The organism is Staphylococcus sp. HMSC06C11, assembly GCF_001808345.1.
Classification (GTDB): domain Bacteria; phylum Bacillota; class Bacilli; order Staphylococcales; family Staphylococcaceae; genus Staphylococcus; species Staphylococcus capitis.
This window is the reverse complement of the sequence record NZ_KV793045.1, coordinates 57,672-165,243: the sequence shown is the minus strand read 5'-3', so window position 1 is coordinate 165,243 and position 107,572 is coordinate 57,672. Positions and strand designations below refer to the sequence as shown.

The window sequence follows — 107,572 nt, the reverse complement described above, 5'->3', positions numbered from 1 at the left end:
AAGAACTACTAACCTTCACTTTGTGAAGGAAGTAGTTCTATGTAATATCTAACATGGCGTTTGAGGGGATGGTATTTGCTTAGGTTTGGAAATTCGAAGTTATCTAAGAAGGTCATTCCTATTTTCTCCATTACCTTTCTTGAAGGTAGATTTGTTTCAGATGTAAAACTATATAATTCAGTAATGCCTTTTTCTTTTGCGTATGACAATACAGCCTGTGCACCTTCAGTAGCTAATCCGTTACCCCAAACTTCAGGAATTAATCGCCAACCAATTTCATAAAAAGGTAGTTCTTTAAAAGGATATTTGCTGTCTTCGGGGATGTAGTTTACTCCTATAAACCCTAACCATTCACCTGTTTCCTTTAATTCAACCGCAAAAAGGCCGATTCCATTATCTTTGATAATTTCATCCATTTTTTTCATATCAAGTTCTGAACGACGGTAACTTAATAAACTTGGAAAATACCTACGGACTTGCTGATTTGCATTCATTTTCTGAAATGGTAATAAATCCTTTTCTTCCCAATCACGCAACTTCAAACGTTCAGTTTCAATGTAAGTTCCCATGTTAAACACTCCATTTTACCCATAAAGCTTAATTCAATATTATTCTAATACAAAATTAACGCGTTATGAAGTTGTCCCCACATTCATATCGCGCTAATCATTTCTGTCATTATGTTTAATTTTTATGCTTTAGAAATATAACTAATTAATTTTACGTGAACAGGAATTTCTTTTAAACGATCACGTTGTTCTTTAGGTGCAGTAAATGTTGCATCAATAAAATCATTTTGATGGTTTAAACGATATGTTGCAACGAATGTGTCTGTATCAGATTCAAAGTTTGGTAAATGTGCAATCACACGTTTAATTTCACTAGTTGAATCAATAATAGTACGTCCAGTAATATTTTCTAATTCTCTGCCCAATTCAGGTAACGTAATATTTTGTTCTTCTAAAATATTAAAATCTTGTTCGTGCATCGTTAATCTCTCCTCTTATAGATGTGTAGTATCAATCATCTTTCATAAATTTAATTCAAAATAGTATTAAATACTCACTTTGTAAATTGATTTTGTGTAATTTATCAATTATATTACCCTATTCAAAACTGCATCAAACATTTATTGATCTGAGTTTTGTGTATTGGAAGTAGTTTTAGAATCGTTATTCTTACTTGTAGAGTCACTTTTTTGTGTCTCTTTGTTAGGCGTTTGTCCTTGGTTAGATTGCTTCGATTTTGTAGAATTTGTTGATTGTTCTGAATTAGTCGTTGAAGAATCTTCTGAATTTTTATCTTCACTTGAATTAGATGAATCTTTTTCAGATGAGTTACTAGACGAATCTTCAGCCGGCAATTCGTTGATATCTTTTTGAAGATTATCTTGCTGATCTTTAAGTTTGTTTTTTTGGTTTTCTAAATCTTTTTTCTGTTTCTTTAAATCTTTATTTTCTTTCTCTAATTGGTCAATGCTTTTTTCTAAAGAAGCTTTCTCGTTACTTTTACCACATGCTGTTAACATTAAAGTTGATGCTAAGAGTAAAGTGAACCATTTTTTCATGATAGACTCCTTTGTTTAAACTTATAAATACAATTTATTTTAACATGCTTTTTTAATTTATTCATTTTTTCCCTTTAATTTTTTAGACATTTTTAGATGCGACGTTTGATAGCCTAAATTTTCATTTAATTTTACCATGTCGTTGTTTTCTTTATTAACTGTACTTTCAATACTTATAGCATCCATTGAATTCGCCCACTGCTCAATATCTCGTTTTAACTTTGAAGCAATTCCTTGTCTTCTAAAGTCTGGTTTTACATATAGTACTTCAATTTGTACTATTTTGAGCTGCGGTTCATAATGCGCCCAAATAAATCCTTTAAGACTACCCGCATGTTCATTTATTAAAATAATATCATTCGCATATTTTAGTCTTGAAATAATCATTTCATATCTTAATGCCATTGATGTTGAAGTCACTTGATAATTAAATTCATTTTCTGAGATTAAATGTTCATGTATTCTAGCTATTTCGTTAATCCAACTCTCATCTTCCAATGTCATTTTCTTCATATAAAGAACTCCTCAATTGTTAATGATATTAATAACACTTATATGATATTATTAGTCATAATAACACGTCATATATTTTATTTATAAATAAGAATTGTCTATGAGGTTTTACTTTTAGAAAATGAAGGAGCACTTAAATTATCATGAAATCTACAGCACAATTAACTAAGGAGAATAATGTTAAATCTTTACGACTTAACAACACCGATCGTGAAATATTTGAGAATTACATGACGTATATTCGCGCTGACTTAAGCGTGAATCCTCATGATTCAGAACTTATGTTAAATCGCATTTTGAAACATTTGATTCGTGCTGAAGATAAAGGCATGCTAGCGATGGAGTTCTTTGATCATGATCCTAAAGCACATGCTAAAAAAGAAATTAAAGCGCTACCCAATGAAACCATTAAGAACATTTTTAAGTATATATATCATAATTTTATATTTTTAATAGGCATGTTTTGCTTCTTAAAGGGATTTATTGGCTTTTTTATTGGAGGAGATAGTAACTACTTGTATCTATATACTTTCCCAATAACTGTAATCGTAGGTCTCTTTATAATATTCTTATTTATATGGATGAGTTTTAGGACAATTCAATTACAATGCTTTAATAATTCACATTGGGTTTGGTGGTTAACATATGGCGTTATAGCTTTGCTATTAATTACCCTGTTTTATGTATTTTTTATTCCTCAGTCATTTTTAGCATTTGGGCCTTATATTAATGTAAGTAATTGGACGTTTATTATTATTGCAATTTTAATTACGCCTATTGCGTTTTATGTTGACCATCATTTTTATAATAGAGACGCTAACACACGCATGTAAAAAGACTTAGTTTCAGTCTTCCCACGGGAGAATTTTACTGAAAGTAAGTCTTTTATTTTCAACAAAGCATTAATTAATTAAGAACACATCTACAAAGAACCAGATTACCATAATGACCATAATGATTGCTTGAGCTACTGTACTAGCTAGAAAAGCTACAACAGAGCCTAAACTCACCTTTAAAGCTTTCTTAAAATCAAAACCATTTAATAATTCCACAACAAATACTGCAATTAACGGAACTAATATTATGCCAAATGGTGGAAATACGAAACACCCAACGATAACACCTACAAGCGCAGTATACTCGCCCACTTTACTTCCACCAAATCGATTAACAAAGTATTTATTCATCATGAAATCAGCCACGAGAATAAATAAAGTAAATAAAATCATAGCTACGTAAAATATCCATGATAAACGGCCATCGTTAAAACCTATTTGATAAATTAAAAAACCTATCCACATGACTAGCATTGATGGAATAATCGGCTTAATTAAGCCTACAAATGCTAAGACAAACATGAGGATAATAATTATCCATAAAACTGCTGTCATCTAAATCTACTCCATATCTTCTTCAGTTATTTTTTGATCTTTTGTAAAGAAAATAAGTATCATACCAATTAGAATTGACGTCGCTGATACAAAAAAGACATTTTCCAAACCAACCCAATGGCTCATAACGCCACCTAATAAATTTCCACATAATTGACCTATAACCATTGCATTCGCAAATAACGTAGAGGCATAACCCGGGAAATCAGGTAAAATATCTTGAAAGTAACTAATTCCTAATCCTAATAGTATAGCTAAGAAAATTGCTAAGAAAACTTGACCAGCTAACATCATGTAAAAGTTTTTAAATACACCAATGCTAAAATAAAATGCGCCACCAAAGAGCGAACCAAAAAGTAGTAAAGTTCGTGTTGGAAATTTGGCTGATATAATACCTAATATAACCATGAAAGGCACTTCAAGACCAGCACATAAACTCGCTAAATATCCTACATAACTATCACGTTCTCTTAGATAATTTGTGACGAATAATGGCATATTCATCGTGTACATCCATTGTCCAATATGTAAAAGAATAAACGCGATAAACGGAATAAATAATGCTTTATCTTTAAACATATTTGGAGCGGATTTCTCAACATGATGTTGCGATGAGACTTGGTATTCAACTGGTAAATTCTGATAGAAAAAGACTTGTAGAATTAAGGTGAACAATAGAATAGCTACCGTTCCACCAAATAACCCAGAATATCCATTTAATTCGATTAATTGTGACCCTATAAAAGGACCAAATAAAAATCCTAATGAAAACATGGAACGTAACACGGTATTTGCAAACTTCGCACGATCTCGCGAACTTGAGATATTAATTGACTCTCTTGCAGAAGCATATAATTGCGGCATTGCTGGAGCAAATAAACCTTGGAAAATTGCATATAGAACTATAAATAACCAGATTTGATGAACATAAAAATAAATAGAAAAGCTTACGGCACCCATGAATAGTGCACTAATAATAAGGACTTTCCTATTAACATTATGTGTATCAGAAAACCTAGCAATAATTGAATTCACTACGAATTGACTAACTGCAGCTAATGCTAATAATAAACCATATTGAGTTGTTGTCATTCCTAAATCTTTTGTAGCGAATAAGACGAGGTATGGTACAGTCACTGCTATACCCATGCCGAGTAGCATCATATTCACAACAAACAGTTTATAGTTTTTAATATGAAACAGTGCTGTAAACAATTTTCAAACCTCTATTCTTTTATTAAATTGTACTTTTTTTAAAATAGACTAAATGGCAATACCTTTTAAAAATTTATCGAATAAAATTCAACATTAGATTTACAAATGAATCTACTTGAGGCAGTTGCAACATACTTCCATCATAACTCATATAAGTTGAGCGTATGAGAGGTTCTTCATCAATACTAACCTTCTCAAATTCAAACATATTTTTATCGATATGCTTCATCATAATTTCAGGTAAAATCGTTACCCCCACACCACTTAAAAGCATTTCCTTACAAGTTGCAACTTGGTCCACCGTTATCGTTGCATGATAATCTTGACCTAAATTATCATTGTACCATTGCTTAATTTGATTAATATAAATAGGATCTGCTTGAAATTCAATAAATGGTAACTTTGTAACATTCTCACGTCGATCTTTGGGATAAATAAAGTAGTGGTCATCATTAAATAGGTGTGTATTAGATAGATTCATGACTTTATTCCCTCTGGTAATCATGACGTGATAATCTCGATGATTTGCTTTAATCTGTTCAGTAGATCCTACTTGAACTTGGATTTCTACGTTAGGAAACTGTGTATTGTATAAACTCAATACTTCGGGTAATAACGTTTGGCCGATTAAAGACGAACATCCTATTGAAATCGTACCATTCACCTCTCCGATATGTGCCTGCATTTTATCGAAGAATAAACGTTCACGTTTCAACATATCACGCGCATGGTCAATAATCATAGCGCCTTCAGTTGTAGTGATCAATTGTTTTTTTGTACGAATAAATATTTCTACTCCAAACGAACCCTCAATCGCTTTTAAACGTTGAGTTACAGCTGGTTGTGAAATATATAATATCTCTGCCGCTTTACGTAACGTTTTTGTTTCATCTAGAGTGATGAGTAAACGATAATCATCAATTTTCATAGCGTCCCCCTAAATATTTCTATCCTTAAATCTTTGCTATGATGATTTAGCTTTAGTTGATTAACCTTCAACCACATATCCTTTTAATGTCATTACTTTGCTTTACGTCGGTGATGTTTATGCTTATTTTTGGGTTTAAAAGGACGTTTATGCTTATTTCTTAGAGATTTATGATAAATTTTATTGTAACAATGCATGACCTTGTCTTGAACCTCTGAAAAGTTCTCTTCTATTTCAATCATTAATTGATGAGCAATAATATAAGCCTCATGATATTGTTTCTTAGAAATTTGCTTATTTTGCAAGGCATACATCAAATCATCTTCGTCTACAAGTTCATATTCCCCAGTAGGTAACACCAGCACATCTAAACATAAATCTAACGTACGTGCATTTCCCTTTTGAGTGATATTTTTAATATTAATATCAAAATAATATTCTAGCGGATTACCTTTATCATCAAACATGACTGTAATACTATATCGCTTTTTTTCTGGTAGTATTTGCAACCATCTATAATTGTCATCTGCAACTATTATGTTTTGTCCAACTACCGTCACCTCTAAAGGCTCACGAACCTTTTTCATCGTGACCAAGCCGATAATACCTTTAAATCTATTATTATTAACTTTAACCTCTGTATACTCTCTCTCTACCAGGCGACGCCAGTGACGTTTGTCTATATATTTTACTTTCACAGTCACCAACTCCTTATTTTTATTATATAAAACTGGTTAGTTAATGTCATCTTAATGTTTTTAGATTAATGACTTTTACACTGTTATTTTCAAAATTATATTAAAACTATTTTACTATAAATTGATGTAATTTACTTAAAATTGATAATGTTACTATGTTTTAATATTAACTCTAGATATTTCCAGAATTTTCTAATTAATGAGTGGTAAGTCTTAAATGTTATTTTGCCTCAACAAAAGAAAGAAATAAATTAATTGAAGAAAAGTAATGAAAGAACTTGAATATATTGTAGATGTTGCGAAAAAACTCTTTGACTCAGCCAATTAACAAACTTATTTTGACACTAAAAGTTTAATTTATATTAAAAAAACCTTTAAACGGACTAAGTTTAAATCCATTTAAAGGCTTCATTTATTACAATACAGCGTATTTTCTTATAATATTTTCTAAGTCGGGATAATGCTTTAACAATTGGTCTTGTTTCAACAATTCGAAATGTTCAAATTCGAAGGCAGGTTGACACATGCATCCGACAAGGCTATAACCCTCATTATCATCTATAGAAGATGCAAATATTGTACCTTTAGGAACACAATATTGTAATACATCTCCAGCGGATATATTTTGACCTAATTTCACACTACGATACTTACCTTGTGGTGTAATCATGTGAATAGTTAATGTTTCTCCGGCATGATGATACCATACTTCATCTGCGTCAATTCGGTGAAAATGAGAAATATTGTCATGTGTTAAGAGGAAATATATACTACTATAAGGTGCTCTATTAAGCGTATCTTCACGTAGTGTTTCTCTATAATAACCGCCTTCAGGATGAGCTATTAATTTAAGTTCTTGAATCCACTCTTTTGAAGTTTTCATTATTTTAAATCTACATTGTGGAATACGTTTTGAACATCTTCTAAATCTTCAAGTGCGTCCACTAACTTCTCAAATGTGGCTTGATCTTCTTCAGATAACTCAATATCTGTTTGAGGCAACATTTCAAATTCTGCTACTTTAAAATCCTCAACCCCAGATTCACGTAAAGCATCTTGAACTTGAGCAAATTGATCAGGTTCTGCATAAACAATTGTTAATCCATCTTCATCAATGACATCTCTCACATCAACATCTTGTTCCATTAATGTTTCTAAGATTTCATCTGCAGATTTACCTTCTACACCGAAAGTCGCTGTATGATCAAACATGTAAGCTACTGAACCAGAAACACCCATATTTCCGCCATTTTTACCGAAGGCTGCACGCACATCTGAAGCTGTACGATTCACATTATTTGTTAAGGCATCAACAATTAACATTGAACCACTTGGTCCAAAGCCTTCATATCTTAAATGATCGTAATTTTCCTCACCAGCACCTTTAGCTTTATCAATAGCTCTATCAATAATGTGATTAGGTACTGAATATGTTTTAGCACGTTCCAATACTAATCTTAGTGCTTGGTTAGATTCTGGATTAGGTTCTCCAGATTTTGCTGCTACATATATTTCTTTGCCGAATTTGGCATAAATTCTACTCGTATTTTTATCTTTTTGGGCCTTTTTCTCTTTAATGTTGTTCCATTTACGTCCCATAATGTCATCTCACTTTCGTACTCTATGTTCTTCATTATATATTTAGCAGTAATTTTTGTAAAATCTCTTAAACAGATGTAAACTACTGCTATATCAATATTTTTAAAGTGATATTTAACTGAATTTATTCTGTTTTCTACAATTATTATTAAAAAACAAAGATGCTTTTTTAGTTCCTCTCATCTTTGTGCTAAAAATTTTGTGATTTATATCAGTCTCTATCTAGCATAATACTTATGTATGTATACATGGAATAAACATAAAAAGTGTCGATTTATAATATTTATAAATCGACACCCTCAATTAGATATTTAAAAAGTTTTCAACGTCATCAAATAAAGCATTAAATATTTCCAAGTTTTCTTCACTCATATATAGAAAAATTTTTCTTTCATCTCTAGTTGATCTTACTTTGCTTAATTTCTCTTTATCTATTAATCTTCGAATTGATACTAGTAACTTTGTTCTACTTAATTCTAATTCACTTATAGCTATTTTTAAAAATGATTGCATAAGTATTTGTTCATCCGAACAATACTTTCTAGCTAAGTCTAGTACAGCAAGATCATTTAATGTCAACTTATATTCTTTATCTATATATTCAGATAATGCTTTATATTGTTTGTAAAATCCTAGTAGTTTTTCTAGCTTCTGTTCATTCAAGACGCGCACCTCCAAATATATCTAGACAATGTATAGTAACATTATCCTAAATATCTGGATAATTGTCTTTGGCATTTGTTTTTAATCATATGTCAAAATTACCAATAAATTTAAATTGAATTGTGTTACGCCTTTTTTATTTTGTTATTTTTTTTATAGATTTTTACAAGATAAGCCGAATTGTACTTCAAGCTTAGCTTTAATGACGATTCTGTAAAATCATGCTCAAAAATTTCAATATTAGGTCTAAAATTATCTTCTACTTTGATTAAAAATTTAGTAGACCATTGATATTTATTCCGTAAATTAGGTGGAATAATATGATTAATGTTCCCACTCTCATTATCAACTTTTACAATCATACATATATATTCATCTTTAAGTTCTTCTTCACAAAAATTAATGTAAATATCAATATTATTAAAGTTGTCTATGCTTGATTCGCTTTCAACTACTCGCCAATCATATAAATAAAGGAGATATCTATCGCTACTATCAATAATGTTATAGAACCCATTTTTAACTTTGTTTTGATTAATCATCCAACTTAAATCATTAAATATTAACCCATATGTTGTTTTAAAACCATTTTCATCAAATAAATGAACAGAATTAAATAAATCTGGATGAGAAAATAAATTTAAGCCGTACCCTGAAAAATGCTCTTTTAATTTAATAACAGACAGATATAAGAGTGGTGCACTATGACTTAAATCAATCTCTTCATTATTTAACAGTTGGTGATTAACTAAGTTTAAAAAGATGAGGTTTTCTTTACTAAAATCAAATTGATTTAAATTTACACTTAAGTGTTTCAACTGTAGAACATTTTTCAATAGAAGACCTTCATTGCTATCCATTAAATAAGGAGATGTCAATTGTGCATTGTCTATATAGAGATAATCAAATTTTAGTCTTTTAATTTGCGCTTCTAAAGATTTAAATTGAGCTGGATCGTCGACCATACAACTAATATCTAAACCGATAGTATAATTTATGTGTGTATTCTGCATTTTTAAAATATCTCTATATACACTACGTATATCTTTATCATTTAAATTGAAAATAAATTGAATCTCATAATTAGAATTGTGATTTTTCTTGTCCAATTGCTTAAGACTTGTTTTAAAACTCTCTATTAAGTCATTTATATGTTCAATTTCATTAACATTGAAAGCTATATGTAAATCATTTTCAATAATAGTTTGGCTAATATAATTTTTTTCATTTTGTGTTAATAATTTGCCATACTCATATAAATAAGGCATAAAGTAGAAGATAATATTAGACCCTTCATAACCCATTTTCTGATAAAGTCCTTCTAAAAATAGCAACTTCATTTCTTCAATAGTATGAATTTGGATGACTGAATAAAAAGGAGAAGCATTTACAATTTGTGAATTATCAATTCTAATTTCATCATATATATCTGAAACATCGTTAGGTATAACTGAACGGATGAGTTTTTTTAATGGCCTTTTTTGTTTTCTGGCACCGTTTCATCTGTACAACCATTATATTTATCATATTTTTTCATAGTCCGATATTCATTAGGTGTCACACTTAGATAATTCTTGAATAATTTAGAATAAGTCGAGGCGTTACTAAATCCTAGTGCATCACTAATTTGACTAATCGTTTTATTCGTGGTTAATAACATTTCTATAGATTTACTAATTTTCAATGTATCAACGTATTTTTTAAACCCCATTCCCATTAGAGTGTGAAATTGAGAAGACAGATTAGATTTTGATATGTAGAGTTGGTTCGAGATATCTCTTAAAGTTAACCTTTCACTCATATGATTGTATATGTAATCTAATTCATCTTTTAAGTCACCATAAAAGGCATAAATGTATTGATCTTCGGCTATTTTTTTATCTATACTCGCTTCCTGAGCAAGCATTTCAACAATTTTATTAATAAGTTCATATTCTTTTTCAGTGTTCCCATCAATATAATTTAATGCAAGTTGAGCCATCAAATATTTAATTTCATTTGTAGATTTAATCAACTCAGCAGTGTAGTGGTAATCAAAAAATGCATATCCTAATTCTGCAAACCAATCACTAGAAATGTACATTTCTAATGTAGTTCCATTGTCATTGATTCCAAAAACATCCATATTATTAACAATATATAATTCATTATTAATCGTTCTTTGCTTTCTGAATTGTTGAAGATGCATACTTCCCTCAATTGGCCAAAATAAGAGTATCCCATCTTGGCATCTTGTTGTTGAATACTCGTTCTTAGAAAGTATATGCAAACAGGAATGTGACATTACTTTACCTCTTTTCCTATTTTAAATAGCCTACTATAAATAATACTTAACCATTGTTCACATTCGATAAACGCCAATTTAACACAATATGAAAATTATATCAAAAGCGAAATTATATATATAATCAATTATTTTTTATGTATCTGTTCTATCTAATTATACATTAAAAAAAGATGTGGCGTTAAAATTCCATAACTCAAACAATTATCAAGCCATTTAATAACTCAAATGCTCTCATTAGGAAGAAATACGCCCACATCTTGAATATTAAACATTATAGATTTAATTTTTGAAACGATTAGCTAATCTTAGTATATCTTCTATTATATTTAATAAATTGATAAATAGGTTAAAGCCCATTTCTCGTGGTGAAAACTGACCTCTTTTCATCCTATTGAAATCATAAAGTGTATATAATAGGAACAATAACAAGCTAATAACTGTGATTACAGTATGGAATATAGGGTTATGAATAAATAATCCTATTAAACTAGCAATAATTAATGCTATTAAAGTAACAAATAAATATTTTCCCATACTTGATGCGTCATTAATTAAGAAATACCCTACAATACCAAACGCTATAAATGCACCTATTGCAAGTAAAATATTTTTATAAAATACTTCTGCACCTAAATTTTGTAGATATGCAGTAAACATCGCATATGAAAGTAGTCCGACAATAATAGCGTATATATGCGAGATGATGAGACCATATTTACGCGCCCGTTTTATAAATAATGTAGCCAGTAAAATAACAAATAACGCTATAGATAGAGGTTTTCTCCAAGACATAGGTAAGTATTGACCGAAGTAACAACCTATTCCAAAAATAATCCAATAGTACATAAAGAACAGCCATACCTTACCGTAAGCATGGGATTGGTGCTTATCTTTAGAGTGATTTTGTGATTTGTTTGCACTTTGAGTCGATTGGGACATTTTTTAATCTCCTTTTATACTAAAAAATTCTCAATTACTAAAAGTTTACAATAACCAATAAAAATTCTAAAGTGTTTAACTTAGTATTATCTAAATATAAAGAAGTTTCCGAAAACTTATCTATAATTAATATTACTTTATTACAATTTATAAAACTTTCATGAATTAATTTTAATCAAAAAAGTCTATAAATCCTTTAAAATCAACTAATACAGGTTATATGTACTTTTCGTAAAAATTGTTAACAATATTACAAGGTAATAACAAAGCCCACAGAGGCTATTATTTTTGTTAGTATTGGGTACGTAATAAGAAAGTATAGTCAAAAGTAATTAAAGAGTTAGGTTCATGTTTTAAGACTTGTGGGGACAAATGTCTACATAATAAACACAATCAATTTAATTTAATTACATTTAAGGAGGAGTCACTTTGAAAAAGTTAGCCTTTGCAGTAACAGCCGCTTCAGGTGCAGCCGCAGTACTTTCACATCATGATGCTGAAGCTTCAACCCAGCATAAAGTTAAATCAGGAGAATCTTTATGGAGTATTGCTCAAAAATATAATACTTCAGTAGAAAACATTAAACAAAATAATAATTTAAATAATAACATGGTGTTCCCTGGACAAGTTATTAATGTAGGTGGAAGTGCTTCACAAAGCTCTAATTCAAACGCTTCTTCTAACACAAGTTCAGCTTCTACACACACTGTAAAAGCTGGAGAATCATTAAACATTATCGCCAATAAATATGGTGTTTCAGTTAACGCTTTAATGAAAGCAAACAATTTAAATGGTTATTTAATTACACCTGGCCAAACATTAAAAGTACCTAATGGTGGATCAGGCGCTGGTGCAGCTGGTACAGCTACTCCATCTACAGGAAATGATTACAACTCACCTTCATTTAACCACCAAAACTTATATACTGAAGGTCAATGTACTTGGTACGTGTTCGATAAACGTGCACAAGCTGGTAAACCAATTAGCACATATTGGTCAGATGCTAAATATTGGGCAGCAAACGCAGCAAATGATGGTTATCAAGTAGATAATAACCCAACTGTAGGTGCTATTATGCAAAGCACTCCAGGACCATACGGTCATGTTGCTTATGTTGAACGAGTTAATGGAGACGGAAGTATTCTAATCTCAGAAATGAACTATACTAATGGACCATACAACTCTGATTATCGTACAATTCCAGCTTCAGAAGTATCACTTTACGCTTATATTCATTAATTCAATAGATTTATTGATTACCACTTAAGGCATCTACCCGTCTTAAGTGGTTTTTTTATGCCAAATTCTCTTCTATTATATATGTCGTAGTTATTTATACTCCGCCATTACTAATAATAATGAAAAATTTAACCATTCAGTTAAATATTTCCTGGGTATAAACATTAATCCCCCTCACAAATTTATTATTCAAAACACAAAAATACCAACAAAACCTTTGATTTTGTTGGTATTTTGCTACTTATAAGCTTATTAAAGTTACAAGTCTTTATATCTAATATTGCTATGTTATATCTTATTTTAAAAATAGATGCATGATAAAGTACACAATGCCAGCCAATAATGCTGAAATTGGTAACGTAATTACCCAAGTAATAACCATTCGTTGAGCTGTACTCCATTTTACACCTTTAGCGCGGTTAGAAGCGCCTACACCAAGGATTGATGAAGAGACAACGTGAGTTGTTGATAACGGGAAGTGTAGTGATGACGCTACGAAAATTGTTAATGCAGAAGAAAGATCTGCTGCTGCTCCGTTAGCCGGACGAATTTTCATAATGTTACCACCAACAGTTTTGATGATTTTCCAACCACCTACTGCTGTACCCAGACCCATTGCAGTGGCACAAGCAATTTTAACCCATAACTGAGGTTCTACACTTGAACCAGTCTGAAGATTCGCAACGATTAATGCTAAAGTGATAATCCCCATTGATTTCTGAGCATCGTTCGTACCATGTGAGAATGATTGTAATGCTGCAGTAAAGATTTGGAAAAATCTAAAGTTACGATTTGCACGTGTTAAATTTGCGTTTTTAAATACGACTTTCACGATAGAATACATAATAAAACCAACACAAAATGCAATGATTGGTGAAATAATTAATACAATAATTATCTTCGTGAATCCTTGATAATGTAGTACTGCAAATGAACCTTGAGAAGCTATAGCCGCACCAGCAATTGACCCAATTAATGCATGTGATGAAGAACTTGGAATACCATATAACCAAGTTACTAAGTTCCAAATAATTGCTGCAATAATTGCTGCTAAAACAACAACTAGACCATGTTGTAATTTAAATGGATCAACAATATCCTTTGTAATTGTTCCGGCTACCCCAGTAAATGTTAAGGCACCAATAAAGTTCATTACTGCTGCTAATAAAATAGCAGATCTAGGAGTTAAAGCTCTTGTAGAAACAGCAGTTGCTACAGCGTTGGCAGTATCATGGAAACCATTGATAAAGTCAAATACTAATGAAAATATAACTATAGCTATCGTGACGATTAAAATATATGACATAAATGAGGACTCCCTTAGCTATTTTTCATAATTATAGTTTCAAAGTTATTAGCAACTGTTTGGCATTTATCAGCAATTTCTTCCATACTTTGATAAATATCTTTTATTTTAATTAATGTGATTGGATCTGTTTCACTGTTAAAGATGTGTTTCATTGACTGTCTTAAGATTCCGTCACAATTTGTTTCAAATTCTTTAATATTAATAGAATGAATACGCATGTGAGATAATTTTTTGTCTACTAATAATCCTACTGCTAACTTCATTTCAGCAACTGCTTTTTGAATATTTTCAACAAATTCAGCCATGTATTCATCTGTATATTCAATTGAATACATTTCAAACATAGCAGATGTCTCTTCCATCGCATCTAAAACATCGTCGATTGCATTACATAAAGATAGGATATCTTCACGTTCGATTGGTGTAATAAACGTTTGATTCAAGTCAGTAATAACTTGGTGCATCAACTCGTCACCATGTGACTCATACGTTTTAATATTATCAGAATAAGCTTTCAAATCTAAATGTGTGTTGAAATCCATTTTTCCGAATTCAATTGCTGCACGATCTAGGTTGAATACCATTTCTTCTAATTGAACCATGAACTTATCCTTTTTCTTACTAAACATTCAAAATCCTCCATTTTGAGCGATTGTCACCAATCACATTCATAAATTTTTAATCCGTAAGACAAGTGGTTTAGGAACATATTTACAATTTTCAGAAAAAAGTAGTAAGCAATACTCTTATTGTAAAAAATATGTAAATTAATTATAAAGTTAAAACAAGCTGATGTTCTTAAATATCCCGTTTTGTCCCTACTTGAAAATAGCACAAAATTTACATAACTACAATTCTATTTACAAATTCTTAACAAATAAGAAACTTAAACTTTACATATTTTCCTGAATAAGATGTTCATAGTCCTATTTTTAAATTAGTGATCAAATTCTAAAACGAAATTCTAATTTTAGAAATCAATCAAAAAATTAATTAGAGCGCTTAAATTCTACTCCATTACAAAGTTAACGATTTCTCTCTTAAAATTCAAATATTTATAAAATGATGCTAAACAATATTGATATGTAACTAAACATGCACTTCCAAATGCATTTATTTAAGCTATGTGATTTAAAAAATAACCATTATCCATAAATTAAGGCTCAGCATCAAATTGTCTTGTGATGCTAAGCCTCATAAATCATAATATTCTATTCTATAATAGGTGAATTAAATTGAATGTCTAATTGTTCGCTTAGAATGATTATAGCCTATAATCGCGAACACTGCGTAAATACCTGTATATAAAGCCATAACAATAAATATAGGTAATTGATTAGTTACACCCATTAAATGCATGTAGGCAATCGACGCAAAATAACCATGTAATAACGCAATAATCAAAGGTAAACCGAAATTAAAAATGACTTTTAACTTCAACCCTTTTGCCATATCTTGATGCGTAAAACCAAGTTTTCTCAATATAGAATAGTTTTCTAACTCATCTTCAGTTTCATCAATTTGTTTAATATATATAATACAGCCAGCAGCAATTAAAAACGTTATTCCTAGGAATGATGTTACAAATAATAGTACGCCAGTTAAACTCGATATTTCACTTGCAGCTTCACTACGTGTTTCAATATCTTTACTAATACTTTGGACGATTTTCTCCAATTCAGGTAAGTCCTTTTTGTGTTTTATATCAAACCCATATTGAGATACAATATGTTTTCCTTTAGCGTGTTCTCTCAATCTCTGATAATCCTCATCATTTAACACGAGTGTTGCTCCACCTAAATCTACACTAGACATAAAGTAAACTTTATTAATTGCTTTTCTGAGTTTTACTTTAACATAATTATTTTTTGTACCTATAAGAGTTGAACCTTTACGATCAACTTTAACTACATCTTTAATTGAACCTCTAGGGACTATGATATCTGTTTGACCACTACCAATATTAACATTAGGGATGTATTTATCACTTGTTACAGCAATCACACTTGGCCTTGAAATACCTTCTGTAAACATATGATCTTTATACAAATGAGCATAGACAACTTCTTTATAATTATAGTAATGTTCAACGTTACGATTGTTTAATTCATATGCTAACTGATTTGCCTGCTTTTGACTTTTCAAAGTGACGTCATGAGGTGAACTTAGTAAGACTTCATTCGTTAAAGTACTTCTACTTAAAGCCGCAAAACATAGCACAGAAACTGTAATCGCCGACACAACTGCCATCACCGTTAATGAAAAAGCATTTTTTCTGATACGGTAAATGATAGATGATGTAAACATGACATCTGTCACACTGACATTGCCATTTCTAAAGTATTGTATAGTTTTTAAAATTAAAGATACAGTACTTCTAAAGAAAAAGTATGATCCTAAAACAGTTAAAAATAGAATAACGAAAGGTTGTAAAATTGAATCAACATTTTCAACTAATTTAGTTGATAAAAAGTATCCAACACAAATCATAATAATCCCAAGTAAACCTAAGATAACTTCACTCAATGTAATTTTAGTATCATTTACTTCTTTTTTAGTAAAATCATGTGCAAGCTCATGAATCGAACGTTTACGTATAAAAATGTAACTTTGAATAATAATAAGTATATACGCTACCAAAATGAGTAAAAGAGTCTCTAACACTGCATGAAAATTAAAAATAATAGACACACTAATATTTATGCCCAGTAATCGAAGCACAATCATTAAAAGTATTTTCGAACCAAAAATACCTACAGCAATACCAATAATTACTGTTATTACAAATGTCATTAATTGCTCAAGCATAATCATTCTCATTATGTTTGATCGCGTTAGTCCTATAATTTGTAAAAGTGAAAGCTCACGCCCTCGTCTTTTCATAAATAAAAAATTTGCATAAAGTAGAAATACAATAATAATTATAAAAAGAAAATAACTACCAACTTGAGAACCTTCTTTAATAATCGGGTAGGATTGATTTCCATGAAGATGGTGAGCATATTTTAATGTAACAAAACTAAAATATAATACCACGCTTATAATTAGTGATAATAGATAAATGGCATAACGCGCAATATTTTGCTTAAAGTTTTTAAAGATAATCTGATTAAAACTCATAATTTACTCCACCAAGTACACTTTGTGTTCTGATAATTTCTTTATAAAAAGTTTGTTTATCATCATCACCTTGATATATTTCAGTAAAAATTTGTCCATCTTTTAGCATAACGACTCTATTTGAGAAACTTGCTGCAACTGGATCATGCGTAACCATAATAATCGTTGTTTGAAATCTTTCATTCATATAGGTCAATCTTTTGAGTAGGTCTTGAGTACTTTTAGAATCCAAAGCTCCTGTTGGTTCATCAGCAAATATAATTGAAGGTAAATTAATGAATGCTCTTGCTGCAGAAGTACGTTGACGTTGGCCGCCAGATAACTCGGATGGATATTTATCACTAATATCACTAATATTTAACGCTTCAACAATTCGATTATAACGTCTAGCCATTTCTTCTTTTCCAACTTTTTGAACAGATAAAGGTAGCATAATATTCTCTTTTACCGTTAAAGTATGTAGGATATTATAATCTTGGAAGATAAAACCAATATCTTTTTTTCTTATTTCAGAAAGTTGCTTATTAGATAATCTTTCTAATTGTTTACCATTCAATGTAATTGAACCTTTTGTCATATAATCAATTGAGCTTAGGACATTTAACAATGTTGTCTTCCCTGAACCAGATGGCCCCATAATTGAGATGAATTCGCCTTCATCTACACTCAAATTAATATCTTTTAATACTTCTTGAGCTACATTTTTACTTCCATATATTTTTGACAATTGTTTAACTTCTAATATAGTCAAATCATCACTCCTGACTTACTTTAAACATTTATGCTCTCTAATTCAGCCAAAGCTAAACAAGTTCAAATTATCATCACTTTATACACTTATATTATAACGACTAAAAATTACAATTGTGATAATTGTAAGTAACAAAACGCATGTTTAAAATGACAATCTTGTCACTTTAGACATGCGCTCTACAATTTCATTTTGTTGAGGGAAAATTAAATAAAATGTAGTGCCTTCGCCTACTACAGACTTAACCTTCACGCCAATGCTCAATTGATCTTTAACATTATTCACTAAATATAACCCCATCCCCGAAGAAGCTGTTTCATTTCGATTAAGAGTAGATGTGAATCCTCTATCGAATATACGAGGTAAGTCTTTCTTACTTATTCCTCTTCCATGGTCTTTAATTTTTAGAACAACGTGACCATTTTTCATATAACTTGATAATTCAATTGTAGTATTATCACTATATTTCAATGAATTAGATAAAATTTGTCTAATCATCATTCTGCACCATTTCACATCTGTAAACACTTTATCGACATCTTCAAAGTCTAGATCGAATCCTATCCCTTTCGCTTGACTGATATGACGTGTTAATTGTATTTCATCAATCACCATACGTTTTAACTCCACATGATCGAAGTACATATCACGATTCTTTGATTCTAAACGCGTTAAATATAATTGCTTATCTAACATCTCATTAATTCTCGACCACTCAAATAATAACGCTTTTTTACGTTGTTCATCGGTTTCTTGATCGATTAATAATTTCATTGCTGTCACAGGTGTTTTAATATCATGTACAAACTCTGTGATTGTTTGTTCATGGTTATTAATTTGTAATTGTTGCTCAACGACCTGATCTTTTTGTGCTGTGATATGACGATATAAGTAATCAATTGTTAGTTGTTGAAATGGCGTTTCCGCTAAATCTTTATGTTTGATTTCCTCTATTTCTTTGTTTTTATAAAAGTGCTTTGACAAGCGGACTTCCTTTACGAAAGTAAATATTAAGAAAAGGACACTTAATCCTAGATTGAGCACAACAATATAGCCTACACTCTCAACTGAAATATCATAATCAATGTAGGCGATACCCAACATAATTACATTTAAAAATATAATCCATAGTATCCAATTACTCCGAGACCTAACAAATAACCAAAACCATTTAAAGTTATTCATGAGCCATATATCCTTTACCGACTTTCGTCTCTATCGCATCATCCATACCAATTTCTGCCAATTTTTTTCTAAGGCGATTCACGTTAACGGTAAGTGTATTATCACTCACAAACGCTTCATCATCCCATAGTGCTGTAATCAACGTATCTCGTGTCACAATTTGATTCTTTTTATTAATAAGCATCTCTAAAATAATCATCTCTGTCTTAGATAAGAAGATTGTTTTGTCGGCTTTTTGAATGCTATCTTTTGATAAATCCACTACAGTATCTTGCCAATTTAAAGTGCGTTTCTCTTCGACGCCAAATTCATAGACACGTCTATAAATAGCTTGTAACTTCGCAATAAGTACATTAGTATAGAAAGGTTTTTGCATGTAATCATCTGCACCGAGTTCCATACTCATAACTTGATCCATTGGATTATCTCTTGATGAGAGGAATAAGATAGGAACATTTGATTCTTGTCTCATTTTTCTACACCAATAAAACCCGTCATATTTAGGGAGTTGAACGTCTAGAATAACGATTTCTGGATTAAATCTCTCAAAAGTGTCCATTACATTACCAAAATCTTCCACACCTACTACGTTGAAATCCCATTGCTCTAATTCTTTTTTTAATTCTTGAAATAGCGTATTGTCATCTTCGACCAATAGTATTTGCATAACAAATCACCTGAAATTATTTAGTATATTTAAATTTCTCACCTGATTGAACACGTCCTTGAAAATGCTTAATCCTGCAATCAATCTCAAACCCTCGCATAAGTAAACCTTGAATAGGTGCTTGAATAAAGTAATAAATCGGCCAGAATAATTTAGGTATATAATCATATAAGTGAACCATCACTAAAGACGTTCCTTTAAGAAGTCTAAATTCTAACTTACCTTGCTTTTTAAGATTGGGTTTGGCTAACTTACCACCAACAAGATGTAACGTAATGATATCTTCGGCAGTCTGTTTTTTCTTAAAAATTGCTAAAGGTTTTCTACTATTTTTACGATAAATAATATAATCTTCATCTTCTTTTTTGGTATGTACAAACGTACCTTTAGTTTCATCTAACCATTGACTATAGTAGTCTACAAGTTGATTCAAAGTCCACTTTTTCGGCAGGACCATTTTCATCGCTGTACGAACATCATCATATTTGGAAGTTTGTAATTCAACATTAATATGCGGACGTTTCACTTCTACATTTGTACGTTCTACAGGAGCACCATAAGCGCCTAATCTTTCCATCGTTTCATTGTCGTGACGACTTCCAGGTATATAAATTAATTTTTTAATTTGATTTATTGCTGCTGCTCTACCAAAGTTATCTGCAGCTATTAAATTTAAATCACGAGCGGTTGCTTGAGTTAGTTTTGCAGAGTTTTTAGTTGGATCTAAATAAAACACAGCTACATCCATGCCTGCCATAGATTGAACTACATTTTCATAATTAAAAATATCACTCTTCAACCATGTAATCTCTTCTGTAGATCCTTTATCAGGTTTAGGATATTTAGATAATGCGTAAAGCTCAGCATCTTTTTCTATTACTCTACTCAAATATTTACCGATATAGCCGGTTCCACCTGCAAGCAAAACTTTAGGCTTCATGGTTATCGACTCCTTAACTTTTTCTAATAATTAATAAAATATCACTGATTCAAGCATAAAACTTTAAACTATACTATAATGAAGGAAACTATTTACTTAATTGAAAAATGGAGTGTTTTCATGGCCCACGTAATTCGTGAGATTAGTATAAAAGACGTTGAAAACTTTATAGATTTGTTAAGCAAAATTTATGATGAATCAGATTTTACGTTTTATAACCCTGGTGAGTATTCACCAAGCATTGCTTCTGTTAGTCAAAGTTTAGAAAGTTACATCACAACACCTTCAAAAGCAATTTTTGTAGCAGAAAGTGACGAACAACTCGTTGGTTACGCATTTGTGAATACAGAGACTTTCGAACGTACACAACATGAGGCTGTAGTCTATCTTGGTGTAAAAAAGTATTATCAAAAACATGGTGTTGGTCAAGCGCTCATCAATTCAATCGAAGCTTGGTCACTTAATCATAATATTAGACGCATAGAAGCTACAGTTGTCACTGAAAATTCACGAGCTATTGAACTTTTTAAAGGTACAGGTTTCACTATCGAAGGTGAACTTAAAGATAAACTTTTTATAAATGGTCGTTATTTCAATGAGTACGTAATGGCTAAAATATTAAATTAATTTTTAGTCTTATTTTAAATTTTACCACATATTACAAGTTTTAAATAATAACTATAAGTTGTGAATTTGACTCTTTTACTTGAGTTTTATTCTAATCCAAAATTTCTTAGTGAGTATTTAAAAACTATATGCATTCATACCTTATTTAATTGATAAAATAAAGGCAAATCGTTAGGCTTTAAACTAACCTTAACGATTTGCCTTCTTTATATTATTCAAATGGATATAGCGATACACTATTATTTGTTTGATTACCGGATTTCACATCTGTTGATTCTCCACTTTCAACGCCGGAAGATGAAGTATTTCTACTTAAAAATAACAATACTTTTTTAATATTCTCTTTTGATTCTGGTTTATCTAAATGAAACTGATATTGATGATGTAAATGATGTGTTCCATCATAAAATAGCGTATCTACAGGTACATTTTCTGATTTAAGTGCTTTATAGAATTCTTCATTTTGACTATAAAATGGATCAGCATCTCCAACTGATAAGTAAGTTGGTGGATATTGTTTAGTGACTTGATTTATCGTCGACATTTGAGATAAATTCTTAAAATTAGTTTCCCAGTTATTCATACCTGTATAGCTTTTCATAAATAATTGAATTCTTGGAAATTCTGTTGCCTTCACTGTTTTCATATCATAGAAACCACCAAAGAATATAGCTGCTTTGATTTGTGATGGCTTGAATTGTTGTTTGAAATTCATTTCTTTGCGTAAACTTTTATTAGTTTGCATTGCAACGTACTGACTCGTTAATTGAGCTCCTGCTGAATCACCACCAATAACAACTTGGTTGAAATCAATGGGTAGTTCGTGTTTATTCTGCTTTATAAATTTAACTGCCTCATTCATTTGCTCTAGCGGTGTTGGATACTTATATTGTGGAGCTAACGCATAATTCACATTTACTACAATATATCCTTGTTCAGCTATTTTAGACAGAAGTGGATTTTTATATTGCTTATCACCTGCTATAAAACCACCACCATGCATCCAAAAAATTACTGGCAATTTGGTATCTTTACTCATATCAGAAGGCGTAATAATATCTAATTTACTATTAGGTAGTCCTTCGCCATAAGAAATATTTTGAAATAATTTCACGCTCTTATTATTAATTTGAACATGCTCTCTACCTTGTTGTTTTTCCTGTCCTTTATCATAGTGATTTTTCAAAAGAAAACCCAAGACGATTGCAATGATTATGACGATGAATAACGTTATCAACAACCATTTATATTTTTCTTTCATTATTGGTAATCCTCTCAAATCATGACTTCTTTCAATAATTTATATCTTAGATGACTTAGGTCATTAACTTTTTCTGAAAAATAAAGAAAAAGCAATTCACCTTTTAATTGAAAGATGAATTGCTTTTAAGATTAAATCAATCATTTTAAATTGTAAAGTGTATACGAAATAACAACTTATGCAATGTGTTTCTTGTCATCATTTTTACGTTTGAAGTACTTGATTAGTACTGCTACAACGATAAACATACCAACAACGCCCATAAATTTATATAACACGTTAATTAAATCTGCGAATCCTACGAAACTTAAAACATAAGCTGCAATCATCATAATAATGATAAAGATATGATATTTCTTGCTATATGGTTCAGTAAAACGTGCCGCGAATGAATAACAAAGTCCTAAAATAGTGTTATACATTACAGCTAACATAATAACAGTTAATACTAAACCAATCCATGGATTGATTGAGTTGGCTAAGTCTAATGTAGGAATATCTGCGTTTTTAATTTTTGGATATTCTGTTTGTAGTGAAAAGTTAATTAGTGCAAGTAAGATGGTATAAATAACGCCACCGAACATCGCACCAGCACCTGAAACTCTACGCTTAGACGCATCGCCACCAATAGCAACGACTGTACTAAAGCCAACTGCAAAAGCAAGACCTCCGTATACAAGTCCCCAGAATATACCTTTCCATGCACTTGTTTCTGGTACTGTATTATTTACTTGGGCAATTGAGATATCACCAGTAAATAAATAATAAACTGCAATAAGGATAACCATTATAATTAGAAATGGTGTAACAATCCCTAAAGCTCTAACAATCTTATTAAAATCAAGTAATAATGTTAAATAAATTACAATTGTCATGATCAAGGCGCCTAGCCAAGTAGGTATATGAAAGCTTTGGTTAAACGTTGATCCTGAACCGGCAATCATTGTTACAGCGATACCAAACAAGAAGAAGACTAGAATATAGTCAAATACTTTACTAAATTTCTCACCAAATACATATTGTAAAGTAGATTCATGATTGGTAGCTTCGAAGGCTGTACCAATTTTAGCTACTTGTCTACCGATAAATCCTAGAATGAAACCTGAGATTAAAACACCGATATAAGACCATAAACCAAAAGGTGTAAAGAATTGCATAACTTCTTGACCAGTTGAGAATCCTGCCCCTACAACGATGCCGACATAAGCAAATCCTATTTTTATTGCTTCTTTATTCAGCCCCATTTAAAAAATTACCTCCTTAGATTTTCACAGTGAGAATTATAACGTACTGTTTTTTATTTTCAACCCCACCTATTAGACTTATACATTAATGCATAAAAGTAGGGAAATTTGTATAAAAATAGCCATTAAAGTGTGGTAACTCTAATGGCATTATAAAGAGATAAATACGTTTAACTAACGTGCATCTTTATGTTTGTTTAATTCATTAATATCGACAACAATGTTGTCCATACGTTTTGCAGTGTCTTTAAGCACATTACGTGCTACATTATTATTAGGATCAAGTTTAAGAATACGTTTAGCTACATCAAATGCTTTCTTATCAGAAATAACAGGCTCTGGAATTGCGTGAAGCAATAGCATTTGTAGTAAACTTTTAACTTCATTTCCGTTAGTGAGTTTTATGGAAGACTCAGCATGATAGTATGCAGAATCTAAAGCACCTTCGTATTCACTCATCGGATAAACAAGTAGTAAGAATGCTAAATCATGCAATTCAGATGTTTCTTCATTTCTAATTAAATCTAAAATGCATGTATAAAACATCATACTCTCTACTTCATGAGCGCTAGAAATATATGCCTCTTCAAATTCCATAAAATCTGTTTCGGACATTAATTGTCGTATCTGCTCGAATTCGCCATTCAATACATGTCTCTTTATAAGGTGTTGCATGGCTATGTCCTCCTATTATCCAGATTTTATTTAACAATTATAACTATAATATCATAATTTTAGTTAATTTTCACTTGAAAAAGACGTACGATAAACTTCTTCAATTGCTTCTTCAACACTACCACCAGTAGACAGCTTAACAGACGCAGTAAAACTACCTTCAACGAGTGGCGCATTAACTTTTAAAACTTGATGGTCGCCTTCATACATTTCTATTGCCATGTCTAAATTCATCACAGCAGATCCTAAATCAAAAAAGCATAACGCATCGTCTTCTAAATGATTGATTGCATCTTGGATGCTATTAAAAGAAGTACCTATACCACCATCATCTGTGCCACCACATGCTAAGACGTCAACGTCACTCACCATTTGTTCAAGCAATTGTTTCGTCCCGTTTGCGATATCAACACTATGACTTACTAACACTATTGTAGGCATATTTACTCATCTCCTATTAAAGCATTAAGTATATAAACCATACTTTGTGCACCCGGATCAATGTAACCTTTAGAATCCTCTTTAAAATAAGCAGCTCTACCCTTCGTCGCTGTCATATCTTTAGTATCGTCAGCATAACCTTGTAATTTATCTAAGGTCACTTTTTCATCATGTTGTAGCGCTTCGCTTGCCCTTTCGACAACATCATACATAGTCTTTTCATTTAATTCAACTTTACCTCTTTGAGCTATTGCATCTGCAAATGTTTTTAATAATACTTTTAGGTTATCCTTATCGATTTCATCCTTAACAACACTAGACATTTTGACAAAACTAAAGCCATATAATGGTCCGGATGCTCCGCCAATGTTAGACATCAATGTCATTCCAGTTGATTTAAACAATGAAGCCATATCTTTATCATCGATATTATCTTTCAAATGAGAGAAACCTCTTTCCATGTTTACGCCATGGTCACCGTCACCTATCGATCTATCTAAATCGGTCAATTCTGATTCTTTATCTTTAAAAGTATCCGCTAAACTTAATAATTGAGTTTTCATTTTTTCTACATTCATAGCTAACACCTCTATATTGTATATTTATTCACAATTATTTTTTATGAGTTAAAATAACGACTTGTTGTAGGTGCTAAAAATGCTGTTAACCACTCTTCATTAGCAGGAACTAATGTGATAGAAAAGCCTTGCATATCAAGTGATGTCATAAAATCACCTACATACCAATGTTTTACCCCATAATGCTTCTTATCAAATAAATCTTTGAGATATTTAGTTACAATATTGAGTTCAGATAGTGGTGTGCCACCCATACCATTAACCATTACTATAAATTCTTCTCCTGATATTTCTTTATCTAATTCTTCTACTAATGTTGAAACAATTTGATCTACTGGTTGTATAGCTTCACGATGCAAACCTTTTTCACCATGGATGCCGATACCAATCTCCATTTCATTGTCATCAATATCAAACCCATATTGACCTGTGGTTGGAACCATAGGAGGTGTTAAAGCCATACCAATTGTTTTTATTTCAGACATCATTAACTCTACTTTTTCTTTTATTTCAGTTAATGGTACTCCTTTTTCAGATAAAAAGCCTGCATACTTATGAATTAAAACTGTACCAGCTACACCTCTTCTTTGTTCTGGCGTACTAATCGCAATATCATCTCTAACTATTACTGTTTCAACTTGAATATCTTCCATTTCAGCCATTTCTTGGGCCATTTCAAAGTTCATCACATCACCAGCATAGTTTTTAACAATGAGTAAAACACCATCACCAGTGTGAACGGCCCTAATAGCTTCTAAAATTTTGTCTGGAGTTGGAGAAGTAAAAACTTCACCACAAACTGCAGCATCAAGCATACCTTGCGCGACATAACCAGCATGTGCAGGTTCATGACCGCTTCCACCTCCTGATACAAGTGCTACACCATTTTGTTTTTTATCTTTTCGTACTACAACTGTATCTTCAATTACATCTAATTCAGGATTTGCTACTTTTAAGCCATCTAACATATCACTTAAAAACTGTTGTCTATCTTTTATTAATTTCTTCATAAAAAATCCCTCCTTATCAATTTATCATCAGTATAAAACAGCTTTATAGACAATCGCTAATATTAAGTGTGTCTTCAATAAAATGTTCACAAATCATGTTTACTAATTAATAAGAGGGTTCATACTTATATATTAAAAAAAGCCTATAAATGAATGTTCACTCTAAAATCCATCCATTTAAAAGCTTTATATTATGCATTATTTTAAGAAATATAAATACGCTCGATATTCAAATTTAATATTTTACCTATCACTTAACTAATCTATACACTTTTTGTTCTATACATTAGGTATAAGAAGTAGGGTGCCCCTATAATAGCAACTACTATACCTGCAGGAACGCCAGACGGTTGGAGAATAACCTTTCCTAAAGTATCGGAAAAAACAAGTAAAAATGCACCAACTAATATGGCAATTGGTAAAAAAAGTTGATGTCTAGGACCCACTATACGTTTGGCTATATGTGGCCCCATCAAACCAATAAATGAAATTGCACCAGCAACCGCAACAGCGACTGAAGATAAAATAACTGCTACAAAAAATAACACTATTCTCTCACGTTCAACTTTAACGCCTAAACCCTTAGCAACATGTTCATGTGTATTAATAATATTTAATTCATTTGATTTAAATAACAGATATGGCACGATAACCATGATCCAAGGAATAAATGCAAGAACAAATGTCCAATCATCTCCCCAAATATTACCAGCAAACCAAGTTGCCATGAATTCTGATTGATCTTCATCAAACTTTGACATCAGGGTAATAGAGCCTCCATATAATGCCGTTTGCATACCTACACCTATTAATACCATGCTGGCAGGGGTTAACCCACTATATTTATTTACACTAAAAATAAATATAACTAATGCTGTAGCGACACCACCAACTAAACTAATTATAGGTAAAACATAAACGAAATTATCTGGTTTAACTTGTCCAATTGTTACAAATAATGCTATCGCAAAGCCCCCGCCTGCATTAATTCCTAAAATACCAGGTTCTGCTATAGGATTTTTAGTAACACTTTGAACAACGGCACCACTCATACTTAGCGCTGCACCTGCTAAAATTGTAATCAACATGCGAGGAAGTCGGAAATCTATTAAAATAAGCGAGTCCGTATCATCACCCTGACCAATTAGAGTTTTAAAGAAATTTGGCACAGGTATTTTATATTCCCCTGAAGCAATACTCCAAGTACATGCTGCAAATAGTAATATGGCAAATACGATAAAAGTAATGATTTGTTTACGTCTTAAATTCGGATCAATCATATTGAACGTCCTCCTTTTTTAACAAGGTATAAAAAGTAAGGTACGCCAATAAACGAAATAATTGCTCCTACCGGGGCTTCGCCTAGTAGTCTTGCAATCATGTCAGCAACTAATACTAATACACCACCAAATATTGCAGTCAGTGGGAGCACTTTTGAATAATCTGTACCTATAATAAAGCGAACAATGTGAGGTACCATTAAGCCTACAAAAGCAATTTGTCCAACCATTGCCACAGCAACGCCAGCGAGTATCATTGATAAAACTAAGCTTAGTCCGCGAATCATAGAGACATTTTGGCCTAATCCCTTAGCAAGTGATTCACCTAAATTCAAAATAGTAAGTTGCTTGCTAATAACTAAAATAATAATTAGCGTAACGATAATTATTGGGCCACTCCATATAAGTTGTCCCCATGTTGTACCTGATATTCCCCCAGCACTCCAAAAAGTTAGAGATTGATTTAACCTAAATATAAGAGCGACACCTTGACTTAGTGCAGTTAATAACGCACTTATAGCTGCACCAGCTAAGATAATACGCATAGGATTAAATCCATCACGCCTAGACCGCCCAATCATTAACACGATGAAGCCACCTAAAAGTGCACCTAAAAATCCAGATATCATTAATAATAAAAATGGTGCCTCAGGATAAAAAGCATAGGTCATTGCCAAACCAAACGTTGCACCTGAGTTTAGTCCAATTAAACTTGGATCAGCAAGCCCATTCTTAGTTACACCTTGAATAACAGCACCAGCTACAGCTAAAGCCATCCCTACAAGAATTGCACCTAAATCTCTAGGTATTCTAATTTCACTTATGATATTATGATTTTGATTTTTAGGATTATAATTGAAAATTGCATCAAATATGGTAGGAATATCAACATGTGCTTTCCCAAATAAAATAGAAAGAAATAGTGCTAGTATTAGCACTATTACTCCACCTATTAAAAGCGATATAAACTTAAAGTTTTCATTTTTCTTTTTTTCTAACATTGTATTTTTAATCCTTTGTCTTCTCTTTTACGAGTAAGTCTTACTAAACAAATCATAAGTAACAAGTAGAGGTTTACCAGTACGAGGATCTTCATCTAATACCACATCGATATTGAATACTTTTTCTAAATTATCTTTAGTAAGTACTTCTTGAGTTGTACCATTTGCTACAATATTGCCATCTTTCATAGCAATTAAATGATCCGAGAAGCGAATAGCTTGGTTAATATCATGCAATACCATTACAATCGTACAACCTTGTTCTTTATTTAATTTCTGTACAAGTTCTAGTATTTCTAATTGATGACAAATATCTAAATAAGTTGTAGGTTCATCTAAGAATATAATATCCGTACGTTGTGCTAATGCCATTGCAATCCAAACACGCTGTCTTTGTCCACCACTTAAATCATTGATTGAACGATGACGGAATTCACTAGTACCAGTAACTGATAATGCCCAATCAATTTCTTTTTTATCTTCTGCTGTTAAACGGCCAAAGCCCTTCTGATGCGGAAAACGTCCATATGATACGAGTTCACCTACCGTTAAACCGTCAGCAACTTCAGGTGATTGAGGAAGTATCGCAATCTTCTTAGCAATTTCTTTAGTTGATTGAGCATGGATACTTTTACCATCTAAATGAATTGCACCTTCTTTAATAGACAACAAGCGTGATAATGCTTTAAGCAATGTAGATTTGCCACAACCATTAGGTCCAATTATAGAAGTCACTTTACCATCTGGGACCTCTACGTCTAAATTATTAATAATCGTAGTATCACCGTAACCAATTTTAACTTGTTCACCGTTTAAACGACTCATAATTCCCCTACTTTCATCTAAATAATACATTTTATATCGTAAAAACATTGAATTTATTTTTTCGTGTTTATTATTTCATTATTAATCGTAATTGATAATCATTATCATAGATATTATTATAACATCTATAGCTTTTAATGACTAACAGATATTTTTATTAATCGGTTAAATCATTTAATTTGAAAAGTAACGACGAAAAGCGGGACAGAAAATCTTTCTGTCCCGCTTTTTCACTAAATAATTTAATATTATTCATCTAGTAAGAAACCATTACCATACACATCTCTTACATCATGAATAACTAAAAATGCTTTTTCATCAATATTTCTAATAATACGTTTAGCACGTGAGACCTGAGTTTTAGAGATAACTACATATAACACGTCTTTTTCTTCACGTGTATAATACCCATGACCATTGAGTATTGTTAAACCTCTACCAACTTGTTCATCAATGGCTTTAGCTACCTCATCGGGCGTACTCGAAATAATAGTCATTGCTTTCTTTGTATTTAAACCCTCGATCACATATTCCATGACTTTAGTACCTATATATAAAGAAATAATAGTTACTAAAGCCTTATCTAATGAAATTTGAGTTAAAGAAATTAATACCACAAGTAAATCGAAGAAAAGCAAAGCATATGGAGTACTGATATCTAAATATTTATTTACGATTCTAGCTAATATGACAGTACCAGCAGTTGTACCTCCAGCTAATACTATGACTCCGATACCCACACCGACACACGTACCACCAAAAACTGCGTTAACAATCACATTACCTGTATGCACGTGCCATGACTCAGTTAGATCTAAAAAGATAGACATTAAAATAGTTGCTACAACTGTTAAATACATACTACGTTTACTTAAAAACTTATAGCCAATGATGATTAATACAGCATTAACCACAAAGTTTGTAATTGCAGGTGATAAATGAAATGCGTAATATAATACAATTGCTATACCGGTAACTCCTCCCTCACCTAAGTTACCAGAAATAATAAAAGCATTAACTCCTGCTGAGAAAATGAATGAACCAGCAATAACTAATAATATATCTCTGATTGTTCTTTTCATTCAACCACCCCTTTATTTTCTCTTAATATAAAAATGGTAGCACAAGCGTGTAATATTCTACAACACTACTTCAACAAAATCTTTTATATTTAACAAAGTCATTGATTAAATAATGTAAAAAATTATATTTTTACTGTTATTTCTTTCTCAACTAGCATTTGCTTATTCATAAAACACCAATCGACGAACAAATTAAAATATTCTGAATTTTTAATTTACTTATGACATAAGTTCTGCTATAATTATTTTAACTTCTTGAAAGAGAAGTTATCTCCTTTGTGTTGTTTATAGTAACAAAACAAATTTTGCTCGAAGTACTGTGACAGTACCTAGTCCTTACCGTTACAAGTACATTAATATTCATTTCCCATAAAAGCCAAGTATAAGAAGTGTCTCCTCACTTTCTATACTTGGTTTTTATCATTTCAAAGAGCTTTTCAGCCTCCTATTAAATAATAAAAAGGATTGTTCCAACAATTTCTCTAACATGTTGCGAAATATTTTTTAGGGAGATAAGAACTGAAGTTTTTATTAATCGTGTAAATTGAGTCTTATTATAGTTTTTTATTCATAAGGCATCTCGGTAATTCAGTTTAGTGAAGTTTATTCAATGATAGGAAAGTGCCTTATATTTTAAAGTATATCGATGTGAAATTACATGGTAATATGTAGTATCTTTGACGAGATTCCTGAAGGAGCAGTCCCAGTCCTAAACCTAGATTGAGACGGACACACTGCGACACGAAACCATACTATACGAAGTAATGAATATAAAAGTAGCAGTAAAATGATTTTAATTAGAAATCATTTTACTGCTACTCTTTTAGGGAATCATGTCCCAGACGCTTAGAATAATTAAATTCTTAAATTTAATTACCATGCAAATAATCCAACAAATGCTGCAGTTAGTAATGATACTAAAATACCTGCCAATAACATCATTGGTACGTATTTGGATACAAAATCTGATGTTTTCTTATCAACAATTCCTTTTAATGTACCTACAATCATACCTATAGTTGAGAAGTTAGCAAATGATACTAAGAATGTTGAAATCACTGCTCTATGGTGTGGTGAAAGTGAATTGACTTGCTTAGAAACTTCACCCATTACTACAAATTCGTTAGTAACAATTTTTTTAGCCATTTGTTGAGCAACTTCCCACGCTTCATTCCAAGGCAATCCAAGTAATAAAGCGAATGGATACATAAATACACCTAAAATTTGATTTAATCCAAAGCTACCTTTCCAACCAAAACCATGGGCAATTAACCCAGTGATTAGATGAATAAAGCGATCAATTAAATCAGCTAACGCTACGAAACTAATCACAAATGCGATGATAATAAGCACTAGCTTACCAGCTGCTAAAACTGAATCTCCTAAGAAAGAGAAGAATGGTTGGCGCTCTTCTTGATGATCTTTAATGCTATAAATAACGTCTTCTTTTTCCTCAACAGATACTGGATTCAGTATAGATGACACGATAATCGCGTTAATTATGTTTAGAGGAATAGCTGTCAAAACGAGCTCGCCAGGTATCATTTGAACATAAGCACCAACAATAGCCCCTGAAACGGAACTCATCGACATCATAGCCAAAGTTAATACACGCATTTCATTCATACGTTTCAGTTGTTCATTGGAAACAGCTAAGGCTTCAGTATTTCCTAAGAACATCATTTCCACACCAAAGAATGATTCAAATTTTGGTTGACGAGTAATCTTAGCAAGTAACCATCCAATACTTCCAATAATTTTTGGAAGTATATTAAAGTACATCAAAATATCAAATAACGGTACAACTAATAAGATAGGAAATAACGCGCTAATAGCCATATCCATCTGCTTTCCAGTAGTGAAACTAGCAAACGCGAATCCAGTTCCTTTGTGCGCAGATTCTATCACCCATGCTATCCCATTTGCCGCACCTTTGACTCCATTTCTTCCCCATGGAAAATAAATAAAGAACCATGCTAAAAACAAATTCAAGATGACTAAAATCAGTATCGATTTCCATTGAATATTTTTACGATTCCTTGAAAATATAACCGCTATACCCAAAAATACGATTAACCCAATGATATTAATTAGTAAAAACATTTGGCACCTACCTATTCATGTATTTTCATAAAAAATAATTAAACATCCAATATAAATAGTAGTAAGACTACAAAACTCTACAAGAAGGGCTTCTAGATTTGAACTTTATATCATTTAAATCATTTAAATCCGGTCATAACCCGTACTTTATAACATTATGTATATCTAACGTTCCACTTCTTACAAGAGACATTATACCACTTGTAAATTTAGGTTAAAATAATGGTTTTACGAATATCTCACAATATTTAGGAGGAGATAAAAAAACACGCCCCACATTATAGTGGAACGTGCTATAACTTAGTCTGATAATTTTTGAGATGTGACAAAGTTTTTATATTTTTCATGAGATGCCATTAATTCACCATGAGTACCTTTACCAGTGACTTGACCTTTATCAATAAAGATAATTTGTCCTGCTTTCTTAATAGTGGAAAGTCGATGAGCGATGACTACTGTTGTTCTACCTTCCATTAATGTCTCAAGCGCTTCTTGAATTTTAACTTCACTTTCACTATCTAAATTGGCAGTAGCCTCATCTAATAGTAAAATATCTGGGTTCTTAACAAAGCTTCTCGCAATATCAATACGTTGACGTTGACCACCAGATAATTTAAGGCCTCTTTCACCAACCATAGTGTCATAGCCTTCATCAAATTGCATGATGAATTCATGACAATTCGCAAGTTTAGCATATTCAATTAATTCATCATCTGTTACTTTCCTATTGATACCATATAATATGTTATCTCGAATTGAACCACTCATCATTGAGTTAGATTGCATAACGTAACCAATCTTATTACGCCATTTAGACAATGGGATATCATATATACTGCGATGATTATATTTAATGTCTCCATTTTCAATATCATACATACGTTCAATTAAATTGAAAATTGTACTTTTACCTGAACCTGAAGGTCCCACAAAGGCACTTACTTTGCCTTGAGGTATATTAAACGTAACATCGTTCAAGATTTTCTTAACATCATATTTAAAATCCACATTTTCAAAGCTTAGCTCTCCATCTTCAACGATTTCATCTTTAGATTCAGATAAAGCTTCAGTTGGTTCAATTGGTTCTTGCATAATTTCATGTATACGCTGACTTGCACCGACAGCTCTTTTATAATCAGTAACCAACGTAGATAAATTAATTAAAGGCATTGAAAGTTGAATAACATAGAAAATCATAGCGATTAATGTACCTGGCGTAATAGCACCTGTACCAATTTCTAGGGCACCGAAGCCTAAAATAATCGCAATTGTAAGTAACATAACTACACCTGAAATTGGTTGCACAATGGCTGAAATTTTAGCCTGCTTTAAGCCAAGATTGTAAATCTTTTTCAAATTAACATGTGCATTGTCTAGCTCTAATCTTTCAGTATTAGAAACCTTAACCAATCTCATTTCCGTAAGCACACGACCGAGTAAACCACTAAAATTAGCGATTTCAGATTGCGTATTTGTAGAAATCTTTTGCATTACTCGACCTAGTGGAATCATGATAAAAACAAATATAGGTATCGTAATAAATGTAAGTAATGTTAATTTCCAATCCATTATAAATAACATTATTAAAGAACCTATTAAAGTTAATACTGATGGTAATAAATTAGGCAATTTTTGAGATATAAATTCATTAATAACCTTTGTGTCATCAGTAAGACGACTCATTAACTGACCACTTTCGTTTTTATCAAAGAACGGCATTTTTAATTGGATGATATGTTCCCATAATATAGAACGAATGGCATAAATAATTTTCTCACCAATTTTACTAAGTAAATAAAGTCCTACACCACTTAGTAACGCGTTAACTAAGAAAATTGCGCCAAAAATTCCTATCATGCCCCAATTAATACTACTTACAGAGAATTTATCTACAATTCGTCCTGTAAATAATGGCACTAATAGCCCACTCAAACTTCCTAACGAAGTAATAATAACCGCTGCAATGATTAACCCATATGGCCATGAAAGCCTCTTAAATAAGAAAAATAAAGGGTTTTGTTGTTTCATAATTTTACCTCGTCTTAAATTGTCATATTTTCATTTTGCTCAATCATACTATAAATCCATTTCTACCCCAAATAATAATACACTTTACAATCTTTTAAATTACAAAAATGATTTTACATTATTAAATATAATAAATAAAAAAGATTAACAAGTCCTGTAAAATAATTCTTAAAAATTCCCTTTATCTTAAGCTATTTACGTTCATTATAACTTTGTACTTCGCATTAAGTATTATAACACCTTTTAGTTCAACTGACGAAGGTCCACGCCTATAATTTTACGCAATAATCATTTAATTCTTATACAAAAAATATGCGTGCTACTCTTAGTAACACGCATGTAAATAGTTTTAAAGTTATTTAGCATCTTTTCCATATAATTCTTGTTTAATCTTAGTTGTTGAGATACCTTCTGTACGATTTAGATAAATCACTTCGCATTTATCTTTCAAGAAATCAAATTCGCCTTCCCAATCGTGACCCATAACAAAGACATCAACTTCAAAACGATCAACATCTTTTTCTTTTTGGCCCCATCCTTCTTCAGGGATTACTAAATCTACATAACGAATAGACTCTAACATCATTTTACGTTGCTCATAATCATAGTACGACTTTTTATTTTTTATTTGGTTGAATTCATCTGTAGAGAGCGCCACGATAAGATAATCGCCCATTTCACGTGCTCTTCTCAGTAATTCGATATGACCATAATGTAGTAAATCATATGTACCATAAGTAATTACTCGTTTCATGATACGTATTCTCCTTAACTTAAAATTTAATAAAAATTTACAATCTTAATGTAGCATAAATATTTCACCCTTACCATTAATTCAATATAAGATAAGGATAATTTTATACAAATTTTCTTATTGCATTATTTCTTATTTAACATGCGTTTTAATGATTGCTTCCCTGAAAATGATGCACGTCTAGGAAGTACTGAAACTTTAAAACGTAAATAACCAGGTCGACCTATACCAACACCTTGTAATGTCTTTCTCCATTGTTGATAAAACGTTTTCGTCCAATTTGTTGCACTTTGCTCAACAGCTCTTACAATTCTAAACATTGCATTCCCTGAGTAATGGGTATGTTGCATAGCTTTCATATAAGTTGTAACACTATCCATGAACGATTGAGTCATTTGACTATTCTTCATTAAATGCGCTTGTATTAAATAACTTACGATAAGATTATCCATCCGATAACTGTAATATGTCTTTTCCTCAATGAGTAACAATAACTCCATGACACGTCGACGCACTTTTAAAGCGTCCTTCATATAAGGGAGAAATGTATCAGCACGTTGAGCTGTAACTGACCCTTCTCTTTCATTATATACATAAACAATATTTGGTATAAGTTGAATATCTCTTGCTTTAGAAAATGCTCTCACAATAAACGTGTGTTCTTCACAGAATACGACATCCTCATCAAAACGTAATCCTGCATATTTGGCACTAAATAATTTAGCGCCAGGACCTATCGACTGTAAAATTTCAGGCTTGCGATCAAGCGTGACTAACTCATCCAATACAATATCATCATGTGTCGGAATCACTTTCCAATCACCATTGATACCTCTGCCCATTTGTCCTATAACTACATCAGTTTCTTCATTTTTTTGAAATGCTTCAACCATTAAATCAATTCTACTAGGTAAGAACTCGTCATCAGCATCTAAAAATAGAAATCCTTCAACGTCATCTGACATTGCCTCTAATCCAACGTTTCTACTACGTGCTGCACCTTGATTATCTTGATTAATCACTTTAATATTTTTATGCTCTTTCTGAAGTTCTGTAAGCACGCGTTTTGTATTATCGGTCGAACCATCATTTACGCAGATAATTTCATAATCTGACTTACTATCCACAGAAAGGATTGCTCGTTTGATAGTATCTTCAGCATTATATACTGGAATAATTATTGCTAATTTCATAATTTCACCAACTTATTTATAAAATTGACTAACTCGTTTAAACTTTCTTTCGTATTATATCGATGCCAAGTATTAAATAATGATTGTAGTGGTACATCATTCTCTTTAAGTGCTTGAATTAAACTATTTTCATCAGTAAATTTATAGTCATTTGGAATCTCATAATAAAATGAATTCAATCCTCTAACATTTTCATATTCTTTCTCATCATAGTTATAGAATAAGGTAGGTTTATTGAGCAAACTTGCTTCAATTGGTAGCGAACTATAATCACTAATAATGACGTCTGCCATAATCATTAAAGAAGATATATCGATATCTTGTGATGATTGTCGATCTCTAATCGAAGGGTGCAAATGGCTTAATAACGTATAATTAGGTAGGTTTTGTTCAAACTTCTCTTTATTTATAGTCCTATTTGCAATTTTAGATTCCCTATACGTAGGCACATATACCGCTAATTTATCTTTAATATGATACTTCGCTTTCAAACTACGTTGTGCTTCTTCTATATCAATATTTAAATATTTTACTAATCTAGGAAGTCCAAACTTTAACATTTGATCAGGACGTGCTTCAAATGATTCCTTAAAGCACTGAGCCATCTCTTCTCCACCTATTAAATAATAGTCTGTTGCATCGTAAACACGCTTATATTGTTTAACCATTGTTTGATTATTCACGTCCACCTGATGGTCGGTCAAACCGAAATCTTTGAGCGCTCCCGCTGCATGCCAAGTTTGAATGACAGCTTGTCCTTTCTTTTTATGATATCCGCCCATCATAAGATAATACGTGTCAATAATAATGACTTTAGCTGAGCTTAATGCCTTAATATGGCTAATCACATTTTTATTTCCTGCAGGTATGAATGTTATATTTTTCAAGTTTTTTAAATGCGCTTGATCCTTCATTTTTCCAATAACTGTAATATCGTACTTCTGTTGACTTAATGCTTCAATTATTGGAAACACATCTTGTTTAAAGGTCATCATAACTACTATATGATTTCGGTTTATTTTCTTAGTTTTAAATAGATAATTTAACACCTTAATTATAAACATATATATTTTTTTTATTAGAATTCTCATGTTTTCACCGTCTTTATTTACTCAATCGTATTATTAAATTATAAACGATTCTTTCTTCCTTAGAAAATGATAATAGTATCTTTAATGCTCATTAAAAAGTTGTAGTGTGTGATTTTATTTTTCAAAAATAAAACCTTGATCCAGAGTGGACCAAGGCAATGTATAAATCTTTATAAGAAATCTGCAAAATGATCTCTATAACGTTTATGAAGAATAGAGCCAATAACAAAGAACAAAATAATAATACAAATGTTATATAACATCAATTTCCAATGATCGATAAAGTACCATTGATGGAATAAAATTGCCGCACGATATGATTCGGCAATAAAATAAACTGGGTTGAACATCATAATTTGATGTATAACACCACTCACACCATGATTTTTAGGTACCCATAAAATTGGAGACATATAGAATAATATTCTCATGAGCGCTTGCATTATCATTTGTGTATCCCTTACAAGTATTCCTAGCGTTGACGTTAACAAGGCTACGGATGAAGTTAATAAAAATGCAAAAGGTACATAAATTAATAATTGAACAATATGAATACTCGGTATAATTCCTTTAAACATACATGCGATGATAATAATTGCTAACAATCCTAAATGACCGTAAAATCTGCTAGTTACAATGTACGTGGGAATAATAGATAATGGAAAATTCATTTTAGCAACTTGATTAAATTTTTGTGAAATTGATTTGGTACCTTCAAGAACACCTTGGTTAATGAAAAACCACATACTAATTCCCACTAGCAACCAAAATACAAATGGGATACCATGTATTGGTGCATTACTTCTAATTCCTAAACCAAAAACTAGCCAGTAAACCATAATTTGTAGCGCTGGGTTTAAAATTTCCCATGCCATTCCTAAATAGTTACTGTGATTTGAGATTTTAATTTGAAATTGTGCCAGTCTTTGAATTAAATAGAAGTTTTTGAGGTGTTCCTTTAAAACAGTTCCAACTGCTGACATTAAACCCAACCACGCTTTCTCATGCAATAGAAATCTATCTATTGTAAAACTTTATTAAATAGTCTTTTAAACTTATATTTTGTAATCACTTTATTCTGAATAATAGCTTATTGTTTATTACAAGCATATTATATTATACAATCATTATCGTTAAAAACAGTAATGATAATATTTAACTTTTATGTGAAGTATGACAAAGATAGTATTTTCACATTTAATAATTTTAACAAAATCTTCTATTCACTTTACACTAGGTTAATAAATTTAACAACTGATGTGTTGTATATTATAATCTATATAAATGTATATAAGGAAGGTACTAAAATGAGCGTTTCGGTAAATATTGAAAATGTAACTAAAGAATACCGTATATATAGAAATAATAAAGATCGAATTAAAGATGCTTTAATCCCTAAAAATAAAAATAAAACATTTTTCGCTTTAGATGGTGTTTCACTTACAGCACATGAAGGCGACGTCATAGGTCTAGTAGGAATTAACGGTTCCGGAAAGTCTACCTTAAGTAACATGATAGGCGGCTCACTTTCCCCTTCCTCTGGAGAAATTGAACGACATGGTGATGTCAGTGTAATTGCAATTAATGCAGGTTTAAACGGTCAACTAACAGGAGTAGAAAACATTGAATTTAAAATGTTGTGTATGGGGTTTAAACGTAAAGAAATCAAAGAGTTAATGCCTAAAATCATTGATTTTAGTGAATTAGGTGAATTCATCTATCAACCAGTGAAAAAATATTCCAGTGGTATGCGTGCTAAATTAGGATTTTCAATTAATGTAACTGTTAATCCAGATATTTTGGTTATTGACGAAGCGCTTTCTGTAGGAGATCAAACATTTACTCAAAAATGTTTAGATAAAATTTATGAATTTAAAGAAGCGAAAAAAACTATTTTCTTTGTTAGCCATAATCTCCGCCAAGTCAGAGAATTCTGTACAAAAATTGCTTGGATTGAAGGTGGCAAATTAAAAGAATTTGGTGAACTTGATGATGTATTACCAAAATACGAAGAATTCTTAAAGGACTTCAAGAAGAAATCTAAAGCACAACAAAAAGCCTTTAGAAGCGAATTAGATGAATCACGTTTTGTTATTAAATAAGCAAATATCATACTAAACTGTCACAATAAACGTTGTTGACAGTTTTTATGTGCTTTTAAATTAAAGATTTAAAACATTGCAACTCTCATATGATAATTATTTTCAATTAATTTGAGCTTAACCCTTTTCAAAAAGTAGAAGTAGTATTATGATGGAATTAAGAGATACACAAAGTTGTCACAACTGAAACGTAAATTAAAGAGGGTGAAAGAGATAGTAGCTAATAAGAAAACCCAACAATTTGCGAATTTAGTACGTTCTTACCGTAAATCATATATTGGTAAAGGCCCCGAACAAGTTAAAGTCTTTTTTAAAGATAACTGGGCAATTTGTCATATGACAGGTAGTTTAAGTAAAGTTGAAAACTTTTATTTGAGAAATAAAGATTTTCAGAGTATGCTTAAATATGGACGTACTGAAGAAATTAAAGAATTATATAAACAAAAACCTCCAGTTGAAATGGAGGAACTTGTTGGAGCAAATTTCGTAAAACTTTTTACAGATGTTAATTTAGAAGACGACGAAGTTGTTTCAATCTTCGTTTTTGATAAATCAATTGAATAACAAATAATATAGTAATAATACTATGGGATTGGTGTAAGGTACTCAGTGCTGTTTGCTAACCCACTTACATTTTAAATGCTTATGAGAATTCATACATTTAAGGAGGTGGTTTAGACAAATAGGCTGAGTATTTTTTTATAAACGTTATAAGTGCTCTCATCATAGAATAGCTAGAACTTTTACTAGATAAAATTCTAAATTTAGGAGTGTATAGAGTATGAAAATTGTAGCATTATTCCCAGAAACTGAAGAAGGTTTAGACAATCAATTATTAAATACAGATAAAGCCATCGGTCTTAGAGATTTCTTAAAAGATTCAGACCATGAATTAGTTATCTTGAAAAATGGTGAAGAAGACTTAGATAAACACTTAAGCGATATGGATATTGTGATTAGTGCACCATTCTATCCTGCTTATATGACTAAAGAAAGAATCGAGAAAGCACCAAACTTAAAATTAGCAATCACTGCAGGTGTTGGTTCTGATCATGTTGATTTAGATGCAGCAAGTAAAAATGATGTCGGTGTAGTAGAAGTAACAGGTAGTAATACTGTAAGTGTAGCTGAACATGCCGTAATGGACTTACTTATTGTATTACGTAACTTTATGGAAGGACACCGTCAATCAGTCGAAGGAGAATGGGACTTATCTAAAGTCGGTAACCAAGCTCGCGAACTTCAAAACAAAACAATCGGTATCTTTGGTTTCGGTCGTATTGGTCAATTAGTTGCTGAACGCTTAAAACCATTTAACGTAACTATCCAACACTATGATCCAATCAATCAAAAAGATAACGAAAACTCAAGATTCGTTGAATTCGAAGAACTTGTGAAAACAAGTGATGCAATTACGATTCATGCACCATTAACACCTTCTACTGATAATTTATTTAATGAAGATGTATTAAATAAAATGAAAAAAGGTAGTTATTTAGTTAATACAGCTCGTGGTAAAATCGTCAACACTCAAGCATTAGTCAACGCTGTTAATAGTGGTCAAATTCAAGGTTATGCCGGCGACGTATGGTACCCACAACCAGCACCAGCTGACCATCCTTGGAGAACAATGCCTAGAAATGGTATGACTATTCATTATTCAGGTATGACTTTAGAATCTCAAAAACGTATTGAAGATGGTGTCAAAGATATTCTAAATCGTTTCTTTAATAATGAACCTTTCCAAGATAAAGATGTTATCGTTTCAAGCGGAAAAATTTCAAGCTCAAGCTATACTGCTAAATAATAGCACTTTAATACGTTTAATTAGATTTTAAAAAAAACTTTATTCAAATCACTCAACTATTTAAATCATGACAACCCTAAGTATAGTTTAATGAACGATGATATAACTTAAAGAGACTTCGCTATGAAAAGCGCCATTCTCGACTTAATAGCGTACATGTACTCTTTGATAGCTTCAGTAGATGTCTTATGGCGAGTTAATCAACGTTATACCTTTCCCAAAATCAAAAATGTTATCAGCCATGTAAGATCCCTGTTCGCTTACAAAAGACATTGAAAGAGCTTTTTCTTACCCTTGATATTACAGAATTAAATTAAATAATCTCAATTATTTTCTACCCCTTCCCCTGAGAAATAATTGAGTTGTTAAATCCCTAAAATTATTGTTATCCCTGTTCAAATAGAAAGCGAGAGGTGGCCTCCCTGAACCATCTCTCGCTTTATCTTATTTATCAGTTTTGTTTTTTCTTTTTTGCTTAGATACTTTTATCATAAATTTTGGTATACTCATCATTCTGCCTATACGCTTCCAATCTATAAGCAAACGATATACCCATTCAATATTCAGCTTTTGAAACAATTTTGGGGCACGCTTTTTCGCCCCACTTAAAACTTCAAATGAGCCACCTACGCCCATCATAACAGTTTGATTAAATTTGGAATTATGTTTATGAATCCATTCCTCTTGTTTCGGGAATCCCATTCCAACAAAAATGTAGTCAGGATTAAAACTAGTTATTCTTTTGACCACCGTTTCATCCTCTAGATTAATATATCCATGATGGTAAGCGAACGTCACATTAGAATATTTTAAGTGTAATTTACGTTCAGCCGCTTCGATAATTTCATTTTTTGAACCAAGTAAATACACACGCTGATGATTTGCATGAGCTATTTTCAAACATTCTTCAAGCAACTCAATCCCTGGCACTCGACGTCTCAGAGGTTGATTTAATCGCTTTGATGCTTTAACCACTCCAGTTCCATCAGCTACAACATAATCCGAACTATTAATTAAATCCATATACGAAGGATGTTCAGTTGCATAAACAACAATTTCAGGATTAGCCGTTACTATAAATAAATTACTTTCAGTTTTATTTTCGAAAAATGATTTGATATTCTCAATCATTTCCAACATCGTAGTATTATTGAATTTTACGCCCAGCACGTTGACTTTACTGTTATTAAATTGCTCGTTATTCATCAAATTTGCCCCACTTCACTTCGTGTAGTCATTTATTAATTAAAATTAAATATAGAAGTATTAATAGTACTATGCTTAAAAATGTACCGTCTATTTTACCACATCCAAAATTAAACAAGAAATCTTTAATCCTTAAATTACATCTAAAGTCTAAAGGCTAATTCCTGCTTTGTCATTTATAATATTAAATAAATGAACATATTTAAATTTATTTATTCGAGGTTAATCATGTCCTATCTAGAGAACTTTTTCACAACAGTTATTCATTTAAATATTTATCTCATCATTGCCATTGGAATAATATATATCTTTATTCATCAAAACAGACATAACGGTATCATTCGATTTCTAGATGTCTATTTGAACTATATACCAGTTTTAACTCATGAGTTTGGTCATGTATTATTTAATCGTCTTGCAGGTGGACGAGCTAAAGATCTAGTTATCGTTACAAGTCCCACTGAAAGACAAACAACATTACAACAAGGCTATGCTATCACTCAATCTAAAGGTTATTTGGGTCAATTCATAACCACAATTGGGGGTTACTTAATGCCACCCATCATGTTTTTAATTGGATTAGTGGCTGCGCATTTTGAACATCCAAGTATTTTTCTAGTCACATATCTCTTGATTTTTATTTATTTTTTAATATTAACCTCTCGAAAACTATCACCTATTTTTGTCATTCTGTTAATCAGTATACTCTTATACTTTTTAGTCCAGCATAACCATACAATGATGGTGTATGACATCGTCTCGTTAAGTTATCATCTTATTTTAGGCGTTTTACTAGGTGAAATTATTCAATCTTCATGGACAATATTTAATCTTACCTTCCAACGACCTAAGCCAAGTTGGGACGGCAGTGCTTTAACTGATATCACTAAAGTACCTACAATCATTTATAGTACGATATGGATTGCCTTCAACCTCTATACGATCTATTTACTCATTAAATACACGATTTTATAAAAAAGCTTAAGCTCTTAATGATTCAAAGAACGCTCATTAAGAACTTAAGCTTTTATTGTTTTTCGGCAAAAATATTCATTGCATTTTCATAACTTAAAATAGTTACATTTTCATTTCGTTTAATAATAATTACTTTATTAGTATCATCTTTCGAAACGATTTCTACCGTATTGCCTATATAGATATCTTTACTTGAAAGGTATACAAGTAAGTCTGTCTTATCGCGCACTCTTCTGACTATAACATTGTCACCAGGTTCGAATTCTAAGATAGACGTTGTATAGAGTTCTTTATAATGATGGTCACGTGGAATCACGCCACCATGAGGACATGTTTTAGGAAAATTTAACGTTTTATCTAAGCGTTCCACAAACAAATCAGAAATTCGGTGTTCAAGAATTTCTGCCTCTTGATGCACCTCTTCCCAATTGTATTGCAATATTTCTATTAAAAATAATTCTAGTAAACGATGACGTTTAATAATATCAAGTGTTCGGTCTAAACCTTCTTTAGTTAAACGTGCACCTTTATAATGTTTAGTTTCTACATAACCTTCCTTTTCCAAGCGTCCTATCATTTCACTGACAGATGGGGGTTTAATATTTAGAAATTGAGATAGTTGTTTATTAGATACAAAGGATACATCGCCGTCATTCGTTAAAATTGCTTTTAAGTAATCCTCTTTTTCTTCAGTTAACATCATTTCACCTCACACGCATTCACCTTATTGTATCACGAATTCACTTGACATGTTAAAACTTCAACGTTTATTATAAAATAAATTAGGTTAGCCTAAACTTTTTATTAGGAGGTTATAATTTTGCTAAAAATTGATCAATTAAATTTATTTTTAGGGAAAAAGCATGTCCTTAAAGACGTGTCATTCTCATTACCTATATGTGGTGAAATCGTCGGCATCGTAGGTCCCAATGGAGCAGGTAAATCATCAATGCTCAAAGCTTTTATCGGGGAATTTAAAGCGACGGGAACTAGATTGTTATACGATCGCCCTATACATACTCAACTCAGATATATTACTTACATTCCTCAAAAAGCTCAATTAGATTTAGACTTCCCTATCAAAGTAGAACAAGTGGTGCTTTCAGGATGTTATCAAGACATTGGGTGGTTTAAACGTCCAGAAATTACTGAGCGAGCGAAACTCAACCAATTACTTAAAGATTTAGAATTAGATGATTTGCGTCATAGACAAATTTCAGAATTAAGTGGTGGTCAATTACAACGTGTACTTGTTGCGAGAGCATTAATGAGCGAGAGTGATATCTATTGTTTTGACGAGCCTTTTGTAGGTATTGATATCTACAGCGAAGAATTAATAATGAAAAAAATTAAGCATCTTAGACATTTAGGTAAGTTGATATTAATTGTACATCACGATTTATCAAAAGCTGAGGAGTACTTTGACCGTATTTTATTACTCAATCAATCCTTAAGATATATAGGACCACCAAAAGAAGCTTTAACTTCTGAACGATTGAATGCAACTTTCATGAATTTTGATAATGATTTATCACCACTTCAATCGTCACAGTTACAAGGGAGTGCGTGTTAAATGTTAGACTTCTTTAATCATTTACTCAGTTATCAATTTTTAAATCGTGCATTAATCACTTCTATATTAGTAGGGATTGTGTGCGGTACTGTAGGAAGTATTATCGTACTTAGAGGCCTGTCTCTAATGGGAGATGCAATGAGCCATGCGGTGTTACCAGGCGTTGCGCTATCTTTCCTATTCAATATTCCAATGTTCATCGGTGCATTAGTAACAGGTATGATTGCCAGTCTTTTTATTGGTTTTATTACTTCTAAAAGCAAGACAAAACCAGATGCAGCGATAGGTATTAGTTTTACTGCATTTCTAGCAACAGGAGTCATTATTATAAGTTTAATCAATAGTACGACAGATTTATACCATATTTTATTTGGTAATTTACTGGCTATAACCAATCAATCATTTTGGACAACTATCATTATCGGAATGAGTGTGCTAACACTTATAGTTGTATTTTATCGACCTTTAATGATATCTACTTTTGACGCAACATTTAGCCGTATGAGCGGTTTAAACACAACACTCATCCATTATTTCGTCATGCTTTTACTAGCACTTGTCACAGTTGCAAGTATTCAAACGGTCGGAATCATACTTGTAGTGGCTTTACTTATCACTCCTGCATCAACTGCATTTTTGATTAGTAAACAATTGTACAGCATGATGATTATTGCCAGTCTTATTAGTATTATCAGTTCAATTACCGGACTATATTTTAGTTATATATATAACGTCCCAAGTGGTGCTACAATCGTGATTTGTACATTTACTATTTACGTTATAACGTTAGCAATTACGAGAATGAATAACAGACAGAAAAGAGGCGCTTTAACATGAAGAAGATTTTTGCTTTAGCATTAATATTTATCATGATTCTTGCCGCGTGTGGGAATCAACATAACAAGGATCATAGCTCTACCGAAGGTAAGTTAAAAGTTGTAACAACCAACTCAATTTTATATGACATGGTCAAACATGTCGGCGGTGATAAGGTCGAAGTCCATAGTATTGTACCAGTCGGTCAAGACCCTCATGAATACGAAGTAAAACCCAAAGACATTAAAGCTTTAACTGACGCAGATGTTATTTTCTATAATGGGTTAAATCTTGAAACAGGAAATGGTTGGTTTGAAAAAGCGCTCAAACAAGCAGGCAAATCTACTAAAGACAAGAGCGTTGTTGCTACATCTAAAGATGTTACACCTATTTACTTAAACGGTGAAAATGGTAACAAGAACAAACAAGATCCACATGCTTGGTTAAGTTTAGATAACGGTATTAAATACGTTAAAACAATTCAACAAACGCTAATTCAACATGATAAACAAAATCAATCTACGTATAAAAACCACGGAAAAACTTACTTAGCTAAACTCAAAAAGTTAAATAAAGAGAGTAAAAACAAATTCAATGATATTCCTAAAGTGCATCGAGCTATGATGACTAGTGAAGGTGCATTTAAATACTTTGCTAAACAATTTAAAGTGAAGCCAGGCTATATTTGGGAAATCAATACTGAAAAGCAAGGTACACCAGGACAAATGAAACAAGCTATTCGTTTCGTTAAAGACAACCATCTCAAACATCTATTAGTTGAAACAAGTGTGGATAAAAAAGCCATGCAAAGTTTATCAGAAGAGACAAATAAGGATATCTATGGAGAAGTATTTACAGATTCTATAGGTAAAGAAGGCACTAAAGGTGATTCATACTACAAAATGATGAAATCCAACATCGAGACAATTCATGGCAGTATGAAATAACTAGAAATACACGGATGAACACGTAAGAAAGTGTAGAAGATTAATCATAAGTCATGTTCATCCGTGATAATTCTAGAACTTTTATATATTATTTTTATTTTGTAACTAGCAGTCCCATATCGTGTGTTTTTTCATTTATATTACCCTCCTATAATATAAACTACATCTTTTTTACACACGATATGGTGGTGTTAGTTAAGGGGATATTTCGCAAACTTATTTGAGCCCCACTCTCTCACGAATTACAGAGTAAATATTTTAGCGGAAATCACTCATTCTTTTTGTTGTTTTCGAGCGATAAACAATGGAAGGAAACTAACAATGTGCTACTAATCTTAACATCTCAATCAATCCTCGAGTAGTACATAACAGTTCTATTCAACTCTGAGTAGTTACTGAAGCCACAAATAATCACTTGATGTGATAGCTTCATCTATCACTAAGCTACCTCCATGGATATTCAATCCTCCCCCATGGAGACATTAGTTGCACTAATTATGTTGAGATTAGTGCAACTTTTTTTATGATGATATATGTAAAAGAGCCCTCACCACTTTATGAGTGAGGGCTCTTTTTTAGAAAGTTTATAAACAAACGTATATTTTTTATCATGTCATACTATCAACGATAACCATTTCATCATAGTTAATAGATTCTCTAAGCTTCAATGCTGTACCTTCTGTAATTTCTTCATCTTCTATTAATTCACGAAGAATTCGACGTTGTTCTCTTAAAGCATTCAACTTAATTCTAGTAATCGTATCTTCACTTTGAGAATTGAAGAAATTATTCGGAGTTAAGTTATCTATACGCATAAGATAACCATCGCATATCATACCAATCTCTAGTTTGTTATCTGTTGTTGCCTCTTTAGACAATCTACTTACTACATTGTAATGAACTAATTTATTTATTTTACCTAATTCAAGTAAGTTATCTGTAACACTTAAAGAAGATGCAGAATTTATTTTAGTTTTAACACGGCGTTTCAATAACATTCCTCTTAAAACAACTGTAATCCTTCTAAATAGTGACGCTTGTTTGTAGACTTGTGTACGTTCAGCATAGCGCATATAGTTTTCAAGTACACTATCTGTAATCTCACCATCATCAACAAGTTGTTCTAATGTTTTTGTTTCTACATTAAACGCAATTTTTTGAAGACGTTCTAACTCTTTAGAGTTTTCATCTTCCTTTTCAACTGTTTTAAGGAAAGTGAGTTTATCATGATATTCTTTAATCACATTTCCATAACGATAACTTGTTTCAAATGTAGATTTCTGATTTAAATAATCAATCACATGTTCCAAAATATATACTCTTGCTTCTTTGAATGTCATATTACCTAATTTCACTTTTGGTTTATTAGGCGTAACTAAAGGAAGTAATACTTGAGCAATGACCAAGCTAATGATGACCATTCCTGACGCAATAAATAATAAATCATTTCTATAATGGAATGAATGATGATTTGCCAAGTAATAAGGTAATGTTAATGCGATTGCTAGTGAAATTGTCCCGTGTACACCGCAAAGCGTCATAATAAGTGCATATAAGCTTCTCTTAGGTTTTTTCTCTGGGGCTTTATCGTCATCGTCTTTTGATATCATTTTCTGGAAAGGACTGACTGATAAATAGAAATAAGGATAAAGCACATATACCCATACAAATCTGAAGAGGTATACCGCTAAAGCGACTAGTACAGTGATAACTACTAAGAATAGTAAATTATGTGGTTCTGTCTTAATAATCTTCACAATAACCTCAGGTACTAAGAAACCTAATATTGAAAAGACAAAACCATTTAAAACATAACCTAGAATATTCCATGTGTGGTTATAACTCATTTGTAATTGTGTACGTGTTTGAGCGATACGATCTCGTTCAAATCCATGGACGAGTCCGGCTACTACAGCTGCGATAATACCTGACGCATGAAACAGTTCTGCAATGAGATATGTCACAAATGGCGTTAATAACTGTATAAATGTGAACATATTAATATTCTCAATGCCTCGTCTCATTAGAGTTAAACGAAAACGAACAAGTGCCATACCTATAAGTAAACCTACAATTGCCCCACCTATAGATGCAATTAAAAATTGTTGTACCGCATCGAAAAGTGAAAACGTACCTGTGACTAATACGCCTACAGCAATTTTAAATGAAATGATACCGGCTGCATCATTAAGTAATGATTCACCTTCAAGAATCGTCATCGCACCTTTAGGCAACACCTTACCGTTAGTGATTGCTTGAACTGCTACAGCATCTGTAGGACAGAGAATTGCTGCAATTGCAAAGGCTGCACCAATCGGTAGTTCGGGCCAAATCCAATGTACGAACAATCCTACACCAATCACTGTTGTAATAACGAGACCTAAAGCCATCATCATTACAGGTTTAATATACTTTCTTAAATGTACTCTTGAAACGTTAACCCCTTCTACAAATAATAATGGGGCAATTAATGTGACCATAAATAGTTCTGAGTCAAAGTTAAATTCAACTGGAATTGGAGTGAGGTATAAAATCATTCCAAGAACGATTTGAATAAACGCAAGAGGTACCTTTGGTATGAAAGTATGGACAAAGGAGCTTACGATAACTACTGTAGTAAAAATAAGTAAAGTTTCAAATATCTCCAAACTTTCACCTCTTTATTATTTTTTAATTGAAAATTAAGTAACCAATAGCACATATATGCCTATTTACACATTGCATATAAGAGAGATGCATCATTTGAATGATCTACATTAGAGGAAGATAACAAGAAGAAAAAAAGAGATTGCTTATTCTTATTGCTTAAATATATTAAGTATAAATTGATTATTTAGAATATTTTATCTATTTCAATGATGCATATTCCAGTTATCAGTGAAATCAAACATGAACATTTTCATTAAAGATAATCACAAATTCGTTTCATCAAACGAGAAAATGTTTATGTGTAATCTCATTGAACCAACATTTTACTACTTAATTTTACAATTATTCTTATTTATAATTTTATCATTAATTGTATCAATGCTTAAATAAATAGCTCTCTTCTCTTCCATATTCATACTTCAGTCTTATATAAAAAAAGAAAACCGTTAACATATATAGATTAACTCTTATACGTTAACGGTTATGATTAATTCTCATTGTCAAATTTTCTCTCTTTTTCACGTTCTTTATAATAAAGTTTTTCCCTACGTTGTTCTCTTAGTTTCGCACGAGATTTTAATTCTTCAGGTGAATTAAACTCATTTTGACTTAACAATATTGAAGATTGCCTAGGGACGTCATCTTTTCGGTACATATACGCACCGTTACGATAGGCAGCACGCGCTACCAAATGCATTCCAACAGGAGAAGTAAGGTTGATGAAAACCAATGATAAAAGTAAACGAACGCTAAAGAATCCTTGATTGACCGTAAAATATATTAAGACACCAATAATAGTTAATAATACTGATAAAGTTGAACTCTTTGTAGAGGCGTGACTACGTAAAAAAACGTCTTGGAACTTTACAATACCAATCGCACTAATCAATGCAATGATACTTCCTAAAAATATAAATATCGCTGAGATGAGACTAACGATTTCTTTTGTTATTTCCATTAAAGACTCGACCTCCTCCGATAAATCTAGAAATAGATACCGAACTAACAAATGAAATAATGGCAATGAGCATAATTGAGTCTAGGAACGAAACCGAATTATATACGACACTCAACACACCAACTATAGACATTACAACTGCACTTGTCGCATCAAATGAGACCACTCTATCAGCTGTTGTTGGTCCTTTAATTAATCTGAAAAGGCACACGAGTAAAGCAACACCAAATATAATTAATGCACTTATAATTAAACATTGTGTGATTAACGTTATCATCGTGTCACCTCCAAAATTAAATCTTCATACTGTTTAATACTTCTTAAAAGATTTTGCTTGTCTTTTTCAGAAACATCAATACTATGGATAAAGAACTTATTCGTATCTTTAGAAATGCGAATCACTGTTGAACCCGGAGTGATAATGATTAAAATAGTTAAAAATGTAATTGCCCAATCATTCTTTAGAGAAGTCTCATAAGAAAGTAAACCAGGATTCATTTCTTTAGTTTTAAACAGAATATAATTAATCGTACTAATACTTGATGTTAATAGTTGATAGAGATATATTGCTAAAAATTTAATCGCTACCCATATCTTTTTGAGATAAAATTCTTCACCAAAGAACCTATGAAGGATATAGATGACAATTAAACCAATTAAAAATCCTGAGAAGAAGGTTGTAAATTTAAATTCATCCTCGTCTTGGAATAAAACCCAAAGGAACGCGATGACAATATTAAGTACGACTTGTTTCATCTATTTTTCAACCTCCTTCAAATGCGAATTAACATTCTCTTGGAAAACATGTTCTTTCATATTGAGGTTTGTAGCATTATCAGTCACTTTTAAGACAACTGGTGCAGCAATACCCATAGCAAGTACAACGGCAACTAGAATACCAAGAATACCTTTACGATGAGGAGGAATCTCTTTGAATTTGACCTCTTCACCATCAGTATCGCCAAAGTACATTACAAACATGACTCTAAACAGACTATACATCGCTAGAAGACTAGTCAGAATCATTAAAGCAAGACCAATATAATTACCGTTTTGAATCGCACCTTGGAATATAAGCACCTTACCTGGGAAACCACTAAACGGAGGTACACCACCTATTGCAAATACCATCACAATAAATGCAACACCAAAGAAGGGTTCCCTTTTGGCTAAACCACTTAAATACTGATAATTTCTAAAGCCAGAAATATAAACAAGACTACCTATAATAAAGAAAAGTAACGTTTTAACGATAATATCATTTGATAAATAGAAAATTGCACCATTCACTCCAGCATGTGTATGAGATCCTAATCCTAGGATAATAAAACCAATCGATAATATAACTTGATAAGCAGCAATTTTCTTAATATCTTTATAAGCGATTACACCAAATGCACCGATTAGCATCGTAATACATGACATAAAAACGAGTAATGGATGTGTGATACCAGGATGATGATCAAATAATAAGGTGAAGAAGCGGATTAACGCGTATGCGCCGACCTTTGTCATCAACGCTGCAAATAAAGCTGCAAGTTCTGTATTGAGCACAGCATAAGCTTTAGGCAACCACATAAATATCACTAAAGCAGCTTTAGAACTAAAAGCGACTAAAAAGACGAGTGAGATAATCGTGATAGTTTGATTACTTTCCATATGGTTCAAGCGTGATGCAATATGAGAGAAATTTAAGGTACCAACAGTCTTATATAACATACCGATACCTAATAAAAACAACCATGAGCCAATAATGTTAAGTACTACATAAATAATGGCAGCACGTAACTGTTCAACTGATTGGCCTAATGTTACAAGCACAAATGACGCGAGTAACATAATCTCAAACATAACGTATAAGTTAAATAAATCTGAGGTTAAAAATGAACCTATTACACCAACAGTAAGTAATAAGATAAAAGTTGGTAAATGGAAAAGATTTACACGCTTTTCACCTCGACCAAATCCATAAGCCATAATTAGCGTCACAACAAATGACGATACTGTAACCATGAGTAAGCTTAGTGAATCGCCAAGGAATTGAATACCAAATGGTGCTTTCCAACCACCAAAATCTAATGTGATTGGCTTATGGTTCACAACATAGATAAGCAATGCTAAAGAAATTAAAGTCGAAACAATCATAGTCGTAATTGAGAGTATTTTCGATGTTTGATTTTTATTTTTTATAAAAACTAGAATCAAAGCACATAAAAAAGGAAGAAGCATTGGCATAATCAATAAGTTACTCATCATCTTCTTCACCCCTCAATGCACTAATTTCATACTCTTTCGTCACGCGATATGTTCGGTAAATTAATACGAGTAAGAATGCAGTCATACCAAATCCAATTACAATCGCAGTAAGTACAATGGCTTGTAATAATGGATCTACAAAATTCGAATGATTATTTTGAATTAATGGTTCAGACATATGTGGACCATATTTGCCCATACTCATAATAATTAAATTACCTGCATGAGTATAAATAGAAATACCAATAACAATACGTATTAAATTAATGGATAGAATCATGTACGTTCCTATAAATACTAAAAATCCTATCACTAGTAAAAGTATCAAGTTCATGACTTACCACCACTTATTGACAACATAACTGTCACAATAACACCTACCACTGTAAGTAATACGCCTAATTCAAATAACGTTACAGTCGTAACGTGCACATGTCCTAATAATGGAAAGGCCACATTAGCTTCAGTTTGGTATAAGATTGGTTTACCAAAGAACATAGGAACTACTGCCGTACACACAGATACTAATGATCCAATAATCATTAATTTCTTAAAATCTATAGGTAAACTAATCAATACTTCTTTAACATCAAAGGCAAGGAACATAAGGATAAAAGCTGAACTAAAGATAAGGCCGCCAATAAATCCACCACCTGGATTATTATGTCCTGCAAAGAAAACATAAAATCCAAATGTTAATAGAATGAAAACAACAATCTTAGTGACCGTTTTTAATACCACATCATTCTCTTTCATCTTGTCCCCTCCTATCTTTGTAATTAAGTAGTGTGTAGATACCTAAACCTGCAATGATTAATACTAATCCTTCAAATAAAGTATCTAACGCTCTGAAATCACCTAATATAGCATTAACAATATTTTTGCCACCTGTTAATTTATAGGCATCTTCATAGAATTTTGAAATCGATGGCATACCATCCGCTTGCTGAGCGATAAAAATTAGAGAAACAACAGAAACAGCCATTATAAGTGAAACTACAATTTTAAGCGTCTCCTTCTTCAAGTTTGCTTTTGCTCTTGGAATATTTGGTAATCTTGAAAAGCTCACGATAAACAATATCGTCGTAATGGTTTCAACCACTAATTGTGTGAGAGCTAAATCAGGTGCCTTCATTGCAATGAAGTAAAGCGTCACTGCAAACCCGATAATACCGTTTAAAATAACCATCGTTAAGCGTTGACGTATAAATATAAGAGAAATACCGATGATTACTGTAACGATTGATAAGATAATCTCGAGCGGTCCAAAAGATGAAACATGTAAATCATGAACTTTAGGGAAACCAACCGAAAGATAGCCATATGCAATAATTGCTACAAATATGAGTAACGTAATCATAATATAATAATTGAGTTTAGCACTCATTAAGCTTCTTATTCCATAACCTGAATAAGATTCAAACTCTCTATAAACACGTCGATAAGTATCTGTGATTGAAGCTTGTTTAATCATTCGATGTGTCAATGATTTCCAATTTATAGCAAGTGCTAAAATAATTCCTGACACAATAACGATGACACTTAATATTAATGGAAGGTTGATACCGTGCCATTGTGAAATGTGAGGTGCTACGCTGTCTACTTGAGTTCCAACACCAGATACCGATCTTAATGCAGGTATAAGTATATTATGTCCGAAAACGTTAGGTATAAAGAATACAATTGGTATAAGTACCATAAGAATCATAGCAGGTAAACTAAACAACCATGGTTCGTGAATACTTTTCTTAGTAAACTTTTCAGTATTAAATTGTCCCCAAAATGTTTCTTTAACCATGTAAAGTGCATAAGTAAAAGTAAAAATACTTGCTATCACACCTAATGCAACAACTATGATAGTAAGGCTAATTCCAAACTGATCTAGTTCAATAGCTTTTACAAGTGAATCAAAGAACATTTCTTTACTAAGGAAACCATTTAAAAATGGGACCCCTGCCATAGAAAGAGCAGCTAGCAACATAACAATGTGCATCTTAGGAAAGACATGACGCATCCCATTGAGTGAACGAATGTCTCTCGTACCTGACTCGTGGTCAATAATACCAACACCCATGAACAATGCACATTTAAAAACAGCATGGTTCATCAAATGAAATAAGCCAGCAAAAAGGACTAATGCGTAAAACTCTGACAAATGATCTGAGGTATGTTGTGCATAGCCCCCACCTATACCTACCATAGACATAATCATACCGAGTTGACTGATAGTAGAATAAGCTAAAATGCCTTTAATATCATATTGTCGTAATGCGGTAAGCGAACCAAAAAGCATGGTTATAAGTCCTACAAACGTAACAATATATACATATATATCACTTAGTCCTAATAATGGCGTAAACCTAAACAGTAAGAATATACCAGCTTTAACCATAGTCGCTGAATGAAGATATGCACTCACTGGCGTAGGTGCAGCCATCGCTTTCGGTAACCATATATGAAATGGAAATTGAGCTGATTTTGTAAATGCTCCCAATAATAGCATGAGCATCATTGGGATATACAATGGATGCTTCTCAATCGCATGACGTTGAGCTAGTATTTCTGAGATATTATTTGTACCGGTAATGATGTATAACATAATAAAACCAGTTAATAACGCTAATCCACCAAATACGGTAATCATAAATGATTGAATAGCCCCGAGTTGACTATTACCATTGTTATACCAATAAGAGATAAGCAAGAAAGAAGACACACTCGTTAATTCCCAGAAAACATACATTAATATGGTGTTATTCGCAATAACGATGCCAATCATACTAAACATAAATAATAATAAATAGACAAAAAATCTAGGCAGATTATCAGTTTGAGGTGATAAGTATTGTGTAGCATAGAAAAATACACCTACACCTATAAGAGAGATAATCAAACCAAACATTAAACTTAATCCATCTAATTTCATATCTAAATTGATATCTATTGAAGACATCCATGGAATATGAATAGAAGTGAAATGATGGTGATAGACATTTGGTATTTGTGTAATGAAATAAAAAGATGAAATGATGGGCGCTAGTAACGACAAGTAACCAGCATATTTTTTAAGTATTTGATGACTCAAAGTGAGTAAAACTAGAATCATCACAACTATTAGCACGCCCAAAAGGTACATCAGACTCATTTAAAGCCTCCTTTAAATATATTTTTTTATAAGTTGAGTGCAATCACAGTTTGATGAATCGATTTATCTTGAATCCCAATAAATTTTATAGTTTCTTGAGTTGTTTGATGTCCCAAATATTTCTGAATAATTGAGATTGAAATGCCTGCTTGATAGGCATGATAGGCAAACGTCTTTCTTAATGTAGTCAGTCCAATATGTTTCATACCTAATTGTTCAGCAGCACGATTTATTATTCTATAAGCTTGTTGTCTTGAAAGACATTGATGCGTCCTCGTAGATTGAAAAATAAGTTCTTCATCTTCCAATTTACAATCCTCTATGTAAAGTTTTAATTCGTTTCGCAATTCAGATGGCAACTTAATTTTAATAGTTGGCTCATCATCTATTATCCAAGATGTTTTTATATTCCCTATTTCAGAAGTTTTAAGGTACTTTACTTTCATATTTAACAAATCTGTCAGTTTAATTCCTGTATGAATTGCGAACTTAAAAAACAAATAATCCCTCTGTGACCGTGCTTGTAATACTTGATACATTTGATGAATCTCTTCTTTATATTTAATTGGGTCTACTTGATTCATACGTCCTCCTTATTAAGGTTTCTCATTTAATGATATATGATATTTAAGTTACATCAAAAATTTCTGCCTGAAATTTAGAAATAAAGTGACCTTTTTTTCATTTTCAAACGATATATAAAGTGAAAGGAGGTGCTAAAGATGAATGAAATTAATCAAGTGACTGCACTCTTTACACAAGTTAAACATGACTCTGAAGGGAAAGTAGTCGAACATAAACGTCGTTTCTCTAACTTAAATCCATCTACGTCTAATGATCAAATAAGAACTTTCAGTAACATTATTGAGCGTTTAACTGGAGAAAAGTACGACAAAGTTGAAGTCACAAAGACAGAAGCATTAATCTAAGGAGGAGTAGGAATATGTCAAAAACGTTAGAACTCATCTTTAAAACGAGTTTAGACAAGCCAGTAAAATTACAGTTAACAAAATTTGACGCTGTTTTGACAGAACAATTAGTTAAAGAAAGTATGAATCAAATTTTAGAATTAGGCATTTTAAAATCAAATGTAGGTAAACCTGTCAAAGCTTATTCAGCTCAAATCATTGATAAGAATACGACTATCCTTTTCGAAGATAAAAAATAAAAAGTCATAGGGAGAATTGTTTCTTACTAACAAGTACATCATTAATGAGAGAAAAAAAGAATCATTAGTGATGTTTTTTATTACTATTATATGCATTATACATATATATTCTTAAACTAGAAAATTAAAATGTACCATAATACATAATCAAACATTCTATTTAGATTCAAGTATATGAGTGGTATCATATTATTATTAATTCGAGAAAGTGGGTATCACAAATGATATTCTTATACCTCTTAGGTATATTTGTGGGAATGTTGCTTCCTATTCAAACCTCAGTTAACTCAAGGTTAAGTCAATTTACACGTTCATCATTTTACGCCTCAACCATCTCTTTTGCGGTAGGAACGTTATGTTTATTAATCCTTAACCTTATTATTAATCCACATGTATTTACAACCTCATTCTTCTCAGGACAGACATTTAACTATACATGGTTTGTTGGAGGATTACTGGGCGTTATATTTTTAACAGGAAACCTATTATTATTACCTAGATTAGGTGCTGCGCTTACAGTAGTCATCACTGTAACAGGACAAATACTTATGGGTGTAGTCATAGATACATTTGGATTATTTGGTGCTTCACAACAACAATTTACATTTTTTAAAGCAATTGGGATTATTTTTTTAATCTTCGGTATTCTTTTAATGAATTACGTCCCGAATCGTAAAATCCATCATAAAACCAATTCAAACTTCATCTTATGGTTAGCGATTGGACTCGTATTTGGCTCGGCACCACCGATCCAAACTACAATTAATAGCGCACTTGCTCAACAGACACATTCTTCAATCTTTGCGTCTTTAGTATCATTTACGATAGGTACGACAGCTTTATTCATTTTAACTTTACTTTTTAATCGCACTTTAAAAATTAGAATTACACATGATGTGCTTGGACGCATTAAGCCTGTCTACTTTATCGGTGGTATGTTAGGCATGGCTTTTGTTACTGCTAATATTATCCTTATGCCTTTTTTAGGTGCTGCGCTCACAACGATTGTCGCAATGCTAGGCCAAATGATTATGGGAATTATAATAGACCATTTTGGTTTAATGGGCTCTCCTAAAAATAAAATTACAGCACGTAAAGTGTGTGGGTTAATATGTATTGCAATCGGAATTATTCTATTACGTTTATTTTAAAGTCTACCTTATATCATTCTTTTAAATTAATCTTTATCTTATTAAAATTCTAAGCTCTACAGGTAGAGCTTAGAATTTCTTTATTTTTGAAGTGAATAAATAACCTTTTTTCAATTATTGTAAAAATTAGAAAGAATGAAAGAGTTATCTTTTGATTATAGGTAAAAAACTATTTAGAAATAAATTAATATTGTATAATATTTTTATCATAACATCATGAGGTGAACATCTATGAATAATAAGCGCATTATTCTTATACTATTAATTCTAGTTTTAGTTCTTACAAGTTTAGGTTTTGGTTATCATACTTATTCGAAAATACGATCAGATGATAATAATTTAAAGTCTACTCAAATCATTAAAGCTCAGCCTAAACGGTTACTTACCGCGGATGGCATTCAAACTCCTTTCCAAAGCTACTCTATCTACTTCAATCCTTCACAAGGACAAATCAGCCGCTTCTTAGTTAAACATCAAGATAAAATATCCGCCAAAAGACCGATTTTTGAATATTATAATTACGAAAAGGACCAAGAATTTAAAACACTTAAAGGTGTTCTTAATCAAATTCAACTCCCCAATCATATACCTTCATATTTAAAAAACAATCCTTTCTTAACCTCACCGTTACTGTATTCTCAGCTTCTTCAAACTCAAAATTATATTCATACAACCCACTTCTCTCCTATTAATGGAAGGGTCTCTATCACCAATCGTTACCCTTCAAAAGCAACTGATAAGATAATGCAAATTGATAGCGAGGAAAAGGTTATTCATGCTAATATATCAGAATCTGATATAAATTTATTAAAAATAAATCAAAATATTTCTGTAACTACTCGTGATAAAATTCAATTCATTAGTAAAGTGAAAGAAATTGCAACAGTACCAACTAAGGTGAAAAATAATACTTCTTATTACCAAGTAGTATTAACTACCAAAGCTAAGTATCCTATCGGCACACATTTTAAAGTAACTTTAATGTCTAATGATATCGAGCTACCACAAAAAAGTATTATAGATAACAAATTTATTTTAGTAATGAATAATAAAAAAATTGTAAAAAGAGAAATAAAATATAAAAAATCTTCTAAAAGTGGGTATATCACTATAACAAGTGGTTTAGCTCTTAATGAGAATGTAATTAAGCATCCTACTAATAAAATGGTAAGCGCTTTTAGTCATTAAAAGTTGAAAATAACATTTCAAAATGTTTACTTTTCAGCATTATTTTTATTAAATTTAGAAAAATTATAAATATTTGTAATATTTTTGAATAAGGCAAATGCTATTTTACTAATTCAATCATAATGTACAAACAATAATTAGTTTTATAAACACTTATTTGTTTACTTCTTATTTTTATTTAGTTATAATTAACTAAATAATATAGCATTAAATATATTTCTTAAAATTTTATTTAATACTAAATTATGGCAGACACTTCGTATTTTTTCAAAAAAATAGATACAAATTAATAAATTCGGGTAGAGTATTCATATAGATCTTAATTTAATAACATACAAAACTTGCTGAGTCATGTTATATGGGTCTTTAATGTTTACGCTATAAATAGGGAGGTTTCAATAATGGCTATTTCAAAAATTAATGACTGCTTTGAATTATTAGCTATGGTCACTTATGCTGACAGATTAAAAAGTATTATTAAGAAAGAATTCTCAATCAGTTTTGAAGAATTCGCTGTTTTAACTTATATTAGTCAAAATAAAGAGGAAGAATATTATCTTAAAGATATTATTAACCACTTAAATTATAAACAGCCTCAAGTGGTAAAAGCTGTTAAAAACTTATCTCAAGAGGATTACTTCAATAAAAAACGTAACGAACACGATGAAAGAACAGTTTTAATCTTAGTTAACTCTAAACAACGTAAAAAAATTGACGAGCTATTAAAACGAGTTAACAAACGAATCACTGAAGCGAACGACGATAACGAAGTTTAATATGAAATTTGACGAGAGTAAGATAGAAATCTGATTCTTAGGGTTTCATAATCTTACTCTCTTTTTGTGGGGATATATATTTGAAAATACAATGTGTCTGACACAAATAATAAAAGGCGACCAAATATAATTTTGATCGCCTTTTTTGATATATATTTATGAAATGTAATACTAAATACTTATTTTAAATAATTTTAAATATAGTGAAAGTTATGCATTTTCCTCTAACTTAATAAAATCTAAGTAAATATCTAAAAACTTATCTGGTTCTTCTATATGTGGTGCATGTCCTGATTCATCAAAGATGTACTTTTTAATATTTTCAAAGTAACTATCAATACGAAAATGTGTTTTATCCATGATTAATGGATCATGTTTACCATTAACTAAAAGTGTTGGCACAGTTACTTTATGATGAACGTCCTTAATCATATCAACATGATTTAATAATGCCCTAACAGCAATTGCACTATCTTCAGGTGTCGGTCTACTATATAACTTCTGACGTTGATACCACTTCATAGTATTGTCTTGTTGTTTAAATAATTTAGGAAATAAAATAATCATTGCCTCTGCTTTATTAAAACCAGCAATTTCTTCTTGATTATCAACCATGAGTTTTGTGAATCCGTGAGTGATATCTTCCCTCTTAGCAGAGATTATTGTTAGTGAAATTGTTCTGTACTGATATGTTTCAGTGAACTCTCTTCCAATTATGCCCCCCATGTCATGTCCTAGAATATGTGCTGAACTCACATTTAATGCATCCATTAAATGACTTAAGTCCTCAACATGATCTTTTAAATCATAAGATTCTGATCGTGAGGATTTACCATGTCCTCTCACATCATAAGTTATCACTCTATGTGTTTGCTTGAGTTCATTTTTCAAATCCTGAAAGCCTGCTGAGTTACCGTCTAATCCATGAATTAAAATAATGGGGATGCCTTCTCCTTCATCACTATAAGCAAGTTCAATTTGATTGCAAGTTTGAATTTTATTCATACTGGCACCTCCCTTTAATAATTGTTATACCCAATTCGAATCATCGTTACGCCTTTAATTCAATGAACGAAGAATTAAATTATGATTCAATTAAATTAATTATTTAAAACAGAATCACTCTTATTCTTCAGTTTTTTAACGTGCATTCAACTTATTCTGACGAATTTTAAAACATAAAAAAAGCCTTACATATAGTTAACTTAAACAACTATATATAAGACTTCATCGAATTTAAGATTAAGGAAAATCTACGATCTCGTTCTCGCTGATAGTTTAATTGTATAAAAAATAATGAGTACCACTAATAATATCCAAATTGCTAACGAGAAAAATTGTGCAATTTCAGGATTTGTAATCATAGCATCTATCGTCTTCTGACAAAATAATAAACCAATTCCTGAAAATTCTAAGCGCTTAAAGAATATACCAATTAGACCCAAAATGATTCCAACAAAGAATACAAATTGATGTCCATAAATATTGATTGGTATAATCGCCCAATTAAAATGAAAACCTTGCATAATGACAAGAATTAAAGCGATGATAGCAATCACAATGCCTACCCACATCTCATATTTATTACTATATAGATAATTTTTCCTAGCTATCCTAGTATAGAGAATAATCGTGATAGGGAAAATCACAATACAATAAAATAAACTTATTCCAGTAATCGCTTGGAACTGTACATACTGTTTATCATATAAATAAGAAATAAGTATAAAATTAATGATAAAAAAGATGACGGGATTGAGTTGTAAAGCAAATAGATTACGTTGAATCGTTAATATAATTTGTGCTGGGGATTTACCTCTATATTCAATATAATCTTGATCTTTTTCTTCTGATTTTTTGATATCTGATCTGAATTTTTCTTTAATATCATCTATTAGATTTGGTGACATGCCTTTATGGCTAAAATAATCATTAATGTTTTCAAGCAATACTTTATCATTAGTACGCATGCATGATTAACTCCTTCTACATACAATCTTGATGCTAATACGAATTAAGCAATAAATTAAACTATTAATTTTCAGTTTAAAATTTTACCATACTCTACGCAATATTTCTCAAACCCCATATTAAACTTTAACTATCTTTAAATCAATGGACATAGTAAAAGGAGCAAAAGTGAAACGTCAATTTTAAAAATTTCATTTCATCTTTTTGCTCCCTATTCATATCTAATATAAAGTTATTCATACTTTAGAAATTAATTTCAAAAATTTTATATCGCCATTATTCTCTTATTTAGATAAATCAATGCGATAAAGTTTTACATTTTTATCTTTAGGTGAATTTGAACTAAATTGATAACTAGCTTTACCATTTTGGATGTAACCAAAGTTACCAGTTACTCTATTATAATGTACGCGACTTACCGCTTTGTTACCAAATTCATTTTTTACAGATTTATAAGATGGACCGTTAGCTTGATTGTAAGTCATAGACACACGAGTTACATGACCTCTATCTTTTTTACCATCTGCAGTTACAAGTAAGACACCTTTATGTGTTCTAAACTCATAATAATGTTCTGTTCCTTGTTGATTATATGAATAAATTGGATGACTATATTTATTTAATACGCTTTTAATTGAATCGCCGATTTTAACATTTTCTAATGATTGATCACCTTGAGTAATTTGTTGAACTGTTTGCATTGAGTTTCCAGATGCTGCTTCAGCGTGATGACCAGCGCTTACTCCTGTTAAAACTAATCCAGAAACAAGTAATGATGTCATTAGCTTTTTCATAAGCACTCTCTCCTTTATTTCAATATCTCTATTTTGTGCTTAACTTGATTATACTACATATATTACTAAAATAACAATAATATTACAAAAACATTACAAATAAATATTTTTACGCTTACTTTATTTCTATAAAATGAAAAAATTGAACTAATGTTAGTTATATTTACCAACTTTTAGTTCAATTTAATCGTCTTTATGTGATTTTTATTCTTTTTTATGGGAAAAATGATCTTTAATAAATGGAGTAATTTCAGTGATGAATTGTTCTTGTTCTTCAACAAATGGATATAAACTTGATTGAGCGTACACATTGAACTGACTGTGTTCAATTAAGTCAGCGACTTCTTTCGCTTCTAAAGTTGTTGTTCTTTCGCCATATTCTCCTGCAATAATTAACGTAGGAGCATGGACTTGTTTAAATACCTCTGAGATTTCTACAGTTTTAAATACATCTTCAACAGCTTGCGTTTCTTCTTTCGTAGATACTGAATTAGTATCTTCAACATGCTTTAAGAATTTATTCATTTTACGCGGTTTATAATATTTACGTTTATTTAAAAACTTGTCTTGCTTTTCATCATCCCAGTTTCTAATCGTGTGTGCATACTTTCTGAATAATCGTTCTTCGGGTAGCTCTCCTTCAATAGATGTCGGATTAACTAATATTATTGAAGATACATAGTCTTCATATCTTACAGAGATATCTGAAGCTACTATTGCTCCCATTTCGTGACCAACAAACGCTGCATGATCAATATAAATATAATCTAAGAGTGCTATCACATCATCAGCAAATTCATGAAACTCAATATTTCTTGGCTTATCAGAATAACCATGACCTCTTAAATCAATAAGCACAACTTGAAAAGATTTCGCTAACGCCTTAGCCACATCATTAAATACTGAATAATTATCATAAGCTGTATGAATCAGTACAACAGGAAAGCCTTCACCCATTGTATTATAATGAATTGTCGTTCCATCTTTACTAGTAAATAAATCCATTGCCATTGCGTTCTTCTCCTTCTGGTTCAAAATTTTCAGGTAGAATAGTTAACAATTCTTCTATCGTAGTAATTGTAAAATCTACTTCTTCTTCAAGTGGTTCTAATTCCGCATCCTCTTGTTTATACCATACACTTACCATACCCATTGCTCGAGCGGGCGCAACATCGTTAAGTGCGTCGTCTCCAACATACATAATTTCACTGGGTTCTACATCGAGTTGTTCTATCATATCCTCAAATATTTTTGGATGAGGTTTGCGATATCCAACAGTTTCTGAGGTCGTTAGGTAATTAATAACATGCATAATACCTAGAGAATGTAATCTAAATTGCTTAATTTTGGATTTCCCGTTAGCGATAACGCCAATCTTATAATCATGGCTCGATAACTTTTCCAAGGTATATAACGTATCATAATAAGGAAAGACATAACGGTAAAAATGCATCTCAAAGTCATGAAACAAATCTTTCCAAGTTAATCGATCAATATGAAATTGTTTAATAATTTGTTTATACAATTCAGGTTTATCATTATCTTCATCATCATCAAGCTCGATAAATTTATTCTTAAAATCGGCTAATTGAACATGAACGAAATAATCATGAAAACGTTCAAATTGCTCTTCAATAAATTTCTCACGTGATTTAACTCTATCTAACAAAGTTCCTTCTAAATCAAAGACTATTGCTTTAATATGACTCAAATCCATTTTAAGTTACCTCTTAACTTTTTAATAGTTTCTATTTTAGCAAATGAATTCACTTATCGTAATACCTTAGTTTGTGTAAAAAGAATATAAAATAAAACTGGAACGCCTAATAATGCCATAATAATACTTGCAGGTATTTGAACTGGTTGTATCATCGTTCCGCCTATAAAATCTGCCACGACCATCACTGTGCTACCGACAATAAGATTAAGTACCATCTGCGTTCCTAGCTCATATTGCCAATAAAAACGTCTTAGTAATTGAGGTACGATCATACCTATAAAGCCTATAATCCCTACATATGCAACTACTACTGCAGTTATCATAGATGACACTGCCAACACAATGAACATAACATTTTGAACATTAAGACCTAAAGATTGGCTTTTTAACTCACCGACTTGCAGTAGTTTAATGCCATTTTTCATTGAAAATAAAATGACCATAGCAACTATCATTGTTAAAGCAATGATAATGACATCGTGGTACTCTGCCGAAGCAAAACCACCGAACAAGTAATTAGCTATTGAATTCATTTTCCGTGGATTAATTAAAACTAACATATACAGAAGTGCATTGAATAAGGCACCAATCATTAAACCTAATATGATGAGCACACGTATAGGATAACCACGTGACAATATCACTGTTAGGCCAAGTACGAGTACAAGTGTAATCAAACTGAATGCTATAGAGAAAAAAGGCACCCATAGAAAACTTAACCCGAGAAATAGTGCCAGTCCGGAGCCTAAAGAAGTACCACTTGCTAAGCCTAGTGTAAAACTATCAGCTAATGGATTATTCAAAATGGTTTGAAACATATGCCCAGCTATAGTGAGTGTCGCACCAGTAAGCATAGCTTCAAGAACTCTAGGAAGTCTTACCTTTAATAAAATAGTTTGATTAAATGCATCATTAAGGCTTCCTAAGTCCCACCATAAACTGACTAAAACACTAATTAATAGAATGATTAACCATATGACTATACTTCGAATTCTTTTCATCATAATCTCTTTTCTCATTTTTCTTTATACATATAGTAACAAAATCATATTAAAAAAGTCAGTGTCTGAAAGACCACTGACTTTTTGAGCTATTATTTTTTATAAATGACATCCCTTAATTCTTTTAGGCCTTCATCAATTCGAGGACCTGGTCGAGAAATCTCGTCTCCATTAACTGATTCAATTCGTGTATTTTTAACAGCATTAATCTTATCGAAGCCACCACGTTTTTTAATCATTTTAATATAATCAGATTTTGATTTACCTTCAGTAGAAATTAATATATCTGGATTATGCTTAATGATGCTCTCTTTACTGACTGATTTCCAACCATTTATATCTGAGAAGCTATTCTTCGCGTCTAGTTGATTTAACATATCATCGAAGAATGTGCCTTTACCTGCTGTATAAATATCTGGTTTAGATGAAACTTCCATAAATATACTTTGCTTTTTATGATGTTTAGGAACAGAATTAACTACTTTATCAACGTTCTTTTTCGTTTCATCTACTAAATCTTGAGCTTGATGCTCACGTCCTGTAATTTTACCGATAGTTTTAAAGGTGTCATATGTTTCATTAATTGATTGGGCGTCTTTAACATAAACAACTTTAACCCCATCTTTTTTAAGTGAGTTTAATACTTTTCCTGAAGAACTTTTTTGGGACTCATGTGCTAAAATCAGATCTGGTTTAGCTTTGAGTAATTTTTCTTTATTCAAATTCATCGCATCAAATTGTTTTTTACCTTTTTTAACATCTTTAGGGTAATCATCAACCGTTGATACACCAACAATGTTATTCCCTAAACCAAGTCGATATAAGATTTCAGTATTACTTGGCATTAGAGAAACAATTCTATGGTATTTTACTTTATTATTCCCTTTTTTCGATGTTGAATTGCTATCTGATGATTGATTTGAGCCTTGACTACATGCTGCTAATGATAAAGCAAGCACGAGAATAACCATCCATAGTTTATTTCTCATTTATTGAGCATTCCCTTCTTATTCAGTAATATACATTCTTCGCTTCGTTATAATCATATCAAAATCGACAAAAATTTCATTAGAATTTTGAAATTTTAAATGATTATTTTTATTTGAATAATGTTTTAATTAAACATTTTCAAAAAAATAGTATCTTCGCCTTTTTAACGAAGATACTCAATTTCATATTATTCATAAATAGGTTTAGGATTCGGTCCATATTTATTGGAACCATCTTCACTATCAGCTACACAATATGCTAAAGCTACAAGTGCAGCGATGATGGAGATGATATAGTAAGTGATGAATAAACCACTTAAAATCATCACAAATACGTGATTATGATCTAGATGTGTATGGTTTATAACAGGTTCTATCACATTTTTTAAATAAGGTAGTAAGGTCAAAATTAAATAAAACACTGGGAATTTCTTAGTCATTCCGATATCATGAAATCTTCTTACAGATAATGAAAATGTTCCAATACATAGAATGAGTGAAATGACTTGATAAATAATTGATGAAATAATATGACCGTGAACCATAGAATTTTCTAAAAATTTTGTGCCATTTAAGACTATAACTTCAATAATAGCATTGATGAAAAAGGGCCACCAAAAATCACGTCTTCGAGAGCGACCTTCTAGTTTAAAATAATTTTGCCAAAATAGCTTATACGCTTTAATCATAATTAACCTCCATTAATTAAGACTTTTAACTAATTATTGTTCTTTTGGATTCGGGCCGTATTTGTTTGTACCTTTTTGGCTATCTTTGACGCAATACACCAGGCTCATAATACTAATTACTATTACTAATAAAGTAAACAGTATCGCGATAATACCTAATATAATATTTAAAACTTGATTATGTATTTCAAAAGATGAGTTTGCAGTACCATTGTCATACATTAACTCAACATAGTATCCATATAAACTAATAACAAAGAAAACACATGGTATGATCATTGTTTTACCTATGTCATGGAAGCGTCTAATTGAAACTGTGAACGTACCAATAAGGATAACTACATTGATGATAGTTGCGACTATATTATAAACAACATCACTATATGGAATTATGCGTGTAACCCCAAAAATCATAAGGCCTAGAATACTCGAAAGTATTATGTTAATTAACATCGGCCAGCAAAAATCGCGTCTTCTACTGCGACCTTTTAGTTTAAAGAAATTCAGCCAGAATAACTTATAGGCCTCGATCATCGTATCACCTCTAAAATATTTATAACTTTAGTTACTACAAAAATCATTATATAATTAATTAATCAAAATTAAAAATCAATATAAATTATAATATCTCCTATTCTATAGTTTTTAACTATAAAAAACGCCCTACTTTCTAAGTGGGCGTTAATCGTTACTCAGTAATAATAAAGATTAATATTTTTGAAAGAAACAATTAGTACGTTATATATTCATTTATGGCATTTGCAATATATCGATTTAGTCCTTTATAACGGTTTTTATTAATATTTTTAGCAAATCGTTCATCATCAACATATGTTGTTGCAATATAGGACATAAATTGTTTATCGCAGTTAGGAACTTGTAGCTTCAATATGTCTTCTAGTTTTTTTATTCTAGTGCTTGCCTCCTTAATCGAGACATCTTTAGAAAATAAATCACTCATCTCATCGAAAAATGTATTTAATTCAACATTAATCTTTTTATAGTTCTCTTTTTTCTCAGAATCATTCATATCTTGTTGTTGTTCCTCATAAGATTGATAGTACTTAGTATCACCATACTTCAAAACCGCTTCATTTTCATATTGTTGATATAAATCAAATTCTTTCATATTCGTCACCTCAATTTCTTCATTGCTCTCTTGTTTAAAATGGTAGTCAAGATGTTCAATGATTACATTCAACTTATCTCTTTTCTTAATTACATCATCGTAATTCTTACGCAACACTTCGTTTTTAGTATTTATATCACTTTTAAAATAATCATTAATTTCTTTTAATGTTAAATCAAGCTCCCTTAAAAATAAGATATATTGCAGTTTAGAAATATCTTCTACACTATAAAGACGATAACCATTGTCTTCAATATGATGAGGGATTAATAATTCTATATCGTGATAATAATGAAGTGTACGTAAACTCACTCCTGTAATGTCACAAAGATCTTTAGGACTAAAATACGCTTTCATATCTTCACCTCCTAAGCTGAAGTATGAGGTATGACGTTACGTAAAGGTCAATGTTTAATTTTCAAAAAATGAATCTAAAAATGTATAACGATGTTCTCCTTTACCGTTAAAATAATTTTTACCAAAATTATCGAGCAAAGCATGGAATTCATTCGCATCTTGGTTAGTGAAATTAGAAGGTAATTGAATGGTCTTCTTAAACTTATCGTAGGTTTCAGTCTGAGTATAGCCTAACTTAGCATATATACGGCGAGTATAACTGTCTGGAATAAATTCTATCCCTTTAAAAATATATACAATTAAAACATCTGCCGTTTCACTTCCAATACCACGAATATTTAATAATTCCTTTCTTAAATTATCACCATAGTATTGTGCGATATCTTTGTAATTAAAGTCATGTTGATTTAACCAATTCATTAAAGCGTGAATCGCTTTACCTTTATTTTTATAGAAACCGCTCGAACGAATCGTTTGTTGCAAATCTTCGAGTGACATATTTAATATCTTTTTACCATTGAATTGCGTCTCTTCTTTGAGACGTGTTAATGCCATATCTGCATTTTTCCAATTAGTATTTTGAACAAGTATAGCCCCTAGCATCATCTCAATAGGACTTTGAGCTGGCCACCAATGTTGTGCACCCATATTTTTATATAGAATTCGATACAGTTCCATTGTAGATAGCATGTTTACACTCCAATTCTTTATAAAATTAATACCCTCACAAATATAGATTTATGAGGGCATAAGACTGTTTATTTAATTAAATATGTTTTGAATTACATAGACTCAGGTGCTGTAACGCCAACAAGTGTTAAAGCATTGTGTAATGTAATTCTTACTGCTTCAATCATAGCTACTAATGCTTTAGTCTTTTCAATATCATCAGTTAAAACTTTCTCGGCGTTATAGAATTTATGGAAAGCTGCAGCTAAATCTTGAATATAATTTGTTAAACGATGAGGCGCACGATGTTCTGCTGCGCTCTCAATTGTTGTTTCGAATTCAGCAACTTTCTTTAATAAGTCTATTGCTTTTTCATTAGTAATTGTATCGAAATTAGCATTTGTTGTGATATCAACACCTTGCTCTTTCGCTTGTCTTAGTATTGAACAAATACGTGCATGAGCATACTGAGCATAATAAATTGGGTTATCTTGTGATTGCTCCTTGGCAAGTTCAAGATCAAAATCAAAATGAGAGTCAGGACTACGCATTGTTAAGAAGTAACGCGCTGCATCAATGCCTACTTCATCCATAATTTCACGTAAAGTAATCGCATTGCCTGTACGTTTACTCATTTTCACTTCTTCACCATTTTGCATTAAACGCACCATTTGCATAATTTGAATTTCAAGACGATCACTATCTACACCAAATGTTTCAAGACTTGCTTTAAGACGATTTATATAACCGTGATGGTCAGCACCCATTAAATCAATTAAGATATCATTTCCACGAGTAATTTTGTTGTAATGGTATGCTGTATCAGGTGTAAAGTAAGTGTAGTTACCATCCTTTTTAATTAATACACGGTCTTTATCATCTTTAAAATCACTTGTACGTAACCATGTTGCACCATCAGCTTCATATGTGTAACCTAATTCTTTCATTTTAGCTAATGTGTTATCGATTGCACCATTTTCATATAAAGACGTTTCACTGAACCAGTTATCAAAATGTACATTAAAATCAGCTAAGTCTCTCTTTAACTTATCCATTTCATAATCTACACCTAATTGTCTAAATGTTTTTAGGCGTTCTTCATCTGAATAATCCTTGATTTCTGGATGCTTATTAGCCAAATCTTTACCAATTTCAATAATGTCTTTACCATTATATCCATCTTCTGGCATTTCATGGCTTGTATCACCTAGAGCTTCAAAATAACGTGTCTCTATTGAACGAGCTAAATTAGTAATTTGATTCCCTGCATCGTTAATATAGTATTCACGAGTGACATTGTACCCTGCGGCGATTAGAATATTGGCTAATGAATCACCTACAGCAGCATTTCTAGCATGACCAATGTGTAAATCACCAGTTGGATTTGCAGACACATATTCTAATAAAATGTTTGTATTTTTAGATTGATCTGCATAGCCAAATTGATCGCCTTTATTAATCGCTTCTGGAATAATTTGAGTAAGATATTGATTATCTAAATAAAAGTTAATAAAACCTGGGCCTGCAATATCAATTTCTTTAACGTGTGCTTTACTTGTATCAAGATTATCTACAATCGCTTGTGCTATTTCACGTGGATTACGTTTAGCAATTTTAGTTAATACCATCGCAATATTAGATGAGTAATCACCATTTTTAGTATCTTTAGGTATTTCAATTTTTATTTCGGGAATATCTTCAGCTAATCCCGCTTTTTTGATACTAGCTTCAATTTCTTCAATTAATGTCTGTTTCACTTGATCGATAATATTCATTCGCTTATCTCCTTATAATTTAGTTCGTATTGATAAGAACCCATCTTTTCTTCATTTTGATATAGTTCATAGTGAATTTTCAATTTCCCACCATTTGGCGTTACAAAGTGTAAAATACTCAGTGTTTTCACTGTTAAAGGTATCCGTCCTGCGGGTATATCATATAAAGTTGTCGTTTCTTCCCCTTCAACGAAATGTAGATTCATATTGATATCGCCTTTACGAATCAACTTAACTCCGCTATCTTCAATTTTTATTGTAACATTGACTTTTGCTTCTTCAATTTCTTCTGTATACCGGATAAATTCTGCTCGTCGTTTCTGCCAAGCACCTTTTGTAGTAAACTCAAATTTTTGTTTTTCATCATTCTGTTTCAAAACCTGTTTAGTTTGAATATTTATGTTTTTATCCAATTTACTACTCACCTTAATCTTTACAATAATACATGTAATTATAGCATAAAAACACTATCGCTTGCAGTACGCTCCTACTTTCTACGTATCGACTTATTTTGTCTAAAAATTAAAAAATCGTCTCCATATCTTATCGATATGAACACGATTTTACATAGGTTATCATTAGAATTACTTGTTGAATTCAACATCAACGATATCCATGATATATTTATCTCGAATAGAACAATACTTTTTGAAATATACGATGCCGAATACAATTGTTGCAATGATGAATACATATTTTTTCATCTAACTACCTCATATTTCATAATTTTTGATGTACATCATCCTTTATTATATCATCTTCTTTTAAAATTGGTCACAACTATTGAATAAATATATAGTTTCTCATATTTTACTCACCAGGAATAAATACATTTGCTTCACTATCATTTGGATAATAATAACCATTCGGAATGGATTGTAACTCAATTAAAGCGTTAAACGGTGCCTTAACATAAACACTCTTACTTCCTTCAGAATCCTCGTAAGTTGAATTACCATGTGTTTCAGATAATGGTTCTGCACCAGCACGTTTAACATTTTCTAATACGTCCTCAATATGATCGACCATTAATGAAATATGATTAAAGCCTAAATCTTCTAGTTTGAGTGGTTCTTTTTGATTATTACTTTCTATTTCAAACATTTCTATATTAGCTCCCTCACCAATCACTATCATTCTTTGACGAACGATTTTTGCTCCTTTTGAAAGACCTAACATGCGTTCAACTTCTTCTCCTTCACGAGGTTGGTCATTATATGAAAGAGCATCATACGCTATTTTAGCGTCAAACGCCTCTTTTAAGAACGTTGTTGCCTCCTCAATATCTAATACTGTTAAACCAATATGATTAATTCCCTTAATATGATTCATTGAACATCTCCCTTTCATTATTTTAAAGATGTTTACCCTAAATTTTAGATTTAAATATTTCACATCACTAATTTTGAATAAAGCTATTTATTTTCATAAATTAAAATATTCTAAAAATTGTGCTACAATTTACATATAATAATTGCATTGCAACACTTTATTAAGAGTTTACATTTAATAGTAATTTATAATATTTAAATAAACGGAGGGAATGTTAGTGAAGACAGATGTGCTCTACGGCAAGTCTGAAATTAGTGTCAATGTACCTGATGATAGCACTATTATAGAACCTCAAAATATTGACGCTATTGAAGATTATAAAACAGCCATTAAAGACGTTTTAAGACATCCAACCAACTCAAAACCTCTTAAAGAAATGGTTAAAAGTGATGACATCGTATCTATAGTAATTAGTGATATCACTCGCCCGACACCAAACCATATTCTTGTACCTTTACTAATTGAGGAATTGAACCATGTGCCACTTGAAAATTTCGTAATTATTAATGGTACAGGAACACATCGTGACCAAACGCGCGATGAGCTTATTCAAATGTTAGGTGAAGATATTGTGGATACAGTTAAAATTGTCCATAACCACTGTACTGAAGCAGATAGTCTTATCAAAGTTGGGGAGAGTAAATATGGTTGTGATGCATATCTCAATAAAGACTATGTTGAGTCAGATTTCAAAATCGTCACTGGTTTCATTGAACCTCATTTCTTTGCAGGATTTTCAGGCGGTCCAAAAGGTATTATGCCAGGTATCGCTGGATTAGAAACTATTCAAACTTTCCATAATGCAAAGATGATTGGCGACCCTCGTTCTACATGGGGAAATTTAGAAGATAACCCTGTTCAGGATATGGCTAGAGAAGTGAACCGTATGTGTAAGCCAGACTTCATGTTAAATGTGGCTTTAAACAAAAGTAAGGAAATTACGGCTGCATTCGCTGGAGAAGTTTTTGAAGCACATAAAGAAGGATGTGCTTATGTTAAAGAACACGCGATGTTTAAATGCCATCAACGTTTTGATGTCGTCATCGCTTCTAATTCAGGTTATCCTTTAGATCAAAACTTGTATCAGACTGTTAAAGGTATGAGTGCTGCTAGTAAAATCGTCAAAGAAGACGGAAATATTATTATGGTCTCCGAATGTGCAGATGGCTTTCCAGATCATGGTAAATTTGCTGAAATCTTTAAAATGGCTGACACCCCTCAGGGAATTCTAGAGCTTATCCATGATCCTAATTTTAAAGAGATGGATCAATGGCAAGTTCAAAAACAAGCGAGCATTCAGACCTTTGCCAATGTTTATGTCTACTCAGAATTAACAGATCAACAATTGAAAGATTCAATGTTGAATCCAACTTCAAATATTGAACAAACGCTTCATGAGTTAGAAGAACAATATGGACGTAAATTATCAATTGGTGTCATGCCACAAGGACCACTAACCATTCCATATGTTGAAAATGAAGAATAATTTGGGAGGATGATGAGAATGACTGAATTATTAAATAAAGAAATGAAATTAAATCACTTACTTAAAGAAATGCAAAGTGTTGTCATTGCATATTCAGGTGGTGTAGATAGCAGTTTAGTACTTAAAAAAGCGATTGATGTTTTAGGTGTTAAAAATGTTAAACCTGTGGTTGTAAAATCAGAACTTTTCAGAAACGAAGAATTTAACCAAGCGATTGAATTAGGTCGAAGCCTAGGTGTAGAAGTATTAGAGACTGAAATGGCTGAACTTGAGGACGATAATATCGTTAAGAATACACCCGAAAGCTGGTATTTCAGTAAACGACTTCTTTATGGAAAACTTAATGAAATCAAAGAGGAATTCAACTTTAATTATATCTTAGATGGCATGATTATGGACGATCTCAAGGATTTCCGTCCAGGCTTAAAAGCTAGAGATGAATTTGGAGTACGTAGTGTACTTCAAGAAGCACATCTCTATAAATCAGAAATTAGAGAATTAAGTAAACAACATGATTTACCTGTATGGAATAAACCGGCTCTATGTAGTTTAGCTTCACGAATCCCTTATGGTGAAACGTTAAGCTTTGCTAAAGTAAACAAAGTCAACGAAGCAGAGAAATACATTCTACAATTAGGAATCAATCATGTCCGTGTACGCTACCACCATAATATCGCTCGTATCGAAGTGGTTGAAGATGATTTAGCTACTGTAATAAAAAATAGAGACAATATCACTTTACGCTTAAAAGAACTTGGTTTCGACTATGTCACTGTAGATTTAGAAGGATACAGAACAGGCAGTATGAACGAAGTCATTGATACAAAAGCAACTAATTTAGTACAAGGAAGTTAACACATGAGTAAAGATCCAAACTTTATAGTTGACTTACTTGAAGGTGTAAAATCAAATCAAATTTCTATAGATGAAGCTAAAGCCCAACTCAGTCACTATGACGAATTGGGCTTTGCTAAAATTGATTTACATCGAGCAAAGCGACAAGGCTTTCCCGAAGTCATCTTCGGTGAAGGTAAAACTAAAGAACAAATTAATCAAATTATTGAAAGCCTTACTCATCACGACAATGTGATTTTAGTGACGCGTATTGATGAAACAAAGGCAAAGTTTGTACTCGAACATCACCCCTATCTTCAATATCACTCAGTAGCTAATATTGTGAGTACTCCGATAGAAGAAATTAAAAAATCACAAAATTATATTTCTATCCTTTGTGCTGGAACCTCGGACTTAGCAGTAGCCGAAGAAGCTGCTTTAACTGCGGAAGTAATGGGAATTCAAGTTAAACGCTTCTATGACGTTGGTGTGTCTGGCATTCATCGACTATTTAATCACATCCATGTGATACGCCAAGGTAAGGTATCCGTGGTCATTGCTGGAATGGAAGGAGCCTTGGCAAGTGTTGTAGGAGGACTTGTCGATCATCCCATCTATGCCGTCCCTACCAGCGTTGGCTATGGTGCAAATTTAGACGGCGTCACTACACTACTTTCCATGATTAACGCATGTGCACCTGGTACCAGTGTACTCAATATTGATAATGGCTTTGGTGGAGGATATAACGCTGGAATGATAGTGAAGATGATAGAAAATAACTAGAATGGAGCATCAATATGGCAAATGCAATTTACTTAGATTGTCATGCAGGCATAGCCGGTGACATGCTATTGTCAGCTTTAGTCGATTTAGGGGCTGACCCACATAAAATTGAAAGCGAACTTAAAACGTTACCATTAGATAATTTTGAACTTCATTTTCAGAAGAAGGTAAAACAAGGCATACATGCAATGACCTTAAACATTGATTTCGATGAACCACACCATCACCGTCACGCGTCAGATATCTTTAAAATGATTGATGACAGCGCACTTTCACCACGTGTTAAAGCTCGAAGTAAAAGTATATTTGAAGTGATTGGTCACGCAGAAGCTAAAATTCATGGTATGTCATTTAAAAACGTCCACTTTCATGAAGTGGGGGCAATGGACTCTATTATCGATATTATTGGTGGATGTATTGCTTTAGAATTATTAAATATTGACGAATTATATTGCTCGCCTATTCCTACAGGTAATGGCAAAATCAATATCGCCCATGGTATCTACCCCGTACCAGCACCTGCCACTGCTGAGATACTTAAAGACGTTCCATTAGCTAAATTTGATGTTCAAAGTGAGTTAACGACGCCAACTGGTGCGGCCTTTGCGAAAAGTTTAGTATCATCATTTGGCCCATTCCCATCTGCTACGATGAAAGAAATTGGGTATGGCGCAGGGAGTAAAGACTTTGACTTCCCTAATGTGTTAAGAGTTATTCAATTTGAAACTCAATCAAAAAAGCAAGATGACGTCCAAGTTATCGAATGCCAAATTGATGATATGTCACCTGAATCATTAGGACACTTCATGGATATAGCACTCGAACATGGTGCACTAGATATTTACTACACTCCAATATTTATGAAAAAAGGACGTCCAAGTACGCAATTAACCTTAATCTGTAAAACTGAGAACGCAGCTAAATTTGAAACTTTAATCTTACAAGAAACATCTTCTCTCGGAGTTCGTAGTTACGCAGTTCGTAGAAATATACTAGATCGAGAATTTAGAGACATTGATACCGACTACGGGAATATTTCTGTGAAATTCGCTTTGCAAGAGGGTGAAATTTTAAAAATGAAACCCGAATATGAAGATGTAAAACAAGTTGCTAAAAGATTTGAAAGACCATTTCATGTCATTCATAATGAAATTATAGAAGCTTTGTATCACACATATCAAATTGGTGAAGAATTAAAATAATTACTTTATAGAGGAGATAAGTGATGAATAGAGATGATTTAAAATCTACAATAGAAAAGCTTTATACTGATATTTTAATCAATCTTGATGTTAATAAAATTGATACGTACTTTGCCCCTTCTTATGTTCAAACCACAGATCATCAAACGTCTGATATTAATGAGTTCACAGATCATCTTAAGAAACTGAAAGAAGTTGTGGCTCGTCTTTCTATTGAAGAATTTAAAACCATGCTCATAGATGAGTCTCAAAACACGATTTTTTTACGCTATGATGTTCATGTAGAAAAGAAAAATGGAGATAAAGGTAAAGTAGAAGTTTATGCAGAATTTGTCTTTAATGAAGATGGTAAAGTCATCACATGCAAAGAATTAACATTGCCTTATAATGAAGAACTTAACGGAATTGGCAGTGTGAAATAATACTATAAGAGCCTTTAAATGAATTTAGCAAACATTCATTTAAAGGCTTAGATTTTATTCGGATATATTTATTACAAAATGAATATATTTTTAATAGTTATTCAAATGCTTGATATAATTCGTCGCTAGAATTATTCCACATGTCTTCGTTATGATCTTTTAAGAATTTTTTTAAGATTTTCTTATTTTCATCACCAATTTGATCGATAATAAATTGATGTTTCATAGATTTATCCATCATATTTACATGTTCAGGCATACTCTTATAGCCACGACGGATACTTCTATTCACTAATAAGTAACAAGCTGTGACACCTGCATAGTACGGTCCTTGTTCACTACGTTCTGTAGTCACCCAACACAACCAATATTCTTTAGCTTCGTCGCCTTCAACTTGCTCTTTATCATTAATCCATTTAACACCTTTTTCAACTTTTGCACGTGCATGCATCCCGCCAATATCAATAAAAGCTTCTTTATTTTCAACATCTATAAAAACAGGTGCAATATTATCTAAACTAATTGACCCGATATTCGTTCCTTTATGTCCATCTAGTGGGTCATTTTTTATAATATTAAAATTAAAACCTTTTTTCTCAGCCAAGTTAGATACCTCCCATTCTGAAAATCATTGATTCAATGATGATATTTTCAATCTTATCTAATAGGTACAATGAGTGTAAAGCTCTAATTAAGTTCATTCAATAAATTAATAATAGCACCTTTAATTTCAAGATTATCTATATTTAGAATCAGTTCCTTAGGATAATATAATTTATGGTCTTCACGATTAATACCAGTAATACTATTAATTACCATAGATTGATGACTTATTTCTGTAATAGAACCATTACTTCTTAATAAATGGATCGGTTTACGATTAGATCCAGGGCGATCGTAATCATAAGGTAAATCTGAGAAAGCTTCACTTACAAAGTAATAGTCAGGGTTGATACCACCTGCTTCAAATAATTCTTGTAATTCTGAAATAGTAATTATTGAACCATCAAACGGGATATATTTGAATAAATCTCTATTTATAAAACGACGTGACAAGTCACTGAGTATAGGATCATCTTCATTAATCCATTTTTTCAAGTAATATAGTACAACCGCTTCATCTAACTCAACATACTGTTCAATTGTCATTGTCCCTTCGAAGAATGGTACAAAGTCATGGGGATACATTCTAAATTCATAGCCTTCACTATAAAGTTGCTTCGCGCGTTGTAAACAATTATTTAGTAAAACTTCTCCCCCACGACTTACAGGGTGAAAATAGATTTGCCAATACATTTGGTAACGACTCATAATAAAATTCTCAACCGCGTGCATACCACTCTCTTTAATCAATACTTCATCTTTTGAAGGACGCATTAATCTTAAAATACGTTCCATATCAAACGAACCATAAGTCACACCTGTGAAATACGCATCACGTTGTAAGTAGTCCATACGATCAGCATCAATTTGAGAAGATATCATTGATATAATTAGTTTATTATCATGTGTTTTATTAATAACATCTGCAACTTCTTGTGGGAATGTTTCAGAAACGCGACTAAGCACTTCATTGACTTCCGTGTCTTCAGTGATTATAGCTTGAGTAAATGCTTCATGATCAGTATTAAATATCTTTTCAAAACTATGAGAGAAAGGGCCATGGCCTAAATCATGTAGCAACGCTGCGCACAGTGCAAGTGGACGGTCTGTATTATCCCAGGCCTCTCTACCTATAAAAGACTCGTCAATCATTCGACGAACGATTTCATATACACCTAATGAATGCCCAAAGCGACTATGTTCTGCAGTATGAAACGATAAATATAAGGTACCAAGTTGTTTGATACGTCTTAAACGTTGAAATTCTTTAGTTTTAATTAAATCCCAAATCAACTGATCTTTAACATGTATGTATCGATGAATAGGATCTTTAAATACCTTTTCTTCAGTTAGTTTACTTGTTGCATATGATGATAGTGCCATACTTCCCCTCCTTAGGAACACTAGAATGACGTTCATAGTGCTTTTTTGTTTGAGTATTACCCCGGAAATAATTTAACTCCATTAATAAACTAGTTTTGATGCATATCGTTTATGATATTAAAAGGTCTTTTTCATTAGAGCTAAGTCCATCGTCTCTCCATACATTTCAGGTTGATAAGAACGAACGATTTCAAAGCCATTTTCCTTATAATAATCAATACCATGGTTATTCTTATTATCTACTTCTAAATAAACGGTATCATATCTATCTTTAAATTGATTTAAACCTTCTTTAAGTAAACTTGTACCATAACCTTTATGTTGAGATTGTGGTCTCACATAATGTGCAGCGAGATATAATTCCTCGCCATAAATGAAATTTGCAAAACCTATAATCTCATCATCTTCTTCCGCCACTAAAAAGAGTTGTTCTTTTAATCTCTTCTTCAAATGAGTTTCATTATATGAAGCAGCCAACAATTCATTGACTGTAGAAGCTGCATAAATATTTAAATATGTATTATACCAAGCTTTAGTAGCAACATCTCTAATAGCTACTACATCATTCTCAGTTGCTTGTCTCACTCTATACATGTTACTTTCTCCCCTAACTATTACAAGCTATTAATAAAGGCATTATATCACATTTATGTTAACTTAATTCAATTTAAACATTTAAAAACCCTATATAAAAATTATTTTGAAACTATTAAAATCCAAACTGGAAAATTAATAAAATTTCGATAAATAGAATTAAACGAAACTACTAACTCACAAAAAATAAAAAACAACGAAAGATAACATTAAAATTTAAAATGTTTCTTCCGTTGAATTGTCATAATCTTATTTACCTAGTTCTTCATTCCATTCTCGTGCACGATCTAAAGCATATATATCTTTTTTAATATCTCCAGGCTTTTCAGCAGTTCCAATAATATAACCTTTCAACTCTCCGCCCAAAAACTCTACACTATATTTCATCTGAGTAATACATGGTTTAGCTTTGACTTTAGGACAATCGCCACCTACTAAAATTAATCGAAAATCCTTTATAGCCATCTTAGATTTGAAATCATGATAATCTTTGTCTTCCATAGTCTCAGACCAATGATCTATAAATGCCTTCAAAGAAGCCGAAATACTATACCAATATACTGGCGACGCAAATATCACTGTATCACTCTCTAATACTAAATCAATAAGTTGTTTATAATCGTCTTCATACGATTCAATATAGTAATCTTCATGTCTCACATCACGAACAGGATTAAATTGATATTGAGTGACATCCACCCAAGTGTAATCTAAACCATCTAAAGTATATCGGGTTAATTCTGCCGTATTCCCTTCAGGACGGCTCCCACCAAACAACACCGTAATCATTATTCATTTCCTCCAACTTTATACTGTGCATTTTTATGTATAGATATTATTTAACATACCCAAAATTTCTCAAATTATTTTGTCTAAACTTTAAAATTTATAATTACATTAAAAAAGCGATACTCAACGTCATATGTTGGTATCGCTCTTAAACTTCCCAATTATTAATTTTCAATCGGGAATAATTGATCAATTTTATTAATTTCATCTTGAGTTAATTCAATATTTGCAGCATCAATATTTTCTACAACTTGTTCAGCGCGTTTAGCACCTGGAATTACAACGTCTAATGATGGACGTGTTAAGTAGAATGCTAGTACGACATTAGCAATTGATGTGTTGTGCGCTTCCGCTATATCCGTTAATTCCTTAACACGGCGTACATTATCATTGAACACTTCAGGTTGGAAATCACGACGTGTTGCACGATGATCGTCAAATGTTTGGTCTTCATCATATTTACCTGCTAAAATTCCAGAAGCTAATGGGAAGTATGGTACAAATGTAATATTATTTTCCGCTGCATATGCCATTACTTCTTCATTTTCACGATGTAATAAATTATATTCTAATTGTACGACATCGACATATCCATCTTTATTTGCTTCTTTCAATTGTTCTAATGAGAAGTTAGACACACCTATTGCTTTTATTTTACCTTCATCTTTTAATTCTTTTAACGCTGCAACAGCTTTATCTTTTGGCGTCTCTTCATCAGGAAAATGAATATAATATAAATCAATATAATCTACTTGGAGACGTTTTAAACTATTCTCAACTTGTTGCTTTAGATATTCTGGGTCATTATTTTGTACCACTTCATCATTATCTTTAATAACATGTGACCCTTTAGTTGCGATTTGTACTTGTTCACGTGGATATTCTTGTACAACTTGTCCAACGAGTTCTTCAGAACGTTCAGGTCCATAAATATAAGCTGTATCTAATAAAGTGATACCATTATCAATTGCTTTACGTACAACGTCTTTACCTTGTTCTTCATCTAAATTCGGATATAAATTATGTCCACCTACTGCATTAGTTCCAAGTGCAATTGGGAAGACTTTAACATCTGATTTACCTAATTGTACTTTATTAGCCATTGAAGTCATCTCCTTCATTACTATTACTGTTTTTTTATTTCATTTTCAAAAAATGAACTTACAAATTACATTTACCCTTCTTATAGTATATAAAATCACGAAAAATTTTTGACGAAGTCATAAAGATTGACTATTGATACTTATTGCAGTTAAATGTAACTAAAGAAGTTACATTTAAGGTGGGTAGATATGAATTTAGAATTCAACATTGCGGTACATGTGTTAAGCTTTCTTACTAAGCACAAAAACGAAAAATTTAATAGTAAGGAATTGGCGGAATTAACTTGTCTTAATCCCGTTCAGTTAAGACGTGTCGTGGCTAACTTAAGCGACCAGCAACTTATCACTACAGTACGTGGTAAAGATGGCGGATACAAAGCTAATCAATATACCTCTACAGTGAATTTAGCTGAGTTATATCAACAATTCGTTCTCACTAAAGATAATAATCAACGCGTTTACACTGGAGACCGCAACAGTCACTGTGACATTTCTAAACATATTGCACAGATAATGGCTCGATATCGTGATGAAGAAATTCAACTCATTTTAAATTTCTATCGTAACAAAACAATTCAAGATGTCTTAAACGACATTTTGCAGGAGGTAAACCAAATATGACATCTTATGACCTTATCATCATTGGATTTGGTAAAGCAGGTAAAACTTTAGCATCTTTCGCAGCCGGACAAGGACAGCACGTCGCACTTATAGAACAATCATCTAAAATGTATGGCGGTACATGTATAAATATTGGATGTATTCCTTCTAAAACATTAGTGCATGACGGTATCGAAGGAGCATCTTTCGATGAAGCATTTTCAAGAAAAAATGAAGTAGTGAATGCATTAAATAAAAAGAATTATAACAATTTAGCATCAAAAGACAATATAGATATATTAGATTATAAAGCGTCTTTTGTTTCTAATAATGAAATTGCGTTATTGGATCATGCAGGTAATGTAAAAGATAAAATCACAGGGAACAAAATCGTCATTAATACTGGAGCTCAAGCAAATATACCAAAAATTGAGGGTATAAAAACTACTAAAAATATATATGATTCAACTGGATTATTAAATATTAATTTCCAACCTAAAGACTTAGTCATTGTGGGTGGTGGATATATTGCACTCGAATTTGCTTCAATGTTTAGTAATTTAGGAACACATGTGACCATATTAGAACATGGTGATGTGATAATGCCTCGTGAGGACCGAGAGGTGGCTGACCTAGCACTTCAAGATTTGCAAGACAAAGGGATTTCAGTTCATACAAACGTTGAAACAACTGCATTTTCTAATGAAGGCGACTCAACAATCGTTCATACCAATCATGGTAAATTCAAAGCTGATGCAGTGTTACTAGCAACTGGACGTAAACCTAACATCGATGGACTAGGTCTAGAGAATACTGACGTAAAAATCGGTCAACGTGGTGAAATACAGGTGAATTCCCAACTTCAAACTTCAGTTAAACATATCTATGCAGCTGGGGATGTTAAAGGTGGCTTACAATTCACTTACATTTCTCTTGATGACTTTAGAATTCTTCGTTCCCAACTCTTTGGAGATGGATCGCGAACAACTGAGAATAGAGGCAACATTCCTTATACAGTATTTATCGATCCACCTCTATCAAGAGTTGGTCTCACTGCTGCTGAAGCAGAAGCACAAGGTTTTAATTTCCTGGAAAATAAAATCTACGTAAATACAATACCTCGACATAAAATTAATAACGATTCAAGAGGTATTTTCAAAGTTGTACTAAATAAAGATAATGGCGAAATATTAGGTGCAAGTTTATATGGAAAAGAATCAGAAGAATTGATTAATCTCATCAAATTAGCGATAGATCAGCACATCCCATACACAGTACTAAGTGAAAATATCTATACACACCCAACTATGGCCGAATCATTCAACGATTTGTTTTTAGAACCACTTTGATTTTTAATCATTAGTGGTTCTTATACAGTAGATCCCTATCTACTGTGTTCCTATTAACACTTTGATTTTTAATCATTAGTGGTTCTTATGCAGTAGATCCCTATCTACTGTATTAAAACTCTCACTTTGGATTTTATCAAAAAAAGGAACTGCGCTACGTCAGTTCCTTTTTTTAGTATTTATCTATTTAGCCGCTTTACGTTTTTCTAGTTTCTCTTTAAGTTTGCGGTCTTGCTCTTCTTTACGGCGTTTGCGTTCTTCATTACGTTTTCTTAAACGCTCTTCTTCCTCAGGATCACGTGGTTTCTTCAATTGTTTAATGACCTTCTCCATTAACTCTTCTTCAGTTAAAGCAGCAAGTGGGCGATTATTAACGAATGCAAAGGTCTTACGTCTTCCCGGACCACAGTATGACTGACAGCCAATCTCAATTTCCGCTTCAGGATCTAATTTTTCTAATTTCTTTTTCAACGTTTTAATATTAACTGCCTGACATTCATCGCAAATCAGAAATTTATTCTGCATCTTGCTACCCACCTTTCTATTATTAAATCAGCTCATATCAAAATCATTTCTCTATATAACTCTAATTATTTTACTCTTTTTGCTATAAATTTCAAGTTGATTTAATCGATAATATACACCATATAAAAAAACAACCTTTAATAAAGGCTGTTTTTATTACTGTCCATGATAAATCCTAAATTTTAATGGTTTAATCCCTTGCGCTATCCATTCATCATAAATTAACTGTTTATCAATAATAGTGTTAATAATTGTTATACCACAATCACCGCCACCAGCGCCAGATGTTTTAGATGCGCCACCGTGTTTCTCACCAATGTCACATAATTTCTTAAGTTTATCTGTTTCTATATCAACTGTTGCTTCAACATCCATTGATTGAATAACACGACGATTTTGTCGTATCATCTTTTGAACGCCTTTAATATTATTAGTCTTAAACGCTTGAATTAAACTTTCTACACAATCATGTGATCGATCTAAAAATTCACCGTAGAAACTTGGGTCAGATTTTAGACGTTTTACTTCACTAACCAAATGTGGTGATGATGCAGGAGAACCTGTCCATCCAATTAAAACTTCCATATTTTCTGGTGCCTGTAATGGTTCAATATGAAGTCCTGGCCAGTTTTTTTCTAATACGTCATTTACAGATGTTTCTTCCATCTGTTGCTTAACCCAATCATGATCGAATGTACTATAAGCAAGCCAACCGCTGTATACACTCACTGCTATATCTCCACAAGAACTCAAACTTTGTAATTTCATATTAGCTATAACTGCTAATTTATAGATATACAAATTCGAAAGTTGCATGTCATAAAACTCATTCAATACTTTAACAACTGAAACTAAAACAGCAGCACTTGATCCTAAGCCATACTTCTGGCCAGAATCATCAGCTAAATTACTATCAATCGTTAAGTGGAAATGTTTAAGTTTGATATTGCAACTGCGTGCATATTGTTCAAATACCTCGATAGCAGTAACTACATACTTCAATTGCTTAGCAGCTTGCACATCAGATATTTCAATTTTATCTTCATTACGATCAAATTTTACAGGTTCGTAATGTAATGTTTTGGAATGAATACTTCCCTCAACTTCATTAGAGGCTTCTATTGTTGCTGTAACAAATCTGTCTACTGCAATAAGGACAGATTTATAGCCTGGTTCTGTTACAGCATATTCACCTGCGACATAAAGTTTTCCGGGTGCTTTGACCTGTATCATTCTATCTCTTCCTTACTTAATAATTTCAACGCCAGTACTAATAATATCACTTACAATAATTTGCGATTCATCAAATTCTTTTAAAAATTGTTCAACGACAGCTTGTTTATTTTTCTTTTCAACTAACACTTTAACATTTGGTCCTGCGTCCATGGTGAAATAACTAGGCAAGCCAGCTTCACGACACTGATGGACGACAGCCATCGCATCGTAACTTTCTTGAACCAAATATGTAAATGGCGGTTGTGCACCTAAATTTGTAGCATGCATTCTTAAACCATTTGCTTCTATAACTTCACCTAAATGTTTGAAATCTTTATTTTTTATTGCTTCTTTTGTCTCAGCTAAATCTTGATCAACATGGTCAAGCCAATATTGATAGAAACGAGATGTTTCTCTTGTTAAAGACATCCCTGAACGACTTGAGACTTTTTTCGATTGGTTATTGATTACTACAAAAATCATAGAAAGATCTTTTTCCCAATCATTAGCATCAATAGCATGAGCATAAGAAGTCGCATCATCCTGACCTTTTTCCCATTCAGCAAAGCCTCCGTAGATACTTCTTGAAGCTGAACCAGAACCTCGACGTGCTAATCTAGATAAATCCTTGCTTGATAAACCTAATTGAAGTGCTTCATTACAAGCAGCTGCTAATGCAGCGTATGCACTAGCCGATGAAGCTAATCCAGCCGCTGTAGGAACAAAATTATTGCTTTCAATTTTAGCATGTAAATCTGTGGCAGCAACATCTCTCACGATATCCATATATTTTTGGATTTTAGTTGTTTCTTTAGCATCAACTTCTTCCCCGTTTAGAATAAGTTGGTCTTCAGTTAGTGACGCGTCAAACGTTACTTGTGTTTCAGTATAAAAACGTTCTAGCGTGACAGATAAACTATTATTCATCGGAATAATATATGATTCATCAGCTTTACCCCAGTATTTGATTAACGCAATATTTGTGTGCGCACGTGCTTTGCCACTTTTCACCAATGGTTTACCCTCCTAAATGTTCAATCCACGTATGTGCTGCGCCTGCTTTTTCAACAGCTGCTACGATCTTTTTGGCAGTTTGTAAATCTTGCGCAAGAAGAAGCATGCTACCGCCACGTCCTCCTCCAGTAAGCTTACCAGCGATAGCACCATGTTCTTCACCTATTTTTAATAGTCTTTCTATTTTATCATGGCTAACGGTTAAGTGTCTTAAGTCTTTTTGGCATTGATTAAATATATCTGCAAGATGATTAAAGTCATGTTTTTCAATAGATTCACTTGCTTCATGAACAAGAGATCCAATATGTTCAATATGGCTCAAGTATCCAGGGTCTTCACACAATCTATGAACATCTTCTACTGCCTGTTTAGTCGATCCTTTGACTCCAGTGTCTATAACTATCATATAACCATCAAGTTGAAGTGATTTAAGGTTTTCAACGTGCCCTTGTTTGAACCATACAGGTTTATTAGAAACTATAGTTTGTGTATCAATCCCACTTGGTTTACCATGTGCAATACGTTCTGCCCAATTTGCTTCCTTGATTAATGTGTCATCATCTAAAGGTTCTCCCATGAAGTCATAACTAGCTCTAACAAATGCAACAGCTACGGCTGCACTTGAACCTAGTCCTCTTGAAGGAGGTAAGTTCGTTTGGATTTTTACAGAAAGTGGTTCTTTTACACCACTTCTTTCTATAAAACGATTAATGATAGACTTTAGATGTTCAGGCGCATCATATAACATGCCATCATATACATCACTTGTAATAGAAGAATAGTTACCTTCCTCCATACTTTCAATTAATATTTTTATTTTACTAGCATTAAATGGGATGGCGATTGCTGGCTGACCAAATGTTACTGCGTGTTCACCTATTAGAATAATCTTTCCGGTAGACTCCCCGTATCCTTGTCTCGTCATGTTTTCTCACCTTTTTATATACCTTATATATACTTTAATTCATTGACACTATCTGATAATTAATTTGAAAAATAATTTTTATTACGTATAAATACGTCTATATTTAGACATCATTGAAATTACTATTTTAGCGAATTTTACAATTGTGTTGCCACTGTTTAACGATGCAATATTTTAATATCAGTATTTTTTAACTACAAAAGAGTATAATAACTCTTTTCTTGATAACTAACAATACTTTAATAGTATAAAACTCTTAAATAGAGTTATCAAAATTATGAATTATATTTACCTTTAACTTCGATTATGTAAACATTTAATAAATTTTAACTAAAGTTTTCTAAAATTTTCCACCTTACATATGATACTACAAAAAGACCTGGGAATATATATCTATAACTAATGATATAAGAATTTATTCTTTATTTGATAATACAAGTAGAGAAGGTCTACAAATCGAGTTTTTTGTAGACCTTCTCCTATTCACTTACTCATCTATTTAAAATATTCTTACGCACGCTTTACAAATCTAATTTTTGATGCATTTTTGCATTTCGTTCGATCATTTTTTCAAAATAACCTTCATATCGTTGCCATTCATCTTCAGTAACTGGATCCATATTTAATTGAGCACCTAAATCTTTCAGTGCATATAAAAGTAAAAACATTACATCTTGAACTTTAATGTCTTTATTGAGTAACGTCTCTAAAGAAGCCATAGATTCGGGATCAATATTAGGGAAACGAAACTTGGTTGTTTCTCCTTTGAGTGCGTGTTGATAAAAGTCTCTCATCATAGCAGCACGCTTAGAACCCGATCCTTCTACACAAAGATAGATTTGAACCGCTATACCTCCACGTACACGTCTTTGAGAAATACCAGCAAATTTCTTGCCATCAATACTTAAATCGAATTTACCAGGACAATAAGATTGTTCAATTTCATGTGTGTGAATATCTACATCTTCGTCTTCAAACATCTTACATATCAATAGATACATTACTGTAAAAGCTTCATCTATAGTTGTTTCAGTTTGTCCTTTAAATATTAAAGAAATATTAAGCACACCTTGGTCCAATACTACGCCAAGTCCACCTGAATTTCTCACAATGGCATTATAGCCTACTTCACTTGTTAAATAACGTATGCCATCACTTAAAAATGGAAGTCTTGAATCGTGTATACCAAGGATAACTGTATGTTGGTGAATCCAAGTTCTTACTACATTACATGATAAGTCTTTCCCAACACTTTCAGAGAATGTATCGTCAAATGCAAAGGATTGCATGGGTTCCAGACCCGTTGAATGATCCACATAACGCCACGGTATTTGGTTAAAATATTTACTTGATAAATCCATTATTGTAGTGATTGAGCTGCAGTAATAATAGATAAGTTATAAACATCTTCAGTTGAGCATCCACGTGATAAGTCATTAACAGGCGAATTTAGACCTTGAAGAACAGGACCAACTGCATCATAACCACCTAAACGTTGTGCAATTTTATAGCCAATGTTACCTGCTTCAAGACTTGGGAAGATAAACACATTAGCGTCTCCTTGAATTTTAGCGCCAGGCGCTTTTTTCTCAGCTACACTAGGGACAATCGCAGCATCAAATTGGAATTCCCCATCAATCACAACATTTTCAATATTATCAGATTGAACTTTTTCTTGAGCTAATTTTAATGCTTCTTGAACTTTAGTCACGTCGTCTGATTTAGCAGAGCCCTTTGTAGAGAAGCTTAACATTGCTACTTTTGGTTCCATACCAAAGCTTAGTGCAGACTTAGCACTTTCTACAGCAATTTCAGCTAATCCTTGAGCATCTAATTCAGGGTTGATGGCACAGTCGCCGAAGATATATTGCTCGTCATCTTTAATCATAAAGAATATACCAGAAGTCTTAGATACACCTGGTTTAGTTTTAATAATTTGTAATGCTGGACGTACTGTATCGCCAGTTGAATGTGCAGCACCGCTTACTAAACCTGCGGCTTTACCAGTGTAAACAAGCATTGTACCGAAATAATTAACATTATCTAACATTTCTTCAGCTTGTTCTTTAGTCGCTTTACCTTTTCTACGCTCTACAAATTCATCTACTAATTCAGGTTTTAAATCACTTGATGAAGGATCAATAATTTCAATATTAGTTAAATTGAGAGATTTTTCTTCTGCTAAAGATTTAATTTTTTCTTCATTACCTAACACGATGGGTGAAACATAATCACTCTCTTGTAATTGCGTTGCTGCCGTTAAAACTCTTTCGTCTTCCCCTTCAGGTAATACAATTTTTACATTTTTTCCAGATAATTTTTCTTGTAATACATTTAATAAATCAGCCATAATGTCCTCCTCAATTCACATTCATAATAACGTTTACATTTCAAATTATACGTCATTTTGTAGTAGAATTCCATTTCACTCAATTGTAAACATTTACTTAGGAGTTCCTAGTTTGTTTATGATAAAATTTAACGTGAATTGATTAAGAATTTGAAGATAAGGAGCGATAACTATGAGTGAAGCAGCCGAAACTTTAGATGGTTGGTATAGTTTACATTTGTTTTATGCAATGGATTGGACTACATTTCGTTTAGTTCCAGAAGACGAGCGTGAGGCAATGATTTCTGAATTAAAATCATTTGTTGAAGATAAATCTAAAGCAAGAGAGTCACACACAGGTGATCAAGCAATTTATAATATTACAGGCCAAAAAGCAGACCTACTATTATGGTTCTTACGTCCTGAAATGAAAGACTTAAATAAAATTGAAAATGATTTTAATAAATTACGTATTGCGGACTACTTAATTCCTACTTATTCTTACGTTTCAGTGATTGAATTAAGTAATTACTTAGCCGGCAAATCTGACGAAGACCCGTATGAAAATCCACATGTAAAAGCTAGATTGTATCCTGAACTTCCTCATTCTGAATACATCTGCTTCTATCCTATGGATAAACGTCGTAATGAAACTTATAACTGGTATATGTTACCTATAGAAGAACGTAAGAATTTAATGTATAACCACGGCATGATTGGACGTAAATATGCCGGTAAAATCAAACAATTTATCACTGGTTCTGTTGGTTTTGACGATTTTGAATGGGGTGTGACATTATTCTCAGACGATGTATTACAATTTAAGAAAATTGTATACGAAATGCGTTTTGACGAAACTACAGCGCGTTATGGCGATTTTGGTAGTTTCTATGTAGGTCATATCTTAAATACAGACGATTTCAATGAATTCTTTAATATTTAATTTTTGACTGCAGAAAGCTATGAAGATATTTCTTCATAGCTTTTTTATATACTTAAAAATAGAAAAAGCACACTTCGGAGAACTCGAAGTGTGCCTTCCTAGTAGTATCCTTGGGAGAACTTTAATCACTACTACGTATTAAGTTAACTTCAGAGAATATACAGTCGCTACCCAATATATTCTTTGTAATCGTTAACTAATATTATTTTAACCATTTTGAAACATTTGAAACACGATAAAATTAAAAATATACACTTTTACCGAATAATTTCATGATAGGTTTAAAATTGAACTTATTTAAATAATTTAATTATATTTTAGTTTAACTTTTCACATTTGCGAATAGGGTTAAAGTTTATGTATGTGGTCTTTTTTAATCACATCTACTATAATAATATTAAATTCAAAATATTTTAAAAATTGGTGATGTAATGACTATTGAATCAAATGAAACAGCTCATGAAAGTCTAATTAAAGATGTAGTCATGTTAGCTGCCCGAATATTATTAGAATCTGGCGCTGAGGGTACTAGAGTCGAAGACACAATGACTCGCATCGCTAGAAAGTTAGGTTATTCAGAAAGTAATAGCTTTGTAACGAATACTGTTATTCAATTTACGTTACATAATGAATCATATCAGCGTTTATATAGAATTAAATCACGTGATACAAATCTTATAAAAATTTCTCAAGCTAATGAAATCTCAAGACAAATTACTAATGGCACAATTGACCTAGAAGAAGCTAAGAAAAAATTAGAACATATTTATATAGCTAAGAGGGACAGTAGTCTTCCCTTCAAAGGTATAGCTGCAGCAATTATCGCAATGAGTTTTCTTTATTTACAAGGAGGACGTCTCATTGATGTGATTACAGCGATTTTAGCTGGGAGTTTTGGTTATCTAGTAGTTGAAATACTTGATCGCAAATTACATGCACAATTTATACCAGAATTTTTAGGTTCATTAGTGATTGGTATTATTGCAGTCATTGGACATTCGCTTGTACCAAGTGTCGATTTAGCAACAATCATCATCGCAGCAGTCATGCCGATTGTACCAGGAGTATTAATTACTAATGCGATTCAAGATTTATTTGGTGGGCATATGTTGATGTTTACTACTAAATCTTTAGAGGCGTTAGTGACTTCATTCGGTATTGGTGCAGGCGTTAGCTCAATTTTAATTTTAGTTTAGGAGGCATGTAGAAAATGTTTTGGATATTGAATTTTGTATTTAGTTTTCTCGCCTCACTCTTCTTCTGTGTCATATTTGATGCGCCTAGGAAATTGTATCTATCATGTGGATTTGTTGGAGCATGTGGTTGGATGGTCTATATTCTATTCTTTGATGGTCTACAGGTTCACACTATCTATTCAAGTTTCTTTGGAAGTTTAGCATTAGGTTTATTAAGCCACTACATGGCACGCCATATGAAAGAACCAGTCATTATCTTTATGGTTACAGGTATTATTCCTTTAGTTCCAGGTGGACTTGCTTACGATGCTACTAAAAATTTAGTATTACTTCATTTCAGCAGAGCAATTAATACGATGCTTGAAGTAACATTGATTGCAGGAGCAATTGCTTTAGGCTTATTGTTTGCTGACCAAATCTCTAAAATAGTTATCTCAGGCTTTGATCGTACACGAAAAAAATTATAATTCCATATATATAGAATAAGCTCAAAGATGATTTTATTAATGTAAATCATCTTTGAGCTTTCTTTATTTCAAAACTATATTAAAGAAACATTTTTTGTATTAATTAAATTATTTCTTAGGTTCATCAACCATGTCTTCGACTTCATTTTCAGAACGGTTAAGAATTAAACGACTTAATTCGTCATTATCCATCTTCTTAAGCTTAGGATAGCGGATAAAGAAGAAGATAAGACCTATCACTAGCCAAATTGCTAAAGCAATGTAAGAAGGTCCTGGCAATGATGCAGGCGATCCTGGAATTAAGAGTAATCCTAAGAAGATAAATGATACGATTGAACCAATAATCGCAAACGTCTTATAAATAGGCGCGTATGTGTTGCTTTGTTTATCATAACTAAATAGTTTTGCTGCTGATAAACAAGTAATGAAGTATGCAATAGAGACACCTGTTGACGACATGTTAACAATCCAATTTAATGCATTACGTCCTAACCAAGGCGCTACTAATGCTACACCCACTAAGAAGATAATAGCAACATATGGTGTTTTATATTTACTATGCAATTTACTAAATACTGTAGGCATAATACCAGAACGTCCCATAGAGAATAAAAGACGACTTGAACTCATCAAGAAACCGTTGAGTCCTGTAAAGATACCCATTGCGATAGCAATAGCTAATACACCAAGACCAATGTAACCAAATGCTCCTTGCGTAACTGCACCTGTTAACCATAAGTTACCGTTGAGACTTTTAGAATGTGTGCCTAACCATCCAGTATAAAGTAACATGACAACATATGTTAGTGCTGCTGCTAGTAAGCTATAAACAATTAATTTAAATGTTTTATTTGGTGCGAAATTAAATTCTTCTGCGGTTTGCGGAATGTTATCGAAACCTACATAAGCCCATGGTGCGATAGCCACAATCATGATAATAGATCTAAACCAACCTTTATCTGAATTAGCTAAAGGTTGTAAATTACTTAAGTCAAAGTTACTACCAAAGAATGAACCAAAGAACATAAGTAAGACAACGACAACCATTGCAATACAGAAATAATATTGAAGTGATCCAGATACACTCGCACCTCTAATTGAGATAATCATAAAGACTAATAATAGTACTGTTGCAATGATAATCTCCGTTATGTAGACATCCCAACCTGCAACTGTATATAACTTTCCATTATTTAAAACATTGGGTAATAGAAACTTAACTAATAAACTAAACGCTGTAGCATTTAGTGCTACGACGCAGACATAGCCAAATGTTAAAAACCAAGATGAAAAGAAACTTACATATCTACCGAAACTTAAGAAACTAAAAGCAAATGCTCCCCCTGAAACCGGGAATTTCTCAACTAACGCCCCATAACTAACGGCGATTAAAATCATTAATAACGCACCAATGACGATGCCTATAGAGGATGCAATAGGTCCTGATTGTTTAATCCAATCCCCTGGTAAAATAAAAGCACCCCAACCGATACATGAGCCGTAAGCAATTGCCCATACGAACTTTTCAGAAAGGTTTTGCTTAAGGTCACCTCTATCTACTTTATTATTTTTATTTTCCATAAATAAAACTCACCTCGAAGGTATTCTATACCCGATTCGGTGAGTTTTTAAATATCAAGTATACTATTTTCTTTAGAATTTTAAGCTTAAAAATGTTTGTTAGTTATGAGTATTTAGCCTGCATATTTAAATGTAGCGATAATTAACATTAACCAACCTGCTATAAATAACACGCCGCCAATTGGTGTAATAGCACCTAAAATTCGAATTTGTGTAAGTGCTAAGATATATAAAGAACCGCTGAAGAAGACGATCCCGAAGAAAAGTAACCAACCTGCCCAATTAACATTAATAGCAGTAGTACCGCTAATTACTCCAATAATTAATAGTCCGAGACCATGATACATTTGATACATTGTCGCTTTTTCCCAAACAGACATGTATTTTTCAGATAATTTGTTTTCTAAACCATGTGCACCAAAAGCACCTGTACCGACAGCCATCATCGTATTGAGTGCACCTAGAATTATAAATAATTTCATCATTTCAATTGTGCTCCTTTATGTTTAAAAGTCGAAAATAGACTCGCCATTTCCTATATTGTCATCTGTAGTCATTAAATTTGAATGAGACGTATGTTCATTTTTCATTGATTGAGGTACTTTACCTCCCATTGCTTCAATTTCAGCAGCTGACACTTGATTTTTATTATGATTTGATTGATTCGATTCTTTGCGTTGCGAAGATAAAGCTTGAGCATTGGATACGTCATGCCTATCTTGAACCGAAGTTTGATTATCACTAGAAGTGTATAGAGAAGTTAATGTATGTATAGCATACATATGCTTTTCAAATTCAGCCTCAGTATGAGCTTCATCCGCTTGCACTAATTCTTGTTCAATCAAATGAATCATTTTATTATTGCGCATCATATATCACCTTAACCTTCGCACCAATTAATAGGGTCTTTTCCTTTAGCTTTTAGATATTCATTCGTTCTTGAATAAGGCTTAGAACCAAAGAAACCTCTAAAAGCAGATAATGGACTAGGATGAGGAGATTTTATAACTAAATGTTTAGATGTATCAATGAGTTTCTCTTTTTGTTGAGCAGGTTTGCCCCATAATATAAAAACAACATTTTCACGATGTTTAGAAACCGCTTCAATCACTTCATCAGTAAATGTTTCCCATCCGATATCTCTATGTGAATGTGCTTCTCCTTGTCTCACTGTCAGCACAGTATTTAATAAAAGCACACCTTCTCTAGCCCAATCTTGTAAATGTGGTGATACCCTATGACAACCAATATCATCTTCTAGTTCTTGGTACATATTTCGCAATGAAGGTGGAAATTTAGCATTAGGTTGCACTGAAAATGCTAAACCATGTGCTTGGTTAGGTCCATGGTATGGATCTTGCCCCAGTATAACTACCTTTATATTGTCAAACGGTGTTAAATCAAATGCTTGGTAAATATTCTTTCTATCTGGGTACACAATTTTAGTTGTATATTCTTTTTCTAGAAAATCGTGCATCTCCTGAAAGTCATGTTTTGACGTTATATCATGAAAAACTTCTGACCATTTCATCGCATTCACCTCTCGACATATTTTAACATATTCAATGATAAGAAGTTATGAAGATTAAATTGCCGCTCTATAAATGTAAACCTATAATATTTCAAAGTTTACAATATAAATATTTTTGGCTATAGTACTACTAAATCAATTTATATCAGAAGTTTGGAGCGTAGACATATGTGTACTGGTTTTTCATTTTTCACAAAATCAAAACATCATTATTTAGCTAGAACAATGGATTTCGCATTCGAATTTAACGGCATACCTACTGTGGTACCTCGCCACTATCGGTATCAATTTGACTTAGAATCAGAATTACGACTTCAATACGGTTTCGTAGGCACTAATTTAAAAGTCGGAAGATATCGCTTTGGTGATGGCATCAATGAACATGGAGTGGCAATTTCAAACCATTATTTCACTGGTGAAGCTTCATATAGCAACCATAGACGGTATGGCTATTTCAATTTAGCACCTGAAGAATTTATAGTGTGGGTGCTTGGCTTCGTTAAAAGTATAGAAGAACTCAAACAAAAAGTGAAAAACATCAACATTATGAATGAAAAAAATACTACATTAAATATAGTTCCACCCCTGCATTTTATAATCACTGATACGTCAGGACATACAGTTGCAGTGGAACCCCATAACGGACTACTTATCGTTAAAGACAACCACGTTAAGGTATTAACCAACGCACCTAAACTTGAGTGGCATATTCAAAATTTAAGAAATTATGCTTTCCTTCAACCTGAGAAATCAACAAATCAGCTTGTTGGCAAAGTATTAGTGCGTTCCATGGGATGTGAAGCTGGCACTAATGGTCTACCAGGTGGCTATACATCTACAGAACGATTCGTGCGTGCCACTTATTTAAGACATCATTTATCATCTTCTCATAATGAAGATATCAACCTTATGAATTGTTTTAAAATCCTAGACTCTGTCAGTATACCGCAAGGAGCTGTGCTAGATGCTGGAGAAACACATTACACACAATATCAATTAGTTATGGAGAGTAAAGATAAAGCTTATTACATTAAGCCATACTTTAGTAATCAACTTTTCAAAGTTCAATTAAATGAAGAATTACTATCAAAGGACGATATGACATTTCTTCCTATTAACAATGAATTACATATTTCTCAATTAAATGCGTAATATATTCATACGGTCCTTCATTTTCGAAAAGCTATAAACATTTAGCTTACCCGATAAACGTGGTATGATTAAGGATATATTAGAACTTAACGGGAGTGAATAAAATTATGGCTTTAAAGAAAGTATTAACAATTGCAGGGTCTGATACGAGTGCGGGAGCTGGTATGCAAGCAGACCTTAAAACATTCCAAGAATTAGATACGTATGGAATGGTGGCTTTGACATCTATCGTTACGATGGATAAAGAAACGTGGTCTCATGATGTAACACCTCTAGATATGAATGTCTTTGAAAAGCAACTTGAAACTGCAATTTCTATTGGCCCTGACGCAATCAAGACGGGTATGTTAGGTACTCAAGAAATCATTAAACGTGCAGGCGAAGTTTATGAAGAATCAGGTGCAGATTACTTCGTCGTAGACCCAGTCATGGTTTGTAAAGGTGAAGACGAAGTACTTAACCCAGGAAATACTGACGCAATGATTAAATATTTACTACCTAAAGCAACAGTAGTAACGCCAAACTTATTTGAAGCTGGCCAACTTTCAGGTTTAGGAAAATTAACTTCAATCGAAGATATGAAAAAAGCTGCTAAAATCATTTATGATGCAGGTACACCTCACGTGATTATCAAAGGTGGTAAAGCGCTAGATCAAGATAAATCTTATGATTTATACTACGATGGCGATAAATTCTATCAGTTAACAACAGATATGTTCCAACAAAGTTATAACCACGGTGCAGGTTGTACGTTCGCAGCTGCGACAACTGCTTACCTAGCTAACGGTAAATCTCCAAGAGAAGCAGTCATCGCTGCTAAAGCTTTCGTAGCATCTGCAATCAAAAACGGTTGGAAAATGAATGAATTTGTAGGACCTGTTGATCATGGTGCATATCATCGCATCGAACACATCGAAGTCGAAGTAACAGAAGTTTAAAGAAATACTGCATTGATTTCTAAAATAAGAATTCATTCTATATAGCTTTCTAAGATGGCTAAAATAGACAAAAGCTTGATATAAACACAGTTCAAATTCAGTCATCTAATTCAAAAATGTTAGAAGCATTTGAGAAATGAAATGATGTTTAGCTTCTTTTAATTTAAAGCTTTTAATCACTTTTTATTGATTAATAAGGTGATTGAAAGCTTTTTATTTTTCTATATTGGAAATTTTTATGTGTATATTCCACCTTTATCACACGTTTTAGAATCTTCACTCTAAAAATATTAAAACGAATATGTTTAAAACAACCTTTACTGTAGTAAACAATGGTAAATGAAACCTTTTAAAAAGGAGGAACTTATAACATGAATATTGAAGATCAAAACGTGGGGATGACTGAACCTATCACAATCATTGGCGGAGGCATCGGAGGTTTGACACTTGCCAGAGTATTGTATGTCAATGGTATACCATCTAAGGTTTATGAAATTGATACATCTCCAAATGCACGTACGCAAGGTGGTCAACTTGATATACATGAACATAATGGGCAAGTTGCACTTAAAAAAGCTCATCTGATGGATGAATTTCACTCTATTATTCATGAAGGCGCAGACGCAGCACGTATATTTAATTCTAATGGGGAATTACTTCACGATGCGCCTGCTGACGAAAATAATGGTAGACCTGAAGTTTTACGTGGAGATTTAAGACAAATTTTAATTGATTCATTACCTAACGAAACAATAGAGTGGAATAAAAAAGTGGATCGTGTAGAAGAATTGGAAAAAGGACAATACCAAGTGTTCTTTAGAGATGATACATCTTTAACTACTAGCAAATTAGTAGGTGCAGACGGCGCATGGTCTAAAGTACGTAAAGTTTTAACTGATATTACACCTCATTATACTGGTTACACATTTATAGAAACATACCTTCATGACGTTGATAACCAATATCCTGAAACTGCAAAAGTTGTAGGACAAGGCCAAATGTTTGCATTATCTCCAGGAAAAGGTATCGTAGCACATCGTGAATATGGGGGTATTATTCATACTTATGTACAGATGCAATGCTCTTCAGAGTGGATTGACAACATTGATTTCTCAAATAAAAAGGAAGCTACACAAACTATAGCTAATGAATTTAAAGGTTGGCCTAATGAAATTACTGCATTGATTATGGAAGCTGAATCCTCAATTACTCCAAGAAAAATTAATGCATTGCCTGATGAACATCGTTGGCAAAGACGACAAGGCGTTACTTTAATCGGAGATGCGGCTCATTTAATGGCTCCTTCAGGTGAAGGCGCAAACTTAGCTATGTTAGATGCCGTGGAATTAGCAGAAAGCATTGCAAAAATGAATGGAGATTTAAATAGCGTTATTAAAGATTATGAAGAAACCATGTTCCCTAGAAGCGAAGAAGAAGCTAGAGAATCACATGAATTATTGGATATATGTCTAGGTGAGGACAGTCCACATCGTCTAGTTGAACTCTTTAAAGGTAATATTTAATAAATATGTAAATGAAACTGGCTTACTTTAAGTGTAAGCCAGTTTTTTAGATCATCATTGAAATTAAAATATTTTGTTGAATGAGGTTTCAAATACTTCTCTAAATTTCTAGGCATAAAGTCTGAGATATCTCTCCGATGTTCGTAGTATTCAAAGTTGATACCATAGCCCCATGTATTTTTAAAGAAACTCATTTACTATATAGAGTGTAGAGAGACAAAGGAGGAATCGAACAACATGATTATCTACAGGCAAAATATAGAGAACGGAGTACCTATTTACGAAATCATAACTAAAACTTTCAAGACTATTACAGTAAAATGTGATGAAACTTTCAGTGAATTCGAAATCTATAAATTGCTCTCTCTACTAGAAAATGACGTAGACACAATGAAAATGAGTTACTAAACCGTGTCGATGTTATTTTCACATCCAAACAAGACATTGCACAAAATCCAATTGAGAATTTGAGAATTAGAATTTATGTTCTAATTATTCCCTAACATAATGTGTTTTTTAAAGTTTTCTGTCCCCTAAACTATAAACTTTAAAAGCCATTCAATCATCCCTAAAAATACTCACCTTAAAATGTATAAAACGCTAATGTTAGCCAAAATTGTCCCCTTTTGTAGCTCGGAGAGAACCTTTGAGCGTTGCTAACATTAGCGTTTATTTTTTCTAATTAAAAGAACGTCTAGTGAATAAAAAAATAGCAGTAAAAAGATTTCTAATTGAGATCATTTTACTGCTATTACTTTAATGAAAGTTATGTTCTAAGTTTTTATATTTAGAAGTTTTCTTTTTCTTTTCTCTCTTTAACCCACCATAAAGCTTTTTTAGGGTTTTCTTCATAGTATTTTCTATCTTCTTCATTATCAACATTTGGATAAGAACCTTTAAGTGACTTACTTGCTGTACTTGCATGAAATAAAGTAATAACTAAGAATCCAATTAAACTAATTGCAGTTAAATAATATGCTGGAGCTAAAGCATTTCCAGTTGATTCTACTAACCATGATGCAATTAAAGGCGTAGTACCACCAAATAAAGAAACAGATATGTTAAATGTTACTGATAATGTACGATATCTGATATGTGTATAGAACATTGTTGGTAAAGATCCTGGCATTGTTGCTTCATATGTTGAAAGGAAGAATCCTAATATGAAGACACCGATAATTATTAATGGTAATGATTTAGTACTTAGTAAACTGTATGCGACAATACTTAATAAAGTAAGTCCTCCTGTACCAATCAAGAATACCTTTTTCTCACCAATTTTATCGGCCATTTTACCAAACATTAGTGCTAATGGAATCATAACTGCCATTACACATGTAATAAGTACACTTGTAGTCGTGGCATCCAGTTTAACAATTTGACCAAGATACGTTGGTAGATAAGCTGTTACAGAATAGTTCGTTACATTAAAGAATACTACCGCTACGAAGCAAACGAGAATATCTTTATAATAATATCGAATAATAGTGAAGAACCCTATGTTATCTCTTTGAGGAGTGGAAGCTACATCATTTTCATAAACAGGAGACTCTTCCAGTCTACGACGTAAATAAAGACCAAATAATCCAAGGAATAAACCTAGAATAAATGGAATTCTCCAACCCCATGCTTGCATCTGATCATGAGTTAAGAAGAAACTTAATAATGCAATCATAATTGAAGCCGCAATATAACCTGAAAGTGTACCAATTTCAAGGCCACTACCTAAACTATTACGACGTTTATCCGGTGATGATTCAGCAACGTAAGTCATTGCACCTGCGTATTCCCCACCTGTAGAAAAGCCTTGTAGCACCCTAGCAAGTAATAACAGTATTGGCGCCCATATTCCTATTGTATTGTAATTGGGTAGTAACCCAATAGTAAGTGTAGATAATGCCATTAAAATAATTGTTGTAGTTAATACAACTTTACGTCCATATTTGTCACCGATGATACCAAATACGATACCGCCAATAGGTCTTAATAAGAACGCGATTGCTAATGCTGCAAATGTAAAAATTTGTTGGATTTGAGGATTATGTACTGGAGAGAAGAAATTCGCTCCTATGTATGCAGTTGTATAAGCATAAACCCCAAAGTCAAACCATTCCATGGCGTTACCAATACCGGTAGCTACAACGGTTTTTTTCGCTTCTTGACCGTCTACCACGTTAATATGATTTTTGTTGAACTTCATTACAACAACACTCCCTTGTGATGTGTTACATAATTATACGTAGTTAAACTTTAATGTCAAATTAATTCAGTTTACATAATTTTCAATTTTTTAAGTTTATTCATTTTACAGATATTTAAATTTAACATTTGAAATTGCTTCCATTAATTATTGGCAACGAAAATAAAAAAACTAAAAAATAATTTTTCATCTAATTTTTTAATACCATTAGTTTTACCCCGTATAAATCATCCGAAACTTTTATAATTGTTTCGTCTTCAACAAAAAATCGTATATCGTCATGTATATCAATAGGTTTAAGGTATTTTATTTTATAATTCTCCCATTGTATATTGAGTTCTTCGAAGGCGATTTCACATACTAATTGACCTGGTACAATGTCATTGTGTATTGGATTCATATCATTCACTAATACTAAGTATTCTTTAATAATCTCGATTGAAATCTTCATTTTAACGCTTTACCTCAATAAAAACTTGTTCTATATATATACATTTATGGTTATTTTTATTTATTTTCAAACTATAGGTGTGCTTGATAAAATCTTTTATATTTTTAACTGAAATTTTGCTTAAAGTCGCGTCATATACTTCATCCGTTACTAATTTATTAAATTCTTTAACATATGTCTCCTTTAAAATTAAAGGTTTCTTTACAAATTTTTTATAACTTTTAAATTCCGACCAAAGCTTTGCACACATTAAAGTAGGGACTTGATAATTGAAATCTTTATTTAATAAATAGCAATACTTACGCACGTCTTCTTCTTTAAAAATGACTCTTTGATGTTCTTCACCATCTCTCAAATAATACTGCATTACCGAGCCCTCCACCGATTCCCATTGTTGCAATGGATTTATTTTGCACATTCATATGAAATAATCGTGTAACTAGAGCAGCGCCACTTGCTCCATATGGGTGACCAGAAGCGATTGCGCCGCCCCATCGATTTAGCTTATCATCAGAAATACTAAGTTCCTTCTGACAAGCTAAAACCTGTGAACTAAATGCTTCATTTAATTCTATAGTATCAATATCTTCTATTTTAACTTTAGCTCTTTTTAACAGCTTTCTAACTGCTGGCACAGGACCTATACCTAAATAATTAGGATCAACCCCAACTGTACAACTTTCAATAAATTTTAATCCTTTAGCAAAACCTAAGTTTTTAGCGAGTTTCTCTTCCATTACAAGGATTAATACGGCACCATCATTTTTCATACAACTGTTACCAACTGTAATTGAACCTTGATTTAATAATGGTTTAAATCTACTTAATTTCTCAGTAGTTAAACGAGACTTAACACTTTCATCTCTATCAAACGATACTCCTTTAACTTTAATAGGCAATATTTCTCGGGAAATATTCCCATTATCATAGTGATATTGAGTCAATTGATGGCTTCTATAAGCGAACTTATCTTGCATTACTCGCGAAATACCGTATTTTCGCGCCACATTTTCAGCAGCTTCTATCATTGAAGGATCTTGACCTTTTGGAGCAAATGGCGCTCTTTCGAAGAATTGAGGAAATTCTGTTTCATACACTGATTGAGGTCGTTTTAATTTCCAAGGTGCTCTACTTATACTCTCAACACCACCTGCAAGGTATACATTTCCAGCGCCGCTTTGTATCATTCTACAAGCTTGTATAATAGTTTCTAGTCCTGAGCCACACTGTCGATCAATAGTAACGCCTGGAACGGAGTTTTTAAGGCCTGCTTCTAGCAAAGATTTCCTTGCGATGTTACCACCATTGCCAACTGTGTTGCCGATAATAACGTCTTCCAAGTATTCCATCGCTCCAGGATATTCTGCTTGAAAGTAATTGAATAAAGGTTCTAGTAGTTGTTCTGGTTCCAAATGCTTTAAATATCCACCATACTTGCCAAATGCAATTCGTTTAGCTGCTACAATGACTGGTTGCTTCATATTTAAATCTCTCCATTCAAATATTTAGTTTTCATTTTTCCTCTAGCAATTTTTCCAGATTCAGTGTAATGCATACCGTTAATTTTCCTAATTTTAGACGGAACCTCATATCTTGATAGATGATTCTTTAAACACGTTTTTACTTCTGAATATTTTAATTCTTTTATTCCTGTATACAAAAGAACTGCTATTTCTCCAAACTTATGATGTGGCTCACCTATTATTATTGCTTCACTGACACCTTCAATATTCATCACGCGCTGTTCTATCTCACTAGGATATACGTTAACGCCACCTATAATTAGACGGTCACTTTTCCTTCCTACTAGATATAAATTTCTATTTCTAATTAGTGCATAATCTCCTGTCTCAATCCACTCATTTGAAATTTGTTCTTCACCAACATATCCACTAAAAGTCATTTCACTTCGAACTTTTAGTAGTCCAATATGTTTTGAATCTTTCTCAAATAGTTTGGCTTCCACGTTTGGAAACAATTTGCCTACTGATTGTCTTGGTGCTGTTTGATTGAAATTATAGCTAATAAAACTTGCCTCAGAGGTGCCAAAAAATTCTATTAAATTCGAATCTGGATAAAGTTGAGCGATAGCCCTAAATTGTTCTTTTGAAAGCTTTGCTCCACTGCTGAAAATACTTTTAATTTCCGCAGTATATAAACCTTTTAAAATGAACTGATAAAGCATCGTGGGTACTACAAACAATGAAGCAGGCTGATGTATAGACTGTATAGTCTTCACGAGTACTTCTGCATTAAACTCTTTTTGACCTACAAATGTGCGTCCTGTAAACAAAGCATATATACATGCGTATAAGGAGAGTGAGTGTGATAAAGGGCCAGGAGCAACAATCACTTTTGAATCATGCTTTATTAATTTCTCATTCTCTTTATAAGAAATTAACCATGAATGTTCATTTCTATAATAAGCCTTGGGCAAGCCAGATGTTCCCGAAGTAAATCCAATATGCAGTAATGTACCATTAATAGAATGAGAAATCCTATTATACCCTGTTTTAATTAAGTGCTGGTCACTCTTTAACCATTGAATTTTATATTTTTCAATCAGCTGGTTTATTGTAACTTTATTCCATTTACTACTAAAAAAGCACGGAATACCTCCAACTCTATGAATAGCGAAATAATGAATCAGATTTTTTATCGGATGATTACTTAATAAACCAACTTTTTCTCCCTCGTTAATCATAGAATATTGAGAACTTGCTTTATCTATCTCATGAATCAATTCATCGTAAGTTATTCGTTGATGATCAAATACCAAAGCCAATCGCTTAGGTTGATGCTCACCAAAATCATAAATATTTTTAATTACCTCTAACATGCCATCACCATATGTAAACTTTATTTATAAATATGTTAACATTAATCTTAAAATTCCTCATGCTAAAATTAACGCCCCACTACCAATGATATGGAAGTAAGACGTTATTAATTTATATTATAGTAAAAATTTCCTCTGGTTCATTCACGACATAATACGGATTTTCTTGAAGTAAATCATGTGCAGATTGCGCGCCCCAAGTCACTACACAGGATCTAATATCTGATAAACTCGCACTTTTAACATCATGCTTTGTATCTCCGATATATACTGTACGTCCTTGATTTAAATGATTATTCTGTATGATGGATTGTAAGATTTTATAATGAGGCTTTCGCAACTCCTTAATATGTAAACCTAGTGCATCTTTTATAAATCGATTAAGCCCTAAATAATCTAATTGTCTTGTTACTACAGCTGTTTCATTACTTGATATTACAAAGATATTTTTCTTTTTATTATGTAGTAATTGGAGCATTTCACTTATTCCCGCAAACTCTTTTATATTATGTATTTCATATTGACTATAATATTTATGATAAGCCCTAATGAATAATTCAACTTTTTCCTCATCTATACCGATACTAGTTAAACTTCTCAAACCTTCCTCTAACGGTTGGCTTTGTGCACTTAAAATTTCTTCTTTACCAGGATTCTTTAAATTTAATTCCTTAAAAGCCTGCTCAGTTGCATAAACGTGACATAATGTTGTGTCTGCTAAAGTACCATCAAAATCAAAAATATAGTTGTCAAAATTCATGATGTTACACCTCTTAGATAGTAATTACATTATAAATATACACTTTTTTGGTTAAAACTGCGATATATTAAAAAACCAGAGATTTCATGGACTTCATGGAATCTCTGGTAGTATTTCTTACTATTCTAAATTAGCATGATTTTGTTGCATTGTTTCTTCATTGATATGAAATGCTTCCATTAAAGGCAATACAACACTGTCGAGGAAAACTAGTGACGCTTGTTCAAACAAGCTTCCTAGTGGTTGCTTAGAACCTTCAATATCGTGTTTAGTGCCAGCTGGTAATTCTATAATAGTTTCAGCAAGCTCTCCGATTGGCGAATCTGTTTGCGTTGTAATAAGTACAACTTTAGCGCCAATCTTTTGCGCTTTTTCAGCTAACAATCTTAAGTGTTCTGTTGAACCTGACCCAGAAATGATAATGAAAAGGTCGTGCTCTTTTATTGATGGAGTCGTGGACTCTCCTACAACATAAGCGTGTTCACCTAGTTGGTTTAAACGCATTGCAAAACTATTTGCAACAAATCCAGAACGCCCTTTACCAGCTACAAATATTCTATCCGCACCAACAACGTCATTAGCAAATCTTTCATACGACGTATCATCAACATGCGACAACGTATGATCTAATTCATCAAGTATAAGACGATAGTTATTAAATTCTGTCATCCTATCTACCTTCAATCGCATCGCGACATTGTTTTGCAGCTTCAACAGGATCGTCAGCGTTTGCGATTCCTCCACCTACGATAACTAAATCAGGTTCTTCAGCCACAATATCTTTAATTGTATCTGGTTTAATACCGCCAGCTACAGCGACTTTAGAATTTTTAATTACTGACTTCACTGTACGTAAACTATCTAATGGTGATTGACCTTCAGCTTGTAAATCATAACCAGTGTGTACAGCGATATAATCAGCGCCCATTTCGTCTAATTCTTTTGCGCGTGTTTCAAGATCTTGTACCGCAATCATATCTACTAATAATTCTTTACCATGTTTATGTGCTTCTTCAACAGCAGCTTTAATTGATGCGTCTTCTGCTACACCTAAAATAGTTACAACATCAGCACCAAATTTAACAGCTTGGCTTACTTCATAATCTGCTGCATCCATGATTTTTAAATCTGCTAATACTTTCGCATTACTAATATTCTCATTTAAATGTTGAACTGATGGTAAACCTTCGTTAATAACAATCGGCGTACCAATTTCAACAATATCTACATATTCTTCAACTTTTTTCGCTAATTTTGCTGCTTCTTCTTTATTTAATAAATCAATTGCTAATTGTAGTTCCAATGAAATACATCCTTTCATATGACAGTCAATTTCTATTATATAAAGGTGTTTACCCGGCATTTCATTTTTTAAACTGAGCTGAAAATGCTATCACCACAATTAGACTTTATCAATATGAGGAGGTGCAGCCTCATCATCAACATACACTTCCACATTTGGATGGGCATGTAAAATTGTAGAAGGGA

The 107,572-nt window shown here is 32.2% G+C and carries 114 protein-coding genes and 1 pseudogene (1 of these 115 running past the window's edge); 29 read left to right on the top strand and 86 right to left on the bottom strand.

The features are described 5' to 3' along the window. Nucleotides 1-8: 8 nt before the first annotated feature. The 4 genes from HMPREF3154_RS08115 to HMPREF3154_RS08100 all read right to left on the bottom strand — a co-directional run bounded on the left by HMPREF3154_RS08115 (nucleotide 9) and on the right by HMPREF3154_RS08100 (nucleotide 2,080). Nucleotides 9-569 carry a GNAT family N-acetyltransferase gene (locus HMPREF3154_RS08115; protein WP_002432980.1) on the bottom strand — a complete coding sequence of 187 codons (561 nt, stop codon included), beginning with the start codon at nucleotides 567-569 and terminating at the stop codon, nucleotides 9-11. 122 nt (nucleotides 570-691) lie between these two features. Continuing rightward, nucleotides 692-988: a hypothetical protein gene (locus tag HMPREF3154_RS08110; RefSeq protein WP_030059136.1), complete on the bottom strand. Its 297-nt coding sequence runs from the start codon at nucleotides 986-988 to the stop codon at nucleotides 692-694. A gap of 141 nt (nucleotides 989-1,129) precedes the next feature. Continuing rightward, nucleotides 1,130-1,567: an SA0632 family lipoprotein gene (locus tag HMPREF3154_RS08105; RefSeq protein WP_030059138.1), complete on the bottom strand. Its 438-nt coding sequence runs from the start codon at nucleotides 1,565-1,567 to the stop codon at nucleotides 1,130-1,132. Between the two features lie 57 nt (nucleotides 1,568-1,624). After that, nucleotides 1,625-2,080 carry a GNAT family N-acetyltransferase gene (locus tag HMPREF3154_RS08100; protein ID WP_030059140.1) on the bottom strand — a complete coding sequence of 152 codons (456 nt, stop codon included), beginning with the start codon at nucleotides 2,078-2,080 and terminating at the stop codon, nucleotides 1,625-1,627. 143 nt (nucleotides 2,081-2,223) lie between these two features. On the opposite strand from HMPREF3154_RS08100, the gene HMPREF3154_RS08095 reads away from it, so the two are divergent. Beyond that, nucleotides 2,224-2,913 (top strand): DUF1129 family protein, encoded by a 690-nt coding sequence (locus tag HMPREF3154_RS08095; RefSeq protein ID WP_023350700.1) that lies wholly within the window; start codon nucleotides 2,224-2,226, stop codon nucleotides 2,911-2,913. 69 nt (nucleotides 2,914-2,982) lie between these two features. Here HMPREF3154_RS08095 and HMPREF3154_RS08090 read toward each other — a convergent pair whose 3' ends face one another. From HMPREF3154_RS08090 to HMPREF3154_RS08050, 9 genes and pseudogenes are all read right to left on the bottom strand, one after another. Further along, a complete protein-coding gene (locus HMPREF3154_RS08090; RefSeq protein ID WP_030059142.1) occupies nucleotides 2,983-3,471 on the bottom strand; it encodes a DUF456 domain-containing protein in 489 nt (162 codons plus the stop codon). Between the two features lie 6 nt (nucleotides 3,472-3,477). Next, nucleotides 3,478-4,635, bottom strand: a complete 1,158-nt coding sequence (locus HMPREF3154_RS08085) for a sugar efflux transporter (protein WP_168992770.1) — start codon at nucleotides 4,633-4,635, stop codon at nucleotides 3,478-3,480. Between the two features lie 124 nt (nucleotides 4,636-4,759). Continuing rightward, a complete protein-coding gene (locus HMPREF3154_RS08080; RefSeq protein ID WP_070474611.1) occupies nucleotides 4,760-5,614 on the bottom strand; it encodes a LysR family transcriptional regulator in 855 nt (284 codons plus the stop codon). 92 nt (nucleotides 5,615-5,706) lie between these two features. Then, nucleotides 5,707-6,312 (bottom strand): ribonuclease FAU-1 family protein, encoded by a 606-nt coding sequence (locus tag HMPREF3154_RS08075; RefSeq protein WP_002433428.1) that lies wholly within the window; start codon nucleotides 6,310-6,312, stop codon nucleotides 5,707-5,709. A gap of 415 nt (nucleotides 6,313-6,727) precedes the next feature. Continuing rightward, complete coding sequence (locus HMPREF3154_RS08070; RefSeq protein ID WP_030059146.1) at nucleotides 6,728-7,195, bottom strand: cupin domain-containing protein; 468 nt, start codon at nucleotides 7,193-7,195, stop codon at nucleotides 6,728-6,730. After that, nucleotides 7,195-7,911 carry a YebC/PmpR family DNA-binding transcriptional regulator gene (locus HMPREF3154_RS08065; protein WP_002433248.1) on the bottom strand — a complete coding sequence of 239 codons (717 nt, stop codon included), beginning with the start codon at nucleotides 7,909-7,911 and terminating at the stop codon, nucleotides 7,195-7,197. Before HMPREF3154_RS08065 ends, HMPREF3154_RS08070 begins: the two co-directional genes overlap by 1 nt. Nucleotides 7,912-8,214: 303 nt before the next feature. Next, nucleotides 8,215-8,574 carry a transcriptional regulator, SarA/Rot family gene (locus tag HMPREF3154_RS08060; protein ID WP_002433103.1) on the bottom strand — a complete coding sequence of 120 codons (360 nt, stop codon included), beginning with the start codon at nucleotides 8,572-8,574 and terminating at the stop codon, nucleotides 8,215-8,217. Nucleotides 8,575-8,659: 85 nt separating this feature from the next. Beyond that, nucleotides 8,660-10,858 (bottom strand): annotated as a pseudogene (locus HMPREF3154_RS11800) (helix-turn-helix transcriptional regulator). A 282-nt stretch (nucleotides 10,859-11,140) separates the two neighbouring features. Then, complete coding sequence (locus tag HMPREF3154_RS08050) at nucleotides 11,141-11,800, bottom strand: Bax inhibitor-1/YccA family protein (RefSeq protein WP_002433380.1); 660 nt, start codon at nucleotides 11,798-11,800, stop codon at nucleotides 11,141-11,143. 429 nt (nucleotides 11,801-12,229) lie between these two features. On the opposite strand from HMPREF3154_RS08050, the gene HMPREF3154_RS08045 reads away from it, so the two are divergent. Next, nucleotides 12,230-13,039, top strand: a complete 810-nt coding sequence (locus tag HMPREF3154_RS08045; RefSeq protein WP_070474607.1) for a LysM peptidoglycan-binding domain-containing protein — start codon at nucleotides 12,230-12,232, stop codon at nucleotides 13,037-13,039. 295 nt (nucleotides 13,040-13,334) lie between these two features. Here HMPREF3154_RS08045 and HMPREF3154_RS08040 read toward each other — a convergent pair whose 3' ends face one another. The 7 genes from HMPREF3154_RS08040 to graX all read right to left on the bottom strand — a co-directional run bounded on the left by HMPREF3154_RS08040 (nucleotide 13,335) and on the right by graX (nucleotide 21,011). After that, the gene (locus HMPREF3154_RS08040; protein ID WP_002433186.1) at nucleotides 13,335-14,345 is read right to left on the bottom strand and encodes an inorganic phosphate transporter; all 1,011 of its coding nucleotides are present in this window, start codon (nucleotides 14,343-14,345) and stop codon (nucleotides 13,335-13,337) included. Nucleotides 14,346-14,359: 14 nt separating this feature from the next. After that, nucleotides 14,360-14,977, bottom strand: a complete 618-nt coding sequence (locus tag HMPREF3154_RS08035) for a DUF47 domain-containing protein (RefSeq protein ID WP_002433514.1) — start codon at nucleotides 14,975-14,977, stop codon at nucleotides 14,360-14,362. Between the two features lie 601 nt (nucleotides 14,978-15,578). Then, a complete protein-coding gene (locus tag HMPREF3154_RS08030) occupies nucleotides 15,579-17,468 on the bottom strand; it encodes an FtsX-like permease family protein (RefSeq protein ID WP_023350706.1) in 1,890 nt (629 codons plus the stop codon). Further along, a complete protein-coding gene (gene vraF, locus HMPREF3154_RS08025) occupies nucleotides 17,458-18,219 on the bottom strand; it encodes an ABC transporter ATP-binding protein VraF (protein ID WP_002433512.1) in 762 nt (253 codons plus the stop codon). The genes HMPREF3154_RS08030 and vraF overlap by 11 nt, the downstream gene beginning before the upstream one ends. 144 nt (nucleotides 18,220-18,363) lie before the next feature. Further along, entirely contained in the window at nucleotides 18,364-19,404 is a 1,041-nt protein-coding gene (graS, locus tag HMPREF3154_RS08020) for a histidine kinase GraS/ApsS (protein WP_070474602.1), read from the bottom strand. Further along, on the bottom strand, nucleotides 19,397-20,071 hold the full coding sequence (graR, locus tag HMPREF3154_RS08015) for a response regulator transcription factor GraR/ApsR (RefSeq protein ID WP_002433229.1): 675 nt from the start codon (nucleotides 20,069-20,071) through the stop codon (nucleotides 19,397-19,399). The genes graS and graR overlap by 8 nt, the downstream gene beginning before the upstream one ends. 16 nt (nucleotides 20,072-20,087) lie before the next feature. After that, nucleotides 20,088-21,011 carry an auxiliary protein GraX/ApsX gene (graX, locus tag HMPREF3154_RS08010; RefSeq protein WP_002433148.1) on the bottom strand — a complete coding sequence of 308 codons (924 nt, stop codon included), beginning with the start codon at nucleotides 21,009-21,011 and terminating at the stop codon, nucleotides 20,088-20,090. Nucleotides 21,012-21,131: 120 nt separating this feature from the next. Here graX and HMPREF3154_RS08005 point away from each other — a divergent pair, with 120 nt between their 5' ends. Continuing rightward, complete coding sequence (locus HMPREF3154_RS08005) at nucleotides 21,132-21,638, top strand: GNAT family N-acetyltransferase (RefSeq protein WP_002433205.1); 507 nt, start codon at nucleotides 21,132-21,134, stop codon at nucleotides 21,636-21,638. A 211-nt stretch (nucleotides 21,639-21,849) separates the two neighbouring features. Here the strand turns inward: HMPREF3154_RS08005 and HMPREF3154_RS08000 are convergent, their stop codons facing one another. From HMPREF3154_RS08000 to tagG, 16 genes are all read right to left on the bottom strand, one after another. Continuing rightward, nucleotides 21,850-22,899, bottom strand: coding sequence for an alpha/beta hydrolase (locus HMPREF3154_RS08000; protein ID WP_002433382.1), 1,050 nt, complete (start codon nucleotides 22,897-22,899; stop codon nucleotides 21,850-21,852). A gap of 176 nt (nucleotides 22,900-23,075) precedes the next feature. Next, nucleotides 23,076-24,143: a YkvI family membrane protein gene (locus HMPREF3154_RS07995; protein WP_002433414.1), complete on the bottom strand. Its 1,068-nt coding sequence runs from the start codon at nucleotides 24,141-24,143 to the stop codon at nucleotides 23,076-23,078. A gap of 174 nt (nucleotides 24,144-24,317) precedes the next feature. Next, nucleotides 24,318-24,818 carry a hypothetical protein gene (locus HMPREF3154_RS07990; RefSeq protein ID WP_070474597.1) on the bottom strand — a complete coding sequence of 167 codons (501 nt, stop codon included), beginning with the start codon at nucleotides 24,816-24,818 and terminating at the stop codon, nucleotides 24,318-24,320. A 63-nt stretch (nucleotides 24,819-24,881) separates the two neighbouring features. Beyond that, the gene (dhaM, locus tag HMPREF3154_RS07985) at nucleotides 24,882-25,259 is read right to left on the bottom strand and encodes a dihydroxyacetone kinase phosphoryl donor subunit DhaM (protein ID WP_070474594.1); all 378 of its coding nucleotides are present in this window, start codon (nucleotides 25,257-25,259) and stop codon (nucleotides 24,882-24,884) included. A 2-nt stretch (nucleotides 25,260-25,261) separates the two neighbouring features. After that, nucleotides 25,262-25,837 (bottom strand): dihydroxyacetone kinase subunit DhaL, encoded by a 576-nt coding sequence (gene dhaL, locus HMPREF3154_RS07980; RefSeq protein WP_030059161.1) that lies wholly within the window; start codon nucleotides 25,835-25,837, stop codon nucleotides 25,262-25,264. Between the two features lie 41 nt (nucleotides 25,838-25,878). Then, a complete protein-coding gene (gene dhaK / locus HMPREF3154_RS07975; protein WP_002433253.1) occupies nucleotides 25,879-26,847 on the bottom strand; it encodes a dihydroxyacetone kinase subunit DhaK in 969 nt (322 codons plus the stop codon). Nucleotides 26,848-27,110: 263 nt separating this feature from the next. Continuing rightward, nucleotides 27,111-28,127: a FecCD family ABC transporter permease gene (locus HMPREF3154_RS07970; RefSeq protein ID WP_002433416.1), complete on the bottom strand. Its 1,017-nt coding sequence runs from the start codon at nucleotides 28,125-28,127 to the stop codon at nucleotides 27,111-27,113. Next, nucleotides 28,124-29,128, bottom strand: a complete 1,005-nt coding sequence (locus HMPREF3154_RS07965; RefSeq protein WP_002433120.1) for a FecCD family ABC transporter permease — start codon at nucleotides 29,126-29,128, stop codon at nucleotides 28,124-28,126. Before HMPREF3154_RS07965 ends, HMPREF3154_RS07970 begins: the two co-directional genes overlap by 4 nt. Before the next feature lie 27 nt (nucleotides 29,129-29,155). Continuing rightward, on the bottom strand, nucleotides 29,156-29,953 hold the full coding sequence (locus HMPREF3154_RS07960; RefSeq protein ID WP_002433244.1) for an ABC transporter ATP-binding protein: 798 nt from the start codon (nucleotides 29,951-29,953) through the stop codon (nucleotides 29,156-29,158). Between the two features lie 248 nt (nucleotides 29,954-30,201). Beyond that, on the bottom strand, nucleotides 30,202-31,035 hold the full coding sequence (locus tag HMPREF3154_RS07955) for a YitT family protein (RefSeq protein ID WP_002433225.1): 834 nt from the start codon (nucleotides 31,033-31,035) through the stop codon (nucleotides 30,202-30,204). An 873-nt stretch (nucleotides 31,036-31,908) separates the two neighbouring features. Beyond that, nucleotides 31,909-33,138: a NupC/NupG family nucleoside CNT transporter gene (locus tag HMPREF3154_RS07950; RefSeq protein ID WP_030059164.1), complete on the bottom strand. Its 1,230-nt coding sequence runs from the start codon at nucleotides 33,136-33,138 to the stop codon at nucleotides 31,909-31,911. 300 nt (nucleotides 33,139-33,438) lie between these two features. After that, nucleotides 33,439-35,166, bottom strand: a complete 1,728-nt coding sequence (locus HMPREF3154_RS07945) for an ABC transporter ATP-binding protein (RefSeq protein WP_002469828.1) — start codon at nucleotides 35,164-35,166, stop codon at nucleotides 33,439-33,441. 355 nt (nucleotides 35,167-35,521) lie between these two features. Then, on the bottom strand, nucleotides 35,522-35,920 hold the full coding sequence (gene tagD, locus HMPREF3154_RS07940) for a glycerol-3-phosphate cytidylyltransferase (protein ID WP_002433252.1): 399 nt from the start codon (nucleotides 35,918-35,920) through the stop codon (nucleotides 35,522-35,524). A gap of 125 nt (nucleotides 35,921-36,045) precedes the next feature. Next, nucleotides 36,046-37,113 carry a glycosyltransferase family 2 protein gene (locus HMPREF3154_RS07935; RefSeq protein ID WP_070474591.1) on the bottom strand — a complete coding sequence of 356 codons (1,068 nt, stop codon included), beginning with the start codon at nucleotides 37,111-37,113 and terminating at the stop codon, nucleotides 36,046-36,048. Continuing rightward, complete coding sequence (tarB, locus tag HMPREF3154_RS07930; protein WP_030059010.1) at nucleotides 37,110-38,204, bottom strand: teichoic acid glycerol-phosphate primase TarB; 1,095 nt, start codon at nucleotides 38,202-38,204, stop codon at nucleotides 37,110-37,112. The genes HMPREF3154_RS07935 and tarB overlap by 4 nt, the downstream gene beginning before the upstream one ends. Nucleotides 38,205-38,374: 170 nt before the next feature. Further along, nucleotides 38,375-39,187: a teichoic acids export ABC transporter permease subunit TagG gene (gene tagG / locus HMPREF3154_RS07925; protein ID WP_030059008.1), complete on the bottom strand. Its 813-nt coding sequence runs from the start codon at nucleotides 39,185-39,187 to the stop codon at nucleotides 38,375-38,377. Between the two features lie 324 nt (nucleotides 39,188-39,511). On the opposite strand from tagG, the gene tagH reads away from it, so the two are divergent. From tagH to HMPREF3154_RS07910, 3 genes are all read left to right on the top strand, one after another. Then, nucleotides 39,512-40,306 carry a teichoic acids export ABC transporter ATP-binding subunit TagH gene (gene tagH, locus HMPREF3154_RS07920; protein WP_002433506.1) on the top strand — a complete coding sequence of 265 codons (795 nt, stop codon included), beginning with the start codon at nucleotides 39,512-39,514 and terminating at the stop codon, nucleotides 40,304-40,306. A 204-nt stretch (nucleotides 40,307-40,510) separates the two neighbouring features. Then, entirely contained in the window at nucleotides 40,511-40,870 is a 360-nt protein-coding gene (locus HMPREF3154_RS07915) for a Na-translocating system protein MpsC family protein (RefSeq protein WP_030059007.1), read from the top strand. Nucleotides 40,871-41,087: 217 nt separating this feature from the next. Beyond that, nucleotides 41,088-42,113 (top strand): NAD-dependent formate dehydrogenase, encoded by a 1,026-nt coding sequence (locus HMPREF3154_RS07910; protein ID WP_002433219.1) that lies wholly within the window; start codon nucleotides 41,088-41,090, stop codon nucleotides 42,111-42,113. Between the two features lie 444 nt (nucleotides 42,114-42,557). Here HMPREF3154_RS07910 and tarA read toward each other — a convergent pair whose 3' ends face one another. Next, a complete protein-coding gene (gene tarA, locus HMPREF3154_RS07905) occupies nucleotides 42,558-43,319 on the bottom strand; it encodes an N-acetylglucosaminyldiphosphoundecaprenol N-acetyl-beta-D-mannosaminyltransferase TarA (RefSeq protein WP_002433311.1) in 762 nt (253 codons plus the stop codon). Nucleotides 43,320-43,547: 228 nt separating this feature from the next. Between tarA and HMPREF3154_RS07900 the strand changes: the two genes are divergently transcribed. Then, nucleotides 43,548-44,294: a M50 family metallopeptidase gene (locus tag HMPREF3154_RS07900; protein WP_030059004.1), complete on the top strand. Its 747-nt coding sequence runs from the start codon at nucleotides 43,548-43,550 to the stop codon at nucleotides 44,292-44,294. A gap of 52 nt (nucleotides 44,295-44,346) precedes the next feature. Here HMPREF3154_RS07900 and HMPREF3154_RS07895 read toward each other — a convergent pair whose 3' ends face one another. After that, nucleotides 44,347-44,994: a metal-dependent transcriptional regulator gene (locus HMPREF3154_RS07895; RefSeq protein ID WP_002433449.1), complete on the bottom strand. Its 648-nt coding sequence runs from the start codon at nucleotides 44,992-44,994 to the stop codon at nucleotides 44,347-44,349. A gap of 120 nt (nucleotides 44,995-45,114) precedes the next feature. On the opposite strand from HMPREF3154_RS07895, the gene HMPREF3154_RS07890 reads away from it, so the two are divergent. Genes HMPREF3154_RS07890 through mntC form a run of 3 tightly spaced genes read left to right on the top strand, consistent with a single transcriptional unit; the run spans nucleotide 45,115 to nucleotide 47,630 of the window. Continuing rightward, entirely contained in the window at nucleotides 45,115-45,867 is a 753-nt protein-coding gene (locus tag HMPREF3154_RS07890) for a metal ABC transporter ATP-binding protein (RefSeq protein WP_030059002.1), read from the top strand. Next, nucleotides 45,868-46,704: a metal ABC transporter permease gene (locus HMPREF3154_RS07885; RefSeq protein ID WP_002433425.1), complete on the top strand. Its 837-nt coding sequence runs from the start codon at nucleotides 45,868-45,870 to the stop codon at nucleotides 46,702-46,704. Beyond that, nucleotides 46,701-47,630 carry a manganese ABC transporter substrate-binding lipoprotein MntC gene (gene mntC, locus HMPREF3154_RS07880; RefSeq protein WP_030058999.1) on the top strand — a complete coding sequence of 310 codons (930 nt, stop codon included), beginning with the start codon at nucleotides 46,701-46,703 and terminating at the stop codon, nucleotides 47,628-47,630. The genes HMPREF3154_RS07885 and mntC overlap by 4 nt, the downstream gene beginning before the upstream one ends. Nucleotides 47,631-48,238: 608 nt before the next feature. On the opposite strand, the gene HMPREF3154_RS07875 is transcribed toward mntC, so the two are convergent. The 9 genes from HMPREF3154_RS07875 to HMPREF3154_RS07835 all read right to left on the bottom strand — a co-directional run bounded on the left by HMPREF3154_RS07875 (nucleotide 48,239) and on the right by HMPREF3154_RS07835 (nucleotide 57,222). Further along, a complete protein-coding gene (locus HMPREF3154_RS07875; protein ID WP_002452630.1) occupies nucleotides 48,239-50,278 on the bottom strand; it encodes a cation:proton antiporter in 2,040 nt (679 codons plus the stop codon). A gap of 488 nt (nucleotides 50,279-50,766) precedes the next feature. Next, the gene (mnhG2, locus tag HMPREF3154_RS07870; protein WP_002433481.1) at nucleotides 50,767-51,237 is read right to left on the bottom strand and encodes a Na+/H+ antiporter Mnh2 subunit G; all 471 of its coding nucleotides are present in this window, start codon (nucleotides 51,235-51,237) and stop codon (nucleotides 50,767-50,769) included. Beyond that, nucleotides 51,212-51,514: a Na+/H+ antiporter Mnh2 subunit F gene (gene mnhF2 / locus HMPREF3154_RS07865; RefSeq protein WP_002433104.1), complete on the bottom strand. Its 303-nt coding sequence runs from the start codon at nucleotides 51,512-51,514 to the stop codon at nucleotides 51,212-51,214. The genes mnhG2 and mnhF2 overlap by 26 nt, the downstream gene beginning before the upstream one ends. Then, a complete protein-coding gene (gene mnhE2 / locus HMPREF3154_RS07860; protein WP_016898376.1) occupies nucleotides 51,511-51,993 on the bottom strand; it encodes a Na+/H+ antiporter Mnh2 subunit E in 483 nt (160 codons plus the stop codon). Before mnhE2 ends, mnhF2 begins: the two co-directional genes overlap by 4 nt. After that, nucleotides 51,994-53,493: a Na+/H+ antiporter Mnh2 subunit D gene (mnhD2, locus tag HMPREF3154_RS07855; RefSeq protein WP_023350719.1), complete on the bottom strand. Its 1,500-nt coding sequence runs from the start codon at nucleotides 53,491-53,493 to the stop codon at nucleotides 51,994-51,996. Continuing rightward, the gene (gene mnhC2, locus HMPREF3154_RS07850) at nucleotides 53,483-53,827 is read right to left on the bottom strand and encodes a Na+/H+ antiporter Mnh2 subunit C (RefSeq protein ID WP_002452627.1); all 345 of its coding nucleotides are present in this window, start codon (nucleotides 53,825-53,827) and stop codon (nucleotides 53,483-53,485) included. The genes mnhD2 and mnhC2 overlap by 11 nt, the downstream gene beginning before the upstream one ends. Beyond that, on the bottom strand, nucleotides 53,824-54,249 hold the full coding sequence (mnhB2, locus tag HMPREF3154_RS07845; protein ID WP_002433258.1) for a Na+/H+ antiporter Mnh2 subunit B: 426 nt from the start codon (nucleotides 54,247-54,249) through the stop codon (nucleotides 53,824-53,826). Before mnhB2 ends, mnhC2 begins: the two co-directional genes overlap by 4 nt. Then, complete coding sequence (gene mnhA2 / locus HMPREF3154_RS07840; RefSeq protein WP_030058985.1) at nucleotides 54,236-56,638, bottom strand: Na+/H+ antiporter Mnh2 subunit A; 2,403 nt, start codon at nucleotides 56,636-56,638, stop codon at nucleotides 54,236-54,238. Before mnhA2 ends, mnhB2 begins: the two co-directional genes overlap by 14 nt. 26 nt (nucleotides 56,639-56,664) lie before the next feature. Beyond that, on the bottom strand, nucleotides 56,665-57,222 hold the full coding sequence (locus HMPREF3154_RS07835) for a tyrosine-type recombinase/integrase (RefSeq protein ID WP_030058983.1): 558 nt from the start codon (nucleotides 57,220-57,222) through the stop codon (nucleotides 56,665-56,667). Nucleotides 57,223-57,360: 138 nt separating this feature from the next. Here HMPREF3154_RS07835 and HMPREF3154_RS07830 point away from each other — a divergent pair, with 138 nt between their 5' ends. The 5 genes from HMPREF3154_RS07830 to sarA all read left to right on the top strand — a co-directional run bounded on the left by HMPREF3154_RS07830 (nucleotide 57,361) and on the right by sarA (nucleotide 60,921). Further along, on the top strand, nucleotides 57,361-57,567 hold the full coding sequence (locus HMPREF3154_RS07830; RefSeq protein WP_023350722.1) for a sigS mRNA-stabilizing protein SroA: 207 nt from the start codon (nucleotides 57,361-57,363) through the stop codon (nucleotides 57,565-57,567). A gap of 14 nt (nucleotides 57,568-57,581) precedes the next feature. Further along, complete coding sequence (locus HMPREF3154_RS07825; RefSeq protein ID WP_002433204.1) at nucleotides 57,582-57,806, top strand: DUF2922 domain-containing protein; 225 nt, start codon at nucleotides 57,582-57,584, stop codon at nucleotides 57,804-57,806. A gap of 221 nt (nucleotides 57,807-58,027) precedes the next feature. Continuing rightward, nucleotides 58,028-58,957 carry a DMT family transporter gene (locus tag HMPREF3154_RS07820; protein ID WP_030058978.1) on the top strand — a complete coding sequence of 310 codons (930 nt, stop codon included), beginning with the start codon at nucleotides 58,028-58,030 and terminating at the stop codon, nucleotides 58,955-58,957. A 231-nt stretch (nucleotides 58,958-59,188) separates the two neighbouring features. After that, nucleotides 59,189-60,145 (top strand): RND family efflux transporter, encoded by a 957-nt coding sequence (locus HMPREF3154_RS07815; protein ID WP_070474587.1) that lies wholly within the window; start codon nucleotides 59,189-59,191, stop codon nucleotides 60,143-60,145. Nucleotides 60,146-60,546: 401 nt separating this feature from the next. Continuing rightward, nucleotides 60,547-60,921 (top strand): global transcriptional regulator SarA, encoded by a 375-nt coding sequence (gene sarA, locus HMPREF3154_RS07810; RefSeq protein WP_002433479.1) that lies wholly within the window; start codon nucleotides 60,547-60,549, stop codon nucleotides 60,919-60,921. Nucleotides 60,922-61,131: 210 nt separating this feature from the next. On the opposite strand, the gene HMPREF3154_RS07805 is transcribed toward sarA, so the two are convergent. The 14 genes from HMPREF3154_RS07805 to HMPREF3154_RS07740 form a co-directional block, all read right to left on the bottom strand. Beyond that, on the bottom strand, nucleotides 61,132-61,926 hold the full coding sequence (locus HMPREF3154_RS07805) for an alpha/beta fold hydrolase (RefSeq protein ID WP_002452550.1): 795 nt from the start codon (nucleotides 61,924-61,926) through the stop codon (nucleotides 61,132-61,134). Nucleotides 61,927-62,174: 248 nt separating this feature from the next. Then, complete coding sequence (locus tag HMPREF3154_RS07800) at nucleotides 62,175-62,891, bottom strand: cation diffusion facilitator family transporter (protein WP_002433107.1); 717 nt, start codon at nucleotides 62,889-62,891, stop codon at nucleotides 62,175-62,177. Between the two features lie 285 nt (nucleotides 62,892-63,176). Beyond that, complete coding sequence (locus tag HMPREF3154_RS07795; RefSeq protein WP_002433432.1) at nucleotides 63,177-63,686, bottom strand: SA0570 family protein; 510 nt, start codon at nucleotides 63,684-63,686, stop codon at nucleotides 63,177-63,179. Between the two features lie 204 nt (nucleotides 63,687-63,890). Beyond that, nucleotides 63,891-64,697 carry an alpha/beta fold hydrolase gene (locus HMPREF3154_RS07790; RefSeq protein WP_002433355.1) on the bottom strand — a complete coding sequence of 269 codons (807 nt, stop codon included), beginning with the start codon at nucleotides 64,695-64,697 and terminating at the stop codon, nucleotides 63,891-63,893. Continuing rightward, complete coding sequence (locus tag HMPREF3154_RS07785) at nucleotides 64,675-65,403, bottom strand: HAD family hydrolase (protein WP_002433179.1); 729 nt, start codon at nucleotides 65,401-65,403, stop codon at nucleotides 64,675-64,677. The genes HMPREF3154_RS07790 and HMPREF3154_RS07785 overlap by 23 nt, the downstream gene beginning before the upstream one ends. Before the next feature lie 53 nt (nucleotides 65,404-65,456). Then, complete coding sequence (locus HMPREF3154_RS07780) at nucleotides 65,457-66,407, bottom strand: FecCD family ABC transporter permease (RefSeq protein WP_070474614.1); 951 nt, start codon at nucleotides 66,405-66,407, stop codon at nucleotides 65,457-65,459. Between the two features lie 92 nt (nucleotides 66,408-66,499). Further along, complete coding sequence (locus tag HMPREF3154_RS07775; protein WP_030063479.1) at nucleotides 66,500-67,396, bottom strand: ABC transporter substrate-binding protein; 897 nt, start codon at nucleotides 67,394-67,396, stop codon at nucleotides 66,500-66,502. Nucleotides 67,397-67,584: 188 nt separating this feature from the next. Beyond that, nucleotides 67,585-68,085: a DUF805 domain-containing protein gene (locus HMPREF3154_RS07770; protein ID WP_030063481.1), complete on the bottom strand. Its 501-nt coding sequence runs from the start codon at nucleotides 68,083-68,085 to the stop codon at nucleotides 67,585-67,587. Nucleotides 68,086-68,118: 33 nt separating this feature from the next. Then, entirely contained in the window at nucleotides 68,119-68,619 is a 501-nt protein-coding gene (locus HMPREF3154_RS07765; RefSeq protein ID WP_030063483.1) for a DUF805 domain-containing protein, read from the bottom strand. 196 nt (nucleotides 68,620-68,815) lie between these two features. After that, nucleotides 68,816-69,571: a MerR family transcriptional regulator gene (locus HMPREF3154_RS07760; RefSeq protein ID WP_030063486.1), complete on the bottom strand. Its 756-nt coding sequence runs from the start codon at nucleotides 69,569-69,571 to the stop codon at nucleotides 68,816-68,818. Nucleotides 69,572-69,625: 54 nt separating this feature from the next. After that, entirely contained in the window at nucleotides 69,626-70,261 is a 636-nt protein-coding gene (locus HMPREF3154_RS07755) for an endonuclease III domain-containing protein (protein ID WP_030063488.1), read from the bottom strand. 92 nt (nucleotides 70,262-70,353) lie between these two features. After that, nucleotides 70,354-72,015 (bottom strand): arginine--tRNA ligase, encoded by a 1,662-nt coding sequence (gene argS, locus HMPREF3154_RS07750; protein WP_030063490.1) that lies wholly within the window; start codon nucleotides 72,013-72,015, stop codon nucleotides 70,354-70,356. Then, nucleotides 72,012-72,428: a YwiB family protein gene (locus tag HMPREF3154_RS07745; protein WP_002433342.1), complete on the bottom strand. Its 417-nt coding sequence runs from the start codon at nucleotides 72,426-72,428 to the stop codon at nucleotides 72,012-72,014. Before HMPREF3154_RS07745 ends, argS begins: the two co-directional genes overlap by 4 nt. 397 nt (nucleotides 72,429-72,825) lie before the next feature. Further along, complete coding sequence (locus HMPREF3154_RS07740; protein WP_030063493.1) at nucleotides 72,826-73,347, bottom strand: VOC family protein; 522 nt, start codon at nucleotides 73,345-73,347, stop codon at nucleotides 72,826-72,828. 217 nt (nucleotides 73,348-73,564) lie between these two features. Between HMPREF3154_RS07740 and larA the strand changes: the two genes are divergently transcribed. From larA to HMPREF3154_RS07715, 5 genes are read left to right on the top strand one after another with little or no spacing between them, the layout of a single operon-like run. Further along, nucleotides 73,565-74,833, top strand: coding sequence for a nickel-dependent lactate racemase (gene larA, locus HMPREF3154_RS07735; RefSeq protein WP_030063495.1), 1,269 nt, complete (start codon nucleotides 73,565-73,567; stop codon nucleotides 74,831-74,833). An 18-nt stretch (nucleotides 74,834-74,851) separates the two neighbouring features. Beyond that, nucleotides 74,852-75,688, top strand: a complete 837-nt coding sequence (gene larE / locus HMPREF3154_RS07730) for an ATP-dependent sacrificial sulfur transferase LarE (RefSeq protein ID WP_023350735.1) — start codon at nucleotides 74,852-74,854, stop codon at nucleotides 75,686-75,688. 3 nt (nucleotides 75,689-75,691) lie between these two features. Continuing rightward, the gene (gene larB / locus HMPREF3154_RS07725) at nucleotides 75,692-76,450 is read left to right on the top strand and encodes a nickel pincer cofactor biosynthesis protein LarB (protein ID WP_030063498.1); all 759 of its coding nucleotides are present in this window, start codon (nucleotides 75,692-75,694) and stop codon (nucleotides 76,448-76,450) included. A 14-nt stretch (nucleotides 76,451-76,464) separates the two neighbouring features. After that, nucleotides 76,465-77,652 carry a nickel pincer cofactor biosynthesis protein LarC gene (gene larC / locus HMPREF3154_RS07720; protein ID WP_030063500.1) on the top strand — a complete coding sequence of 396 codons (1,188 nt, stop codon included), beginning with the start codon at nucleotides 76,465-76,467 and terminating at the stop codon, nucleotides 77,650-77,652. A gap of 23 nt (nucleotides 77,653-77,675) precedes the next feature. Beyond that, nucleotides 77,676-78,074 (top strand): nuclear transport factor 2 family protein, encoded by a 399-nt coding sequence (locus HMPREF3154_RS07715; RefSeq protein ID WP_002433151.1) that lies wholly within the window; start codon nucleotides 77,676-77,678, stop codon nucleotides 78,072-78,074. A gap of 97 nt (nucleotides 78,075-78,171) precedes the next feature. Here the strand turns inward: HMPREF3154_RS07715 and HMPREF3154_RS07710 are convergent, their stop codons facing one another. From HMPREF3154_RS07710 to HMPREF3154_RS07690, 5 genes are all read right to left on the bottom strand, one after another. Further along, nucleotides 78,172-78,678 (bottom strand): YwhD family protein, encoded by a 507-nt coding sequence (locus HMPREF3154_RS07710; protein WP_023350739.1) that lies wholly within the window; start codon nucleotides 78,676-78,678, stop codon nucleotides 78,172-78,174. Nucleotides 78,679-78,761: 83 nt separating this feature from the next. Then, nucleotides 78,762-80,060 (bottom strand): HD domain-containing protein, encoded by a 1,299-nt coding sequence (locus HMPREF3154_RS07705; RefSeq protein WP_002452531.1) that lies wholly within the window; start codon nucleotides 80,058-80,060, stop codon nucleotides 78,762-78,764. A 117-nt stretch (nucleotides 80,061-80,177) separates the two neighbouring features. Next, entirely contained in the window at nucleotides 80,178-80,654 is a 477-nt protein-coding gene (locus tag HMPREF3154_RS07700; protein WP_002433199.1) for a GNAT family N-acetyltransferase, read from the bottom strand. A gap of 249 nt (nucleotides 80,655-80,903) precedes the next feature. Further along, entirely contained in the window at nucleotides 80,904-81,443 is a 540-nt protein-coding gene (locus HMPREF3154_RS07695) for a flavodoxin family protein (RefSeq protein ID WP_030063502.1), read from the bottom strand. Between the two features lie 164 nt (nucleotides 81,444-81,607). Then, nucleotides 81,608-82,546 (bottom strand): aldo/keto reductase, encoded by a 939-nt coding sequence (locus HMPREF3154_RS07690; protein WP_030063504.1) that lies wholly within the window; start codon nucleotides 82,544-82,546, stop codon nucleotides 81,608-81,610. A gap of 189 nt (nucleotides 82,547-82,735) precedes the next feature. Here HMPREF3154_RS07690 and hypR point away from each other — a divergent pair, with 189 nt between their 5' ends. Continuing rightward, nucleotides 82,736-83,167: a redox-sensitive transcriptional regulator HypR gene (gene hypR, locus HMPREF3154_RS07685; protein ID WP_030063506.1), complete on the top strand. Its 432-nt coding sequence runs from the start codon at nucleotides 82,736-82,738 to the stop codon at nucleotides 83,165-83,167. Further along, nucleotides 83,164-84,495 (top strand): hypothiocyanous acid reductase MerA, encoded by a 1,332-nt coding sequence (gene merA / locus HMPREF3154_RS07680; protein WP_030063508.1) that lies wholly within the window; start codon nucleotides 83,164-83,166, stop codon nucleotides 84,493-84,495. Before hypR ends, merA begins: the two co-directional genes overlap by 4 nt. Nucleotides 84,496-84,678: 183 nt before the next feature. Here merA and HMPREF3154_RS07675 read toward each other — a convergent pair whose 3' ends face one another. From HMPREF3154_RS07675 to pta, 6 genes are all read right to left on the bottom strand, one after another. After that, the gene (locus HMPREF3154_RS07675; protein ID WP_002433135.1) at nucleotides 84,679-85,020 is read right to left on the bottom strand and encodes a YuzB family protein; all 342 of its coding nucleotides are present in this window, start codon (nucleotides 85,018-85,020) and stop codon (nucleotides 84,679-84,681) included. Between the two features lie 156 nt (nucleotides 85,021-85,176). Next, complete coding sequence (locus HMPREF3154_RS07670) at nucleotides 85,177-86,253, bottom strand: phosphomevalonate kinase (protein ID WP_002433171.1); 1,077 nt, start codon at nucleotides 86,251-86,253, stop codon at nucleotides 85,177-85,179. Nucleotides 86,254-86,265: 12 nt separating this feature from the next. After that, nucleotides 86,266-87,249, bottom strand: coding sequence for a diphosphomevalonate decarboxylase (mvaD, locus tag HMPREF3154_RS07665; RefSeq protein WP_030059933.1), 984 nt, complete (start codon nucleotides 87,247-87,249; stop codon nucleotides 86,266-86,268). 4 nt (nucleotides 87,250-87,253) lie between these two features. Then, nucleotides 87,254-88,174, bottom strand: coding sequence for a mevalonate kinase (gene mvk, locus HMPREF3154_RS07660; RefSeq protein WP_030059932.1), 921 nt, complete (start codon nucleotides 88,172-88,174; stop codon nucleotides 87,254-87,256). Between the two features lie 521 nt (nucleotides 88,175-88,695). After that, nucleotides 88,696-89,535: a lipoate--protein ligase family protein gene (locus HMPREF3154_RS07655; protein ID WP_070474584.1), complete on the bottom strand. Its 840-nt coding sequence runs from the start codon at nucleotides 89,533-89,535 to the stop codon at nucleotides 88,696-88,698. Then, entirely contained in the window at nucleotides 89,535-90,524 is a 990-nt protein-coding gene (gene pta, locus HMPREF3154_RS07650) for a phosphate acetyltransferase (protein ID WP_002452520.1), read from the bottom strand. Before pta ends, HMPREF3154_RS07655 begins: the two co-directional genes overlap by 1 nt. 172 nt (nucleotides 90,525-90,696) lie before the next feature. Here pta and hemQ point away from each other — a divergent pair, with 172 nt between their 5' ends. The 3 genes from hemQ (at nucleotide 90,697) to HMPREF3154_RS07635 (ending at nucleotide 93,109) form a co-directional block, all read left to right on the top strand. Next, complete coding sequence (gene hemQ, locus HMPREF3154_RS07645) at nucleotides 90,697-91,446, top strand: hydrogen peroxide-dependent heme synthase (protein ID WP_023350746.1); 750 nt, start codon at nucleotides 90,697-90,699, stop codon at nucleotides 91,444-91,446. Nucleotides 91,447-91,877: 431 nt separating this feature from the next. After that, entirely contained in the window at nucleotides 91,878-92,642 is a 765-nt protein-coding gene (locus HMPREF3154_RS07640) for a threonine/serine exporter family protein (RefSeq protein ID WP_030059931.1), read from the top strand. 14 nt (nucleotides 92,643-92,656) lie between these two features. Further along, entirely contained in the window at nucleotides 92,657-93,109 is a 453-nt protein-coding gene (locus HMPREF3154_RS07635; protein WP_002433140.1) for a threonine/serine exporter family protein, read from the top strand. A 108-nt stretch (nucleotides 93,110-93,217) separates the two neighbouring features. Here HMPREF3154_RS07635 and HMPREF3154_RS07630 read toward each other — a convergent pair whose 3' ends face one another. From HMPREF3154_RS07630 to HMPREF3154_RS07615, 4 genes are all read right to left on the bottom strand, one after another. Continuing rightward, a complete protein-coding gene (locus tag HMPREF3154_RS07630; RefSeq protein ID WP_002452516.1) occupies nucleotides 93,218-94,690 on the bottom strand; it encodes an APC family permease in 1,473 nt (490 codons plus the stop codon). A gap of 113 nt (nucleotides 94,691-94,803) precedes the next feature. Next, on the bottom strand, nucleotides 94,804-95,172 hold the full coding sequence (locus HMPREF3154_RS07625) for a DUF423 domain-containing protein (RefSeq protein WP_162488584.1): 369 nt from the start codon (nucleotides 95,170-95,172) through the stop codon (nucleotides 94,804-94,806). A 24-nt stretch (nucleotides 95,173-95,196) separates the two neighbouring features. Continuing rightward, the gene (locus HMPREF3154_RS07620; protein WP_030059928.1) at nucleotides 95,197-95,559 is read right to left on the bottom strand and encodes a DUF5327 family protein; all 363 of its coding nucleotides are present in this window, start codon (nucleotides 95,557-95,559) and stop codon (nucleotides 95,197-95,199) included. 11 nt (nucleotides 95,560-95,570) lie between these two features. Beyond that, a complete protein-coding gene (locus HMPREF3154_RS07615; RefSeq protein WP_002433321.1) occupies nucleotides 95,571-96,221 on the bottom strand; it encodes a uracil-DNA glycosylase in 651 nt (216 codons plus the stop codon). Nucleotides 96,222-96,389: 168 nt separating this feature from the next. On the opposite strand from HMPREF3154_RS07615, the gene HMPREF3154_RS07610 reads away from it, so the two are divergent. The 3 genes from HMPREF3154_RS07610 to HMPREF3154_RS07600 all read left to right on the top strand — a co-directional run bounded on the left by HMPREF3154_RS07610 (nucleotide 96,390) and on the right by HMPREF3154_RS07600 (nucleotide 99,834). Then, on the top strand, nucleotides 96,390-97,373 hold the full coding sequence (locus HMPREF3154_RS07610) for a choloylglycine hydrolase family protein (RefSeq protein WP_030059926.1): 984 nt from the start codon (nucleotides 96,390-96,392) through the stop codon (nucleotides 97,371-97,373). Between the two features lie 107 nt (nucleotides 97,374-97,480). Further along, entirely contained in the window at nucleotides 97,481-98,311 is an 831-nt protein-coding gene (thiD, locus tag HMPREF3154_RS07605; protein ID WP_030059924.1) for a bifunctional hydroxymethylpyrimidine kinase/phosphomethylpyrimidine kinase, read from the top strand. Between the two features lie 371 nt (nucleotides 98,312-98,682). After that, complete coding sequence (locus HMPREF3154_RS07600; protein ID WP_070474581.1) at nucleotides 98,683-99,834, top strand: FAD-dependent oxidoreductase; 1,152 nt, start codon at nucleotides 98,683-98,685, stop codon at nucleotides 99,832-99,834. Here the strand turns inward: HMPREF3154_RS07600 and HMPREF3154_RS11545 are convergent. After that, the gene (locus HMPREF3154_RS11545) at nucleotides 99,831-100,028 is read right to left on the bottom strand and encodes a hypothetical protein (protein WP_107362899.1); all 198 of its coding nucleotides are present in this window, start codon (nucleotides 100,026-100,028) and stop codon (nucleotides 99,831-99,833) included. The genes HMPREF3154_RS07600 and HMPREF3154_RS11545 overlap by 4 nt on opposite strands. 43 nt (nucleotides 100,029-100,071) lie before the next feature. Between HMPREF3154_RS11545 and vraX the strand changes: the two genes are divergently transcribed. After that, the gene (vraX, locus tag HMPREF3154_RS11540; protein WP_016898722.1) at nucleotides 100,072-100,242 is read left to right on the top strand and encodes a C1q-binding complement inhibitor VraX; all 171 of its coding nucleotides are present in this window, start codon (nucleotides 100,072-100,074) and stop codon (nucleotides 100,240-100,242) included. Between the two features lie 379 nt (nucleotides 100,243-100,621). Here vraX and HMPREF3154_RS07595 read toward each other — a convergent pair whose 3' ends face one another. The 9 genes from HMPREF3154_RS07595 to nagB all read right to left on the bottom strand — a co-directional run. After that, the gene (locus tag HMPREF3154_RS07595; RefSeq protein WP_030059921.1) at nucleotides 100,622-102,034 is read right to left on the bottom strand and encodes an MFS transporter; all 1,413 of its coding nucleotides are present in this window, start codon (nucleotides 102,032-102,034) and stop codon (nucleotides 100,622-100,624) included. Between the two features lie 190 nt (nucleotides 102,035-102,224). Continuing rightward, a complete protein-coding gene (locus tag HMPREF3154_RS07590) occupies nucleotides 102,225-102,485 on the bottom strand; it encodes a hypothetical protein (protein WP_002432996.1) in 261 nt (86 codons plus the stop codon). 1 nt (nucleotide 102,486) lies between these two features. Continuing rightward, a complete protein-coding gene (locus HMPREF3154_RS07585; RefSeq protein WP_002452507.1) occupies nucleotides 102,487-102,852 on the bottom strand; it encodes a hypothetical protein in 366 nt (121 codons plus the stop codon). After that, the gene (locus tag HMPREF3154_RS07580) at nucleotides 102,827-103,966 is read right to left on the bottom strand and encodes a thiolase family protein (RefSeq protein WP_030059919.1); all 1,140 of its coding nucleotides are present in this window, start codon (nucleotides 103,964-103,966) and stop codon (nucleotides 102,827-102,829) included. The genes HMPREF3154_RS07585 and HMPREF3154_RS07580 overlap by 26 nt, the downstream gene beginning before the upstream one ends. A 2-nt stretch (nucleotides 103,967-103,968) precedes the next feature. Then, on the bottom strand, nucleotides 103,969-105,324 hold the full coding sequence (locus HMPREF3154_RS07575) for an AMP-binding protein (RefSeq protein ID WP_030059918.1): 1,356 nt from the start codon (nucleotides 105,322-105,324) through the stop codon (nucleotides 103,969-103,971). Between the two features lie 112 nt (nucleotides 105,325-105,436). Continuing rightward, on the bottom strand, nucleotides 105,437-106,084 hold the full coding sequence (locus tag HMPREF3154_RS07570) for an HAD family hydrolase (RefSeq protein WP_030059916.1): 648 nt from the start codon (nucleotides 106,082-106,084) through the stop codon (nucleotides 105,437-105,439). 120 nt (nucleotides 106,085-106,204) lie between these two features. Next, on the bottom strand, nucleotides 106,205-106,753 hold the full coding sequence (gene hxlB, locus HMPREF3154_RS07565) for a 6-phospho-3-hexuloisomerase (protein ID WP_002433290.1): 549 nt from the start codon (nucleotides 106,751-106,753) through the stop codon (nucleotides 106,205-106,207). Between the two features lies 1 nt (nucleotide 106,754). Continuing rightward, nucleotides 106,755-107,387, bottom strand: a complete 633-nt coding sequence (gene hxlA, locus HMPREF3154_RS07560; protein ID WP_023350759.1) for a 3-hexulose-6-phosphate synthase — start codon at nucleotides 107,385-107,387, stop codon at nucleotides 106,755-106,757. A 99-nt stretch (nucleotides 107,388-107,486) separates the two neighbouring features. Next, nucleotides 107,487-107,572: the final stretch of a glucosamine-6-phosphate deaminase gene (nagB, locus tag HMPREF3154_RS07555; protein ID WP_002433147.1), read on the bottom strand. The gene runs 655 nt beyond the window's last position; 86 of the gene's 741 nt are visible here — the last part of the coding sequence; its start codon lies off the right edge, out of view — the gene reads right to left on this strand; the stop codon is at nucleotides 107,487-107,489.

Excerpts from the sequence above, each read along its gene's own strand:
- HMPREF3154_RS07580 (WP_030059919.1), bottom strand. The coding sequence starts at position 103,966 with ATGAAGCAACCAGTCATTGTAGCAGCTAAACGAATTGCATTTGGCAAG.
- HMPREF3154_RS07945 (WP_002469828.1), bottom strand. The coding sequence starts at position 35,166 with ATGAAACAACAAAACCCTTTATTTTTCTTATTTAAGAGGCTTTCATGG.
- HMPREF3154_RS07785 (WP_002433179.1), bottom strand. The coding sequence starts at position 65,403 with ATGGATTTGAGTCATATTAAAGCAATAGTCTTTGATTTAGAAGGAACT.
- mnhB2 (WP_002433258.1), bottom strand. The coding sequence starts at position 54,249 with ATGAAAGAGAATGATGTGGTATTAAAAACGGTCACTAAGATTGTTGTT.
- larB (WP_030063498.1), top strand. The coding sequence starts at position 75,692 with ATGAGTAAAGATCCAAACTTTATAGTTGACTTACTTGAAGGTGTAAAA.
- HMPREF3154_RS07570 (WP_030059916.1), bottom strand. The coding sequence starts at position 106,084 with ATGAATTTTGACAACTATATTTTTGATTTTGATGGTACTTTAGCAGAC.
- HMPREF3154_RS07910 (WP_002433219.1), top strand. The coding sequence starts at position 41,088 with ATGAAAATTGTAGCATTATTCCCAGAAACTGAAGAAGGTTTAGACAAT.
- dhaK (WP_002433253.1), bottom strand. The coding sequence starts at position 26,847 with ATGAAGAAATTAATAAAAGATAGACAACAGTTTTTAAGTGATATGTTA.
- HMPREF3154_RS07970 (WP_002433416.1), bottom strand. The coding sequence starts at position 28,127 with ATGATTGATCCGAATTTAAGACGTAAACAAATCATTACTTTTATCGTA.
- hxlB (WP_002433290.1), bottom strand. The coding sequence starts at position 106,753 with ATGACAGAATTTAATAACTATCGTCTTATACTTGATGAATTAGATCAT.
- HMPREF3154_RS07765 (WP_030063483.1), bottom strand. The coding sequence starts at position 68,619 with ATGATCGAGGCCTATAAGTTATTCTGGCTGAATTTCTTTAAACTAAAA.
- HMPREF3154_RS07695 (WP_030063502.1), bottom strand. The coding sequence starts at position 81,443 with ATGATTACGGTGTTGTTTGGTGGGAGCCGTCCTGAAGGGAATACGGCA.
- HMPREF3154_RS07820 (WP_030058978.1), top strand. The coding sequence starts at position 58,028 with ATGATATTCTTATACCTCTTAGGTATATTTGTGGGAATGTTGCTTCCT.
- HMPREF3154_RS08040 (WP_002433186.1), bottom strand. The coding sequence starts at position 14,345 with ATGTCATATATTTTAATCGTCACGATAGCTATAGTTATATTTTCATTA.
- hemQ (WP_023350746.1), top strand. The coding sequence starts at position 90,697 with ATGAGTGAAGCAGCCGAAACTTTAGATGGTTGGTATAGTTTACATTTG.
- mvk (WP_030059932.1), bottom strand. The coding sequence starts at position 88,174 with ATGACGAGACAAGGATACGGGGAGTCTACCGGAAAGATTATTCTAATA.
- HMPREF3154_RS07835 (WP_030058983.1), bottom strand. The coding sequence starts at position 57,222 with ATGAATCAAGTAGACCCAATTAAATATAAAGAAGAGATTCATCAAATG.
- HMPREF3154_RS07935 (WP_070474591.1), bottom strand. The coding sequence starts at position 37,113 with ATGAAATTAGCAATAATTATTCCAGTATATAATGCTGAAGATACTATC.
- HMPREF3154_RS11545 (WP_107362899.1), bottom strand. The coding sequence starts at position 100,028 with ATGAGTTTCTTTAAAAATACATGGGGCTATGGTATCAACTTTGAATAC.
- HMPREF3154_RS07625 (WP_162488584.1), bottom strand. The coding sequence starts at position 95,172 with ATGAAATTATTTATAATTCTAGGTGCACTCAATACGATGATGGCTGTC.
- mnhA2 (WP_030058985.1), bottom strand. The coding sequence starts at position 56,638 with ATGAGTCTGATGTACCTTTTGGGCGTGCTAATAGTTGTGATGATTCTA.
- dhaM (WP_070474594.1), bottom strand. The coding sequence starts at position 25,259 with ATGCCTACAATAGTGTTAGTAAGTCATAGTGTTGATATCGCAAACGGG.
- HMPREF3154_RS07760 (WP_030063486.1), bottom strand. The coding sequence starts at position 69,571 with ATGAAAGCGTATTTTAGTCCTAAAGATCTTTGTGACATTACAGGAGTG.
- HMPREF3154_RS07585 (WP_002452507.1), bottom strand. The coding sequence starts at position 102,852 with ATGCAGTATTATTTGAGAGATGGTGAAGAACATCAAAGAGTCATTTTT.
- HMPREF3154_RS08070 (WP_030059146.1), bottom strand. The coding sequence starts at position 7,195 with ATGAAAACTTCAAAAGAGTGGATTCAAGAACTTAAATTAATAGCTCAT.
- thiD (WP_030059924.1), top strand. The coding sequence starts at position 97,481 with ATGGCTTTAAAGAAAGTATTAACAATTGCAGGGTCTGATACGAGTGCG.
- HMPREF3154_RS07690 (WP_030063504.1), bottom strand. The coding sequence starts at position 82,546 with ATGGCTAATAAAGTACAATTAGGTAAATCAGATGTTAAAGTCTTCCCA.
- HMPREF3154_RS07885 (WP_002433425.1), top strand. The coding sequence starts at position 45,868 with ATGTTAGACTTCTTTAATCATTTACTCAGTTATCAATTTTTAAATCGT.
- mnhE2 (WP_016898376.1), bottom strand. The coding sequence starts at position 51,993 with ATGAAACAAGTCGTACTTAATATTGTCATCGCGTTCCTTTGGGTTTTA.
- tagG (WP_030059008.1), bottom strand. The coding sequence starts at position 39,187 with ATGTCAGCAGTTGGAACTGTTTTAAAGGAACACCTCAAAAACTTCTAT.
- tarA (WP_002433311.1), bottom strand. The coding sequence starts at position 43,319 with ATGAATAACGAGCAATTTAATAACAGTAAAGTCAACGTGCTGGGCGTA.
- HMPREF3154_RS07790 (WP_002433355.1), bottom strand. The coding sequence starts at position 64,697 with ATGGCAATGGATTTATTTACTAGTAAAGATGGAACGACAATTCATTAT.
- HMPREF3154_RS08115 (WP_002432980.1), bottom strand. The coding sequence starts at position 569 with ATGGGAACTTACATTGAAACTGAACGTTTGAAGTTGCGTGATTGGGAA.
- tagH (WP_002433506.1), top strand. The coding sequence starts at position 39,512 with ATGAGCGTTTCGGTAAATATTGAAAATGTAACTAAAGAATACCGTATA.
- HMPREF3154_RS07575 (WP_030059918.1), bottom strand. The coding sequence starts at position 105,324 with ATGTTAGAGGTAATTAAAAATATTTATGATTTTGGTGAGCATCAACCT.
- mnhF2 (WP_002433104.1), bottom strand. The coding sequence starts at position 51,514 with ATGATAACGTTAATCACACAATGTTTAATTATAAGTGCATTAATTATA.
- HMPREF3154_RS07895 (WP_002433449.1), bottom strand. The coding sequence starts at position 44,994 with ATGTTAACTGAAGAAAAAGAGGATTACTTAAAAGCAATTTTAACGAAT.
- HMPREF3154_RS07705 (WP_002452531.1), bottom strand. The coding sequence starts at position 80,060 with ATGGCACTATCATCATATGCAACAAGTAAACTAACTGAAGAAAAGGTA.
- HMPREF3154_RS07950 (WP_030059164.1), bottom strand. The coding sequence starts at position 33,138 with ATGTTTTTACTAATTAATATCATTGGGTTAATCGTATTTTTGGGTATA.
- vraX (WP_016898722.1), top strand. The coding sequence starts at position 100,072 with ATGATTATCTACAGGCAAAATATAGAGAACGGAGTACCTATTTACGAA.
- HMPREF3154_RS07595 (WP_030059921.1), bottom strand. The coding sequence starts at position 102,034 with ATGAAGTTCAACAAAAATCATATTAACGTGGTAGACGGTCAAGAAGCG.
- HMPREF3154_RS07615 (WP_002433321.1), bottom strand. The coding sequence starts at position 96,221 with ATGAAATGGTCAGAAGTTTTTCATGATATAACGTCAAAACATGACTTT.
- sarA (WP_002433479.1), top strand. The coding sequence starts at position 60,547 with ATGGCTATTTCAAAAATTAATGACTGCTTTGAATTATTAGCTATGGTC.
- mntC (WP_030058999.1), top strand. The coding sequence starts at position 46,701 with ATGAAGAAGATTTTTGCTTTAGCATTAATATTTATCATGATTCTTGCC.
- HMPREF3154_RS07775 (WP_030063479.1), bottom strand. The coding sequence starts at position 67,396 with ATGAGAAATAAACTATGGATGGTTATTCTCGTGCTTGCTTTATCATTA.
- HMPREF3154_RS08095 (WP_023350700.1), top strand. The coding sequence starts at position 2,224 with ATGAAATCTACAGCACAATTAACTAAGGAGAATAATGTTAAATCTTTA.
- HMPREF3154_RS08110 (WP_030059136.1), bottom strand. The coding sequence starts at position 988 with ATGCACGAACAAGATTTTAATATTTTAGAAGAACAAAATATTACGTTA.
- HMPREF3154_RS07960 (WP_002433244.1), bottom strand. The coding sequence starts at position 29,953 with ATGAGTCGTTTAAACGGTGAACAAGTTAAAATTGGTTACGGTGATACT.
- HMPREF3154_RS07825 (WP_002433204.1), top strand. The coding sequence starts at position 57,582 with ATGTCAAAAACGTTAGAACTCATCTTTAAAACGAGTTTAGACAAGCCA.
- HMPREF3154_RS08105 (WP_030059138.1), bottom strand. The coding sequence starts at position 1,567 with ATGAAAAAATGGTTCACTTTACTCTTAGCATCAACTTTAATGTTAACA.
- HMPREF3154_RS08005 (WP_002433205.1), top strand. The coding sequence starts at position 21,132 with ATGGCCCACGTAATTCGTGAGATTAGTATAAAAGACGTTGAAAACTTT.
- tagD (WP_002433252.1), bottom strand. The coding sequence starts at position 35,920 with ATGAAACGAGTAATTACTTATGGTACATATGATTTACTACATTATGGT.
- hypR (WP_030063506.1), top strand. The coding sequence starts at position 82,736 with ATGAATTTAGAATTCAACATTGCGGTACATGTGTTAAGCTTTCTTACT.
- graR (WP_002433229.1), bottom strand. The coding sequence starts at position 20,071 with ATGCAAATACTATTGGTCGAAGATGACAATACGCTATTTCAAGAATTA.
- merA (WP_030063508.1), top strand. The coding sequence starts at position 83,164 with ATGACATCTTATGACCTTATCATCATTGGATTTGGTAAAGCAGGTAAA.
- HMPREF3154_RS07830 (WP_023350722.1), top strand. The coding sequence starts at position 57,361 with ATGAATGAAATTAATCAAGTGACTGCACTCTTTACACAAGTTAAACAT.
- larC (WP_030063500.1), top strand. The coding sequence starts at position 76,465 with ATGGCAAATGCAATTTACTTAGATTGTCATGCAGGCATAGCCGGTGAC.
- HMPREF3154_RS07990 (WP_070474597.1), bottom strand. The coding sequence starts at position 24,818 with ATGCAACACCTTATAAAGAGACATGTATTGAATGGCGAATTCGAGCAG.
- HMPREF3154_RS07755 (WP_030063488.1), bottom strand. The coding sequence starts at position 70,261 with ATGCTATCTACAATGGAACTGTATCGAATTCTATATAAAAATATGGGT.
- graX (WP_002433148.1), bottom strand. The coding sequence starts at position 21,011 with ATGAAGCCTAAAGTTTTGCTTGCAGGTGGAACCGGCTATATCGGTAAA.
- HMPREF3154_RS07900 (WP_030059004.1), top strand. The coding sequence starts at position 43,548 with ATGTCCTATCTAGAGAACTTTTTCACAACAGTTATTCATTTAAATATT.
- HMPREF3154_RS07700 (WP_002433199.1), bottom strand. The coding sequence starts at position 80,654 with ATGTATAGAGTGAGACAAGCAACTGAGAATGATGTAGTAGCTATTAGA.
- HMPREF3154_RS07630 (WP_002452516.1), bottom strand. The coding sequence starts at position 94,690 with ATGGAAAATAAAAATAATAAAGTAGATAGAGGTGACCTTAAGCAAAAC.
- larE (WP_023350735.1), top strand. The coding sequence starts at position 74,852 with ATGACTGAATTATTAAATAAAGAAATGAAATTAAATCACTTACTTAAA.
- HMPREF3154_RS08050 (WP_002433380.1), bottom strand. The coding sequence starts at position 11,800 with ATGTCCCAATCGACTCAAAGTGCAAACAAATCACAAAATCACTCTAAA.
- HMPREF3154_RS08000 (WP_002433382.1), bottom strand. The coding sequence starts at position 22,899 with ATGAAAGAAAAATATAAATGGTTGTTGATAACGTTATTCATCGTCATA.
- HMPREF3154_RS07780 (WP_070474614.1), bottom strand. The coding sequence starts at position 66,407 with ATGAAAAGAATTCGAAGTATAGTCATATGGTTAATCATTCTATTAATT.
- HMPREF3154_RS07740 (WP_030063493.1), bottom strand. The coding sequence starts at position 73,347 with ATGAATCATATTAAGGGAATTAATCATATTGGTTTAACAGTATTAGAT.
- HMPREF3154_RS08090 (WP_030059142.1), bottom strand. The coding sequence starts at position 3,471 with ATGACAGCAGTTTTATGGATAATTATTATCCTCATGTTTGTCTTAGCA.
- HMPREF3154_RS08080 (WP_070474611.1), bottom strand. The coding sequence starts at position 5,614 with ATGAAAATTGATGATTATCGTTTACTCATCACTCTAGATGAAACAAAA.
- HMPREF3154_RS08035 (WP_002433514.1), bottom strand. The coding sequence starts at position 14,977 with ATGTTTAGTAAGAAAAAGGATAAGTTCATGGTTCAATTAGAAGAAATG.
- argS (WP_030063490.1), bottom strand. The coding sequence starts at position 72,015 with ATGAATATTATCGATCAAGTGAAACAGACATTAATTGAAGAAATTGAA.
- mnhD2 (WP_023350719.1), bottom strand. The coding sequence starts at position 53,493 with ATGATGAGTAACTTATTGATTATGCCAATGCTTCTTCCTTTTTTATGT.
- HMPREF3154_RS07770 (WP_030063481.1), bottom strand. The coding sequence starts at position 68,085 with ATGATTAAAGCGTATAAGCTATTTTGGCAAAATTATTTTAAACTAGAA.
- HMPREF3154_RS07675 (WP_002433135.1), bottom strand. The coding sequence starts at position 85,020 with ATGCAGAATAAATTTCTGATTTGCGATGAATGTCAGGCAGTTAATATT.
- HMPREF3154_RS07795 (WP_002433432.1), bottom strand. The coding sequence starts at position 63,686 with ATGAAAAAGCTAATGACATCATTACTTGTTTCTGGATTAGTTTTAACA.
- HMPREF3154_RS07815 (WP_070474587.1), top strand. The coding sequence starts at position 59,189 with ATGAATAATAAGCGCATTATTCTTATACTATTAATTCTAGTTTTAGTT.
- HMPREF3154_RS08030 (WP_023350706.1), bottom strand. The coding sequence starts at position 17,468 with ATGAGTTTTAATCAGATTATCTTTAAAAACTTTAAGCAAAATATTGCG.
- HMPREF3154_RS07640 (WP_030059931.1), top strand. The coding sequence starts at position 91,878 with ATGACTATTGAATCAAATGAAACAGCTCATGAAAGTCTAATTAAAGAT.
- HMPREF3154_RS07995 (WP_002433414.1), bottom strand. The coding sequence starts at position 24,143 with ATGGGGCTGAATAAAGAAGCAATAAAAATAGGATTTGCTTATGTCGGC.
- HMPREF3154_RS07610 (WP_030059926.1), top strand. The coding sequence starts at position 96,390 with ATGTGTACTGGTTTTTCATTTTTCACAAAATCAAAACATCATTATTTA.
- mnhC2 (WP_002452627.1), bottom strand. The coding sequence starts at position 53,827 with ATGAACTTGATACTTTTACTAGTGATAGGATTTTTAGTATTTATAGGA.
- HMPREF3154_RS07600 (WP_070474581.1), top strand. The coding sequence starts at position 98,683 with ATGAATATTGAAGATCAAAACGTGGGGATGACTGAACCTATCACAATC.
- HMPREF3154_RS07800 (WP_002433107.1), bottom strand. The coding sequence starts at position 62,891 with ATGCGTACTAATGATAAAGTATTGCTTGAAAACATTAATGATTATTTT.
- HMPREF3154_RS07715 (WP_002433151.1), top strand. The coding sequence starts at position 77,676 with ATGAATAGAGATGATTTAAAATCTACAATAGAAAAGCTTTATACTGAT.
- HMPREF3154_RS07670 (WP_002433171.1), bottom strand. The coding sequence starts at position 86,253 with ATGATACAGGTCAAAGCACCCGGAAAACTTTATGTCGCAGGTGAATAT.
- HMPREF3154_RS07620 (WP_030059928.1), bottom strand. The coding sequence starts at position 95,559 with ATGCGCAATAATAAAATGATTCATTTGATTGAACAAGAATTAGTGCAA.
- HMPREF3154_RS07805 (WP_002452550.1), bottom strand. The coding sequence starts at position 61,926 with ATGAATAAAATTCAAACTTGCAATCAAATTGAACTTGCTTATAGTGAT.
- HMPREF3154_RS07965 (WP_002433120.1), bottom strand. The coding sequence starts at position 29,128 with ATGTTAGAAAAAAAGAAAAATGAAAACTTTAAGTTTATATCGCTTTTA.
- HMPREF3154_RS07655 (WP_070474584.1), bottom strand. The coding sequence starts at position 89,535 with ATGGATTTATCAAGTAAATATTTTAACCAAATACCGTGGCGTTATGTG.
- pta (WP_002452520.1), bottom strand. The coding sequence starts at position 90,524 with ATGGCTGATTTATTAAATGTATTACAAGAAAAATTATCTGGAAAAAAT.
- HMPREF3154_RS08065 (WP_002433248.1), bottom strand. The coding sequence starts at position 7,911 with ATGGGACGTAAATGGAACAACATTAAAGAGAAAAAGGCCCAAAAAGAT.
- HMPREF3154_RS08100 (WP_030059140.1), bottom strand. The coding sequence starts at position 2,080 with ATGAAGAAAATGACATTGGAAGATGAGAGTTGGATTAACGAAATAGCT.
- graS (WP_070474602.1), bottom strand. The coding sequence starts at position 19,404 with ATGAATAACTTTAAATGGTTTTGGTTATTTGTTAGGTCTCGGAGTAAT.
- HMPREF3154_RS08085 (WP_168992770.1), bottom strand. The coding sequence starts at position 4,635 with ATGATGCTACTCGGCATGGGTATAGCAGTGACTGTACCATACCTCGTC.
- HMPREF3154_RS07635 (WP_002433140.1), top strand. The coding sequence starts at position 92,657 with ATGTTTTGGATATTGAATTTTGTATTTAGTTTTCTCGCCTCACTCTTC.
- mnhG2 (WP_002433481.1), bottom strand. The coding sequence starts at position 51,237 with ATGGAAATAACAAAAGAAATCGTTAGTCTCATCTCAGCGATATTTATA.
- tarB (WP_030059010.1), bottom strand. The coding sequence starts at position 38,204 with ATGAGAATTCTAATAAAAAAAATATATATGTTTATAATTAAGGTGTTA.
- HMPREF3154_RS07590 (WP_002432996.1), bottom strand. The coding sequence starts at position 102,485 with ATGAAGATTTCAATCGAGATTATTAAAGAATACTTAGTATTAGTGAAT.
- HMPREF3154_RS07955 (WP_002433225.1), bottom strand. The coding sequence starts at position 31,035 with ATGAAAAGAACAATCAGAGATATATTATTAGTTATTGCTGGTTCATTC.
- dhaL (WP_030059161.1), bottom strand. The coding sequence starts at position 25,837 with ATGAATGTAGAAAAAATGAAAACTCAATTATTAAGTTTAGCGGATACT.